This is a genomic window from Labrys sp. F242, from assembly GCF_057813875.1.
On record NZ_JBVASG010000006.1, the window covers coordinates 111747 to 227089 of the forward strand.

97 protein-coding genes (2 of these 97 cut by a window edge) are annotated in these 115343 nt (G+C 62.7%); 45 read left to right on the forward strand and 52 right to left on the reverse strand.

All coding sequences use genetic code 11. The annotated features are described in order from the left end of the window. The 4 genes from ACZYTC_RS28865 to ACZYTC_RS28880 form a co-directional block, all read right to left on the reverse strand. On the reverse strand, positions 1-138 hold the start of the coding sequence (locus tag ACZYTC_RS28865) for a GFA family protein (RefSeq protein WP_441771535.1). It extends 342 nt beyond the left edge of the window; 138 of the gene's 480 nt are visible here — the first part of the coding sequence; it begins with the start codon at positions 136-138; the stop codon falls past the left edge of the window. Positions 139-279: 141 nt separating this feature from the next. Continuing rightward, on the reverse strand, positions 280-834 hold the full coding sequence (locus tag ACZYTC_RS28870; protein ID WP_488991161.1) for a GNAT family N-acetyltransferase: 555 nt from the start codon (positions 832-834) through the stop codon (positions 280-282). Positions 835-900: 66 nt separating this feature from the next. Beyond that, entirely contained in the window at positions 901-1662 is a 762-nt protein-coding gene (locus tag ACZYTC_RS28875; RefSeq protein ID WP_434959868.1) for an ABC transporter permease, read from the reverse strand. Continuing rightward, the gene (locus ACZYTC_RS28880) at positions 1662-2612 is read right to left on the reverse strand and encodes an ABC transporter ATP-binding protein (protein WP_488991162.1); all 951 of its coding nucleotides are present in this window, start codon (positions 2610-2612) and stop codon (positions 1662-1664) included. Before ACZYTC_RS28880 ends, ACZYTC_RS28875 begins: the two co-directional genes overlap by 1 nt. 93 nt (positions 2613-2705) lie before the next feature. On the opposite strand from ACZYTC_RS28880, the gene ACZYTC_RS28885 reads away from it, so the two are divergent. The 11 genes from ACZYTC_RS28885 to ACZYTC_RS28935 all read left to right on the forward strand — a co-directional run bounded on the left by ACZYTC_RS28885 (position 2706) and on the right by ACZYTC_RS28935 (position 16652). Next, a complete protein-coding gene (locus ACZYTC_RS28885; protein WP_488991163.1) occupies positions 2706-4517 on the forward strand; it encodes an amidohydrolase in 1812 nt (603 codons plus the stop codon). Between the two features lie 154 nt (positions 4518-4671). Next, entirely contained in the window at positions 4672-5733 is a 1062-nt protein-coding gene (locus ACZYTC_RS28890) for an ABC transporter ATP-binding protein (protein ID WP_441771539.1), read from the forward strand. Positions 5734-5973: 240 nt separating this feature from the next. Then, positions 5974-7644: a substrate-binding domain-containing protein gene (locus tag ACZYTC_RS28895; protein ID WP_434959872.1), complete on the forward strand. Its 1671-nt coding sequence runs from the start codon at positions 5974-5976 to the stop codon at positions 7642-7644. Between the two features lie 219 nt (positions 7645-7863). Continuing rightward, the gene (locus tag ACZYTC_RS28900; RefSeq protein WP_434959873.1) at positions 7864-8970 is read left to right on the forward strand and encodes a carbohydrate ABC transporter permease; all 1107 of its coding nucleotides are present in this window, start codon (positions 7864-7866) and stop codon (positions 8968-8970) included. A gap of 16 nt (positions 8971-8986) precedes the next feature. After that, complete coding sequence (locus ACZYTC_RS28905) at positions 8987-9907, forward strand: carbohydrate ABC transporter permease (RefSeq protein WP_434959874.1); 921 nt, start codon at positions 8987-8989, stop codon at positions 9905-9907. 92 nt (positions 9908-9999) lie between these two features. Beyond that, entirely contained in the window at positions 10000-10353 is a 354-nt protein-coding gene (locus tag ACZYTC_RS28910; protein ID WP_488991164.1) for a cupin domain-containing protein, read from the forward strand. A gap of 179 nt (positions 10354-10532) precedes the next feature. Then, complete coding sequence (locus ACZYTC_RS28915) at positions 10533-11699, forward strand: phosphoserine transaminase (RefSeq protein WP_488991165.1); 1167 nt, start codon at positions 10533-10535, stop codon at positions 11697-11699. 115 nt (positions 11700-11814) lie between these two features. Next, positions 11815-13404 carry a phosphoglycerate dehydrogenase gene (gene serA / locus ACZYTC_RS28920; RefSeq protein WP_488991166.1) on the forward strand — a complete coding sequence of 530 codons (1590 nt, stop codon included), beginning with the start codon at positions 11815-11817 and terminating at the stop codon, positions 13402-13404. A 73-nt stretch (positions 13405-13477) separates the two neighbouring features. Then, positions 13478-13819, forward strand: a complete 342-nt coding sequence (locus tag ACZYTC_RS28925) for an ADP-ribosylation/crystallin J1 (protein WP_488991280.1) — start codon at positions 13478-13480, stop codon at positions 13817-13819. 165 nt (positions 13820-13984) lie between these two features. Further along, entirely contained in the window at positions 13985-14842 is an 858-nt protein-coding gene (locus tag ACZYTC_RS28930) for a type 1 glutamine amidotransferase (RefSeq protein WP_434959878.1), read from the forward strand. Positions 14843-15026: 184 nt separating this feature from the next. Then, positions 15027-16652, forward strand: a complete 1626-nt coding sequence (locus ACZYTC_RS28935) for a mucoidy inhibitor MuiA family protein (RefSeq protein ID WP_488991167.1) — start codon at positions 15027-15029, stop codon at positions 16650-16652. Between the two features lie 218 nt (positions 16653-16870). On the opposite strand, the gene ACZYTC_RS28940 is transcribed toward ACZYTC_RS28935, so the two are convergent. Continuing rightward, positions 16871-18355 carry a mannitol dehydrogenase family protein gene (locus tag ACZYTC_RS28940; RefSeq protein WP_488991168.1) on the reverse strand — a complete coding sequence of 495 codons (1485 nt, stop codon included), beginning with the start codon at positions 18353-18355 and terminating at the stop codon, positions 16871-16873. A gap of 640 nt (positions 18356-18995) precedes the next feature. Between ACZYTC_RS28940 and ACZYTC_RS28945 the strand changes: the two genes are divergently transcribed. From ACZYTC_RS28945 to ACZYTC_RS28980, 8 genes are all read left to right on the forward strand, one after another. Beyond that, positions 18996-19769, forward strand: a complete 774-nt coding sequence (locus ACZYTC_RS28945) for a ferredoxin--NADP reductase (protein WP_488991169.1) — start codon at positions 18996-18998, stop codon at positions 19767-19769. A gap of 37 nt (positions 19770-19806) precedes the next feature. Beyond that, positions 19807-20220, forward strand: coding sequence for a MarR family winged helix-turn-helix transcriptional regulator (locus ACZYTC_RS28950; RefSeq protein ID WP_434959882.1), 414 nt, complete (start codon positions 19807-19809; stop codon positions 20218-20220). 182 nt (positions 20221-20402) lie between these two features. Then, positions 20403-21359 (forward strand): sugar-binding transcriptional regulator, encoded by a 957-nt coding sequence (locus ACZYTC_RS28955; RefSeq protein ID WP_434959883.1) that lies wholly within the window; start codon positions 20403-20405, stop codon positions 21357-21359. Between the two features lie 387 nt (positions 21360-21746). Beyond that, a complete protein-coding gene (locus tag ACZYTC_RS28960; RefSeq protein ID WP_434961306.1) occupies positions 21747-23003 on the forward strand; it encodes an ABC transporter substrate-binding protein in 1257 nt (418 codons plus the stop codon). Positions 23004-23269: 266 nt separating this feature from the next. Then, on the forward strand, positions 23270-24136 hold the full coding sequence (locus ACZYTC_RS28965) for a carbohydrate ABC transporter permease (RefSeq protein ID WP_434959884.1): 867 nt from the start codon (positions 23270-23272) through the stop codon (positions 24134-24136). Between the two features lie 3 nt (positions 24137-24139). Next, a complete protein-coding gene (locus ACZYTC_RS28970; protein WP_441771544.1) occupies positions 24140-24970 on the forward strand; it encodes a carbohydrate ABC transporter permease in 831 nt (276 codons plus the stop codon). A gap of 35 nt (positions 24971-25005) precedes the next feature. Beyond that, entirely contained in the window at positions 25006-26007 is a 1002-nt protein-coding gene (locus ACZYTC_RS28975) for an ABC transporter ATP-binding protein (protein ID WP_488991170.1), read from the forward strand. Between the two features lie 233 nt (positions 26008-26240). Then, entirely contained in the window at positions 26241-27023 is a 783-nt protein-coding gene (locus ACZYTC_RS28980; RefSeq protein ID WP_434961307.1) for an SDR family NAD(P)-dependent oxidoreductase, read from the forward strand. A gap of 216 nt (positions 27024-27239) precedes the next feature. On the opposite strand, the gene ACZYTC_RS28985 is transcribed toward ACZYTC_RS28980, so the two are convergent. Both ACZYTC_RS28985 and ACZYTC_RS28990 read right to left on the reverse strand, forming a co-directional pair. Further along, on the reverse strand, positions 27240-28661 hold the full coding sequence (locus ACZYTC_RS28985) for a mannose-1-phosphate guanylyltransferase/mannose-6-phosphate isomerase (protein ID WP_434961308.1): 1422 nt from the start codon (positions 28659-28661) through the stop codon (positions 27240-27242). Positions 28662-28849: 188 nt separating this feature from the next. Beyond that, positions 28850-30367, reverse strand: a complete 1518-nt coding sequence (locus tag ACZYTC_RS28990; protein WP_434959886.1) for a helicase HerA domain-containing protein — start codon at positions 30365-30367, stop codon at positions 28850-28852. A gap of 89 nt (positions 30368-30456) precedes the next feature. On the opposite strand from ACZYTC_RS28990, the gene ACZYTC_RS28995 reads away from it, so the two are divergent. After that, positions 30457-31989 carry a COG3904 family protein gene (locus ACZYTC_RS28995; protein WP_441771547.1) on the forward strand — a complete coding sequence of 511 codons (1533 nt, stop codon included), beginning with the start codon at positions 30457-30459 and terminating at the stop codon, positions 31987-31989. 60 nt (positions 31990-32049) lie between these two features. Here the strand turns inward: ACZYTC_RS28995 and hexR are convergent, their stop codons facing one another. From hexR to ACZYTC_RS29020, 5 genes are read right to left on the reverse strand one after another with little or no spacing between them, the layout of a single operon-like run. Next, positions 32050-32943, reverse strand: coding sequence for a transcriptional regulator HexR (gene hexR, locus ACZYTC_RS29000; RefSeq protein WP_434959888.1), 894 nt, complete (start codon positions 32941-32943; stop codon positions 32050-32052). A 43-nt stretch (positions 32944-32986) separates the two neighbouring features. Then, positions 32987-33862 (reverse strand): MBL fold metallo-hydrolase, encoded by an 876-nt coding sequence (locus ACZYTC_RS29005; protein WP_441771548.1) that lies wholly within the window; start codon positions 33860-33862, stop codon positions 32987-32989. 1 nt (position 33863) lies between these two features. Then, a complete protein-coding gene (locus ACZYTC_RS29010; protein WP_441771549.1) occupies positions 33864-34796 on the reverse strand; it encodes a phosphoglycerate dehydrogenase in 933 nt (310 codons plus the stop codon). A gap of 17 nt (positions 34797-34813) precedes the next feature. Further along, positions 34814-35767 (reverse strand): shikimate dehydrogenase family protein, encoded by a 954-nt coding sequence (locus ACZYTC_RS29015; RefSeq protein WP_488991171.1) that lies wholly within the window; start codon positions 35765-35767, stop codon positions 34814-34816. Further along, complete coding sequence (locus tag ACZYTC_RS29020; protein ID WP_441771551.1) at positions 35764-36420, reverse strand: bifunctional 4-hydroxy-2-oxoglutarate aldolase/2-dehydro-3-deoxy-phosphogluconate aldolase; 657 nt, start codon at positions 36418-36420, stop codon at positions 35764-35766. The genes ACZYTC_RS29015 and ACZYTC_RS29020 overlap by 4 nt, the downstream gene beginning before the upstream one ends. A 242-nt stretch (positions 36421-36662) precedes the next feature. Between ACZYTC_RS29020 and ACZYTC_RS29025 the strand changes: the two genes are divergently transcribed. Further along, positions 36663-38171 (forward strand): xylulokinase, encoded by a 1509-nt coding sequence (locus ACZYTC_RS29025; RefSeq protein WP_441771552.1) that lies wholly within the window; start codon positions 36663-36665, stop codon positions 38169-38171. A 143-nt stretch (positions 38172-38314) separates the two neighbouring features. Then, complete coding sequence (locus tag ACZYTC_RS29030; protein WP_434959894.1) at positions 38315-39073, forward strand: SDR family NAD(P)-dependent oxidoreductase; 759 nt, start codon at positions 38315-38317, stop codon at positions 39071-39073. A gap of 197 nt (positions 39074-39270) precedes the next feature. Here ACZYTC_RS29030 and ACZYTC_RS29035 read toward each other — a convergent pair whose 3' ends face one another. Together ACZYTC_RS29035 and ACZYTC_RS29040 are read right to left on the reverse strand one after the other, a co-directional pair. After that, positions 39271-42075 carry a caspase family protein gene (locus ACZYTC_RS29035; protein WP_488991172.1) on the reverse strand — a complete coding sequence of 935 codons (2805 nt, stop codon included), beginning with the start codon at positions 42073-42075 and terminating at the stop codon, positions 39271-39273. 176 nt (positions 42076-42251) lie between these two features. After that, positions 42252-42614, reverse strand: coding sequence for a hypothetical protein (locus tag ACZYTC_RS29040; protein WP_488991173.1), 363 nt, complete (start codon positions 42612-42614; stop codon positions 42252-42254). A 101-nt stretch (positions 42615-42715) separates the two neighbouring features. On the opposite strand from ACZYTC_RS29040, the gene ACZYTC_RS29045 reads away from it, so the two are divergent. The 4 genes from ACZYTC_RS29045 to ACZYTC_RS29060 all read left to right on the forward strand — a co-directional run bounded on the left by ACZYTC_RS29045 (position 42716) and on the right by ACZYTC_RS29060 (position 46869). Further along, entirely contained in the window at positions 42716-43180 is a 465-nt protein-coding gene (locus ACZYTC_RS29045; RefSeq protein WP_441771554.1) for a MarR family winged helix-turn-helix transcriptional regulator, read from the forward strand. Next, the gene (locus tag ACZYTC_RS29050; RefSeq protein ID WP_488991174.1) at positions 43173-44345 is read left to right on the forward strand and encodes an HlyD family secretion protein; all 1173 of its coding nucleotides are present in this window, start codon (positions 43173-43175) and stop codon (positions 44343-44345) included. The genes ACZYTC_RS29045 and ACZYTC_RS29050 overlap by 8 nt, the downstream gene beginning before the upstream one ends. Positions 44346-44442: 97 nt before the next feature. Beyond that, positions 44443-46017 (forward strand): DHA2 family efflux MFS transporter permease subunit, encoded by a 1575-nt coding sequence (locus ACZYTC_RS29055; RefSeq protein WP_488991175.1) that lies wholly within the window; start codon positions 44443-44445, stop codon positions 46015-46017. A 99-nt stretch (positions 46018-46116) separates the two neighbouring features. Further along, positions 46117-46869 (forward strand): helix-turn-helix transcriptional regulator, encoded by a 753-nt coding sequence (locus ACZYTC_RS29060; protein ID WP_488991176.1) that lies wholly within the window; start codon positions 46117-46119, stop codon positions 46867-46869. A 20-nt stretch (positions 46870-46889) separates the two neighbouring features. Here ACZYTC_RS29060 and ACZYTC_RS29065 read toward each other — a convergent pair whose 3' ends face one another. The 3 genes from ACZYTC_RS29065 to ACZYTC_RS29075 all read right to left on the reverse strand — a co-directional run bounded on the left by ACZYTC_RS29065 (position 46890) and on the right by ACZYTC_RS29075 (position 50747). Then, complete coding sequence (locus ACZYTC_RS29065; protein ID WP_488991177.1) at positions 46890-47993, reverse strand: polyamine ABC transporter substrate-binding protein; 1104 nt, start codon at positions 47991-47993, stop codon at positions 46890-46892. A gap of 121 nt (positions 47994-48114) precedes the next feature. Next, positions 48115-49221 carry an agmatine deiminase gene (aguA, locus tag ACZYTC_RS29070; RefSeq protein WP_434959902.1) on the reverse strand — a complete coding sequence of 369 codons (1107 nt, stop codon included), beginning with the start codon at positions 49219-49221 and terminating at the stop codon, positions 48115-48117. A gap of 194 nt (positions 49222-49415) precedes the next feature. Beyond that, positions 49416-50747, reverse strand: a complete 1332-nt coding sequence (locus tag ACZYTC_RS29075) for a glycoside hydrolase family 15 protein (RefSeq protein WP_441771559.1) — start codon at positions 50745-50747, stop codon at positions 49416-49418. 266 nt (positions 50748-51013) lie between these two features. On the opposite strand from ACZYTC_RS29075, the gene ACZYTC_RS29080 reads away from it, so the two are divergent. After that, on the forward strand, positions 51014-53143 hold the full coding sequence (locus ACZYTC_RS29080; RefSeq protein WP_441771560.1) for a glycoside hydrolase family 3 N-terminal domain-containing protein: 2130 nt from the start codon (positions 51014-51016) through the stop codon (positions 53141-53143). A 119-nt stretch (positions 53144-53262) separates the two neighbouring features. Here the strand turns inward: ACZYTC_RS29080 and ACZYTC_RS29085 are convergent, their stop codons facing one another. Together ACZYTC_RS29085 and ACZYTC_RS29090 are read right to left on the reverse strand one after the other, a co-directional pair. Continuing rightward, a complete protein-coding gene (locus ACZYTC_RS29085) occupies positions 53263-54411 on the reverse strand; it encodes an alpha-hydroxy acid oxidase (RefSeq protein WP_488991178.1) in 1149 nt (382 codons plus the stop codon). Between the two features lie 136 nt (positions 54412-54547). Then, positions 54548-54976, reverse strand: coding sequence for an RES family NAD+ phosphorylase (locus tag ACZYTC_RS29090; protein ID WP_488991179.1), 429 nt, complete (start codon positions 54974-54976; stop codon positions 54548-54550). 258 nt (positions 54977-55234) lie between these two features. On the opposite strand from ACZYTC_RS29090, the gene ACZYTC_RS29095 reads away from it, so the two are divergent. After that, on the forward strand, positions 55235-55636 hold the full coding sequence (locus ACZYTC_RS29095; RefSeq protein ID WP_441771563.1) for a DoxX family protein: 402 nt from the start codon (positions 55235-55237) through the stop codon (positions 55634-55636). A gap of 13 nt (positions 55637-55649) precedes the next feature. Here the strand turns inward: ACZYTC_RS29095 and opgC are convergent, their stop codons facing one another. Beyond that, positions 55650-57146 carry an OpgC domain-containing protein gene (opgC, locus tag ACZYTC_RS29100; RefSeq protein WP_434959908.1) on the reverse strand — a complete coding sequence of 499 codons (1497 nt, stop codon included), beginning with the start codon at positions 57144-57146 and terminating at the stop codon, positions 55650-55652. A gap of 567 nt (positions 57147-57713) precedes the next feature. On the opposite strand from opgC, the gene ACZYTC_RS29105 reads away from it, so the two are divergent. Further along, complete coding sequence (locus tag ACZYTC_RS29105) at positions 57714-58754, forward strand: alpha/beta hydrolase-fold protein (RefSeq protein WP_434959909.1); 1041 nt, start codon at positions 57714-57716, stop codon at positions 58752-58754. A gap of 77 nt (positions 58755-58831) precedes the next feature. Here the strand turns inward: ACZYTC_RS29105 and ACZYTC_RS29110 are convergent, their stop codons facing one another. Together ACZYTC_RS29110 and ACZYTC_RS29115 are read right to left on the reverse strand one after the other, a co-directional pair. Further along, a complete protein-coding gene (locus ACZYTC_RS29110) occupies positions 58832-59617 on the reverse strand; it encodes an SDR family NAD(P)-dependent oxidoreductase (RefSeq protein ID WP_488991180.1) in 786 nt (261 codons plus the stop codon). After that, positions 59610-60122 (reverse strand): hypothetical protein, encoded by a 513-nt coding sequence (locus ACZYTC_RS29115; RefSeq protein WP_488991181.1) that lies wholly within the window; start codon positions 60120-60122, stop codon positions 59610-59612. Before ACZYTC_RS29115 ends, ACZYTC_RS29110 begins: the two co-directional genes overlap by 8 nt. Positions 60123-60167: 45 nt before the next feature. On the opposite strand from ACZYTC_RS29115, the gene ACZYTC_RS29120 reads away from it, so the two are divergent. From ACZYTC_RS29120 to ACZYTC_RS29135, 4 genes are all read left to right on the forward strand, one after another. Then, the gene (locus ACZYTC_RS29120; protein ID WP_434959912.1) at positions 60168-61292 is read left to right on the forward strand and encodes an efflux RND transporter periplasmic adaptor subunit; all 1125 of its coding nucleotides are present in this window, start codon (positions 60168-60170) and stop codon (positions 61290-61292) included. Position 61293: 1 nt separating this feature from the next. Continuing rightward, a complete protein-coding gene (locus tag ACZYTC_RS29125; RefSeq protein WP_434959913.1) occupies positions 61294-64488 on the forward strand; it encodes an efflux RND transporter permease subunit in 3195 nt (1064 codons plus the stop codon). Positions 64489-65340: 852 nt separating this feature from the next. Next, positions 65341-66402, forward strand: a complete 1062-nt coding sequence (locus ACZYTC_RS29130) for a sulfotransferase family protein (protein WP_488991182.1) — start codon at positions 65341-65343, stop codon at positions 66400-66402. Between the two features lie 113 nt (positions 66403-66515). After that, positions 66516-66725: a hypothetical protein gene (locus ACZYTC_RS29135; RefSeq protein WP_488991183.1), complete on the forward strand. Its 210-nt coding sequence runs from the start codon at positions 66516-66518 to the stop codon at positions 66723-66725. Positions 66726-66932: 207 nt separating this feature from the next. Here the strand turns inward: ACZYTC_RS29135 and ACZYTC_RS29140 are convergent, their stop codons facing one another. Further along, positions 66933-67751, reverse strand: coding sequence for a chorismate mutase (locus ACZYTC_RS29140; RefSeq protein ID WP_488991184.1), 819 nt, complete (start codon positions 67749-67751; stop codon positions 66933-66935). On the opposite strand from ACZYTC_RS29140, the gene ACZYTC_RS29145 reads away from it, so the two are divergent. Beyond that, a complete protein-coding gene (locus tag ACZYTC_RS29145; RefSeq protein WP_488991185.1) occupies positions 67705-69108 on the forward strand; it encodes an amidase family protein in 1404 nt (467 codons plus the stop codon). The two genes, ACZYTC_RS29140 and ACZYTC_RS29145, sit on opposite strands and share 47 nt — an antisense overlap. 96 nt (positions 69109-69204) lie before the next feature. Here the strand turns inward: ACZYTC_RS29145 and ACZYTC_RS29150 are convergent, their stop codons facing one another. Together ACZYTC_RS29150 and ACZYTC_RS29155 are read right to left on the reverse strand one after the other, a co-directional pair. Beyond that, positions 69205-70317, reverse strand: a complete 1113-nt coding sequence (locus tag ACZYTC_RS29150) for a branched-chain amino acid ABC transporter substrate-binding protein (RefSeq protein ID WP_434959918.1) — start codon at positions 70315-70317, stop codon at positions 69205-69207. Positions 70318-70340: 23 nt separating this feature from the next. Further along, positions 70341-71540 carry a DmpA family aminopeptidase gene (locus ACZYTC_RS29155; RefSeq protein WP_488991186.1) on the reverse strand — a complete coding sequence of 400 codons (1200 nt, stop codon included), beginning with the start codon at positions 71538-71540 and terminating at the stop codon, positions 70341-70343. A 457-nt stretch (positions 71541-71997) separates the two neighbouring features. Here ACZYTC_RS29155 and ACZYTC_RS29160 point away from each other — a divergent pair, with 457 nt between their 5' ends. Together ACZYTC_RS29160 and ACZYTC_RS29165 are read left to right on the forward strand one after the other, a co-directional pair. Then, on the forward strand, positions 71998-72789 hold the full coding sequence (locus tag ACZYTC_RS29160; RefSeq protein ID WP_488991187.1) for a response regulator transcription factor: 792 nt from the start codon (positions 71998-72000) through the stop codon (positions 72787-72789). A 363-nt stretch (positions 72790-73152) separates the two neighbouring features. Further along, a complete protein-coding gene (locus ACZYTC_RS29165) occupies positions 73153-74235 on the forward strand; it encodes a LacI family DNA-binding transcriptional regulator (protein ID WP_434959921.1) in 1083 nt (360 codons plus the stop codon). A 15-nt stretch (positions 74236-74250) separates the two neighbouring features. Here ACZYTC_RS29165 and ACZYTC_RS29170 read toward each other — a convergent pair whose 3' ends face one another. The 7 genes from ACZYTC_RS29170 to ACZYTC_RS29200 all read right to left on the reverse strand — a co-directional run bounded on the left by ACZYTC_RS29170 (position 74251) and on the right by ACZYTC_RS29200 (position 82214). Further along, entirely contained in the window at positions 74251-75327 is a 1077-nt protein-coding gene (locus ACZYTC_RS29170) for an extracellular solute-binding protein (protein ID WP_488991188.1), read from the reverse strand. Positions 75328-75432: 105 nt separating this feature from the next. Further along, on the reverse strand, positions 75433-76299 hold the full coding sequence (locus ACZYTC_RS29175) for an ABC transporter permease (protein WP_488991189.1): 867 nt from the start codon (positions 76297-76299) through the stop codon (positions 75433-75435). A gap of 4 nt (positions 76300-76303) precedes the next feature. Beyond that, a complete protein-coding gene (locus ACZYTC_RS29180) occupies positions 76304-77173 on the reverse strand; it encodes an ABC transporter permease (RefSeq protein ID WP_488991190.1) in 870 nt (289 codons plus the stop codon). Between the two features lie 5 nt (positions 77174-77178). Next, complete coding sequence (locus ACZYTC_RS29185) at positions 77179-78255, reverse strand: ABC transporter ATP-binding protein (RefSeq protein WP_434959925.1); 1077 nt, start codon at positions 78253-78255, stop codon at positions 77179-77181. Between the two features lie 77 nt (positions 78256-78332). Continuing rightward, positions 78333-79412 (reverse strand): extracellular solute-binding protein, encoded by a 1080-nt coding sequence (locus tag ACZYTC_RS29190; protein WP_488991191.1) that lies wholly within the window; start codon positions 79410-79412, stop codon positions 78333-78335. Positions 79413-79632: 220 nt separating this feature from the next. Continuing rightward, positions 79633-81114: an aldehyde dehydrogenase family protein gene (locus tag ACZYTC_RS29195; protein WP_488991192.1), complete on the reverse strand. Its 1482-nt coding sequence runs from the start codon at positions 81112-81114 to the stop codon at positions 79633-79635. Beyond that, positions 81111-82214, reverse strand: a complete 1104-nt coding sequence (locus ACZYTC_RS29200) for a mandelate racemase/muconate lactonizing enzyme family protein (RefSeq protein WP_434959928.1) — start codon at positions 82212-82214, stop codon at positions 81111-81113. Before ACZYTC_RS29200 ends, ACZYTC_RS29195 begins: the two co-directional genes overlap by 4 nt. Before the next feature lie 375 nt (positions 82215-82589). Here ACZYTC_RS29200 and pdxR point away from each other — a divergent pair, with 375 nt between their 5' ends. After that, positions 82590-84083 carry a MocR-like pyridoxine biosynthesis transcription factor PdxR gene (pdxR, locus tag ACZYTC_RS29205; RefSeq protein ID WP_488991193.1) on the forward strand — a complete coding sequence of 498 codons (1494 nt, stop codon included), beginning with the start codon at positions 82590-82592 and terminating at the stop codon, positions 84081-84083. 27 nt (positions 84084-84110) lie between these two features. On the opposite strand, the gene ACZYTC_RS29210 is transcribed toward pdxR, so the two are convergent. The 11 genes from ACZYTC_RS29210 to ACZYTC_RS29260 all read right to left on the reverse strand — a co-directional run bounded on the left by ACZYTC_RS29210 (position 84111) and on the right by ACZYTC_RS29260 (position 97087). Next, positions 84111-85727, reverse strand: coding sequence for a GMC family oxidoreductase (locus ACZYTC_RS29210; protein WP_488991194.1), 1617 nt, complete (start codon positions 85725-85727; stop codon positions 84111-84113). 736 nt (positions 85728-86463) lie between these two features. Beyond that, entirely contained in the window at positions 86464-87108 is a 645-nt protein-coding gene (locus tag ACZYTC_RS29215) for a LuxR C-terminal-related transcriptional regulator (RefSeq protein WP_434961309.1), read from the reverse strand. A gap of 472 nt (positions 87109-87580) precedes the next feature. Beyond that, positions 87581-88408, reverse strand: a complete 828-nt coding sequence (locus ACZYTC_RS29220; protein ID WP_434959931.1) for an alpha/beta hydrolase — start codon at positions 88406-88408, stop codon at positions 87581-87583. Positions 88409-88487: 79 nt separating this feature from the next. After that, complete coding sequence (locus ACZYTC_RS29225) at positions 88488-88940, reverse strand: cupin domain-containing protein (protein ID WP_441771580.1); 453 nt, start codon at positions 88938-88940, stop codon at positions 88488-88490. Between the two features lie 62 nt (positions 88941-89002). Continuing rightward, positions 89003-90169, reverse strand: coding sequence for an aminotransferase class V-fold PLP-dependent enzyme (locus tag ACZYTC_RS29230; RefSeq protein WP_434959933.1), 1167 nt, complete (start codon positions 90167-90169; stop codon positions 89003-89005). A gap of 220 nt (positions 90170-90389) precedes the next feature. Continuing rightward, positions 90390-91361 (reverse strand): 2-hydroxyacid dehydrogenase, encoded by a 972-nt coding sequence (locus tag ACZYTC_RS29235; protein WP_441771582.1) that lies wholly within the window; start codon positions 91359-91361, stop codon positions 90390-90392. A 292-nt stretch (positions 91362-91653) separates the two neighbouring features. Beyond that, positions 91654-92550: a succinate--CoA ligase subunit alpha gene (sucD, locus tag ACZYTC_RS29240; RefSeq protein ID WP_434959935.1), complete on the reverse strand. Its 897-nt coding sequence runs from the start codon at positions 92548-92550 to the stop codon at positions 91654-91656. Between the two features lie 12 nt (positions 92551-92562). Then, positions 92563-93747, reverse strand: a complete 1185-nt coding sequence (locus ACZYTC_RS29245; RefSeq protein ID WP_434959936.1) for a malate--CoA ligase subunit beta — start codon at positions 93745-93747, stop codon at positions 92563-92565. 13 nt (positions 93748-93760) lie between these two features. Further along, positions 93761-94726, reverse strand: coding sequence for an HpcH/HpaI aldolase/citrate lyase family protein (locus tag ACZYTC_RS29250; protein WP_441771583.1), 966 nt, complete (start codon positions 94724-94726; stop codon positions 93761-93763). Positions 94727-94916: 190 nt separating this feature from the next. Beyond that, the gene (locus ACZYTC_RS29255) at positions 94917-96107 is read right to left on the reverse strand and encodes an aminotransferase class V-fold PLP-dependent enzyme (RefSeq protein ID WP_441771584.1); all 1191 of its coding nucleotides are present in this window, start codon (positions 96105-96107) and stop codon (positions 94917-94919) included. Between the two features lie 227 nt (positions 96108-96334). Further along, on the reverse strand, positions 96335-97087 hold the full coding sequence (locus ACZYTC_RS29260; RefSeq protein WP_434959939.1) for a DUF899 family protein: 753 nt from the start codon (positions 97085-97087) through the stop codon (positions 96335-96337). 585 nt (positions 97088-97672) lie between these two features. On the opposite strand from ACZYTC_RS29260, the gene ACZYTC_RS29265 reads away from it, so the two are divergent. The 3 genes from ACZYTC_RS29265 to ACZYTC_RS29275 all read left to right on the forward strand — a co-directional run bounded on the left by ACZYTC_RS29265 (position 97673) and on the right by ACZYTC_RS29275 (position 100698). After that, positions 97673-98449, forward strand: a complete 777-nt coding sequence (locus ACZYTC_RS29265; RefSeq protein ID WP_434959940.1) for a LuxR C-terminal-related transcriptional regulator — start codon at positions 97673-97675, stop codon at positions 98447-98449. Positions 98450-98553: 104 nt separating this feature from the next. Then, on the forward strand, positions 98554-98817 hold the full coding sequence (locus tag ACZYTC_RS29270) for a hypothetical protein (RefSeq protein WP_434959941.1): 264 nt from the start codon (positions 98554-98556) through the stop codon (positions 98815-98817). Between the two features lie 606 nt (positions 98818-99423). Further along, entirely contained in the window at positions 99424-100698 is a 1275-nt protein-coding gene (locus ACZYTC_RS29275; protein ID WP_441771586.1) for a porin, read from the forward strand. 182 nt (positions 100699-100880) lie between these two features. Here ACZYTC_RS29275 and ACZYTC_RS29280 read toward each other — a convergent pair whose 3' ends face one another. Beyond that, a complete protein-coding gene (locus tag ACZYTC_RS29280) occupies positions 100881-101489 on the reverse strand; it encodes a CGNR zinc finger domain-containing protein (protein WP_488991195.1) in 609 nt (202 codons plus the stop codon). An 80-nt stretch (positions 101490-101569) separates the two neighbouring features. Between ACZYTC_RS29280 and ACZYTC_RS29285 the strand changes: the two genes are divergently transcribed. From ACZYTC_RS29285 to ACZYTC_RS29305, 5 genes are all read left to right on the forward strand, one after another. Then, entirely contained in the window at positions 101570-102379 is an 810-nt protein-coding gene (locus ACZYTC_RS29285) for an alpha/beta fold hydrolase (protein ID WP_488991196.1), read from the forward strand. A gap of 830 nt (positions 102380-103209) precedes the next feature. Continuing rightward, positions 103210-104421 (forward strand): plasmid partitioning protein RepA, encoded by a 1212-nt coding sequence (repA, locus tag ACZYTC_RS29290; RefSeq protein ID WP_434959945.1) that lies wholly within the window; start codon positions 103210-103212, stop codon positions 104419-104421. A 79-nt stretch (positions 104422-104500) separates the two neighbouring features. Continuing rightward, entirely contained in the window at positions 104501-105493 is a 993-nt protein-coding gene (repB, locus tag ACZYTC_RS29295) for a plasmid partitioning protein RepB (protein ID WP_488991197.1), read from the forward strand. A gap of 154 nt (positions 105494-105647) precedes the next feature. Continuing rightward, a complete protein-coding gene (gene repC, locus ACZYTC_RS29300; RefSeq protein ID WP_488991198.1) occupies positions 105648-106874 on the forward strand; it encodes a plasmid replication protein RepC in 1227 nt (408 codons plus the stop codon). A gap of 366 nt (positions 106875-107240) precedes the next feature. Continuing rightward, a complete protein-coding gene (locus tag ACZYTC_RS29305; protein ID WP_434959948.1) occupies positions 107241-108335 on the forward strand; it encodes an RHE_PE00001 family protein in 1095 nt (364 codons plus the stop codon). A 50-nt stretch (positions 108336-108385) separates the two neighbouring features. Here the strand turns inward: ACZYTC_RS29305 and ACZYTC_RS29310 are convergent, their stop codons facing one another. The 8 genes from ACZYTC_RS29310 to ACZYTC_RS29345 all read right to left on the reverse strand — a co-directional run. After that, positions 108386-108823 carry an acyl-CoA thioesterase gene (locus ACZYTC_RS29310; RefSeq protein ID WP_434959949.1) on the reverse strand — a complete coding sequence of 146 codons (438 nt, stop codon included), beginning with the start codon at positions 108821-108823 and terminating at the stop codon, positions 108386-108388. Continuing rightward, positions 108816-109559: a glutathione S-transferase family protein gene (locus ACZYTC_RS29315; protein ID WP_434959950.1), complete on the reverse strand. Its 744-nt coding sequence runs from the start codon at positions 109557-109559 to the stop codon at positions 108816-108818. Before ACZYTC_RS29315 ends, ACZYTC_RS29310 begins: the two co-directional genes overlap by 8 nt. A gap of 184 nt (positions 109560-109743) precedes the next feature. Further along, positions 109744-110697: a LysR family transcriptional regulator gene (locus tag ACZYTC_RS29320; RefSeq protein WP_434959951.1), complete on the reverse strand. Its 954-nt coding sequence runs from the start codon at positions 110695-110697 to the stop codon at positions 109744-109746. A 188-nt stretch (positions 110698-110885) separates the two neighbouring features. After that, positions 110886-112055 (reverse strand): acetylornithine deacetylase, encoded by a 1170-nt coding sequence (argE, locus tag ACZYTC_RS29325; RefSeq protein WP_488991199.1) that lies wholly within the window; start codon positions 112053-112055, stop codon positions 110886-110888. A gap of 62 nt (positions 112056-112117) precedes the next feature. After that, complete coding sequence (locus ACZYTC_RS29330; protein ID WP_434959953.1) at positions 112118-112795, reverse strand: DUF1028 domain-containing protein; 678 nt, start codon at positions 112793-112795, stop codon at positions 112118-112120. 11 nt (positions 112796-112806) lie between these two features. Continuing rightward, positions 112807-113226 (reverse strand): RidA family protein, encoded by a 420-nt coding sequence (locus ACZYTC_RS29335; RefSeq protein WP_210249950.1) that lies wholly within the window; start codon positions 113224-113226, stop codon positions 112807-112809. A gap of 23 nt (positions 113227-113249) precedes the next feature. Further along, entirely contained in the window at positions 113250-114704 is a 1455-nt protein-coding gene (locus ACZYTC_RS29340) for a 4-hydroxyphenylacetate 3-hydroxylase family protein (RefSeq protein ID WP_488991200.1), read from the reverse strand. Positions 114705-114890: 186 nt separating this feature from the next. Further along, positions 114891-115343, reverse strand: the end of a protein-coding gene (locus tag ACZYTC_RS29345; protein WP_488991201.1) for a branched-chain amino acid ABC transporter substrate-binding protein. 681 nt of this gene lie beyond the right edge of the window; the window shows 453 of its 1134 coding nt (coding positions 682-1134); its start codon lies beyond the right edge, outside the window; the stop codon is at positions 114891-114893.

The following is a 115343-nucleotide window of genomic DNA, read 5'->3' on the forward strand; positions in this document are numbered from 1 at the left end:
GGGAATTGCCGCACTCAGCGAAAAGGCGCTGCCGGTCATCTTCTGACAGCCGCGGCAATGACACGCCATCGTCATTAGGGGCGGCGCGGTGACCTCGAACTGGACCTGCTCGCAGCGACAGCTTCCGATCATGTGCATCGTTTGGCTCCGTGTGGGTATTCCCGGAAGGTCTCAAATTTGAGACCACCTTGCCACGTCATGGTTACGACGGTTGGCCATCCTGCTACTGCGCCAATGGGGGAATGTCGAGGACCGGAGCTCACGGCAACCCAGGCTTCGTCACCTAGCAGATTCTACGTCGCTGCTGCCTTTCGCATCGGCCTCTCCCAGCCAACCCTCGAACAGCGTGACGATGGAATCATGATAGCGGACGTCGGGACCGGCCTCGAGCCCGAGCCTGCGGGCGATCCTGATAGAAGCGGCATTCTCCGGCGCGATGATCGCCGTCACCCTCCGGCCCGGATGCACGTCACGCGCCCAGTCGAAGGCCGCCCGGCTGGCCTCCAAGGCGATGCCCCGGCCATGGGCGTGGGAGGCGAACACCCAGCCCGCTTCCAGCGAGCCCATCAGGCTCGGCTCGATGTCGCGCATGGCGTCCTGGAAGCCGGTCATGCCGAGATAGCGGCCACTCGCCTTCTCGATCACCGAGAAATAACCGAAGCCGAAGAAGTGCCAGGTACCGTGGGCCTGCAGAAAGCGCTGCCACATCTCCTCCCGGCTGCGCTTCTTGCCCGAGATGTGCCTGTAGACCTCGGGCTCGGCCCACATGGCGGCATGGGGCTCGAAATCGTCGAGAACGGGCTTGCGCAAGAGCAGGCGCGGCGTCTCAATCATCGTAAAATCTCGCTCTTCTATGAAATCACCCTGTGACGCCACTGCCGACCGGCGCCCGAAACCCCGTCAGACCTTGATCCGCCACCCGGTACGGAAGATCACCGCGATCGCGACCAGGCACAGCAGCATGAAGACCAGCGTCATGCCGAGGCTGAGCCCGAAGTCGACATCCGAGACACCGTAGAAACTCCAGCGAAAACCGCTGACGAGATAAAGAACCGGGTTGGAATGGCTGACCCCCTGCCAGAAGTCAGGCAGCATCTTGATCGAATAGAAGCTGCCGCCCAGGAAGGTCAGAGGCGTGATGATCAGGGTCGGCACGATCTGCAGCTTTTCCCAGCCATCCGCCCAGATGCCGATGAGAAAGCCGAACAGGCTGAAGGTCACCGAAGTCAGCACCAGAAAGGCCAGCATCCAGAACGGGTGCTGGATGGAATAATGCGAAAAGGGCCAGGCGGTGATCAGGATGATGCAGCCCAGCAGGATGGATTTGGATGCCGCCGCGCCGACATAGCCGATGACGATCTCCACCACCGAGACCGGGGCCGACAGCACCTCGTAAATGGTGCCGATGAATTTCGGCATGTAGATGCCGAAGGAGGCGTTGGAAATGCTTTCGGTCAGGATCGCCAGCATGACCAGGCCGGGCACAATGAAGGCGCCGTAATTCACGCCGCCCACCGTGGGCATGTGGCTGCCGATGGCCGAGCCGAACACGATGAAATAGAGCGAGGTCGAGATCACCGGCGAGGCGATCGACTGCAGAAGCGTGCGGAAGGTGCGCGACATCTCGAAGACGTAGATCGCGCGAATGGCGTGAATGTTCATCAGTGCGCCCCCACCAGGCTCACGAAGATGTCCTCGAGCGAGGACTGGCTGGTCTGCAGGTCCTTGAAGCCGATGCCGGCTTCGCCGACGTCGTGGAGCAGGCGCGAGAGCACTTCCGGATCGTCCTTGGCATCGAAGGTGTAGATGAGCTGGTTGCCATTGTCGGCGATATCGAGGCGATAGGCGGCGAGATCAGCCGGCACCGCATCGAGAGGCTGCTGCAGGCTGAGGGTGAGCTGCTTCTTGCCGAGCTTGCGCATCAGCTCGGCCTTGTCCTCCACCAGGATGATCTCGCCCTTGTTGATCACGCCGATGCGATCGGCCATCTCCTCGGCTTCCTCGATATAGTGGGTGGTGAGGATGATGGTCACGCCGTTCTCGCGCAGTCCGCGCACCATCTCCCACATGTCACGGCGCAGCTCGACGTCGACGCCCGCCGTCGGCTCGTCGAGGAAGAGAATGGTCGGCTCGTGCGAGAGCGCCTTGGCGATCATCACGCGGCGCTTCATCCCGCCCGACAATGCCATGATCTTGCTGTCTTTCTTCTCCCACAACGAGAGGTCGCGCAGGATCTTTTCCAGGAAGGCGGGGTTGGCTGGCTTGCCGAACAGGCCGCGCGAGAAATTCACCGTCGCCCACACCGTCTCGAAGGCATCGGTCGACAGTTCCTGCGGCACCAGGCCGATCTTGGTGCGGGCGGCCCTGTAATCCCTGACGATGTCGTACCCGTCGGCACGGATCGTGCCGCCCGAGGGATTGACGATGCCGCAGATGATCGAGATCAGCGTGGTCTTGCCCGCCCCGTTCGGGCCGAGCAAAGCGAAGATCTCGCCGCGGCGCAGGTCGAGATCGATCCTTTTCAGGGCCTGGAAGCCGGACTTGTAGGTCTTGCTGACGCCGGACACCGCGACGATGACGTCCGCAGCGGACGGTGAATTGTTGGCTTTCATGACTGCCTCCCTGCGGGGAAATGGCGCCTTTCCAAACCAAGCGCAACCATGTTTCTTGAAAGATAGTGCGGAGTGGGAGGGGTCTTAGGGGGAATGAAGATGGTTAGCCATGGCCTGAAGGCAGGCTTGTTCGGCGCGGCTTTCACCGCGATTTCAGTGTTCGGCTCAGCGGGCGCCCGCGCCGAGGGGAGCGCCCCTGCCGACACGGTTTATCTCAACGGCACGATCTATACGGCGGACAGCAAGGACAGCGTGGCCGGGGCCCTGGCCGTGCGCGAAGGGCGCATCGTCTTCGTGGGCAGCAGCGGGGATGCCAAGCCCCATATCGGCCCACAGACCAAGGTGATCGATCTCGGCGGGCGCATGGCCATGCCCGGCCTGATCGACGGCCACATGCATCCCCTCGGCGGCGGCAAGAGCCTGACGGGCTGCAATCTCGCCTATGCCGCCCTCACACTGGACCAGACCCTGGCGGCCATCCAGGCTTGCCTCGACCAGGAGACCAAAGCGGGAGACGATGACTTCCTGATCGTCAACAACTGGTTCCGCCAGAAGATGCTGCCCGCAGGCACCGACATGGCCCGCGGCGAGATCGACAGGCTCAAGACCAAGCGTCCCATCCTGGTGATCAATTTCGACTATCACTCCAAGCTCGCCAACAGCCGGGCCCTGTCGCTCGCCAAGGTTAGCAAGGACACGCCAGATCCCAAGGATGGCAAGATCGTCCGTGACGCCGCCGGCGAGCCGACGGGCATGCTGGAGGATGGCGGCGACGCACTGGTGATGGCGGCGATGCCCAAGCTCTCGCCCGAACAGGAGGCGGAGCAGAATCTCGCTTTCGGGCGCACCGCCCTCGACGCCCTGCGCAAGGGTGGCATCACCAGCTTCCTCGAAGCGGCGGCCGAGCCGGGTGAGATGAACGCCTGGGCCACTTTGCAAAAGCGGGGCGAACTGACCGCGCGTGCCCATCTGGCCCCGAAAATTGCTACCGATACCGACCAGACGGCCGAAGCCCTGGTCAAGACCGTCAGCGACTACGCGGCTCGCTTCGATCAAGGACCGCTGCGGCCAGAACCGGGTATCACGCTGCGCAACGCCAAGATCTTCATGGACGGCGTCATCCAGGCGCCGGCGCAGACGGGCTATACGTTGGCTCCCTACTTCGTCAACAAGGGCAACGCCGACAAGCCGGACTGGCAGCCGGGCACGGTGAGCGGTTCGCTCTATGTCGCGCCCGACCGCCTCTCGCCTTTGCTGATCGGCCTCGCCGAGGCGGGAATCGATCCCCATCTGCATACCGATGGCGATGGCGCCGTCCATGTCACGCTCAATGCGATCGAGGCGATGCGCGCCAAGGTGCCCGGCAAGGACATCCGGCCGGCGCTGGCGCATAACGAAATGGTCGACCCGGCGGACCTGCCGCGTTTCGCCAAGCTCGGCGCCATTCCCGTCCTCTCCTTCCAATGGGGTGCGGCTTCGCCCGACCAGGTGGCCTCGATCAAGGAACAGGCCGGGCCGAAGCGCCTGCCCTTCGTCGAACCCTATGGGCAGATCTACAAGGCGGGCGCCCGCGTCGCTTTCGGCAGCGACTGGCCGGTCGATCCGCTCAACGAATGGTATGCCTTCCAGATCGCCGTCACCCGCAGCGACCCCAGCAATCCGGGCCGGCTCAATGCCGATCCCGGCCTGACCATCGGCCAGGCGCTCAGGGCGGCCACCATCGACGCCGCCTATGAGCTGCATCAGGACGAGGTCACCGGCTCGCTGGAGCCGGGCAAGTTCGCCGATTTGATCGTGCTCGACCGCAATCCGCTCAAGATCGCGCCGGAGGAGGTCTCCAAGACCAAGGTGCTGCTGACGGTGGTCGGCGGCAAGGAAGTTCATCGGGCAGAGGAGTTCAAATAGGGGGCGGTCGTGGCGGATTAGCCAGGCAGCTCCCGCAGGGAATGGTGCCATTCTCTCCCGCACATGGGAAAGAATGGCACCGACCTTGCCGAATGGCGAAGCATTCGGCTACCAATCTTCGTCCGACAAATCCAGGCAGAGGAAACCCCGCCGCATGGCCTCCGTTGATGTCATCGACGTCAAGAAATCCTATGGCACCCAGAAGGTCATTCATGGCGTGTCTGTCAGCATCGAGGACGGCGAATTCGTCACCTTGGTCGGGCCTTCCGGCTGCGGCAAGTCCACGCTGCTGCGCATGATCGCCGGCCTCGAGCCGATCACCGAGGGAAGCCTCAAGATCGGTGATCGCTTCGTCAACGACCTGCCGCCGCGCGATCGTGACATCGCCATGGTATTCCAGAGCTATGCGCTCTACCCGCATAAGACCGTGGCCGAAAACATGGGCTTCGCGCTCAAGATCCGGAAGACGCCGAAGACCGAGATCGACGAACGGGTGAAACGGGCGGCTGAGATCCTCGATCTCGGCCCCTATCTGGCGCGCTATCCACGCCAGCTCTCCGGCGGCCAGCGCCAGCGCGTTGCCATGGGCCGTGCCATCGTGCGCGCGCCCCAGGTGTTCCTGTTCGATGAACCGCTTTCCAATCTCGACGCCAAACTGCGCGTGCAGATGCGCGCCGAGATCAAGGAACTGCATCAACGCTTGAAGACCACCACCATCTATGTCACCCACGACCAGATCGAGGCCATGACCATGGCCGATCGCATCGTGGTGCTGCATGACGGCATCATCGAGCAGATCGGCTCACCCCTCGAGCTCTATGACCGGCCGGCAAACCTGTTCGTTGCCGGCTTCATCGGTTCGCCCGCCATGAATTTCATCAAGGGCCGGCTGGAAACCAGCCCGACGCCACGCTTCGTCACCGATGACGGCATGGAGTTGCCCGTATCAGCCGTTCCGGCGGGGAGCGAGGGCCGGCGTGTCGTCTACGGCATCCGCCCCGAGCATTTTTCCCTCGGCGGCAGCCTGCAGGCCAGGATCAGCGTGGTGGAGCCCACCGGTGCCGAAACCCAGGTCTTCGCCCAGCTCGGCGAACAGCGGGTGCTCGGCGTCTTCCGCGAACGGGTGACGGCCGGCTCGGGCGAAATCCTGGCGCTCCAGCCCGATCTTGCCGCCGTGCATCTTTTCGATGCCGAGACCGGTTTGAGGCTGAACTGAGATTTCCGGGTGCACGGACGTCCCGTCCGTTCTTGGAGCGATCGCGCTCGTTGCAGAAAAAGAACGGGCAAGATGCCCGTGCACCCGGAATGGTCTGACCTTTTTGTTGACGAGCAAACGAGGCCTTCCTAGCATCCGCACACTTCGCCACAACCAAGCGTTGTCGGAGCGGTTCGAAGAAACGTCCCTGCTGCGAAACAGCCAAGAATAAAACAAGCCATTCAGAACGGGAGAATCGACGTGAGAACGGAAGACTACAAGAATCTCCTCGCCCTGCAGGCGAGCCGCCGCGGGCTGCTCAAGGGCGCCGCCAGCGTCGGCGCTCTGGCTGCGATGGGCAGCCTGGGCGTCACCGCCGCCATCGAGCCGGCCCTGGCGGACGAAGCCAGCGACCTGCGCGCCAAGATCCTGCAGATCCCAGGGGTCGGCAAGGGTTCGCCCACCGATGCGGACTGGCAAAAGGTCGGCGAACTTTGCCTCAGCGCCACCAAGGCCTCCATCAAGGAAGGCGAGTTCAAGGGCGTCGAGCTCTCCTTCATGGGGCTCAACAACCAGAACCTGCACAACCTCCTGTTCCGCGGTTTCCTCAAGCCCTGGGAGGCCTACACCGGCGCCAAGATCAACTGGATCGATCTCGCCCAGGCCGACTACAACCCTCGGCTGCAACAAGCCATCGCGACAGGCACGGTCGATTTCGACCTGCTCGAGATGGGGGCGCCCTTCGAAGGCGACGTCTGCGGCAAGGGCCTTGCTTCAGAAATGCCTGACTGGGTGAAGAAGCAGATCGACATGGACGATCTGGTCTCCTACCTCAAGCCGCCCGTCGGCACCTGGGACGGCAAGCAGTATCGCGTCACCATCGACGGCGACACCCACAATTTCAACTACCGCACCGACTACTTCAAGGACGAGGCCCTGGCCAAAGCCTGGAAGGAAGCCGGCAACACCACCGAATGGGCAGCGCCCCGCACCTGGCAGCAGGTGCAGGCGGTGACCAAATTCCTCAAGGGCAAGCAGGTCGACGGCCAGGATGCCTATGGCTATCTCGACGCCTGCAAGGCATGGGGCGGCTTCGGCTTCTATTTCCTCGGCAGCCGCGCCACCGCCTATGCCAAGCACCCCGACGACAAGGCCTGGCTGTTCGATATCGACACCATGAAGCCGCGCATCAACAACCCGGCCTGGGTGCGCGCCATCCAGGACGTGCTCGACGCCCTACCCTCCGAGCCCGCCGACCAACTCAACGCCGACCCCAACACCACCGGCTTCCAACAGTTCCTCGGCGGCACCGGCTCGATGTGCGTGTGGTGGGGCGATATCGGTTCCAACGCCAAGACCAATGATTCCTCGGTCATCGGCGACAAATGCGGCTTCGACATCCTGCCGGGCTCGGACGATGTCTACAATGCCAAGACCGGCAAGTGGGACAAGCTGGCAAGCGGCCCGAACTTCGCACCCAACCTCGCCTATCTCGGCTGGGGCGTCTATGTGATGGCGCGCGTCGACAAGGACGAAAAGAAGCACAAGGCCGCCTGGAGCGCCGCCGCCCATCTCGGCGGCAAGGACCTGGCGCTGTGGACGGCGGTCTATCCCTCCGGCTTCCAGTGCTACCGCAACAGCCAGCACAATATCGAGGAGTGGGTGGCGGCCGGTTACGACAAGACCTTCATCTCCAACTATCTCGACTCGCAGTTCAACTCCTACAACCACCCCAACGGAGCGATCGAGCCGCGCATCCCCGGCATCTTCCAATATTACAGCCTGGCCGAGGACATCCTCGCCAAGATCTATGCCGGCCAGCTCAAGGCCCAGGAAGGCGCCGACCAGATCGCCGCGGCCTGGGAAAAGCTGACCGACCAGATCGGCCGCGAGAAGCAGATCAAGCTCTACAAGGCCTCGCTGGGACTGTAGGGTTAAGCACCCCCACGCCGATAAGGTACCTTCTCCCCTTGCGGGACCTGGCACTTTCCATGAAAGTGCCTTGGGTCCCGGCAGGGGGATGAAGGGTCTTACGACCAATCCTGAGTCTGGCGGAGCCACCCCTCATCCGGCGCTTCGCGCCACCCTCTCCTGCGAGGGGAGAAGGCGGGAATCGCGCTTTTCAATCTCGTTTCGCGTCCTGGGGATCTGATGCCGCCGACCTCGTCTGCAACCGCCACACGCGCCTCCTCCTCCATCTCAGGCAGCCGCATCCTGCTTGGCCGGCTGCTGATCGGCCTGGCCTCCGTTCTCCTGGTCGTTGCCGCCCTGGTGCAGTTCCTGCATGAAAAACAAGGCTTGGCTTTCGGCTTCGACAATTGGCGGCCCGTGCTCTACGCCTTCGTGCTGTGGTCGATGGCGCTCGGCGTCGGGCAGGTACTGATGCGAGGGGAAGCGGGCGAGCGCGCTTTGTTCATTCTGCCAGCCGTGCTGTTCACCGTGGCGATGGTGATCTTCCCCACCATTTTCGGCTTCTACATCGCCCTGACCGACTGGAACCTCTCCTCCTTCGCCGGCCAGCGCTTCAACGGCCTCGACAATCTCGTCGCGCTCTTCCACGACGCCGATTTCTGGAACGCCCTCGCCAACATGGTGTTCTACGTGCTGATGGTGCTGGTGGAATATGCCATCGCCTTCGGCCTCGCCCTCCTGCTCAACGCCGAGATCAAGGCCCGCAAATTCTTCCGTGTCGCCTTCCTCCTGCCTTTCATGCTCAGCCCCGTGGCGGTGAGCTGGATGGTCGGCAAGTCGATGATGGAATATCGCTACGGCCCGGTAGCCAAGCTGATGCGCGAACTGGGCTGGAAGAGCCCCTCCTTCTTCACCGATCCCTGGATCGCCCGCCTCTCGATCGAGGCTATGGACGCCTGGGTTTCGATTCCTTTCCTGATGATCCTGCTGCTGGCTGGCCTGCAGGCCCTGCCCAAGGAAGTGATGGAAGCCTCCAAGATCGACGGTGCCTCCGGCTGGCAGCAGTTCAAGGAGATGATCTTTCCCCTGATGCTGCCCGTCTCGATCACGGCGATCGTGCTGCGCATCATCTTCAAGCTCAAGCTCGCCGATATCGTGATCAACACCACCTCCGGCGGGCCCGGCGGGGCAACGGACACGGTATCGAGCTTCATCTACCGCGAGTATCGGGACCGCTCGAATGTCGGCTACGGCACCATGCTGGCGATGTTCTATCTGGTGGCGATCATCGTCTTCGTCACCCTGCTTTTGAACGTCGCCAACCGCTTCATACAGCGCAGCAGTTGACCGGGAAGAGACCGACATGACGACGACAGCCATCCCGACCGCCGCGCCCCGCGACACCGCCTTCCGCCTGACCACCGTGCTCAGCCGCGTGCTGATCTATGGCGCGCTGATCGCCTGGGCCTTCATCTGCCTGTTTCCGATCTACTGGACGCTGACCACCTCGATGAAATCGGCTGTTGATGTCACCCAGGGGCATCTCATTCCCTGGCTCGACTTCCAGCCTGATTGGAAGGGCTGGCGCTCGCTCGGCCTTTCGCCTGATACGCTCGGCTCGACCTCGACGGTGCGCTCGGAATTCCTGTCGCGCTTCTTGAACAGCGTGATCACCTCGCTCGGCGCCTCGCTGCTCGCCGTGGTAATCGGCTCCCTGGCCGCCTATGGCCTCAGCCGCTTCCAGTACAAATTCGGCTGGATGCGCAACCGCGACATCTCCTTCTTCTTCCTGTCTCAGTTGATCCTGCCGCCGGTGGTGCTGGCCCTGCCCTTCCTGGTGCTCTACCGCGAGCTCGCTTTGCTCGACACCCGCATCGGCTTGATCCTGCTCTACACCCTCACCGTGCTGCCGATCGTGATCTGGATCATGCGCGACCAGTTCGACACTATTCCCACTGAACTCGACGAAGCCGCTTTGGTCGACGGCCTGTCGCTCTGGGGCGCCTTCTGGCACATCATCCTGCCGATCGCCCTGCCCGGGATGGTAGCGGCCTTCATCCTCGCGCTGGTGCTGACCTGGAACGAATATTTCTTCGCAGCCTTGCTGACCTCCTCGGATGCCAAGACCCTGCCGGTGATGGTGGCGAGCCAGACCGGCTCGCAGGGCATCAACTGGTGGTCGATGGCCGCGCTCGCCACCACGGCGATCGCCCCGCTCGCTTTGATCGGCATCTTCCTGGAGCGCTACATCGTCAAGGGCTTGACGGCCGGCTCGGTGAAGTGACGGGCAGTGCCCGGCCGAAATCCGTCGCTTTGCGATAAGGGCGTCACCGGTGGTCTGGTAGCTTCCGACCATCCACAACAGGAGTAATCGATTTGGCCCATCCCACCGTTTTCAAGTTTCCCGCTCCCGGCGCCGACCCCATCACCACGGACCTCGAAGGTTGGGTCGTGCGCGCCGGCTCGCCGACGATGAAGACCTGGGTGCAGCACACCTCGGCGGATGGAAAGATCATTTCCGGCACCTGGGCGGCGACACCGGGCACCTATCACGCCACCTATTCGGCCTATGAGTTCGTCCATCTCATCGAGGGCGAGATCATCATCACGCCCGACGGCGGCGAGGCGGTCACGCTCCGTCCCGGCGACGCCTTCGTCATCGAGGCCGACTTCAAGGGCGTGTGGGAGATCACCAAGCCCGTGCTGAAGCATTTCGTGGTGCAGGTCTGACAATACCAGGCGCGGCCGCGGCGTTTCTGCCACGGCCGCGCCGTCGAAAGGCTTACGTCAAAGTTTCCTGTATCCGACCATCAAAAGTCTCTTGACGCCATCCTCGCCGCAGCGCATACGGGCTGCGGGACATTCCTCCCCAACGAGGAACGCCCATCTGCGAGGATGGAGACATCGCGATGACACTACCAGTGCCAGCGGCCAAGCCCGCTGTAGTCAACTTTTCGTCCGGCCCCTGCGCCAAGCGCCCCGGATGGAGCCCCGACTCCCTCAAATCCGCCGCCCTCGGCCGTTCGCATCGTGCGAAGCTTGGCAAGACCAAGCTGGAACAGGCGATCGAACTGACCCGTGACGTGCTCGGCGTGCCGGCCGACTACCGCATCGGCATCGTGCCGGCTTCCGACACGGGTGCTGTCGAGATGGCGCTGTGGTCGCTGCTCGGCGCACGCGGCGTCGACGTGGTGGCCTGGGAATCCTTCGGTGCCGAATGGGTCACCGACGTCGTCAAGCAGCTGAAGCTTGAAGATGCCCGCATCTTCAAGGCCGGTTATGGCGATATCGTCGACTTCCGCGAGATCGACGCCAGGAATCGCGACATCGTCTTCACCTGGAACGGCACCACCTCCGGCGTGCGCGTACCGAACGCCGACTGGATCCCGGCCGATCGTGAAGGCCTCACCATCTGCGATGCCACCTCGGCCGCCTTCGCCCAGCGCCTCGACTGGGCCAAGCTCGACGTTACGACCTTCTCCTGGCAGAAGGCCCTCGGCGGCGAGGCTGCCCATGGCATGCTCGTCCTCTCCCCTCGTGCCGTCGCCCGGCTGGAGAGCTATACGCCGGCCTGGCCGCTGCCCAAGATCTTCCGCCTGACCAAGGGCGGCAAGCTGATCGAGGGCATCTTCAAGGGCGAGACCATCAACACGCCGTCGATGCTCTGCGTTGAGGATTACCTCGACGCGCTGAACTGGGCCAAGGCCACGGGCAGTCTCGACGGGCTGATCGCCCGCGCCGACGCCAACCTCGCCGCCATCGAGCGCTTCGTCGAGAAGACGCCCTGGATCGACTTCCTGGCCAAGGATCCGGCCACCCGCTCCAACACCTCGGTGTGCCTGAAGGTGGTGGACGAGAGGGTGACGGCGCTCGCTCCGGACGGACAGGCTGCCTTCGCCAAGGCGCTTTCTTCGGCCATCGAGGCGGAGAAGGCCGGGCTCGACATCGGCTCCTATCGCGACGCCCCTCCGGGCCTGCGCATCTGGTGCGGCGCCACGGTGGAGGCCGCCGACGTCGAGGCCCTGATGCCCTGGCTCGACTGGTCGTTCCACAAGGCGATCGCCACACTCGGCTGATACTGGAGCGCGGACATCTCAGCGACATGCTGGCATGTCGTGATATCCGCTCTTCCTTGGACCCTCTCCGTTTCAAAATGCGGACAAGATGTCCGCGCTCCGCAGGAGCCTCCCCATGACCGCCCCCAAGGTTCTCATCTCCGACGCCCTGTCCCCCGCCGCCGTCCAGATCTTCAAGGATCGCGGCATCGAGGTCGATTTCCAGCCTGCTCTCGGCAAGGACAAGGACAAGCTCGCCGAGATCATCGGCAATTATGACGGCCTCGCCATCCGCTCGGCCACCAAGGTCACCGCCGCCATCCTCGCCAAGGCCACCAATCTCAAGGTGATCGGCCGCGCCGGCATCGGCGTCGACAATGTCGACATCCCGGCCGCCACGGCCCGCGGCGTGATCGTCATGAACACGCCCTTCGGCAATTCCATCACCACCGCCGAGCACGCCATCGCCATGATGTTCGCGCTGGCCCGCGAGATTCCCGCCGCCGACGCCTCCACCCAGGCCGGCAAGTGGGAGAAGAACCGCTTCATGGGCGTCGAGATCACCGGCAAGGTGCTCGGCATCATCGGCTGCGGCAATATCGGCTCGATCGTCGCCGATCGCGCCGTCGGCCTGAAGATGCGCGTGATCGCCTTCGATCCCTTCCTGAGCGCCGAGCGTGCGCTGGAGCTCGGCGTCGAGAAGGTCGAGCTCGACGACCTGCTCGCCCGCGCTGAAATCATCACTCTGCACACGCCGATGACGCCGCAGACCCGGAACATCCTGTCGCGCGAGGCGCTGGCCAAGACGCGCAGGGGCGTGCGCATCATCAATTGCGCCCGCGGCGGCCTGGTCGACGAGGAGGCGCTGGCCGAGCTCCTGAAATCGGGCCATGTCGGTGGCGCTGCCTTCGATGTCTTCATCGAGGAGCCGGCCACGGCGAACCCGCTGTTCGGTCTGCCCAACGTGATCTGCACGCCGCATCTGGGCGCCTCCACCTCGGAAGCCCAGGAGAACGTCGCCTTGCAGGTCGCCGAACAGATGTCGGACTATCTGTTGCGCGGCGCCATCTCCAATGCCGTCAACTTCCCCTCGATCACGGCGGAAGAGGCCCCGCGCCTGAAGCCCTATATCTCGCTTGCCGAAAAGCTCGGCTCCTTTGCCGGCCAGCTCACCGAGACCGACATCAAGACCATCCGTATCGTCTATGAGGGCGATGTCGCCCATATGAAGATCAAGGCGCTCACCTCCGCCGCGGTGGCGGGTCTGCTGCGTCCCGCGCTGGCCGACATCAACATCGTGGCTGCTCCCAGCGTGGCGCGCGAACGCGGTATCGTCATCGAGGAAACCACGCGCGAAAAGACGGGCGACCACGACAGCCTGATCACGCTCGAGGTCGAGACCGAGAACCTGACCCGAGCCGTGGCCGGCACCATCATCGCCGGCACCAAGCCGCGCATCGTGCAGATCAAGGGCATCAATGTGGAGGCGGACCTCCTGCCGCGCATGCTCTACATCACCAACCATGATCGCCCCGGCTTCATCGGCCGCATCGGCACGCTGCTCGGCGAGAACGGCATCAACATCGCCCATATGCAGTTCGGGCGCGATTTCGAGGGCGGCAATGCCATCGCCCTGGTCGGTATCGACCAGGTGGTGAGCGAAACCCTGCTCAAGGAAATCAACACCATCCCGAACGTGGTGCAGGTGAAGGCGCTGACCTTCTGAGGCTACAATAGCCATCTACGATCGGCCGGTGCCCACTGTGTTGAACGGGGGCACCGGCAAGGATGGGGACGACATGGCTGGGGTAACATTGTGGCGTCCCGTCGGTCCGGCGGAATTGGGGCTGATCCAAGCGAGCGGCATGAAGACGTTTCCTCCGCGCCTGCCCGATCAGCCCATTTTCTATCCGGTAACGACGCGGGCCTATGCCGTGAAAATAGCGCGAGACTGGAATGTGCCGGCCAGCGGGTCCGGCTTCGTGACCCGTTTTGAAGTCGACCAGACCTTCCTTGAACGCTATGCGATCCAGGATGCCGGCGGCAAGGATCATCAGGAATACTGGATCCCGGCGGAGGATCTTCCCGCCTTCAATGCCGCCATCGTTGGTGGAATCGAAATCGTCGACTCCTTTCCCTGAGCGAAGCCCCGCTCAGGCGGGTTCGTGCCGAGAAATGTTCGATGCACGCATACCAAACGCTTCATTTTGCCGCCCCAATCCCCATCTTGTATGGATCATTACTCTTTCCCGCCGGCCCGCGGACTGCTAAACCCGGTCGCGGCAAAATGTGATCACAGGTGAGCGATGCGTCTCCTCGTCGTCGAAGGCAATGTCCGTGCAGCGCGTGAACGTCACCGCGCGACCTACGGCCTTACGCCGTCGGAATCCTATGCGGCAGTGCTGAAGAGCCTCGCACCGGATGCAGTCTGCGACATCGCGATGCCCGCCGACGAAGGCACCAACCTGCCAGATGCCGCAGGCCTGGAAAGCTATGACGGCGTCGTCATCACCGGCTCCGGCCTCAACATCTGGAAGGCCGAGCCGGAATCGATGCGCCAGGTCGAACTGGCCCGCGAGGTCTACAAATCCGGCACGCCCTTCTTCGGCTCTTGCTGGGGCCTGCAGGTCGCCACCGTCGCCGCCGGCGGTTCGGTGCGGGCCAATCCCAAGGGTCGCGAGGTCGGCATCGCGCGCGACATCACGCTGACCGCCGAGGGACGCGACCACCCTCTCTACACCGGTAAGGCACCTGTTTTCACCAGCCCCTGCGTGCATGGCGACGAAGTCGAAGCCCTGCCCGAGGGCGCCATTGTGCTCGCCAGCAATGCGGTGAGCGACGTGCAGGCTGTTGACATCAGCCATGACGGCGGCCGCTTCTGGGGCATCCAGTACCATCCCGAATTCTCGCTCAACGAGTTGACGGTGATCATGCGGCGCTACAAGCCGACTTTGCTCGCCGAAGGCTTCTTCCGCGACGACGAGGCTGTTGATCGCTGGGTGGCCGATCTGGAGGCGCTGGTCTCCGACAAGCGCCGCACCGATATTTCCTGGCGCTACGGCATCGGCCCCGACATCCTCGACGCCCGCCGCCGGCTGAGGGAGATCGAAAACTTCATCGAGCTGCGCGTGAAGCCGGTGATTTCCGAGCGCGGTCGCGGCTGACCTGAAATTACCGCATTGCGATCGGTGCTGTGTCTCCGATCGCAATGCAACTTTGGTGTGCCGATCTCCTGATCGGCACACCATGCTTCCGGCGCCCTTGTTCCCGTCGATACAGCCTAACGTTGCGGCCGCCATCGCGCCGCAATCCTGCTTTCCCATGGCGGTCCCGCAATGGAGATCCGTCATGTCCGCCGTCCCTCGCCTCGCTCTTACTGCCTTTCTGCTACTGGGCACCACACCGGTCTTCGCGGGAGATCTGGGGGTGCAGTCGAAGATCGATGCCGTGGCTGTCTATCCCGACGGCGCGACGGTGACGCGCATCATCGAGTTCGACATTCCGGCAGGCGAAACCGTGCTGGTTACCAAGGACCTGCCCGTCGGTCTCGATGCCGCCTCGATCCGTGCCGACATGCGCGAGGCCGCCGGCGTCTCGCTCTCGGGAACCGATCTCGCCGACGCTCTGCTTGACGGTCCCGTTCCCGATGCCACCGGGGCCCTGCGCGATCTCAAGGACAAGCGCGAAGGCCTTGCCGGGATCGGCAAGGCTCTGCTGGCCAAGCGCGGCCTCATCGAGCGTTTTGCCAATGGCGCCACCTTCAATGCCACAAAGGAAGGCAGCAATGTCACCGCCCTGCGCGGTGCCTGGAATGCGGTCGGCGACGATATGACGGAGGTCAACGAGGCGCTACGCCAGAATGCCGTCAAGATCCGCGACCTCGACGAGGAGATCGCCAAGCTCCAGAGCCAGCGCGACGGCCGCCCGGAGGGCCAGAAGCGCACGCAACTTCGCCTCTCAGTCAATGCCGAGCAGGCCGCGAAAGGCCGCATCGCCGTCTCCTATCTGATCGGCAATGCCGGCTGGTCACCGCTCTACGATGCCCGGCTCGACAGCGAGAAGGGTGAGCTCGAACTCGTCAGGCGAGCCAAGGTCACGCAAGCGACCGGCGAAGATTGGAGCGACGTTGCGCTCACCATCTCGACCGCCCGAGCCACTTCGGGCGCCGCGCCTCCCAAACTCGCCAGCTATGTCCTCAATTTCCAACCCGACTATTTTGCACTGCCGGTCGACGCCCTGGCCCGCAATCGCGCTGAAGAGAGCGAGGCGCGCCCAGCGCCGCCGGCTGCCGTGGCAAAGCAAGCCCAACCGAGGCCGGGACGGGAAACCGAGGCGAAATTGAACACGGCCGGCTACCAGAGCGTGTGGACCCTTCCCGCCCGCGCCAGCGTGCCCTCGGGCCCCGGCTCGAAGGCGCTGCGTCTCGCCTCCGCCAAGCTCACCCCGGACATCGTGGCGCGAGCCGTGCCCTCCCTGCAGCAGACGGCCTTCCTCGAAGCCAGTTTCAGCAACGGCGAGGACACGCCGCTCTTCCCGGGTTCCGTCTCGATCTATCGTGACGGCCTCTATGCCGGCCAGACCGCCATGCCGCTCGCCACCAAGGGAGAACCCGTCCGCCTCGGTTTCGGCGCCGACGATCGCATCAAGGTGGAACGGGCCGTGACGCGCAAGGTGGAAAGCAATACCGGCATCACCCGCCCCACCACCAGCGAAAGGCGCGACTACAAGATCAGCCTGCGCAATGGCCGCCCCAACGCCATCAAGCTCTCGATCGAGGAAGCCCTGCCGGTGGCCGAAAACAAGGACATCAAGGTGGAGGCCTCAGCCCAGACGACCCCGCCGACCCAGCGCGATGCCGACAATCGTCGCGGCGTGCTGGTATGGACGGTGGATCTCGCCGCTGGTGCCACCAAGGATATCAATTTCGGCTACAAGGTCACCTGGCCGGGCGCGGAAACGATCAACCTGGATTGAGCCCTATAAGAATAGAGCGCGGACCAGCCTTCTCCCCTTGTGGGTATCGTCCACTCCACTTGGAGTGGACCGGGTGCCCCGAAGGGGCGGATGAGGGGAGATACACCACTTTGCAGAGGACGAGCTGACACCCTCTCATCCCCTTGCCAGGACCCAAGGCACTTCCGCTGGAAGTGCCAGGTCCCGCAAGGGCAGAAGGAGGACGCCATAATTTCCTCTCACGCCGTCTCGACCAGCAGCGCGTCCAGGGTCTGGCCGGCGGAGGTCGCCTGGATGGAGGCGACATAGCCGGCATAGAGCTTGGCGAATGCCATATGCTCGGCAAGGCCAAGCTTGGCGAAGGGGCTGGTGCGCAGGAGGTCGAGCGGATTGCCGCCGCGGACGAGCTCCCAATCTTGCTCGCTGAGGCGCGGCTCCACCACATCAAACGCCTCGCCCCTGTCGTCCTTGCCGGTCAGATAGGCCCCGAAACAGGCAAGGAAAAAGGCTTCGCGCCGGAGATCGCCGCCGTCGGCCAGCAGCATCTCCAGCGTCCTGGAGTGGAAGACCGGGATCTTGGCCGTGGTGTCGAAAGCGATGCGCAGCAACTGATCGTTGATCGCTGGATTCGAGAAGCGCTCGAGTACCGCGTTCTTGTAGTCCTCCAGCGAAACGCCCTTCGGCCCCTCGATGCGTGGAATGGCATCGCGGTCGAGGAAAGTCTCGAGCAACCGATGGAGGCGCTTGTCGCCGAGCGCCTCATGCACGATGCGATAGCCCATGAGAATGCCGGGCATGGCGAGCAGGATGTGCGAAGCGTTGAGCATGCGCCCCTTCATGAATTCGAAGGTCGGCACGTCGTCGCGCATTTCCACCCCGACTTCCTCGAAAGGCGGGCGTCCGGCGCGGAAGTCGTCCTCCAATACCCATTGGCTGAAGGTTTCACCCAAGGCCGGCACGGCGTCGTCGATACCGCTGCGCTGGTTGAGGCGATCCTTCACCTCGGGCGGGATCTGGGGCGCGATGCGATCGACCATCGAGTTGGGGAAGTCGACCTCGGCTTCGATCCAGGCCGCGAGTCCGGCATCACGGGCGCGGGCGAAGGAAACGATCGCCTTGCGCGCCGTATCGCCATTGTGCCGGAGATTGTCGCAGGACATCACCGTGAAAGGTCCTGTCCCCTGCTCGCGCCGGCGGCGCAAGGCCTCGACGATGAAACCGAAAGCCGTGCGCGGGGCGCCACCGGCCAGGTCGAGGGCGACCTCCGGGGTATCGAGCTTGAACACACCGGTGGTCTCGTCGAGATTATAGCCGCCCTCCGTGATCGTCAGCGAGGCGATGCGGGTATCGGCATGGGTGAGGCGCATCAGCACCGCTTCGGGATCGTCGGGCGCATGCAGATAATCCACCATGGCTCCAACAACCCGAGTGTTCGCCGAACCGTCGGGTGCATATTCGGTGACGGTATAGAGGCAGTCCTGGCCACGATAGGCCTCGGCCTTGGCACGGGTGGCCGGGGCGTCGATCAACTCGACGCCGCAGATGCCCCAGCCCTCATTGCCGGGCCGATGCAGGCAGCGATCGACATAGACGGCCTGGTGGACCCGATGGAAATTGCCGAGGCCGAAATGCACGATACCCGGGCGCACGGCGGAACGATCATACCCGGGAACGGCGATGGCAGCGCCGAGGTTTCCAAGGGTTTTCAAGGAAAGCTTCTTCAAGATCGTCTCCATGATGGCGGCGGCAGCCGCGACCCGGCGCCGTCTGACGTGAGGTCGAGCCGGCAAGACGAGCCTGCCCGAGCCTCCATGCTGGGGTTGGTGGATCCCGGATCGGGAACGGGGCTGCCCCTCCTGTTCTCGTCCGGCCGTAGCGTTTTGCGATTTGGTGGAATCACCAAGAATCGCAAAGATGCGTTCAAGCAAAGAACTAGGGCAAACCAGCGTTTCCGCCGAAACGCCCCTTGCTCTAGGAGCGGCAACGCCTGACCGCAATTCGAAGGCGTGCCTGCAACAACGCCATACTTGGCCTTGCTTCCCAGATTTTGGCAAGAGCTTGTTGCAGGCAATCACTTTATCCGCGTCGAAAATTCGTTTGCACACTAACGAATTTTCCCTAAAATTATCACCTCCACCGTGGATCGGTTCTAATTCACGCAATTCCTTGTTTATTTATTTGATTGCCAGATTATTTGCGGATATCTCCACGGTGAGAATGAGTGACGACCTAGGCAGAGTTTCCTGGCGAGGCCCCCGGATGGGCCTCGCCAGGAAACTCTGCAGATGTTTGATACCTTGCAGCTCCTCCTGATCGTGGCCATGCCCGATCTGGAGGAAGCTGCTTAGCGGCGAGGCAGCCAGGATGAGCAATTTCAACGAAGAACGGGTTCTGAGCGTTCATCACTGGACCGACAAGCTGTTCAGTTTCACCACGACGCGTGATCCGGGCTTCCGCTTCGAGAATGGTCAGTTCACCATGATCGGCCTGCCGGTCAATGGCCGCCCGCTGCTACGCGCCTATAGCCTGGTCAGTGCCAATCACGAAGAGACGCTCGAATTCTTTTCCATCAAGGTGCAGGATGGGCCGCTCACCTCCCGCCTGCAGCATCTCAAGGAAGGCGATGCCATCATCGTCGGCCGCAAGGCCACCGGCACGCTGCTGCTCGACAACCTCAAGCCCGGCCGCCACCTCTATCTCGTCGGCACCGGCACCGGCCTTGCTCCCTTCCTCAGCCTGATCAAGGATCCGGAGACCTATTCCCGTTTCGAGAAGATCGTGCTGATCCATGGTTGCCGCCAAGTCCAGGAACTGGCCTATGGCGAACGCATCACCCATGAGCTCCCCGCCCATGAATTCCTGGGCGAGTCGGTCCGCGAGCAACTGATCTATTACCCCACGGTGACGCGCGAGGCCTTCCGCAACACCGGCCGCATCACCGACCTGATCAAGTCCGAAAAGCTGTTCGAGGATATCGGCTTGCCCCCGCTCGACATCGAGCAGGATCGCGTGATGATCTGCGGCAGCCCCGAAATGCTGCGCGATCTCAAGGCCCTGCTGGAGGAGCGCGGCGCTGTCGAAGGCAATCATGGCGAGCCAGGCGATTTCGTGATCGAAAAGGCCTTCGTGGACAAGTAGGCTCGGCGTCCGACACCCGATTCGCCGCCAGGATGCCATGACCGATTACAGACTGGACGATCAGATTGGCTTCATTCTGAGGCAAGTCTACCAGAGGCATGCCGTTCTGTTTTCCGATGGTCTGGGTGAGGATCTGACGCCGATGCAATGGGCGGTGCTGGCCAAGCTCGCCGAGCTCGGCACCTCCTCCCAGAATCTCCTGGGCCGGCTCACCGCCATGGATGTCGCCACCGTCAAGGGGGTGGTGGAGCGGCTGTCTCGTCGCGGCCTGATTGAAACGAGGCCCGACGCCGAGGATCGCCGCCGCCTCGTCGTCTCCCTGTCGGCCTCCGGGCAAGCCCTTTATGCCCAATTGGTAGCCCGGGCAGCAAAGGTAACCGACCAGACCCTGGCACCCTTGAGCGAAACCGAGCGGGACGCCCTGCTCGGCCTGCTGGGCAAACTGCGCTAGGCCGCCGCCCGCCCGCCAACAATGCCTGCACGCATGCCAAGGCTCGCTTCCATCGCCGCCGGAATCAAAATCGTACCTCTGAGCGACAGCAAGCTTGCGTTGGTGGGCGATGAATGCATTCTAGGTTATAAAACTGGGCGTTCGCAACCAGCCTGGGCAAATACTCGGAGGTATGGGACATCATGAGCGACCTGGGAGACCTGCAAAACCGCAAGCTCGACCTCGCCACCCGCGCCGCCTGGCTCTATTATATCGACGGAGCGACCCAGGACGAGATCGCTACCCAATTCGACATTTCGCGCCAGAGCGTGCAGCGTCTGGTCGCGCTCGCGGTCTCGGAACGGGTGATCGAGTTCCGCATCCAGAGCCCCATCGCCGAATGTACAGCCCTGGCCAAGCAATTGCGCGAACGCTACGGACTGACCATCTGCGAGGTCGTGCCGAACGGCCTGCACGATCCCCTGGCGGCCGTGGGCCTCGCCGCCGCGCAGATCCTCGAGACCCAGTTCGGTCAGCGCGGTTCGGGTGTTTTCGGCTTTTCGACCGGCCGTACTCTGCTGCGCATGGTCCGCGAGATCTCGGCCAAGCCGCGCCCCGATCTCAAGATGGTGTCTATCGTCGGCAACGCCGCCCGTGATGGCTGTGTCAGCCCCTTCGAGATCGCCATGCGCCTAGCCGACAAGCTCGACGCCAAATGCTACCCGCTGCAAATGCCGGTGCTCGCCGACACCATCGAGCATTGCCAGTCCCTGCGAAGCCAGCCGGTACACACTTTGCTGCAGGAACTGGTGGAGACGGCGCGGGCCGTCTATGTCGGCGTCAGCGACGTCAGCTACGGCTCCCCGATTCACCAGGACGGTTTCGTCCTGGAATCGGAGATGCATTATCTGCTTGAGAACGGCGCAATCGGCGAAATCGCCGCCTGGCCCTTCGATCGTAATGGCCGCATCTTGCAGAATGATTATACCGAACGCCTCCCCGGCTTCCGTCCCGACCGGCTCGCCCGCCTCGTGCCGGTGGTCGGCGTCGCCGCCGGCCAGCGCAAGATCGCCCCGATCCGCGCCGCCCTGAACGGCGACCTGCTTTCCGGCCTGATCACCGATGAACAGACGGCCGCTGCCCTGCTCGAGCAGTCCTAAAGCAAATCGCGTTCAGGCTTAACGCTTCTTCGCGCTACCCCTGCTTCCAAGCCAACGGATTGGCTCGAGCGTCTTTACGATTCTTGACGACTCCGGCACATCGCCAGCCCCCCTGCTCCCACCCAACACCAGCGACAGCACGAGCGCACGGAACGCTTCCGCGCCCGCTGGCACCTGTCTGCCCACTGGGTGCCATCCTGACGCATGAGGCGGCTTGACATTAAGCTGCGTCGCTGAGAATATGCCCTCGTATTGGGCGTCTGCCCACGCCCACAAGCCGTGACAAGCGGCGCGCAATTTTTACGGGAGGTTCTGGTGCAAACGGCAAAATCACTGATTGCGCTTGCAGGCGCGCTGGCCTGCGGCGTTTCCCTCGTCTGGTCCCCAATGGCCGGGGCCGCCGAGACGTTGACGATCGCCACGGTGAACAATGGCGACATGGTTCGGATGCAGAAGCTTTCGGAAGATTTCACCAAGGCCAATCCGGACATCACGCTGAACTGGGTCACGCTCGAAGAGAATGCCCTGCGCGAGAAGGTGACGACCGACATCGCCACCAAGGCGGGCCAGTTCGACGTCCTCACCATCGGTACCTATGAAGTGCCGATCTGGGCCAAGAAGGGCTGGCTGGTTGCGCTCGACAAGCTCGGCGACGGCTATGACACCAATGACCTGATCAAGCCGATCCGCGACGGCCTGACCTATGAAGGCAAGCTCTACGCCGCTCCCTTCTACGGCGAATCCTCGATGATCATGTATCGCAAGGATCTGTTCGAGAAGGCCGGGCTGAAGATGCCCGACAGCCCGACCTGGGACTTCGTGGCCGATGCCGCCAAGAAGCTGAAGACCGCCGACACCTACGGCATCTGCCTGCGCGGCAAGGCCGGCTGGGGCGAGAACATGGCCTTCCTCACCGCCATGTCCAACTCCTTCGGTGCCCGCTGGTTCGATGAAAGCTGGAAACCCCAGTTCGACCAGCCCGAATGGAAGGCGACGCTCACCTTCTATGTGAACCTGCTCAAGGAGGCCGGCCCGCCGGACGCTTCCTCCAACGGCTTCAACGAGAACCTGACCCTGTTCAACCAGGGCAAATGCGCCATGTGGATCGATGCCACGGTGGCGGCCGGCTTCGTGACCGATCCCAAGCAATCGACCGTGTCCGACAAGGTCGCCTTCGCCCTCGCCCCCAATACGGGCATGGGCAAGAATGCCAACTGGCTGTGGGCCTGGTCGCTCGCTGTCCCCGCCGGCTCGCAGAAGGTGGAAGCCGCCGAGAAGTTCATCGCCTGGGCGACCAGCAAGGACTACTCGGCCCTGGTCGCCAAGGTCGAGGGCAATTGGGCCGCGGCACCTCCCGGAACCCGCGCCTCGCTTTACAACAATGCCGATTACCAGAAGGCTGCGCCCTTCGCCAAGCTGACGCTGGATTCGATCATGTCGGCTGATCCGACCCATCCCACCGTCAAGCCAGTGCCCTATGTCGGCGTACAGTTCGTCGCCATTCCCGAGTTCCAGGGCATGGGCACCTCGGTGGGTCAGCAATTCTCCTCCGCCCTGGCCGGCTCGACCTCGATCGACGACGCCCTGGCCGCTGCCCAGAAACTGGTGACCCGGACCATGACCAAGGCCGGCTATATCAAATGACCCGTTCCTCCCGGGACGGGGCTCATCGCCCCTCCTGAAACTTGGCTGTCCCGGCTCTTCGTCACCGGGACAGCCACCTTCAAGACTTGAACGAAGCGTCTTGCGATTCGAAGAGATCACCAGGTTTTGCGGGATTGCCAAGATCTTGCGGGATTGCCGAGAATCGCCGGGACGTCGCAGCAAAGTACCCGATCAAATAGGCGTTCGGGCTTGAACGCGCTTTGCTCAGGAACATTCAAGATTTGGTCTGTGGGGAGGACCTCAAGATGGCAACGCAGCAGACGCGCGTGCTGGCCAGGGTGGCTGTCGCGCCCTCGGTCATCATGCTCTTCATCTGGATGATCGTTCCACTCATCCTGACGATCTACTATTCATTGAACAACTACACGCTCGACGACCCGACGAATTTCTACTGGAACAGCTTCGCGAACTATACCTATTTCCTGACGGACCCCACCTTCTTCAAATCGCTGGGCGTCTCGCTGCTGATCGTCGGCTCAGTGCTCGCCATCACCATCGTCGGCGGCATCCTGATCGCCCTTCTGATGGATCAGCCCTTCGCCGGCCAGGGCATCGTGCGCCTGATGGTGTTGGCGCCCTTCTTCGTGATGCCGACCGTGGCGGCGCTGATCTGGAAGAACCTGTTCATGAACGCCGATTCAGGCCTGCTGACCTGGGTCTCGCAGACGCTGCATCTGCCGGTGGTCATCTGGTTCACCAACTGGCCGCTCCTGTCGATCATCATCATCGTCGCCTGGCAATGGCTGCCCTTTGCCACCCTGATCCTGCTCACCGCCATCCAGTCCCTGGACGAGGAGCAGAAGGAAGCGTCCCAGCTCGACGGCGCCAAGCCGCTCTCCTTCTTCTTCTACATCGTGCTGCCGCATCTTTCGCGCGCCATCACGGTGGTGATCCTGATCGAGACCATCTTCCTCCTCAACATCTTCGCCGAGATCAAGGTCACCACCAATGGCAGCCTGAATACCGCCAACCTGCCCTTCCTGGTCTATCTCACCGAAGCGGGCGACCACGATATCGGAGCGGCCTCGGCCGGCGCACTAGTCGCCGTGGTGCTGGCCAATATCGTCGCCTTCTTCCTCGTCCGCATGATCGGCAAGAACCTGGAGGCTTGAGCCATGGCACGCGCAGTTTCCACCCGGCGCAAGGTCGCCGTTACAACCGCCGCCTGGATCGTCGGCTTTCTGATCTTCTTCCCCATCCTGTGGATGGTGATCACCAGCTTCAAGACGGAGGGCGAGGCTGGCATTCTGCCTCCCAAATTCGTCTTCTTCGAGTGGACGCTGGAGAATTACCGCAACATCTTCACCCAATCCAATTATGGCAGGGCCGCACTCAACTCGATCTTCCTGTCGGTCGGCTCGACCCTGCTCGGCCTGATCTTCGCGGTTCCCGCAGCCTGGGCCATGGCCTTTGCACCCGGCAAGCGCACCAAGGACCTGTTGATGTGGATGCTCTCCACCAAGATGATGCCGGCTGTCGGCGCCTTGATGCCGATCTTCCTGCTCTTCAACCGCTGGGGCCTGCTCGACAGCCGCTGGAGCGTGATGGTCGTCTTGTTCCTACTCAACCTCCCGATCGTGGTGTGGATGCTCTACACCTACTTCAAGGAGATCCCCGGCGAGATCCTGGAAGCGGCCCGAATGGACGGGGCTTCGCTCTGGCGCGAGATCGTCTATGTGCTGACGCCGATGGCCATTCCCGGCATCGCCTCCACGCTCTTGCTCAACACCATCCTGGCCTGGAACGAGGCGTTCTGGACCCTGAACCTGACCACTTTCGATGCCGCGCCGCTGCCGCAGTTCATCGCGGGCTATTCGGCCAAGATGGGACTGTTCTGGGCGACACTGTCGGCCGCTTCCACCCTCGCCATCCTGCCGATCGTGGTGCTCGGCTGGTTCTCGCAAAAGCAACTCGTGCGCGGCCTTACCTTCGGCGCCGTGAAATGACGAGCCAAAACACTTCAGAATGGGGAGCTGCGTAAATGGGGCGCTTCAATCTTCGCAATGTGCGCAAGGCCTTCGGTGAAGTCGTGATCATTCCCGATCTCGACCTCGACATCGAGGATGGCGAGTTCGTGGTCTTCGTCGGCCCCTCAGGCTGCGGCAAGTCCACTTTGCTGCGCCTGATCGCCGGCCTGGAGGACACCACCTCCGGCGAGATCAAGATCGACGGCGTCGACATGGCGCAGGCGCCGCCCTCCAAGCGGGGGCTGGCCATGGTGTTCCAGTCCTACGCGCTCTACCCGCATATGAGCGTGCGCAGCAATATCGCCTTCGCCCTCAAGATGGCGGGCGAAAGCAAGGACGTCATCGACCAGAAGGTCTCCAAGGCCGCCGCCTCGCTCAACCTCACCAATTACCTCGACCGCAAGCCGCGCCAGCTCTCGGGCGGCCAGCGCCAGCGCGTCGCCATCGGCCGCGCCATCGTGCGCTCGCCCAAGGCCTTCCTGTTCGACGAGCCCTTGTCGAACCTCGACGCGGCGCTCCGCGTCAACATGCGCATCGAGATCTCCCAGCTCCACAAGGACCTGAAGACCACGATGATCTACGTCACCCACGATCAGGTCGAGGCCATGACCATGGCCGACAAGATCGTGGTGCTCAATGCCGGCAATGTCGAGCAGGTCGGCTCGCCGCTCGAGCTCTACAACAAGCCCAGGAACCTGTTCGTCGCCGGCTTCATCGGCTCGCCCAAGATGAATTTCCTGAAGGATGCTTCGGCAGCAAACTACAACGCCACCACCATTGGCATCCGCCCCGAGCATCTCAACCTGTCTTCCACCGAAGGACAGTGGAAAGGCAAGATCTCGATCTCCGAACACCTAGGCTCGGACACCTTCTTCTACATCGATCTTGACGAAGGCACCCGGGTCACCGCGCGAGCACCGGGCGAATTCAGCCTGAGCACCGGCGACACCATCTATCTCACGCCTCAGCCAGATCGCCTCCATCGCTTCGACGACAAGGGCTTGTCCCTGGCCTGAGCATGGGTCTGCCATCTGCGAGGCGGGTCCCCGGACCCGCCTCGCAGCCCGGCGCCTGCAGGGCAGCCGGTCGCGTCCGAATTCCCGCAAAAATGCCCGTCAATTGTAGGGCCAATGCAGGATTGACTTCGTCGAATCAGCATGCCGCATTAGATTGACCGTAGCTGCACGGGCTTTTGTTCCGTTTGCAAAATCGATGCAGCAAACGGGAGCGACGCATGAAAGGATCCGCGATGTACAAGAAGAAACTCGATCTCACGGGCCGCCACGCCCTCGTCACGGGCGGGGGGCGCGGCATAGGCCTGGCCTGCGCCGAAGCATTGGCCGAATTCGGGGCCGAGGTCGTCATCGCCGATTTCGACATGAAGGTCGCGGCCGAAGGACAGGCAGCCCTGGCGGCCAAGGGCTACAAAGCCGAAACGGTGCAGATGGATGTCACCAAATCCGATCAGGTGACCCAGGTCGCCGATGAACTCGCCGCCAAGGGCCGCACCGTCGAGATCCTGGTCAACAATGCCGGCATCGCCCGCTCGATGACGCCGGCCGAGGACGTCGCCGACGAGCATTGGCTCAACGTGCTCGACGTCAACCTGAACGGCGTGTTCTGGTGCTGCCGCGCCTTCGGCAAGCATATGCTGGCGGCCAAGAAGGGCTCGATCATCAATATCGGCTCGATGTCCGGCATCATCGTCAACAAGCCGCAGGAACAGTCCTACTACAACGCTTCCAAGGCCGGTGTGCATCACCTCACCAAGTCCCTGGCGGCCGAATGGGGCCTGCGCGGCGTGCGGGTGAACTCCGTCGCTCCCACCTATATCAACACGCCGCTGACCGCCTATGCCGCGACGGACCCGGCCAATACGGCGATGTTCAAGACCTGGCTCGAGATGACACCGCAGGGGCGGATGGGCGAACCGGAAGAAATCGCCTCCGCCGTGCAGTTCCTCGCTTCGGACGCCGCGAGCCTGATGACCGGCTCGATCGTCGTCGTCGATGGCGGCTACACCTGCTGGTAGGAGCAGCACGCAAAGACGGACCTTAACCTTCTCCCTTGCGGGAGAAGGTGTCCCGAAGGGACGGATGAGGGGTCTTACGACCCATCCCAGAGCTACCTCCTGAGAGGCCACCAAGAGTTGTGAGGTTCCGTCAACCGCTCATCCGGCGCTGCGCACCACCCAAGGCACTTCCCTTGGAAGTGCCAGGTCCCGCAAGGGGAGAAGGTTTTTCGCGCCTCAAGACGCGGCGCGGTTGTAGATGTCCTCGATCCGGATGATGTCGTCCTCGCCGAGATAGGAGCCGGTCTGCACTTCGATCAGTTCGAGCTCGATCTTGCCGGGATTCTCCAGCCGGTGGGTGGAGCCGATCGGAATGTAGATCGACTCGTTCTCATGCAGCGTCTTGATCTGGCCGTTGATGCTGACATTGGCGACGCCGCGCACCACGATCCAGTGCTCGGAGCGGTGATGGTGCTTTTGCAGCGAAAGCTGCCCGCCGGGCTTGACCACGATGCGCTTGACCTGGTGGCGCGCACCGAGATCCAGCGATTTGTAATGCCCCCAGGGCCTGTAGGACTGCAGGTGGTCCTGCGTCAGCCCGTTATGGCTCTGCTTGAGTTTCTCGACCAGCGCCTTGATGCCGGCGGCATCGTCGCGGCGGGCCACCAGCACGGCGTCGCCCGTGGTGATGACGGCAAGGTCGTCCAGGCCGACGACACAGACGAGTTGGCGTTCCGAGGACACCAGATTGTTGCGGGCATTGACGAACAGGGCCTCGCCGAGCTTGGCATTGCCGGCCTCGTCTTGCGGCGAGAGCTCGCGCACCGCGCCCCAGGAGCCGACATCCGACCAGTCGAAGCTGGCCGGAACCACGGCGGCGGCCTGGGTCTTTTCCATCACGGCATAGTCGACCGAGCGCTTGTCGCAACGGGCAAAGGCTTCGGCATCAAGACGCAGGAAGCCAAGATCGAGCTTGGCCTTGGCGACCGCCTCGTTCACAGCCTCGACCGTTCCGGCATCGCAACGGGCATATTCGGCGAGAAAGAAGCCGGCCTCGAACAGGAAATTGCCGGAATTCCACAGATAGCCTTCGCGCACATAGCGCGTGGCGGTCTCGGCGTCGGGTTTTTCGACGAAGCGGCGCACCTTCATGACGCCCTCGACCAAGGGCTCTCCGGCCTCGATATAGCCATAGCCGGTGGCGGGCTGGTTCGGCACCACGCCGAAAGTCACGATGCTCTTCTTGGCTGCCCCGCGACGCGCCGCCGCGCAGGCGGCCCGGAAACCTTCGATATCCCGCACGCGGTGATCGGCAGCGAGGGTGAGGACCGGCGTCCTGGCGCCGTCCCGCGAGGCAATGAAGGCCGCACCGGCCGCAATGGCCGGACCGGAATCGCGCGCCTCGGGTTCGAGCACGATATCGGCCTCGACGCCGATCGACAGCAATTGGTCGGCAACCAGGAAGCGATGGTCCTGGTTGGTGACGATGACGGGGCGACCGAACAGCTCGGCGCCGCTCACGCGCCGCATCGTTTCCTGGAAGGTGGAGAGATCGCCGAACAAAGGCAGGAACTGCTTGGGCCGGCTGGCACGCGAGGCCGGCCACAACCGCGTTCCGGAGCCGCCGCAAACGATCAGGGGAACGATCTGGGTAGACATCATCCGCTCATATTTGAATTGGAGGAGCCATCGACTGAATAGCTCTATGCCACGATTATACGGGCAGAGGCAGGTGATTTTCAGGCCTGCTTTGGTTTATTTCGCTTCTCTTAGAGGGGGCATCGCCACCGCGACGCTAATGCTTCCGGATAGGGCGAGGTCTCCTGCGGCTGATGCAGCGCCCATCCTCATTCCGCGGCAGCCAGGCCGTCCCTGTCCAGCACCGGGCCATTGGGGTCGCCCGGCGCCGTTTCCCAGCCGAGGTCCGGAATCACCGCGATGCGGGCGCCGCGCATGTCGACGCGCGTCATCACGAAGTCGGCATTCTGCAGATGGCGGATCTGGCTGCGGGCGCGCCCAGCCGAATGACTGCCGCAGCGCCTGGCGATCTCGGCGTCCGGCGGACATGGCAGCCCCGTCATCGCAGCAGCGGCAAGGATCAGGAACACGGCCTGGAGATCGGCGGGAACCAGGCGGGCATGGTCGAGCGCGCCCCGCCACTGTTCCTGGTCGACGCTATCGGGATCGAGACCTGCCCGGGCGGCGTTGAGCAGGAACTTGAACTCGGCCATGGCCGGCGGCGAACCGCCCAGCCGCTCGATGCGGCAGCGCACGATGAAGTCCTGATAGAGCACGGCATCGGTGCGGAAACTGGCATCCGGCTCCTCCATGATCGCAAAGGCGATACGGGCATGAGCCTGCTGCAGTTCGGCTGGCGCTATGGCGGGCAAGGCCTCCTCGCCGGCAGCCTCGGCTGGCCTGTCGCGCACGAGCTGTTCGAGAATCTCCGTGGTCGACATCGGCGGCGGCGTCACCACGCGGCGCTCGGGACGGGCGCGCGGCGCTGCCACGGGTACGGGCGCCAGGATGAGATCGCGCGCGGCATCGCCCCCTTCCGGCAGCGGCGTCAGCTTCGGCGTTGCCACCTTGGGCCGCGTCTCCACCGGGCCGACCTTGATCGGCAGCGGGCGGCGCGACAGGGCCGGTCCCAGCGCCACGAACTGGCCGCGCTGCAATTCCCGGAAGGTCTCGGCCTGGCGCCGGTCGAGGCCGAGCAAATCGGCGGCACGGGCCATGTCGATATCGAGGAAGGTGCGCCCCATCAGGAAGTTGGACGCTTCGGCAGCGACGTTCTTGGCGAGCTTGGCCAGGCGCTGGGTGGCGATGATGCCGGCGAGGCCGCGCTTGCGGCCGCGGCACATCAGATTGGTCATCGCCCCGAGCGAGACCTTGCGCGCCTCTTCGCCGACATCGCCGGAAGCGGCAGGCGCGAAGAGCTGGGCCTCGTCGACCACCACCAGCATCGGGAACCAATGGTCGCGCTCGGCATCGAACAAGGCATTGAGGAAGGCCGCCGCCGCCTTCATCTGCATTTCGGCATCGAGGCTCTCCAGCACCAGCACGGCCGAGACCCGGTGCTGGCGCACGCGTTGGGCGATGTGTTCGAGTTCGGCCAAGCTGCGTTCGCCGTCGATGACGACATGACCGTAACGATCCGACAGGCTGGCAAACTCGCCCTCGGGATCGATGATGACCTGTTGCACATGCGGCGCGCTCTGTTCGAGCAGCCGACGCAGGAGATGCGACTTGCCGGAACCCGAATTGCCCTGCACGAGCAGGCGCGTGGCCAGCAACTCCTCGATGTCGAGCATTGCAGGCGCACTGCCGGCGGCAGACGCGACGCCCATCTCGATTTCGATCTTCATCTCAAGCAGTGATTCCGGTTTCGCCCCAGCCATAGCGCCCCTGAGGGGCTGCTCACAACCCCCACCCACCCCTCAGCAGGGATTTCCACATGCGTGGCACGGTGGGGTTTGAAATCCGTTCCGTCACACCCCGGGTGACTCTTGCTTTCGTCCTCACTCTACGGAAGGATGAACGTGGGCGGGCTTTCTCCAACAAAATTTGTGCGATGAAGACATTGTTGCTCATCGTCGGCCTTCTGGCTGCCATACCGCATTCGGCAAGCGCCGCCGCGAACCATCCTTGGCGTCTCGAACCGGAGATACCCGCGTTTCCGGCATTCACACTGCCGAATGCCCTGCCCGATCCTCCGTTTCTTCCTGCCGAGCCGCCTTCGTTCTGGACATCGACCGGCCTTGCCAATCTGATCGACTACCCGGCCCCCATGCTCGACACGCATCCCAGCAGGGAGCCGATGCAGATCACGGTCGTCCACAGCAGCACGCCAAATTGTGACGATCATTGCGCCGAATGGATTTCGGCCGAGGGGATGATCACCGACGACACCCCGCTCCTGTTTCGTATGACCTTGGCGCTTCTGGGAAAGCGCAAGCTGCCTGTGGTGATCTCCTCGCCCGGCGGGTCGGTTCGCGCTTCCTTTGCAGTGGGACAAATGATCCGCATCAGGGGGCTTGACGTTATAGTGGGCAGGACGGTGAAGGAGGCCTGCCCGGAAGGAGACAAGGCCTGCAACGGCCAATCCGCTGATGCGCGTCGCGGCACAGCCGTGGGCTTCGACGCGATCTGCGCCTCAGCGTGCGTCTACGTCCTGTCGGGGGGAGTCCAGCGCATCGTGCCTCCTCTCGGTGCACAGATCGGCGTACATGAGACCGTTCAAACTGGAACTTCGGTATGGATCGAGAGATCCCCCGTCAAAGATTCATTCGGGCGGGTCATCGGCTTTCGTTCGCAAATGCATGCGGTCGCCAACACCCTTCAGCAGGCCGCACCGCCCGCCGCCTATGTAAAGGCTGAGTCCTACCTGACTGCGATGGGCATCAGCAACGAGTTGATCAGCCTCATGCATCAAGCGGCTTCCAACCAGGTACGCTTTCTCACTGGCAAGGAGCTCGCAGATACCGGCCTTGCTACAAAGAGGCTGACGATCGACGAGTACTTTGCAACGGCAGGCCGCCATGGGGCCGATGCCGTTGCACCGGCAATGGAGCGTTTGCCATCCACCCCACTTCCCTTGGCCGTTGGCGCGAACGACAAGGCCCCTACAGCCTCCCAGGACGGGCAACGGTCCGCAACCCCTTGCCCGGCATCCTTCGAGGCCCTTCCTGTCGACGGAAAGCGGGCAACCGGCCTGGTGGATGCCGTGATGCCGCCAGACGCTGCTTCCGTGATCCTGCATGGCGTGGAAGAAACCTCGCATCTGCAAACACAGGCGAAATATTTCGAATTCAAGCGTATCGGCCTGCGTGTTTTCGCAAGAGGCAGAACTTTTGCGCCATCTGTGCTGGTCCCATCCGGCATGGCGGTGAAACCTGGTGACATCGTGACTTTTATCACCCGCCACCGAGATTCTACCCATCGGTGCCAGTTCGTGCCCAACCTGGCGGTCGCCGTTCGGCATTCCTGACGAACCGCTATGTAATGGCGCCTTGGAATATCCGAGCGTTCAGCCTCACAGGTACGGCGACTACTCGCCGATGCGATATTCGGCGAGCTTGCGCTTCATCGCCTGGAAACGCCGGACATGGGCCTCGTCGCGACGCAGGGCGACCGCGGTCGACAGCACGTCGATCACCACCAGAGCGGCAATGCGCGAGGTGGTGGGCGTATAGATGTTGGTATTGTCGAGCGTCTCCACCAGCAAGGCCACGTCGCAATGGCTGGCAAGGGAAGTCTCGAATCCGGTCAGGCCGATGACCTTGGCCCCGTTCTCGCGCGCGGTACGCGCCACCTCGATGATCGAGCGGCTGCGCCCGGTGTGGGAGATCACCACCGCAACATCGCCCGGCTTCATCATCGAGGCGACCATGATCTGCTGGTGAGTGTCGTGCTGGGCCCCGCAGGGCACGCCGAACAGCGGGAATTTTTGCTGGGCGTCACGGGCCACCACGCCCGAAGCACCCAGGCCGAAGAATTCGATGGCCTTCGCCTTTTCCAGAATGTCGATCGCCCGGGCCAGGGCCGCCTTGTCGAGGTGATGGCGCGCCCAGTCGAGGCTGGTGATGGTGTAGTCGAAGATCTTCTCGACCACGGTTTCCGGCGTATCTGTATCGAGCAGCACCGAATGGGTGGCCGGGGTGCCCAGCGCCAGGCTCTGGGCCAGGCGCAGCTTAAAATCCTGGAAGCCGGTGCAGCCGATCGCAGCGCAAAAGCGGATGACCGTCGGTTCGCTCACCCCGGCGGCCAGCGCCGTCTCCGCCACCGTCGCGTTCAGGATACGCTGGGGATCGGCCAGGATGAGGTCGGCAACCTTGCGGTCGGACTTGCGCAATTCGCCCAATGTCAGCCGGATCACCTCGAGCACGTTCTGGATCGTGGTCCGAGGCGCGGGCTGCGATGCGGTATGATCCGGCAAGGTCATGGGCGGCTTCCCTTTTTCTGGCTCCCTCTTCGGGTCGGAGGGCTCAGACCGTCATCTCGGACGGACCTGCCAGCCTATACTCGATTCCCGTCCCGGCCCGAAGCAGACGGGTCGGCCCCGTCATCGCGGCGACCCTGGCGTCAATCGTTTCAGGTGCGAGCGTGTTGAAGGCAAACAGGCCGTAGTGGTGGGCGAGCACGGCACAGATACCGCAGGACGATGCCAGTTCGACGGCCTCATCCAGGGTGAAATTGCCGGCAATGCCGGCCGCAGCCAGGGCTGGCGAACGGCCATTGACCGGCAGCAGCGCCAGATCGGCGGCCAGTGCCCGCACCTCTTCAACCTGTCCAGCATAGGGGATGGTGTCACCGGAGTGGAAGACGCGGATGCCGTTCACTCCAAGACCATAGCCGAGGAAGAGATGATGCCCCTGCCCATCCCGCTGCAGATCTTCGTGAGCGGCCCGCACGGCCTGCACTTCGATCGCATCGTCGAGGATCAGGGTCTCGCCGGCATCCATGCCGATGAAACGCTCCGGGTCGAGGCCGGTCCTGTCCTGCGCCAGTTCGAGCGAGGCCCTGGGCACCACCAGGCGCAGTTGCGCAAAGCGCCGGGCAAGCGGACCCAATGTCGCCGCATCGAGGTGATCGGTGTGATGATGCGTGCACAGGATGAAATCGAGCGGCGGCATTTCGTCGATCTCGATTGGCACCGGCATCATGCGTTCATGTGAAGGGCCGCGATCGCGATATTTCTGGGCCAGGGAATCCGAGAGATAGGGATCGATCAACAGGCGATGCCGGCCGCTGTCGAGGAGGAAACCGGCCTGCCCGAGCCAATAGAGCGAGAGACCGGTTTCAGGCCGGCTCGCAAGCTTTCCGGCCAGCAGGCCGGCAAAAGGCAGGACTTCCAGCGTCACCTCATGCCCTCCCCCGCAAGGCGTCCATCAAATTGGCGATGGCGACCTCGGCGGCCCTGTCGACGCTTTCCTGGGTGAAGCCGCCGATATGGCTGGTGGCAATCACCCGGGGATGGCCGGCGAGAGCGAGGTTTGCCGGCGGCTCTTCCTCGAAGACATCGGTGGCGTAGCAGCCGATATGCCCGTCTTCGAGCGCTTGGCGCAGGCCCTTCTCGTCGACCAGCGACGACCGGGCCGTGTTGACCAGCACCGCGCCACGCCGCATCGCTGCGAATTCGCTGGCGCCGAGGAGCGGGCGGCCATCCGCCGGCGCCGGGCAGTGGAGGGTGACGACATCGGCCTCAGCCAGTATGTCCGATATCTCGACCCAGCGCAGGCTGTTCGCCTCGACATTCACGGCAGGGCGCTGCGGATCGTAGGCGAGAATCTCGGCCCCGAGCGCGGCAGCCAGGCGCGCGACCTCGGCACCGATGGCTCCGCAGCCGACCACGCCCACCTTGCGCCCGCGGATCTCGGCACCGATCCGGCGCGGCCAGGTTCCCTGCTTGATACCGGCATCGCAAAGCGGGATCTGCCGGAGCGCTGCGAAGATCAGGCCGATGGCAAGCTCGGCCACCCCGGCTGCATTCGCACCGGCTGCGATGCGCACGGCGATCTTGCGCGCGAGCAGCGTGTCGATCGGCAAATTGTCGGTTCCGGTGCCGTTGCGGCTGATCGCCCGGAGCGAGCCCGCCGCGGCGATGACGCGCGGCGAGATCTTTTCCACGCCCGCCAGCCAGCCGGTCACGCCGGGCACCAGAGCGAGCAAATCCTCCTCGTCGGGCAATTTGCCGGGCGCCGGCATGACGATCTCATGGCCCTCGGTCCTGAGGCGCTCGACCAGGGGATGGGCCGTCGACGTCAGCGAGCGCGGCGTGACCAGAATGCGTTCCATATCTTCGGCTCTTCTCCCTACCCCTTGGAAGCGGCGATGGCGATCTCGCCCAGCCGCTCGAAGGAGGGACCGGAGGTGGGGATCTTGATGTCGAAGACCTCGGCGATTACCTGGGTCCAGCCATGCAGGAAATAGGTCCAGCCATCCTCGATCTGGAGATGCCGCACCGCCTGCTGGTGCCGGGCCTGGTCGAGGAAGACCAGATCGCCGCGATAGTTGAGATCCCACACGATGGCGCGCTCCGGAAAGACCGCCGCATCGGTGAGGGGCGAACCAGGAGCGTCCTTGCCAAGGCCGGTGGCATTGATCACCACCGAGCCCGGCTTGAGCGCGGCGGTGACCGCATCATTGTCAGCAGGATCGGGGGCGAGCACATAGTCGACCGGCACGGGCATGCCAATCTCTTCATGAATGCGCCGGATCTCGTCGAGGCGCGGCTGGCTGCGATTGGAGACCACGATGCGCGACGGCCGGTCGGCGCCGCGCTCCTCACGCACCATGTGCCAGGTCAAGGCAATGGTGGAGCCACCCGCCCCCATCGAGAAGAGTTCGGCGCCGGTGCGTTCGAAATGTCCCTTGGGAATGAAATTGTCGAGGGCAAGCCCGGAAGAGATCGGGTCCTTGGCGTGGCAGATCAGGCGCCCGTTGCGTTTGGACAGGCAACTCGTCTCCTCCATGCGCAAGGCAAAATCGTCGACTTCGTCGAACAGGTCCCGGCAGGCTTTGTAGAGGTCTATCTTGTGGGTGGTGACCAGCGCCCCCAGTGAGAGGGGATCGGCCTTGATGAAGGCGACCGCTTCGCGATAGGCGGCCGGGTCGGCATGAAGGGTAAAATCGATGCCCTTGATCACGGCATCCTTCAGGCCCAGGTGCTCTGCCCAGGCCGGGAAGACGCGCATGATCGAGCTTTTGGTCGTGGTCACGCCAATGAAATAGAGCGTCGGCTGCGTCGCCGGCTGGTAGCCGCTCATGCTGCACCCGCCCGGATCGCTTTGACACGCTCGACGGCAGCCTTTGCCTTGGCGGTGATCTCCGCGAATTTGCCGCCATTGATGTCTTCGGGCTTGGCGATCCAGGTCCCGCCGACGGCCGCGACGAAGCGATGCTTGAGCCAGTCGCTCATGGTCTCCAGCGTGACGCCGCCGGTCGGGATGAAGCGAACGCCGAGATGATTGAAGGGAGCGGCGATCCCCTCCAAGGCCTTCGGCCCCCCCGCGACACCGGCCGGGAAGAACTTGCACAGGCGAAGGCCGGCACGCGTCGCCAGCGTGAGATCCGTCGGCGTCATGATGCCGGGGGCGAAAGGCAGGCCGATGGCCTTGGCGGCAACGACGATCTCGGCATCGAAGCCGGGAGACAGGGCGAAACTCGCGCCATTGTCCTTGCAGGCCTGGACCGACTCCAGATCCAGCACCGTTCCGGCGCCGGCCAGGAAATCCGGCCTCTGGTCGCGCAGGATGGCCAGCACTTCTGCAGCGGCCCTGGTGCGGAAGGTGATCTCGGCGATCGGCAAGCCGCCAGCGGTCAAGGCGTCGGCCAAGGCAACCGCATGGGCGGGATCGTCGATCGCGATGACCGGCACCACGCCGATCGCCTCGATCTGCTCAATGGGATTGTTGGCCATGTCCGCGCTCTCCTCAGGGCTTGCCGACGATATCAGCATAAGTGGCAATTTTGTAGCAATGCTACATATTTCATCTCGCCTCGGCAAGATACCTGGGATATTTTGCTGCAGCGCAGCATGAATTTGTCGGAATTTTCGGTTGACCCGCCGAAAAACGTGTAGCATCACTCCCAAAAATGCACAGGCGATGGCCGCGCCATATCCCGCCCGTCCCTTTTAAAAAGCGAGCCGAGGACACACCCATGACGCAGGATCTCATCCTGGCCATCGATGTCGGAACCGGCAGTGCCCGGGCTGCCCTGGTCGAGGCCGGCAATGGTGCCATCCTGGAGATCGCCGCCAGCGAATATGACCAGATCGTACCGGCTTTCGGCTGGGCCGAACAGCGCCCCGCCGATTGGTGGGCCGGCACCGTCTCCGCCATCCGCACCGTGCTCGAACGCCATGCTGGCGCCGCCGCCAGGATCCAGGCCGTCGCCGCCTGCGGCCAGATGCATGGCACCGTGCTGGTCGACGGCCACGGCAACCTCACCCGCGACACCGCGCCCTTGTGGAACGACAAGCGCACGGCAGGCCTGGTGGCGGCCTTCGAGCGGGACAACCCGCCCGCCTCCTATCTTTCCGAAAGCGGCAATCCACCGACGCCGGCTTGGCCCGGCTTCAAGCTCGCCTGGCTGCGCGACAACGATCCGGATGCCTATCGGGCGGCTGCCACCGTGCTGATGCCGAAGGACTACATCAATCTGCGGCTCACTGGCGAAATCGCCATGGACGAGGGCGACGCCTCCTGCAGCTTCCTGATGAATCCGACAAGCGGGACCTGGTCGAACGCGATGATCGATCGCCTCGGCCTCGACGCCGCCAAGTTGCCGCCGATCCGTTCGCCGCTCGACATTCTCGGGCATGTCACCGAGGGCGCCGCCCTGGAGACAGGCCTTGCCGAGGGAACGCCCGTCCTGGTGGGCGGGGCCGACTATCCCGTGGCGGTGCTCGGCTCGGGCGTCGTCCATCCCGGTACGGCATCGGACGTGATGGGCACCTCCTCCATCATCACCCTGGTGACGGGCGAGCCGCTGCTCGATCCAGAGATCTGCAATGTCCGCACCGTCGAGGGTCATTGGGGCCCTTTCACGCTGCTGGAGACCGGCGGCGATGCCATGCGTTGGGCCCGCCGCGCCTTCCACGAGAAAAGCCTGTCCTATGGCGACATCGTCGCCAAGGCAGCCGAGGCCCCGGCCGGTGCCGAAGGCTTGTTCTTCCTGCCCTTCCTCGCCGGCGAGCGGCTCGGCGCGCATCGCAATGCCCGCGCCCAGTTTTTCGGCATCGGCGCCAAGCATGGCCTTGCCCATCTCCATCGCGCCACGCTCGAAGGTGTGGCTTTCGCGGTCAATCGCCATATCCGCGTGATGGAGGCCTCCACCGGCCAGAAGCTCGAGCGCGTGGTCGCTTCCGGCGGCGGTGCCAAGACCGAACTCTGGCTCAAGATCAAGGCGAGCGCCTATAACGTGCCGATCCTGGTACCCGAGGAAACCGAATGCGGCCTCGTCGGCTGTGCCGCGATGGCGGCAACCGCCCTCGGGCGTTTCGGCAAGGTCGAGGACGCCGTCGCCCATTTCGTACGCTATGGCGCCGAGGTCCTGCCCGACCCGGCCTGGGCGGAAACCTATGCCCGCATGCAGCCGATGTTCGACCGCCTCTATCGCCATTCCCAGGCGCTCTACGACGATCTCGACCGGCTGCAGCAAGGCTGAACCGCCGCCTGGTCCCCCCTCCCCAGAGCAAAATGACTTTTCTCCAATCGTCATTTTTCTCTAACTCTTTGTTTTGACGCGTTTTCTTAATCGAAAAGTCGATCAACTTTTCTGGAAAACTCTCTGGCTTGAAGGAAACAATCATGCAGGACGTGCTCTCCGCCTTCCGTCCCGGCCTATTCGAAGGCAAGACCGTCGTGGTCTCCGGCGGCTCCAGCGGCATCGGCCTGGCCATCGCCCAGGGCTTTGCCGGCCTCGGTGCCAATGTCATCGCGACGGGGTCCACGCAGGCGCGCCTGGCGGCGGCCAAAGCCGCCAATGGCGACCGCTCCATTCGTTTCGAACAGCTCGACGTCCGCGACAAGGCGGCGGTCGACCGCTTCTTTGCGGCCCTGCCGGCGCTCGACGTGCTGGTCAATGCCCAGGGCATCGCCCGCCCCGAAGCCGAATGGACCGAGGAAACCTATCTCGAAGTCATCGACGTCAACATGAACAGCGCCATGCGCCTCGCCATGGCGGCCCACCCCCTGCTGGTGAAATCACAAGGATCCATCATCAACTTCGCCTCGATGCTGAGCTATCTCGCCGATGACAGCGTGCCAGCCTATTGCGCCAGCAAGACCGGCATCATGGGGCTCACCCGGGCCCTCGCCCACAAATTCGGGCCCGAAGGCATCCGAGTCAACGCGATTGCGCCCGGCTATCACCGCACCGACATGACCAAGCCCCTGTGGTCCGACCCGGTGCCGGCCGGAAAGATCGCCAATAAGGCGGCGCTCAAGCGCTGGGGCACCGTCGACGATCTCGTTGGCACCGCCCTGTTCTTTGCCTCCCCCGCCTCGATCTTCGTGACCGCTACTACGCTGCCGGTCGATGGGGGCTATGTCGTCAGCGGCTTCTGATGCCAAGAGTTCGATGACCCTTGGTTCCGTCTGATGGTTTTCGCCAAATCTTTGATTTGGTATCGAAAATCATCAGGTGTCCAAGGCCAGGGCGCACCAGTATCTTCGAGACTTGGCATGACAAGGCTGCATCGCAAGACGCATTGGCCAGAAGCAAAACCGCCCGGCGCGAGCCGGGCGGTTTTCCTTGTCAGGCTTCATTCACAGGGCGGCGCCCCTGGCGTGCCGCACCGACGCTGGCGCCCGCCGCCGGCGGGAGCCGGGCCGCGTTCGCCCGGCGGCGGCCGCATCTGTTGCATCGGCCGGGGGGCCTGCCCGCCGAATTCCGGCTGGGCGCGCGGTGCGGGCGGCTGCCGGTTCATGCGAGGCTGCGCATTCATGGCCGGTGCCATTTCAGGCGCGGATGCCGGATTCAGGCGCTTCTGGCGCGGTGGCGGCGCGCCATTGTCACCAGACCCGCCATCCGGCTGGGTCTGAAGGCGCGGGCGGCGGCCAGCCGGCTGGACCGGCGCATCCGGCTGGCCGGGACCGGCATCGGGTTGCCGGTTCTGCGGACGCCGACGCCCCGGCAGCGGCTGCATCTGCCCGCTGCCATCCGGCAAGGCTTGGCCAGCGGGCGGTAGCGGCTGGCCGAAGCCCTGACCGTCCTGCGCTGGACGACGCTTGCGGCCGGCCGGCTGCGGCGGCGCACCGCCTGCATTGGGCAAGGCCTGCCCGTCGGGTGCGGCACCAGGCACCGGCGCCGGCGCGCCGCCATCCTGGGGCTGGCGCCCTTGTGGCTTCTTGCGGCCGGGACCCGGCTGCTGCTGACTGCCTGCCTTCGGCAAAGGCTTGCCGAGCTGGTTCTCATCGGTGGCCGGTGGCTGTCCCGCGGGCAAGGCCGTGCCATCAGGCTGTTGCCGGCCGCCGGGACGCAGGCGCCCCTTCTGTCCGGGGAGAGGCTGGCCGGGCTGCGCCTGGTCAGGCTGTCCTTCGGGCTGGGTGCCCGGCAAGGGCTGGCCCAGCTGGCCGGGTTTGGCCGCCTTGCCGCCAGGTTGCAGACGGCCCGGCAGCGGCTTGCCAGCGAGCGGCGGCTTGCCGTTGTCGAGCGGCAGGGCCTCGCCGTTCATGCCGGGCAGCGCCTTTCCAGGCTGAGCCTGGCCGGGTTTGAGGCCAGGTTGGGTCTGCCCCGGCTTGAGTTCTCCAGGCTGTGCGGCCTGGCCCGGCTGGGCTTGGCCCGGCAGGAATTGTCCAGGCTGGCCTTTTCCGGGGAGAGCCTGACCTGGGAGTGCTTGCCCTGGCTGGGTCCGCCCTGGCTGAGCCTGACCCGGCAGCAGGCGCCCAGGCTGTTGCGGTGCACCTGGTACCGGCGGCACGCCGACCTCACCCGGCTGTGGCGCCACGACTGGCTGCGTCATCCCAGGTTGCCCACCCCGTCCCCCGCGATTGCGCAGGAAAGGCGGCAGGGCAACGCGAGCGGCGGCGGCCGCTGCACCGATGGCGATCGCCGCACCGGCTGCCTTCTCCCCGGTCGTCAGGCCACCCTCGCCCTCTTGGGGCCGCATGCGCTCCGGCGGAGCCTCCAGCGTCTCGTTGATGATGGTGGCATTGTGGATGTTGTTGAAGATGAAATTCTGCGGCGGCGGCTCGACATAGCGCGGCGGCCGTACCCATTCGGGCATCGCCACATAGCGCGGCGACGGCAGCACATAGTCGTCGATCGGTGGGGGCGGTGGCGGCAATTCCACGAAATCGCGGGGCGGCGGCGGCAGGAAGATCACCGGCGGCGGTGGAGGCGGCGGCAGATCGAATTCGGGGTCGGAGAAAATGATCACCGGCCGTTCGACATAGACCACCTCGACCTCGGGCGGCGGCGGCACGTCATATTCGATCACGTCGAAGGTCGGCGGCGGCTCGATCGCGGCGGACAGATATCTCAGCCGGCGGCGGGCATCCCAGGCATGGGGGCCGCGCGGATAGCGCTTGAGATAGGACCAATAGGCATTCGGCGTATCGCGCTTCCAGGTCTCATGCCAGGTGATGGCTTCGCGCCGGGCCGCCACGATGGCGCGCACGCGCTTGGCCATGGCATCACGCGGAAAGGCGGTCAGGAAATCCTGGTAGCCCTGCATGGTATCCCGGTCGACGGCGGCGACATAGGCATCACGCGCGTCGAAATCGGCGATGCGCTTGGATTGCATCGCCCTATCTTCCTCAAGCGAAACCTGCGGGGCCGGTGCATCAGCCGCACGGTCGAAGAAACTGAAGGGGGCGCCGAGCTTCGACGCGCTCCAGGGCAGCACCGCGCCGTTGGTCTTCTCGCTCACCCGCAACCGGGTGCGGTCGAATACGTCGTTAATCGGCAGCCCCCCCGTGCGCATCATTTCGGCGAGAGCCTGCGCATAGGCGCCATACGGCCCCTGCTCGGGCGGCGCCGCCGTGCCGGGGGCCGCGTTGAAAGCGATCAGGGCATTGGGCTCGGCATCGACGAGCGCCAGGCCACCGGCGAGGGGCTGGTCACCGCGGGCAAATTGGTTGGCACGCGCACCATCGACCACCACGATACTGGCCTTCAACTGCAAGGCACCAAGCGGCCGAATGAAATCGGAGAGCCGCACCGCCTCGGCTGGTATGGAAGCAGGCGTCTGAATGGCGGAGTCGACGGGCACGAAATAATTCTGCCCTTCCGACTGCAGGCCATAACCGGCGAGATAAACGAAAGCCACCGTGTCGGGTCCCGATGCGGAGGCTTTGTCGAGGAACTCGCGGAACGCCTTGCGCAGCGAATCCTGGTCGAGATCGCGGGCGCCGGTGACGTCGAACCCGGCAGCCTGCAGGGTCTGGGCGATCAGGCCCGCATCATTGGCGCTGGTCGCCAACGGCCCGGCCTTGTAGTCGGCATTGCCTATGACCAGGGCAATGCGCTTTTCACCCTGGCTTTGTGCCCGGGCTGGTTGCAGCGGCAAACTCGCCGCAAGCAGAATGAACAGGAGCGCAAAAGCGCTGCGGAATGTCGCGGACATTGATCTGGCCCTCTTGGTTTCCACCCGGCGTGGGCCGAGCTCGAACGGCTCATGGCCTGTGAGTACAACCTAAGCGATAGCTTGGCCGACTTGTATGGCGTGTGAACCAAAGGGGGCTGTTTTGGGGCGTTGTGGAGGCAATAGCGAGGCCAGCGCCCGAAAGCGGACCGGGAACGCTAGTTTTGGTCCTGGCAGAGGATGATCGGCGATGCCAGGGCGGCGACATAGCCGGCGCCCTGATAGACCTGGGCGTTGTTGGCGCCGGGCGGCAGGAGGAAGGATCCGCTCACCACCTGCGGGACGTTGCCGACCTGCAGGAGGCTCCAGCTGAAATTGCACAGTTGCGCCGGCTTGGTCGGCGCCAGGTGAGAGCAATTGAGCAGCGCTCCTCCCAGCATGGCCGCGCCGCCGCAGCTGACGAAGCGCGGGGCAGCAACCGCCGGATCGGTGCCGAGCGCCAGGGCAAGCAAGGCCGCCCAAAACAGGCCAGCCCCTGTCAGTACCCGGCTTCGATCAAATCTTGCGTGATCAGCAGGCATTTTGCGGTTCGTACCCATCTGCCCGATTGCATTTGAGGCATCCTTGTTATAATCATACATAAACATAAGCAAGCTTATAATTAGAACGGCATGCTCTAGATATGCTCAACCCGCCCACCCTCGGCTTCATCCTGCATGACGTCGCCCGCCTGATGCGCAAACGCTTCGAACAGCAAGCCGGCGATATCGGCTTGACGCGCTCGCAATGGCAGGCGCTCGCCTTTCTCTCCCGAAGCGAGGGTATCCATCAGAGCGGGCTTGCCGAACTGCTCGAGATCGAGCCGATCACCCTGGTGCGCATTCTCGACAAGCTGGAAGCGCGTGGGCTGATCGAACGGCGCCAGCATGCATCCGACCGCCGGGTCTGGCTGCTTTTCCTGACGCCGGCCGCCCATCCCATTCTCGCCGAGATGCGCGCTGTCGGCGACAGGACCCGGGCCGAGGCCCTGGCGTCCATCCCGGACGAAGACCGCGTGAAATTACTCGACACCCTGACGCAGATGAAGGCCAACCTTCTCGAAGCCTGCCGCCAGCCGGTCGACGACAAGGAGGCAAATCATGGCTGATGGCAGTAACCAGGCCCAGAAACTCGAAAGCCCTGTCGAGATCGACCGGCTCGCCGGCGACAAGGCCAATCAGGGCACATCCACGCCGCAGCCGGCCAAGATGCGCAAGCGCCCGCTGACCCGTCCCCTGCTGTTTGCCTTGCTGCCGATCGCCGTCGTGGCCGGTGGCTATTTCTATGTTACCGGCGGCCAGGTGATGGAGACGGACAATGCCTATGTGCAGGCGGCGATGGTCGGCATATCGACCGATGTCGCGGGCACTGTGGTGGAGATCGACGTCGTCGAGAGCCAAGCCGTCAAGAAGGGAGACGTGCTCTACCGCATCCGTCCCGACAGTTACCGCACGGCGCTGGAAGGGGCGGAAGCGCAGCTCGGCACCGTGCGCAACCAGGTTCTGACCCTGCAGGCGAGCTACGCCCAGGCCGAGGCCCAGATCGTCCAGGCCAAGGCCGACATTCCCTTCTACGAGGCCCAGTTCAAGCGCCAGCAGGATCTGCAGGCTTCAAGCGCCGCCTCCAAGCAGACCTTCGACCAGGCCAAGCATGATCTCGACGCGGCGCGCCAGAAGGTCATCGTGGCCGAGGCCAATGCCCAGGCCATGCTGGCCCAGCTCGGCGGCGACGCTTCCCTGCCGGTGGAAAAGAACCCCTTCTACCTCCAGGCCCAATCGGCCGTCGACAATGCCAAGCGCGATCTCGGCGACAGCGTGGTGCGAGCTCCCTTCGACGGCATCGTCACCAATGTCGACGCCCTGCAGCGCGGCGCCTATCTCAACGCCTCCCAGCGCGCCTTCAACCTGGTCTCCACCACCAATGTCTGGGTGGATGCGACCCCTAAGGAGACCGAGCTCACCTATGTCAAACCCGGCCAGCCGGTCGAGATTTCGGTGGACACCTATCCGGGCGTGACCTGGACCGGCAAGGTCGAGACCATCAGCCCGGCCTCCGCCTCGAGCTTTTCCCTGCTGCCGGCACAGAACAGCTCCGGCAATTGGGTGAAGGTGGTCCAGCGCATTCCCATGCGCATCAGCATCGATCCTGCGCCCGATAAACCAAGCCTGCGTTTGGGCATGAGCGTAGTGGTCGGTGTCGACACCGGCCACGCCCGCGGCCTGCCCAGCTTCGTGACGAGCTGGTTCGGCCAGGCCAAGCCAAGCGCCGGCTGACGACAGAGCCGCCGCGCCTTCCTGCGCGCCGGCCCGCCCTTTGAGCACCTAATTATTTCATCACCATAGTCCCATATCGTTGCGAACGAGGCCCGCCATGAGCGCATCCGCCACCGCGAGCGCCGGCCCGATACCCAGCCCTGCCCGCCCGGCTCCCACGGTCGCCAATCGCGGCGCCATCACCGCCTGCGTCATCCTGGCAGTGATCATGCAGGCGCTCGACACCACCATCGCCAATATCGCCCTGCCGCATATCCAGGGCAGTGTTTCCGCCAGCCAGGACCAGATCAACTGGGTGCTGACCTCCTATATCGTGGCGGCGGCGATCATGACGCCGCCCTCCGGCTTCCTCGCAGCCCGTTTCGGCCGCAAGCGCCTGCTGCTCGTCTCCATCATCGGCTTCGTGGTCGCCTCCATGCTGTGCGGCATGGCCCAGTCCCTGATACAGATCGTCGGTTTCCGCCTGATGCAGGGCGTGTTCGGCGCCGCCCTGGTGCCGCTGGCCCAGGCTATCATGCTCGACATCTACACGCCCGAGGAGCGCGGCGGGGCCATGGCCGTGTTCGGCGTCGCCGTGATGGTGGGACCGGTACTCGGCCCCGTCATCGGCGGCTGGCTGACCGACCACATTTCCTGGCGATGGATCTTCTACATCAACCTGCCGATCGGCCTCGTCGCCATGCTCGGCGTGATGGCCTTCGTCACCGAGACCCGCAGCAGCACGGCCGTCAAGCTCGACTGGCTCGGCTTCGGCATGCTGTCCATCGCCATCGGGGCCCTGCAGGTGCTGCTCGATCGCGGCGAACAGCTCGACTGGTTCTCCTCGGGCGAGATTCAGCTCGAGGCCCTGATCTGCATCGGCACCTTCTACATCTTCCTGGTCCACACCTTCACGGGCAAGGAACCCTTCGTGAAGCCGCGCCTGTTCGTCGACCGCAATTTTGCGGTCGGGGTGGTGCTCATCTCGGCGGTCGGCCTGACCTATTACGCCGCCATGGCGCTGATGACGCCCTATCTGCAATCACTGATGGGCTATCCCGTGGTGACCGCCGGCCTGGTGATGGGGCCGCGCGGCATCGGCACCATGGTCTGCATGTTCATCGTCGGCCGCCTGGTCGGAAAGCTCGACACGCGCATGCTGTTGCTGATCGGCTTCGGCCTGACCGCCTGGTCGCTCTACGACATGACCGGCTGGACCCCCGATATCTCGCAATGGCAGATCATCGTCACCGGCTTCGTCCAGGGCGCCGGCCTCGGCTTCCTGTTCGTACCGCTCACCACAGTGACCTTCCAGACCCTGGATGCCAGCCTGCGCGGCGACGGCACCGGCCTCTACAACCTTTCGCGCAACATCGGCTCCAGCGTCGGCATTTCCATGACCGCCGCCCTGCTGACCGAAAAAACCCAAGCCAATCACGCCGATATCGTCGCCCACATCACCCCCTACAACCAGACCCTGCAGGACATGACCCGGGCGAAGGTGATCGATCCGATGAGCGCCGCAGGGCAGACCATGCTCGACGGGATGGTCACCCATCAGGCGACCATCATCGCCTATATCGACGATTTCAAGCTGATGATGCTGCTGACGCTGGCTGCGATGCCGCTGGTCTTCTTCCTGAGAAAGGCAGCAAAGCCGCCGGAGATGGACCACAGCATGGCAATGGAGTGAGGGCTTACCGAGGCCAGCCGGCTCATCCGCACCGATTTGAGCCCGCAGGACTTTATGCCATGTTCTTGGCAGACTCGAAGAACATGCGATGGCCATCCCATGGAATCAGGGCTCCCCTTCTCCCGCTTTGCGCAGTGGAACCACGGCCTCGCCGAGGCGATCGTCGCGACGTCCCCGGCGCAACTTGCGGGTCGCTTTGCGCCGACTGCCCGTGATCTGCTGGCTGCGGACAGCTGCCATGTCGGCCTCTATCTGCGGGAAGGCGCCTGCGTGACCATAGACGGCGAGCGGCCCGACCGCTGGAACCGCCAATATGACAGGGGCCTCTTTCGCGAAGATCCCTTCTTCCAGAAATTCGCCGCCACGCAGGACGACTTCCTGCTGCCGCTGTCCAGCTTCGACGCGTTCCACTTCGAGAGGACGCCCTATTATCGGGACTTCTACCTGCCGTCGCGGACCATCGACGAGATCACCGGCGTGTTCAATCTCTCCCCCGGCGTCGCCGGCTACGTGACCTTCTTCCGCCATATGGGCAGCCCCGGCTTCATCCCTGCCGACCTTGCCCTCGCTGAAGGCGCCGGCGATGCCGTCCGGCTCGTGCTGGGGCGGCTTTGGCAGCTCTGGCAGTCTGGCGCTTCGATCAGGGGAACCGCCAACCGCGTCGAACTCAGTCCCCGGGAGGGCCAGATTCTCGACCTCCTCATGGATGGCGGCTGCGCCAAGACCATCGCCCGCACGCTCGCCATATCGCCGGGCACGGTGCGCAATCACATCAAGAGCGTCTATGCCAAGCTGGGCGTCCATTCCCAGGTCGAACTGCTCGCCGGCGGGGGCGACAGACGTATGCTTTGACGCGGCGTCTCAAGCCAGGCTCACTGCCCTGTCAGGATCCGCGTCCACGCCCTGGTTTGACGGCGAAGCACCGCCACGTCGGAATTGGTCACCACGAACAGCCGGGCCTTCACCTCCTCCGGCGGATAGATGCCAGGGTCCTTGGCAATCGCCTCGGTGAGCAGTGGCCGCGCTTCGGGCACCGCATTGGCATAGGATATGAAATTGGAATTGGCGGCCGCGATGTCGGGCCGCAGATTGAAGTCGATCCAGCGCATGGCATTGTCGGGATGCGGCGCATCCTTGGACACGGCCATGGTGTCGAAATTCACCAGCGTGCCCTCTCGCGGAATGGCATAGGCCACCGTGACCGGCTTGGCCGCCGCCGCACCACGCGTCTTTGCCTGCAGGATGTCGCCGGACCAGCCCAGCGCCAGGCAGATGTCGCCATTGGCCAGGTCATTGATGTAGCGCGAGGAATGGAAATAGCGGATGGAGGGCCGCACTTTCTTCAGCAGAGCCTCGGCCTTGGCGAGGTCATCGGGTGCGGTGGAGTGCGGATCGAGCTTGAGATAAGCCAGCGCCATGGGAATCACCTCCGTCGGCGCGTCGATCATGGCAACGCCACAATCGGCGAAACGCTGGACGATCGCCGGGTCGAAGATCATGGCGAAGGAGTCGACGGGCGCATCCGGCATCCGGCGCTTGATCGCCTCGACATTGTAGCCGATGCCGTCCGTCACACCCATATAGGGCATGGCATGCAGGTTGCCGGGATCGGCCTGCGCGATCAGGGCCAGCACCTTCGGGTCCACCTTGGCGGCGTTGGGCATCGCCTCGCGCCGTAGAGGCTGCAATGTCTCGGCCTTGATCTGGTTCCTGAGGAACGGAAAGGCGGAGGGATAAACAACGTCATAGCCGGAGCGGCCCGCGAGCAGTTTGGTCTCCAGCATCTCGTTGCCGTCGTAATTGTCGTAGACGACCTTGATCCCAGTCTCCTTCTCGAACTTCGCCACTGTGTCGGGGGCGATGTAATCGGTCCAGTTGTAGATGTTGACGACTTTCTCGTCCTCCGCCCGGACCGGAGCAAGCCCGATAAGGGCGAGACCTGTGGCGAGGGCAACCGAACGGAGCAGGGCATGCATGCAAACCACCTTTGCAACCTCTGGAGCGCTTCCGGTCCGATGGAACCAAGAACCGCTCACCTCTTTGAAATCATGGGATAATTGTCAGAATAGACCCAGTTCGACGCTGCGATACACTTCTCTAGGCGCGACGACCGGCATAAACAGGCAGCGTGATGCAGGCGACATTGCCGCCGCCGAGCAGGATCTCGCGCGAATTCTCGATTCCGACGATGGCATGGTCGGGGAAAAGCTCGGCCAGGATGGCTTTGGCCGGGCGGTCGAGGGCGCAGCCGAATTCGGGAACGACCACCACGCTGTTACCGGGATAGTAGTTGATGTAGCTCGCCGCAATGCGGTTGCCCGCCGGCCGCGCCCAGGTCAATTCGACCTGGTCCACCCCCTCGCTTTCCTCCGTCGTGGTCTCGATCGGCAGGGGATGGGGCAGCTTGTGCACTTTCAGCGCTCTTCCCCGGGCGTCGCGCGCCGAGCGCAGCACGTCCTCGGCCTCGCGCACGATCTCATATTGCGGATCGTCCTTGTCGTCGGTCCAGCTCAGCACCACCTCGCCGGGGCGCACGAAGCAGCAGATATCGTCGACATGGCCGTCGGTCTCGTCGAAGGCGAAACCCCGCGGCAACCAGACGATGGTGTCGATGCCAAGATAGTCGGCGAGCTGCTGCTCCACCGCCGCCTGGCCAAGATGGCCGTTGCGGTTGGCATTGAGCAGGCATTGCGCGGTGGTGACCAGCGTGCCCTGCCCGTCGCATTGCAGGCCCCCGCCCTCAGCGATCAGGCTGGAACGGTAACGGTCCATCCGCTCGATTTCGAGGACCTTGTGGGCGAGCTGGTCATCGAGATCCCAGGGGAAATAGAGCCCGCCATTCAGCCCGCCATAGGCATTGAAGGTCCAGTCGACACCGCGCACCTCGCCCTGGTCGTTGACCACGAAATTGGGGCCGCTGTCGCGCAGCCAGGAATCATTGCTCGACATTTCGACCAGCCGCACCGCATCGGGCAGGCATGCTCGGGCATGGCGCCATTGCCGCGCCGAGACGATCACGGTGACGGGCTCGCTTGCAGCAATCGCCGCGGCGACACGTACGAACAGCTTTTGCGCCGGCTTGGCCCCCAGCCGCCAGGTGTCGGGCCGTTCGGGCCAGATCAACCAGCAACCGGCTTTCGGCTCGAACTCGCCGGGCGCGCGGAAACCATCCTGGCGGGGCGTGGTGGTGAGCGTTTTCGACAAGGCGTTCCCTTCCGATGCGAGGCCGCTTCAACGGCCTGCCCGATATCGTAGGGGCCCTGCCGGGGCCGGCGCCATGTCTCATTTGGGATATAGCGTTTTCCAGAAAAGTTGATAGACTTTTCGATTAAGAAAACGTGTCAAAACAAATAGTTATAGCAAAATGTGATTCAGGGAAATCGCATTTGCTCCAGCGCTCACCCAGCCTTCCGCCTTGCCTCCACCGCCGTGATGAAGCCGGCATAGCTCCAGGCCAGATGCTTGGCCGAGGTATGCTCGCCGGTCACCCGGTCGAACTGCTCGGACATTTCGCCGTCATCGGGCGTGAAGGCACGGATGGTCTCCAGATAGGCATCTCCCCGCGCCTTCAGGCGATCGGCTGCTTGTGGGTCCTCCGCCCGCAGGGCGGCCGCGCGCAGATAGCAGAATTCGGCTGCCGCCTGCGTCGAGAAATAGTAGGCCCCGCCGGAGTAATATTCGTCGCCCCGGTAACGGCCGAGGGCAATGCCGCGCCCTTCCGGCCGGCCACGGTTGATCGCATACTCCTCTTCGAAGATCGCATCGAGGCGATCCAGCGTCGCTTCCATCCGGGCATCGTGCGGCGAATGGGTGGGCAGGGCACCGCCGGCATGGATAGAAGCGAGGATGACGGCGATATCGAGGTCCTTCGGTGTCGGCTTGCCGTCCTCGGTCAGGCGCGAACGGTAGAACCCCTCCTCGGGTTGCCAGAAATGGTGGAGACGGCCCTGGATCTCGGCGGCATCCGCCCGGGCGCGCTGCGCGGCCCCGGCATCGCCCTGCGCCGCCAGCCAGGAGGCCCCCTCCTCCAGTGCCGCCGCCTCGATGCGCAGCGTGTAGTAGTGATGCGCCTTTTCTTCCTCCCAGATGTCGTAGCTCGGCTCACGCCAATGGGCGAGGACGAAGCGGATATCCTCGTCCAGCAAGGTTGCGATGTTCGCATCGTGCCGAACGCCGAAACCACGGTGGTTGCTCCAGCGCAGCACCGTCAGCACTCGGGCTGCGATGCCGTCATATTGCGGACGGTTCCAGCGTGAAATGTCGAGGCGGCCGTCCGGATTGACCCGCGTCTCGCCCCGCACCGTATGCGCGGCGAGATCGGCGTCGTCGCGCAGGAACTGCTCGAAATCCGGACTGACGCGGTCGCGCCAGCCGGGTTGCAGCGCCCTGCCCGGATCGGTGCGGATATCATCGAGACCCAGGCTGAAATCCACGAAATCACAGAAATGGGCCGCTGCCGTCTCGCTGTCGAGCCAGCGGGGGTCGATCTGTCGCAGCGCGTCGATCACCACGGCCGAGTCGCGATACCAGTGGAAGAAATAATCGGGATCCGGATCGTAGGAGGCCGGCACGGGCGATGCCACCACCGACCCTCTTTTCGGCGTGATGCTTTGGCCGAAGCCCGGCCGTTCCTTCACAGTGGCCGTGGCGGAGATTGCAAGCTGCATGTTCCTGACGGCAATGGGATATTGCCGCTCGATCCAGCGATCCAGGTCCGTGATCACACTCATCTGCTCTCTCCGATTCTCGGAGCAAAATGCGTTAATCGGAAACGGCATTTTGCTCCAACTCTTTGTTTCCACGCCAATCCAACCGATTGGCCAGATCGTCTTTGCGGTTACTGGCGCTTCCGCCAAATCGCAATATCTCTGGCGATGCTAACCAAGGTAGGGATTGAACAGAAGCCGCGAGGCGTTAAGCAAGGAGCAGAAGCTGATTTGCTCATCGGCCCCGCCGATCCCGCGATCAGCAAAAGCCTGCCGAACGAGGAGTTGTGATGAGCCGCATCGAGACCCTGCTGTCCAAGATGACGCTGCGAGAAAAACTCGGCCAGCTCAATATGGTTGCCTCGGGCTATGCGGTGACCGGCCCGTTGCTCGGTGGGGACTCGCCCGATGCCATCCGCTCCGGCGATATCGGCAATCTTCTCAACATGGTCGGCGTCGATCACGTCAACGAGGTCCAGCGCATCGCCGTGGAGGAATCGCGCCTCGGCATTCCGCTGCTGCTCGGCTTCGACGTCATCCACGGCCACAAGACGGCGTTTCCGGTGCCGCTGGCTGAGGCCGCCATGTTCGATCAGGCCGCCTGGGCCCGTACGGCGCGCATCGCGGCGGTGGAGGCCTGGAATGATGGCCTCGCCTTGACCTTCGCTCCGATGATCGATGTCTCCAGGGACCTGCGCTGGGGCCGCATCGTCGAAAGCGCAGGCGAGGATTCCTGGCTCAACGCCGAAATGGCGATCGCCAAGATCAAGGGTTTCCAAGGCTCGGATCTCTCGGCCGTCGGTTCGATCGCCGCCACCGCCAAGCATTTCTGCGCCTATGGCGCGCCGGTGGCCGGGCGTGAATATGCTTCGGTCGATGTTTCCGACCGCGCCTTGCATGAGATCTATCTGCCGCCCTTCGTGGCCGCCGTGAAGGCGGGCGTTGCGGCAATCATGCCAGCCTTCAACAGCCTGGCCGGCATGCCGATGACGGCGCATGAGCCGCTGCTCAAGGGCTGGCTGCGCGACAAGCTGGGCTTCGACGGCGTCATCATCAGCGACTACAACGCTGTGGCCGAACTGATGAACCATGGTGTGGCCGGCAACCTGGCCGAGGCCGCTGCTCTCTCCCTGCGGGCGGGTGTCGACATCGACATGGTCTCCAACGCCTATCGCAAGCACCTGCCCGAGGCGCTGTCATCGGGCCTCATCACCATGGAAGAGATCGACGCCAGCGTGCGGCGCGTCCTCGGCCTCAAGGAGCGGCTCGGCCTGTTCGATCAGCCTTATCGGCGCGGCACGGCTCCACTGGCCGCCATGGCCGGCAAGATCGACCATCATGAAGTCGCCCGTGACGCGGCGCGCAAATCCTGCGTCCTGCTCACCAATTACAACGAAGCGCTGCCGCTCACGCGCACCGAGCGCATCGCACTGATCGGCCCCCTCACCGACGCCCAGGCCGACATGCGCGGCCCCTGGGGCGGCGCATCGGTCGCCGAGGACAGCATCACCCTGCGCACCAGCCTCGGCAAGGTCGCCACTGTCGTGGTGCATGCCGAGGGCGTGAAGATCAACTCAGACGACACCTCCGGCATCGCCACCGCGGTGGAGGCGGCGCGCCTCGCCGATACCGTGGTGCTATGCCTGGGCGAGGCGGCACCGATGAGCGGGGAAGCCGCCAGCCGCGCCCATCCGGAGCTTCCGGGCAAGCAGCGCGAACTCGCCGAGGCCATCCTGGCGCTCGGCAAGAAGGTGATCGTCGTGCTCTTCGCCGGCCGGCCGCTCACCTTGCCCTGGCTCTTCCCCAAGGCCTCGGCCGTGCTGATGGCCTGGTTTCCCGGCGAGCAGGCAGGCCCGGCCATCGGCGACCTCCTGATGGGGCAGGAATCGCCCTCCGGCCGCCTGCCGATAAGCTGGCCCGACACGGTCGGACAGGCGCCGCTCTACTACGAGCAATATCCGACCGGACGCCCCTTCAACCCGAACGACCACTACACCTCCAAATATATCGACGCCCCCAATGCGCCGGCCTTTCCCTTCGGCCATGGCCTCACCTATGGCGCCTTCAGCCTGTCCGGCCTGAAAGTGAGCAAAACGATATTCGGCCCCGACGATACCATCGAGGTCAGCGCCACGGTTACGAACACCGGCAAACGCGCCGCCTGGGAGACCGTGTTCCTGTTCACGCATGACCTGGTGGCGAGCCTGTCCCGGCCGTTGCTGGAGCTGAGGGGCTTCGCCAGGATCAGCCTCGATCCCGGCCAGAGCGGCACCGTCACCATCACCTTGGCAGCCAGGGACCTCGCCTTCCCCGGCAAGGACCTGCAGCCGGTTCTGGAAGCCGGCGACTTCGAGATCAAGCTGGGCTCGAGCGCCAGGCGCAGTCAACTCCTGAACACCAGGGTGACGCTCAAACTGTGAGACGGACTGGCATAGGTTGCGATTGCCGGACCGTATTGTGGGTTTGAAAAATCCCAACGATCTGCGCGAGAAACTGGCCGCGGCGACACGCGTCGGGCAGTCCTTCGCGTGGGACAGGTTCAGGAACGCAGGCGAATGTTCTGGCGCGTGAGCTGCGCGACGGAGGTGCAGCCCATCAATTTCATGCCACGCTCGATCTCGATCCGCATCAGCTCCAGGGCGCGTTCGACGGCGGGCTGCCCGCCGGCGGCAAGCGGGAAAAGGTAGTAGCGGCCCAGCCCGACGGCCTTCGCTCCCAGAGACAAGGCCTTGAGGACATGCGTCCCGCGTTGCACGCCGCCATCCATGATGACGTCGATCCGGTCGCCCACCGCATCGACGATCTCCGCCAGCTGGTCGAAGGCGCTACGCGAGCCATCGAGCTGGCGACCGCCGTGATTGGACAGCACGATCGCGCTGCAACCGATCTCGGCCGCGCGCCGGGCATCTTCGACCGACATGATGCCCTTCAGGCAGAACGGCCCGTTCCAATGCGTGATCATCTCGACGACGTCATCCCAGGACATGGAGGGGTCGAGCATTTCGGTGAAATAACGGCTGATCGACAGCGCTCCGTCGTCCAGCTTGAGGTGCTCTTGCAGCTGAGGCAGCTGGAAGCGTTCATGGGTGAGGTAGTTGACCGCCCAGGCCGGCTTGATCGCGAATTGCAGCATGCCGGCAAGTGTGAGCCTGAAGGGAATGGCAAAGCCCGTCCGCTTGTCACGCTCGCGATTGCCGCCCGTGATGCTGTCGACCGTCAGCATCATCGCCTGCACGCCCGCGCTTTTGGCGCGCGCCATCATATCGCGATTAAGGCCTCGGTCCCTGTGGAAATAGAACTGATAGATTTGCGGCCCATCGCTGATCCGCCGCGCTTCTTCCAAGCTGACCGTGCCGAGCGAGGATACCCCGAACATCGTACCGTATTTTCCCGCCGCGGCCGCGACGGCCCGCTCGCCCTGGTGGTGAAAGAGGCGCTGGAGAGCAGTCGGCGAACAATAGACCGGCATGGCCAGCTTCTGCCCCATGACCTCGACCGACATGTCCACCTCGGCCACCCCGCGCAGCACGTTCGGCAGCAGGTCGCAGGCCTCGAAGGCGGCCGTATTGCGCCGATAGGTCACTTCGTCATCGGCACCGCCGTCGATGTAATCGAAGATCGGCCCCGGCAGACGCTGCTTGGCCATGCGACGAAAGTCGTGAAAATTGCAGCATTGCCCGAGGCGCATCTGGTTGCTCGCTTGGTTCGGCCCGGGCGCACTCTAGGACATGGCCCGAAACATTGCCCAGGCCCTGCCATGCAGTTTGATGCAGAAAGCTGAAGATGACGGCCTGCGCGGCCCGGTCACAGGCGTTCCACTGATGCTACGCAGGCAGCGCAGACAGGCTGAGGCATTGCTCGAAACTGAAGGGGCGCACGGTCAAGGGCGCGATCGAACTCGCCCTGGGATGTCTCGGATTCATCAAGATCAGCCTGGCTTCCGGCAGGACGGCTGATGGCACCGAGGCAAGCAGGGAGCGGCTGGAGGACAGCCAGTCATCGCCTCTCGCCCGCTTTTCGATCGGATCCGGCGTAAAGGGGATCGTCTCCGGTTCTTCGTCGGTCTCGGTCCAGCCCAGCAGATAATCCTGATCAATTCCTTCAAGATCACGCGGCAGATAGCGCAAGACGATGAGGACCGCGAGAGCCGCCTCCGAAGCGAAATTGACCACCGGCCGCCCCGGGGAGGTCCAACGGGCGCCATGGCGCTCCGCGCCGCTGCCATCGAGAGCCAGGAAAGGGCGCCGCGCCAATCGCCATAACCGCATACCGGTCCGAAGCCTCATCGTCGCAAGAATTCAGCGCAGGCACATACTCTCGCAGCCGATTTATGCAACGGAAAAGGCATGGAGTTCCAATCGGCCGCTCACCCGCTGCCTGCCGGCCAGCGTGGACAAGCCCGTAACACCCCGCTCTCAAATTTTTCGGCCGTCTTGTCGGCTCCCCGCTCTGATCGACGTCCTTGTGGCAACGGGCGGATATCCCGCCCCCGCCAACACAGAGGACCGATCATGTCGAGCCAGACTGCCTCCATCTCCAGGGGTGCCTATTGGACGGGCATCGTGCTCAGCACCCTGGTGGTGCTTTTCCTCATCTTCGACGGCGCCATCAAGCTGGCGCCCTTGCAGGTGGTGATCGACACCATGCAGGGCCTGGGCTATCCGCCCGAGCATGCCCGCACCATCGGCGTGATCACCCTCGCCGCCACGGTGCTCTACGCCATTCCGCGCACCTCGATCCTGGGAGCGGTACTGCTGACCGGGCTTCTCGGCGGCGCCATCGCCACCAATCTCAGGGCGGGCACGCCGATCTTCAGCCACCTTCTGTTCGGGGTCTATCTCGGCGTGCTGATGTGGGGCGGCCTCTATCTGCGCGATGCCAGGGTTCGTGCCATCCTGCCCCTGCTGAGCTGAGGTGGGGGCTGGTTCAGCCCCGCACCATCACCGGGCCGCCGGCCGCCTTCTCGGCCTCGCTGAACTTGGCGGCGGCGCACAGGAAGGCGATGCCGCCACAGACGAGGGCGATCTGGATCCACAGCGAATCGTGGCCCGTCATCAGCACCACCTGGCCCGCCCCGGCCAATAGCGAGAGCAGGAAGAACACCAGCAGGCTATGGCGTCCCAGCATGATCAGAGGCTGCATCACCCGCAATGAAGCGAGTTTCGGCGAGATGCCCAATCCGTAAATGAAGCTGGCCATGCCCAGGAAGTGCACGAGGCGGCCGAGGCCGAGATTGGTCTTGTCCAGGTCAAGCCAGCCATAAACAGCCTCACGCACGCCGAAAGACAGGCCGAAGCCGTTGGTGACCACGAAGGCACCTGCGAAGACGATCAGGCCGCCAAGGGCGAACAGCGGCTTGGAGATCGCAAGCCGGCCCTGCTGCAGCAGCAGGCCGACGGCGATGCCGATCGCCATCATGAACTGCCAGGTGAAAGGATTGAAGAACCAGCCACCGGCGATCGGCCAGGACGGCAGGTTCCAGCCATAATAGCGGGCCAGGCCGTAGAGCAGAGCCGAGGCGGCCAGCATCACGCCAATATGCAGCCGCGCCAGATAGAACAGGGCGGGCACCAGGGCGATCAGGGCGATATAGAGCGGCAGGATATTGAAATAGCCGATCTGGTGGCCAAGCGAGAGCGTGCCGAGCAGGAAGGTGCTGGCATCCTGGGTATAGAGGTCACGTCCATGCATCGCCATGAGATCGGGCATCCGCCAATGCAGCGCACCGGCTGAGAAGATCGCGATGCCGGCCAGCGTCATCAGGACATGGACGCCATAGAGCTTCAGGGCGCGCTTGCCGAGCGCCAGGGAGACGTCGGCCTCCTTGCCGGCGTTGAACTTGCGGCCATAGGCCAGCGCCATGGCGACACCGGACATGAAGACAAAGGCCTCAGCCGAATCAGACAAGCCGAAATTACGCGAGGTGATGACCTCGAAGAGGTTGCCGGGCATGTGGTTGATGAAGATCGTGCACAGCACGAAGCCGCGCCACATATCGACGGAGATGGCGCGCTGATTGGGCTTCACCGCCGGGCTGGCAGCGACCGGGCGCGGCGGGTTTTGCCGGCGATCGGCGACATAGTCGATCAGCAGGCGCACCGCCTCGCAGGCACCGAAGATCAGGATTGCGGTGAGGGCAAACAAGGCCAGCGCCGGAAGCTGGGCGGGCGCCAGCCACAACGTATAGAAGGGCTGGATGAACAGGAAGGTGACGACGGTAGCCGTCAGCAGGATGGCGAACAGGCCGATCCCGAAGCCGAACAAGACCTCAGCAAGTACAACCGCAGGTAGAAACACGAAATATGAATAGCTATGCCAGCCCAGATAGGCCTGCAGGAAATAACACGGCACGAACAGAAAGGCCGTGAGCAGATAGGGGCGGATCGTCTTCACCAGTTGGGAGGGGCTGGATTGAATGTTCATGACACGCGCCTTCCACTTCCATCAAGTCGTCTCGCCGCGACGCGCTCGGATTGCCGCGACCGGCCACCAACACTTTGGTACCCTTCTTTCAGCGCCTCGCTCAACTGAGTCCTGGAGCTTGGGGCATAGTGGCGGTCTCATCCTGTACGGGGGATGAACGAGCTGGGAGCAAAAAAGTTGCCAGAAAAATTGCCAGAAAAGCTGCCTGGCGTGTTGCATCATCGCCACGCCGGTCGACAAAATTGACGTCAAACCGCTTTTGATTGGAATTTTGTGATTGTTTCCCAATTTGTGACACAGCTTGTCGGCATAAGCGCTCCGTCAAGCAGCCTCAGCGCGCGGCCTGTTCCGGCATTGATCCCGTCTTTCAGCGGCAACGATGCAACGGATGTGTCCAGCGATTGCCGGCTTTCGACGAATTCGCTTGTCGCACGGACACAATACGAGCTTGAAATGCGCATGGCTTGGCCGGAATCCGCACGTGTCTTTTCTGTTCTCCGCAGGATCTCAAACGCTTGCGGAGTTTCCCGATACTGCCCGCGAATGGGCAGTATCGGGAAACTCCGCTTGGCCGCGGCGCTTTGCCTCGGCCTCCTGGCCGGACTGGCGGGCGGCAGTCACGGTGCACAGGCCAGCACGCTCGAGGAAATGTCCTTTCCCAGCAAGGCCTTGGGCAGGCCTTTGACCGTGTCGGTCTATCGGCCGGACCTCCCGGCCCCGGAAACGGGTTGGCCAGTGCTCTATCTCCTCCATGGGCGCGATGCGAACAATCGCGACTGGTCCTCTCTCGCCACAATCAAGGCCACGCTCGATCGCCTGATCAAAAGCGGGCGGATCAACCCGATGCTGGTCGTGATGCCGTCCGCCGGCAATAGCTGGTATGTCGATTCCGCCGATGTGAAGGGCCCGGGCAACTACGAAACCGCGCTCCTCAACGAGTTGCCGACCGCTTTCGAGAAGCGCTTCGCGCCCCATTGCACCCGCAAGTCCCGTGCCATTGCCGGCATTTCCATGGGCGGCTTCGGCGCGCTGCGCTTCGCCTTCAAGCGGCCGGATCGCTATGTCGCGGTTGCCAGCCTGTCCGGCGCTCTGTGGCAGAACATTCCGACCTCCCAGACCATGACGGCATGGCCGGGAGCGAGCGGCAGCTATTTCAAGCGCATCGATCAGGCGACCGTGGTCGGCGGGCCCGACCTGCCGCCGGAGGGCGCCCATTTCGGCGGCGCTTTCGGTACGCCCTTCGATGCCAGGCGCTTCAATGACGCCAATGTCTTCACCTTGCTCGCCCGCCAGATCGAGGCCGGTAGCGAACTGCCGGCGATCTACCTTACCGTCGGTGACCATGACGGCCTCAATTTCTGGCGCGGATCCATGGCGCTCTACGAGACGCTGATGGCCGACAAGCTCAACATCGAATTCCGCGTCACCGATGGCGACCACACCTGGTCGCTGTGGCGCAAGACCATCGAGGACGCCCTCGAATTCGTGGATTCGAAGTTCACCCCGGTGACCGCTCCGCCCCTGGTGGCCGTGAGCCCCGCCATGCCGAGCGCCGCCAGCGGCGAACCAGCGCCCAAGATGGCCGGCGGCGAGACCGTGGTGAAATAACCCGGTCTCGGCCTCAATATCCCGATACCTCCATAAATCGGCGAGTTGAGTGCGCCGGTCCCGCGCACTCCCACGCCTCATTCCGGCAAGACAATGCCGAGCTTGGCCATCACGCCGCCATCGATCTTGAAATCGCTGCCTGTGATGAAGCGCGCCTTGTCGCTGGCCAGGAATGCGACGGCCTCGGCGATCTCCCAGGGCTGGCCGATGCGTCCGATCGGGTGACCCCTGCCCCAGGCGGCAAGCGTGGCTTCCGCGGTCGAATCGCCCTTGTGGAGATCGGCGGCCCAGCGCAGCATCGGCGTGTCGACAGAAGCCGGGCAGACGCTGTTGACGGTGATGTTCTCGCCGGCATGGTCGAGCGCCATCGCCCGCACCAGGGCGTTGATGCCGCCTTTGCTGGCGGTGTAGGCGGCGACGGAGGTCTGTGAAGCGAAGGCCTGTACCGATGAGATCGCCACGATCGCGCCGCCACCGCGCCGGCGCATTGCGGGAATGGCGTATTTGGCTGCCAGATAGATGCCCTTCAGATTGACATCGAGCACGGCGTCCCAGACCTCCTCCGGCGTCTCGACCACCGTACCGTAGCGCTGGATGCCGGCGCAGCACACCAGGATGTCGACGCCGCCGAAGGCGCTGGCCGCCTCGGCCGCGGCTGCCTCCATGTCCGCCGCCTTGCGTACATCGCCTGTGAAGCCACGGGCCCTTGAACCGAGGTCCGGGAGCGCCGCTTCGATGGATGCCTTGTCATTGGCCACGATGAGCACGTCGGCTCCACCCTGCGCAAAGCGCGTGGCGCAGGCCAGCCCCATGCCGAGGCTGCCACCGGTTACGATCACGGACTTGCCGGCAAAGTCACTCATGCATTCCCCCTTGCGTCGTCGGCCCCTGCAGGACTGACGCTTCCTTTTCTATTGTCGAGCGTCTGTAGGAAGATTCTGCCGCCCTGTCCCGTTTTTTGAAAGCCATGCGGGACTCTCGCCATTTTGCGATTTTGTCGGCCTCAAGAATCGCGAAGACGCCCCGAACCATAGAACTGGAGCGAAGAAGCGTTGAGGCTTGGACGCATTCTCCTCGAAAGCGCGCCTGTGCTGTTGCAAAAATGTCCCATTTCAGGCAGGAGCGGCACTGGCTGACCGGTTTGTGCCGCAGCGGCCATTGATCTGCCATAATGGAGCTTCCAAAAAGGCAGTTCATTCTACTAAATTGTTTTTGTTTTTTTATTTTGATCCAGTTGGTCTCGTGGCGCCACATCGCTCGGATGGGGATGCCAAGCGCCGCAGCGGCTGGCATCTTGCGATAGGGCGCGTGATGATAGCAGCAATTATTCGGCGTTTTCTTCCTTCCAATCGAGTCGCCCAGCGTCATCAGCTGCCAATATTCGCCCTCGCGGCTTTGCTTGGCTCGACCGCCATGGTGCCTGTGCTCGTCTCGCCGGCCGCGGCGCAGATGCCCAATGCGGGCCCTCCCGCTGTGGGATTCATCGTTGCCGCCAAGATGCCGATCACCCAGACACAGCAATTCATCGGCCGCGTCGAGGCGATCAATCGCGTCAGCGTGGTGGCGCGCGTCACCGCCCAGCTCGAGGAAACCCCCTTCACCGAAGGACGCGAGGTCAAGAAGGGCGAGGTTCTCTTCCGGCTGGAACAGCCGCCCTACCAGGCCGCCCTCGACGTCAACAAGGCCCTGATCGCCCAATATGAGGCGCAGCTTCGCAACGCGAAGCTGACGACCGAGCGCGCCCAGGCGCTGCTCAAGACGCCTGCTGGCCAGCAATCGACGGTCGACACGGCGATCGCCTCGCAGCAGGCCCTCGAAGCCCAGATCCTGGGGGCCAACGCCCAGTTGCGCACCTCGCAGATCAATCTCGACTACACCACCATCGCCTCGCCGATCGACGGCAAGATCGGGCGCTACGCCGTCACCACCGGCAATATCGTCGGGCCGACCACCGGAACCCTCGCCACCATCGTCAGCCAGGATCCGATGTATGTCACCTTCCCGGTCCCGTCGCCGCAATTCCTGGAAATGTCGAAATATTACGGTAGCCGCGGTGGTTTTGCCGCCGTGCGCATCAAGCTGAAGCTGCCCGACGGATCGACCTATGAGCAGGACGGCAAGCTCAATTATGTCGACCCGACCATTGCCAACGGCACCGACACGGTGACCCTTCGCGGCGAGATCGCCAACCCGACCATCGCCGGCGCCCAACCCGGCGAAATCAACCGCCGGCCGCTGATCGACGGCGAGTTCGTCACCGTCCTGCTCGAGGGCGTCGAGCCGATCCAGGTTCTCGGCATCCCGCGCGGTGCCGTACTGACCGACCAGCAGGGCAGCTATGTCTATGTCGTCGGTCCCGACAACGCCGTCGAGCAACGGCGCGTTCAGCTCGGCCAGACAACGCCGGCAACCGCCATGGTCTCGGCCGGCCTCAACGAGGGCGAGAAGGTGATCGTGGACGGCATCCAGAAGGTCCGTCCCGGCATCAAGGTCGCCCCCTCGCCGGCCCCCGCCTCCAACAATGGGGCGGCCAAGTAAGATGTTTTCATCCGTCTTCATCGACCGGCCGCGTCTTGCCGTCGTCATCGCCATCGTCATCACGCTGGCGGGCGCGCTCGCCATGGGCTTCCTGCCCGTCGCCCAATATCCCGACCTGGTGCCGCCGCAGGTCTCGGTCAGCGCGACCTATCCGGGCGCCTCGGCCGCCGTGGTCGAATCCTCCGTGGCCCAGCCGCTGGAAGCGCAGATCATCGGCGTCGACAAGATGCTGTACATGCAGTCGAACAGCGGCAATGACGGCAGCTACGGCCTCACCGTCTCCTTCGCGCTCGGCTCGGATCCCGACATCGACACGGTGAACGTCAACAACCGCGTGCAGGCGGCGCTCGCCAAGCTGCCGGATACGGTGCGAACCCAGGGCGTGACGGTGCAGAAGCGCTCGTCCTCGATCCTGCAGTTCGTCATGTTCTCGTCGGACGATCCCAAGCTCGATCCGCTTTTCATCACCAATTATCTGGCGATCAACGTGCTCGACCGGCTGTCGCGCACGCCCGGCGTCGGCCAGGCCAGCTTGTTCAGCCGCCAGAACTACTCCATGCGGATCTGGTTCGATACCCAGCGCATGACCAATCTGGGGCTGCAGCCCTCCGATATCGCTAGCGCGATCCAGGCGCAGAACGTCCAGGCGCCGGTCGGGCGCATCGGCGCCCAGCCTGCAGCCGCGGACCAGCAATTGCAGCTCAATCTGCAGACTCAGGGACGCCTGGCCACGCCCGAGCAGTTCGGCAATATCGTGGTGCGCGCCAATCCCGACGGCTCCGTGCTGCGCGTGCGCGACGTCGCTCGCGTCGAGATGGGAGCCCAGAATCTCGATCAGACCGCTCGCCTCAATGGCAAGCCGGCCGTCGCCGTCGCCATCTATCTGTCGCCTGGCGCCAATGCCGTCGCGACCTCCAAGGAAATCCAGAAGACTCTCGCGGAGGTTCAAAAGAACTTTCCCAAGGGGCTGTCCTCCACCATCGTCTATGACACCTCGACCTTCGTCTCCGACACCATCGGCGAGGTGATCCGGACGCTGATCGAGGCCTTCATCCTGGTGGTGATCGTCGTCTTCCTGTTCCTGGGCAGCCTGCGGGCCACCATCATTCCGGCCATCGCCGTGCCCGTCAGTCTGGTCGGCACCTTCGCCGTCATGCTGGCGCTCGGCTATTCGGCCAACACGGTGTCGCTGCTGGCCCTGGTGCTCGCCATCGGCATCGTCGTCGACGACGCCATCGTCGTGGTCGAGAACGTCGAACGCGTGATGGAGGAAGAGCCGGACCTGTCGCCGGTCGCCGCCACGAAGAAGGCGATGAGCCAGATCACCGCGCCGATCATCGCGATCACCCTGGTGCTGCTGTCGGTGTTCGTGCCGATCGCCTTCATCCCGGGCTTGACGGGAGAGCTCTTCCGCCAGTTCGCCGTCACCATCTCGGCCGCCATGCTGATCTCGGCCCTCAACGCCCTGACGCTGTCGCCCGCTCTGTGCGCCGTCTTCCTGCGCCACAGCAAGAAGCGCGGCATCATGGCCTGGGTGATGCGGCGGATCGACAATGTCCGCGACGGCTACGCCGCCGTGGTGACGAGGCTGGTGCGCGTCTCCGTGCTTAGCCTGGTCGCCGTCGCCGCCTTTGCGGTGGGCACCTATGTCCTCTCGCAGAAGACGCCGACCGGCTTCGTGCCGGAGGAAGACCAGGGCGCCTTCTTCATCGTTCTGCAATTGCCGGACGGCGCCTCGGTCAACCGGACTACCGCCGTGGTGGAGCAGGTCGAAGGCATCCTCAAGCAGATGCCGCAGATCCAGGACAATCTGGCGATCGTCGGCTTCTCCTTCCTTGACGGCGCCGCCCAGTCGAACAGCGCCTTCATGGTGGCGCGCCTGAAGCCGTTCGAGGATCGCAAGAAGGCGACGGACTCGGCTCAAACGGCGATTGGCAAGGTCTTCGGCGCGACGCAGGCGATCAACACCGCCCAGGTGCTCGCGCTCAACGTGCCCCCGATCATCGGCCTCTCCACCACCGGCGGCTTCCAGTACATGCTGGAGAATCTGGAAGGTGCCGAGCCGGTAGCCATGGCCGGCGTCGCGCAAGGCCTGATCGCGGCCGCAAACCAGGATCCGAAATTGTCGCGCGTGTTCACCACCTTCAGCGCGAACAATCCCTCGATCTTCCTCGATATCGATCGCGACAAGGCGCAGGCCCTGGGCCTGCAGATGTCGGACGTGTTCGCCACATTGCAGGCGACACTGGGCTCGGCCTATATCAACGACTTCAACCTTTACGGCCGCACCTGGCAGGTCAACATCCAGGGCGAGATCGGTGATCGCAACGATACCGAGGCGTTGTGGAAGATTTATATCCGCAACAACAAGAACGAGATGGTGCCACTGCGCTCCATCACCTCGATCTCGACCCAACTCGGGCCGCAGACGATCGCGCGCTACAACAATTATCGCGCCGTGAGCGTCAACGGTTCACCCAAGCCCGGCATTTCCTCGGGCGATGCCATGACGGCGATGGCCGAGGTCTCGGCCAAGACCCTGCCACCCGGATACGGTTTCGAGTGGACCGGCACCTCCTACCAGGAAAGCCAGGCCTCCGGCCAGACGGGCATCATCCTCGGCCTCGCCGTGCTGTTCGCCTTCCTCTTCCTGGTGGCTCTCTATGAGAGCTGGGTGATTCCGATACCGGTGTTGCTCTCGGTGGTGGTGGCGGTGTTCACCTCCTTCCTCGGCATTCTGTTCATCCCGCAATTCCTGGCCTGGGTCGGCTCCATAACGGGCATGCCCGTCGCCACGCTCTCCCTCGACGTCTACGCCCAGATCGGTCTGGTGGTGCTGATCGCGCTCGCCGCCAAGAACGGCATTCTGATCGTTGAGTTCGCCAAGGAGCAGCGCGAAGCGGGCCTGCCGATCCGGGATGCCGCCATTCTCGGGGCCAAGATGCGGTTCCGTGCGGTGATGATGACATCGATCGCCTTCATCCTCGGCCTGGTGCCGCTGGTGATCGCCACCGGCGCCGCCATGGTCAGCCGCCGCGCCGTCGGCACCGCCGTGTTCGCCGGCATGCTGGGCGCCTCGATCCTCGGCATCTTCCTGATCCCGATGCTCTACGTCTTCTTCCAGGGCTTGCGCGAATGGGTGAAGGCCCGCTTCGGCGGCAAGGCCCATGCGTCGGGGGATACACCCTCCCATTAAGCTGGGCCCTTCCGCAGCGCTACATCCCCCGCCACGGCAACGTGGCGGGGTTTTTCATGCCTGAATTGGCAAAGCAAAGAACGGATCTGGCAACTTGGAGCGCGCCTTACTCTATTGCGGGGGAGCTTTGCCGCCTCAACCAGGAAATATACGACCCGTTTTGCCAATGCACCCCCGCCGCACCGCTTGCAAGGATTGGAGGACATGACGGTCGGTGCGAGCGAATCCGCGCCGCGCAGGCGGAAAAACGAAATGGCGAATGGCGAAGGAGCTGAACGCGGCCGGTGCATCAAGCAGTCCGGTACACCTGGCTAGAACAGGATCTACAAAAGAAAACGGAGGAATGAGCCTGCAACTCAATTCCTCCGATCCTGAATTCATCAACGTCGAGTTCTCACAGGTGAAATCTACGCTTGGATGCTACGTGAAGCACCGCCCGGCAGAAGAACACCCACAACCCCGCAACGCAGTCGCTAGCCTTGGCGCCTCTGCTAGCTTGGGTAGGATCTTACGGCAACACGCTCACAAGTCTACCCGTCAAAAATGCCGGGGTCTTTGCGAGAACATTCTTCCCGGCGTTTTTCGCTAAGAATTTCTCATTGAATTTCAACAAGATAGATCTTCAGGCCAATTCCGTCCCGGCGACCGGTCAAATCCATCCTCTGCGCCAAACTCGTCCATTGTTGTTCTTGCATGCGACAGCACGCGCAGACGAGTCCGCAAGTACAGCATCTGGAATCTATGGAAAGGACGAATGTTTTTTCTTTTCTCCTTTGCATGAATGGAGCAACCATGTAGAGAATATGGCCAAAATAGGGCTTTCATAGGTTGAGTTGGCCAAACACGATCCAGATGGAAACAATGACGGATAATTGTTCTGCGATTGCCTATATCGATACGGAATACAAAAATCCGCTGCGCGACAGAATTGCCCGAGTCGAGGGATGGGTGTCGTCAGATCAGCCGATTGATTCATTTTCGGTCTTCGTCAATCGGCAGCAGCTCGGTTATGTCGATACCTGCGAGCGGCCTGACGTTCCCGTTGCAACCAACCGCCCGCATGCACTCGGCTGGAATGTCTATTTCGAACCCCGTAAACATTTGATCGGTGAACTCGGCACGATTCTGGTCGAGGTTGCGGTCAATGGCAACGTCGTTCAGCGCCGTTATCATCGCTATGACCCACGCCCCAATTCGGCGCGGCCAGCCATCTATTTCATGCATATCCCCAAGACGGCGGGAACCAGCACGCGGCGTGCCCTGCAAAGCGACCCGGATATCCAACTACTGCAGGTCTATCACCAGTACCCATGCCTGCATGAAGAGCAGTTCGCCACCTTCACCAACGGCGCCCTTGATGATGTCGACATCGTATTCGGTCATTATATGTATGGGCTTCACAGACATTCCGGCCGGGCCCACCAATATGTCTCCATCGTGAGAGATCCGATCGACCACGCCATCTCATGTTACCTCTACATGAAGTATGTCGTCGGGGATACGCGGATCGTCACATGCTCGTCGATCTTCGATGCATTCGACAATGTCGACGACGTGACATTCGATAATTACATCACGCGATATCTGGCCGGGTATGCAGACCAACAGAAAGTGGGTCCAGCGCAGTTCGAGACAGCCCTGAAAAACGTCAACAATGACTTTGCCTATATCGGTACGGTCGAAAATTACAGGCAAAGCCTGGAGGCAATCAGCTTCTACCTCGGCAAGGAGCTGCCGCATCATGTCGACAATGTCACACCGGCGTCGGATGAGATGGCGGCGCTCGACAAGAACGAGGTCGCAGAGCGTCTCGGCCCTCGACTGACCCATGACCTGAAGCTTTATCAGGCGATACGCCAGAGATTTCCGAGCAACTATTTCTTCGAGACGCGTACGCAATCCCACGCGGTATAGTCCAATCAAGGACGGCGGTCCGGAGGCGGCTCGCTCATCGGCTCGGGCTGACTTGACGACCCCCGGCGTCCGGTTCAGGTTCTCCGATGCGTCGCGAAAATGAAGGACTTTCCATGCGCACGAAACTGATTCTGGCCACGATGGCCGCCAGCCTGGCAATCGGACTGAGCGCCTGCGCGACGGAGCGCGGCATCCCCTACAGTGCCACCGATTGCGCCCGCGCCGGCCGACTGCCCAATAACTGGACGCCGAGTGCCGGCAATTGGTGTCAGCATTTCAAACCGAGATGGCAGTCGAACCGCCATTGGCGTCAACCGGCCTGAGCCCGAGCGTTCGCGCCGGGGGGCGTCGTGCTCACCGCGATTTCGCGGAAATCGCGGGCGCTTTCTGCCGCATCGGGCGGAATTGCGGCATCGGCCCGATGCCGCCGGTTGTTGTAGCAGCATCATTTTTGCCGAAAATCGGGCGGCCCCTTTTCGACACGGTGCTCTAACGCCGCTGCACGAAGTTCTGCGACCTTGCCCTGCGACCTACTTCGCCAACCTTATCGCCAGCAACGTACTGAACAGTTGCTGCCTGTCCGATTCCTTCAGATTGGGCTCGTGAACGACCTTGAAGAAGCTGGCTCGTTCACTCGGCGTGAACGGCCCGTTCTTGAGGTCTTGCGCCACCTGTTGCAGAATCTCCTTGCTCAACCGGGCAATGTCCTGACGCACCGTGTCGAGCGGACGCGGTTGCCATCCCGCCTCCGGCTGCGCAAGCCAATCTGCCAGATAGCGATATTCGACAGCCTTGGCAGCGTTGATCTGGGCAATGATAAAGGGTTCCACCGTGACGGGATCCAGTCCCAGCTTCGCAGCCTCCGACTTGGCGCTCTCGAGCACCTTGGCCTCCTGCGCCAGATCTTCTATCGGCAGATGATTTTGCGCTTTATACCCAGCAACGTCCTTCATGTAGGAGAGACGCTGGCTGACCTTTTCAGCCAGGGGCGTGATCTCGGCGGCAAAAGAGCTTGTCTGAGCCGCCAAGAACAGGCTCACAAACAGCACTGGCAACAGCCGCGCCATTGCCTGGTTCAATCCGATAGGTGACTTGTTCAATCCAGGATCCTCATGGTGATTGAAGCTGACCGTCCGAATGGCGCTGCGACCTATCCACACGATCGTGGAGGCGACTTCACGGATCGCGTGAAGCGCACTCGCCCGCTGCCGGCGCGAGATGCCATGATCCTCTTGCTCCACGCGCATCGAGCCGACACTCTTTGTGCGTTCATGCCATGATTGAGGGAATCGGAAAACCGCGATGAATGAACTCTGGCGCTTGGACGCGATGAAAATCGCCGCGCTCATCAAATCCCGGCAGGTGTCTGCGCACGACGTCGCGATGGCGGCACTTGAGCGGCTGTCTGCCGTCAACCCATCGATCAATGCCGTGGTCGACATGCGGCCTGAAGACGTCCTGGTCCAGGCCAGCCGGATAGACGCCGCCATTGCCCGCGGCGAAGAAACCGGAGTGCTCGCGGGCGTTCCGGTTACCGTCAAGGTCAATGTCGACCAGAAGGGATATGCCACCACCAACGGCGTGACCTTGCAGCAGGATCTGCTGGCGACGGATAACAGCCCCGTGGTCGATAGCCTGATCGAGGCCGGGGCGATCCTTCTCGGTCGCACCAACACACCCGCTTTTTCCTATCGATGGTTCACGAACAATCGCCTGCACGGCCATACGAAGAACCCGCATGATCCCACGCTGACGCCAGGCGGCTCGTCCGGTGGTGCGGCCGCAGCGGTCGCGAGCGGCATCGGCCATATCGCCCATGGCACGGATATCGCCGGCTCGATCCGCTATCCCGCCTATGCCTGCGGCGTTCACGGCTTGCGCCCCTCGCCCGGACGTGTGGCGGCCTATAATTCCTCGTCCCCCGAGCGCGATATCGGCGGCCAGATCACGGCGGTATCCGGGCCGTTGGCCCGCTCGATCGACGACCTCGAGCTCGCGCTCAGAGTGCTGTCGCGCCGGGACGCGCGAGATCCATGGTGGACGCCCGTGCCCCTGAGGGGACCGGAAGTGGCAAGGCGCGTCGCCCTTTGTCTCGATCCGGGTAAGATCGGCACCTGCGAGCCGATCCGCGTCAAGTTGCGCGAGGCCGCCCGGTATCTGGAGGCGGCCGGCTGGATCGTCGACGAAGTCGAGGATCTGCCGCCGCTGCGCGAAGCAGCTGAGTTGCAGATCCGGCTCTGGATCGGCGAAGGCTACGAAGCCAAGCTGGCCGCCGCCGAAAAGGAGGACGATCCGGGGGCGCTCGCCGTTTTGCAGGGTCACCAGGCGCTTGGACGCTCCACGACCCTTGCCTCCTTTTCCCAGGCGCTGACCAGGCGCGCCACCCTGATCCGGCAGTGGCAGCTCTTCATGGAGACCTATCCGATGGTGCTGCTGCCGGCATCGGCCGATCTACCCTTTGAGGATGATCTGGACCTCAAAGGCCGGACCGCGTTCGAACGGGTCTGGAACGCTCAGATCCCGCAGATCGGCGTGCCCTTCCTCGGCTTACCGGGGCTCTCGGTCTTTACCGGATTGAACGGGCGGACCCCAACCGGGGTTCAATTGGTCGCGCCGCGCTTTCGCGAAGATCTATGCCTTGCGGCCGGCGCGATCATCGAGACTGCCTTCGGACCACCATCCGTCGTCGATCCCGTCGGCAGTTGATCCTTCCTGCTGCAGCCTGGGAAGCTGCTCGCCCGCGCCATTCGCAGGAGCGGCACGGGCCATGGCGGAAAGGCCGATCAAAAGACCGGCCCACCATCACCGCGTGTAGTCGAGCTTGCCGTCCGCACCCTTTTTCCAGGTGTAGAGGACATAGCCTGCCTTGGTCAGGTCGCCTTTCTTGTCATAGGAGAGTTCGCCCAGCACGGTCTTGAAGGCCTTGCCCGAATGCATGACCTCGGCGATCTTCTGCGGATCGACCGACTTGGCTTCATCGGCCGCCTGCTTGAGGATCTGCACGGAGGCGTAGGCATAGAGCGTGTAGGTTTCCGGCCTGAAGCCGGTCGCCTCGAACTTCTTGACCAGGCCCGCATTGGCCGGGTCTTCTTCCGGCCTCGGCTGGAAGGTCATCAGCGTGCCGAGCACGGAATCACCGCCGATGGTGGCGAATTCGCCGGAAGCGACGCCGTCACCGGTGAGCATCACGGTGTTGGAGCCCTGATCGCGCAGCTGCTTGAGGATGAGGGCTGCTTCGGTATAGAGCCCGCCATAGATCAGAAGGTCGACACCGGCGGATTTCAGCTTGGTCGCGATCGCCGAATAATCTTTCTCCCCGACATTGATGCCCTCGAACACCGCTTCCTTGACACCGGCGGCATTGAGATTCTTCTTGGCGACGTCAGCCAGCCCCTGGCCATAGGTCGTCTTGTCGTGGACGATGGCGATCTTCTTGCCCTTGTAGTTGGCCAGCGCGTAATCTGACCAGACCTTGGCCTGCTGGTCGTCGCGGCCGCAGGTGCGGAAGATGTTCCACAGGCCGCGTTCAGTCACCACTTCAGCCGTGGAACCGGGGGTGATTTCGATGACGCCATTGTCGGCATAGACATTGGAAGCCGGCGTGGTCACGCCGGAATTATAGTGACCCACCACCCAGGTCACGCCGTCGCCGACGAATTTGTTGGCGACCGACACACCCTGCTTGGGATCGGAGGCATCGTCGCCGATGGCAACCGACAATTGCTGGCCCTGTACGCCTCCGGCGGCATTGATATCCTTGACCGCCATGTCGACGCCGTTCTTGAATTGGGCGCCGATGGCGGCGTTGGGGCCGGTCATCGGACCAGCCACGCCAAGCTTGACCTGCGCCTGCGCGCTGGCACCCAGGGCCAGGGAGGCTGCAAATACTGCTCCGATCAGTAAAGATTTTCTCATGGAAAAATACCCGTTTCGTTCGATCAATTCGTGATTCGATTGTATTTCTTCAGGATATCTCTGAGACGATCATGCGGAATGGCGAAGGAGACATTGTCGTCGCGCCCCTTCATGGTTTCCGCCGCGATCATGGCATTGATGATCGCCTCCTCGGTTGCCTCTACAGTTGCACGCATCAACGGGTCCATCTTGTCGTTGGACATCGTCTCGACTGTGTTTATCTTTTCTCGTGAGAAGGCACCAGAGTTCGCAGTGGAGAAGGCGATGAAGATATCGCCGTCGCCATTGCTGCCGAAACCGCCGGTCCTGCCGATGCCGACCGGCACGCGGCGCGCCAGCCGCTTGAGCTGATTGGGCAGCAGCGATGCATCGGTGGCGACGACGACGATGATCGACCCGTCCGATTCCTTGCGCTGCCAGGACACGTCGGGCATCAGGTCGGTGATTTCCTTGCCGACCGGCACGCCCGCAATGGTCAGATCCGGACGGGATCCGAAATTGCCCTGTACCAGCACACCGAGCGTATAGCCGCCGTCTTCCTTGGACAATTTGCGCGAGGAGGTACCCGTGCCGCCCTTGAAGCGGAACAGGTTCATGCCCGTACCGCCGCCGACATTGCCTTCGGCAATCGGCCCGGATTTCGCCGAATCCAGCGCGGCATAGACATGCTCTTTCTTCACATGCATGCCGTTGATGTCGTTGAGGATGCCGTCCCAGGTCTCGGCGACCACGGGCAGGACCCAATAAAGGTCGCGCAGCAGCGGGGCAACGAGCTTGTTCTCGGCGGACCAGGAGATCACCGCGTCACGCACCACGCCGACGCTGTGGGTATTGGTGATCATGACGGGGCCTTCGAGGAAGCCGCTTTCCTCGACCCAGGTCGTTCCGGTCATCTCGCCGTTGCCGTTGAGGGAGTACCAGCCGGCGTAGACAGGATCAAATTTCTTGCCGCGCGGCAGGATTGCCGTCACGCCGGTGCGGACCGGCCCCTTGCCGACCTCGAGCTTGCCATGGCCCTCGATGATGGTGGAATAGCCGACGGTTACACCCGCGACATCGGTGATGGCGTTGTTCGATCCGGGCGTACCGTTGAAAGGAATGCCGAGATCGCGAGCGCGGGGCTTTTCGGCGGCGAGGGCCGTGCCGAGGCTGAATGCCAGGGCAATCGCGCCTGCCGCACCCAAGAGGCGTTTCGCAAGGAGCCGTTTCGTATTCTGTGCCATGAGGTTCCTCTCCAGTGAGAATGAGCGTGCCGTCGCAGGCGCAATCGTGCATGGCCGGCCCCTGCCGGCGGCAATGCAATCAGCGGTGATGGTGAGCGGCTCCATCTCGGCGGCCGACGGCTACCCCAGCCAGCCAACCTGTCTTTTTCGGCTCGACGAGAACAGGAGGGGTCTAAGACGCCTTGCGCCTGGGCCGAGTGACCTGAAATTGCAAAGGCGCGTTGAAACAAAGTATTGGAGCAAACGGGCCTTCCGACATGAAGGCGCTTTTCCCGAGACCCGACGGGGCGTGCATGGTTCCCCCTTGTTTTCTTGCTATGGCCAAGCTTATGAGCTGGTTGTAGTTTCCGGGGGAGGATGATCGAGCTCTCGGTGGAATACCATGCCACAACCAGGGTATTTCCCGGCTCAAGCGATACCCTGAAGTGGGTAGACTATGCGATTCACCACGCAAGATTTGTCTTTTCATCAGCGTTTCGGCCATCTCCTGGAGCAGGTGGAGAGCGAAACCTTCTGGCCGCGATTCGCCGCCTTCCTGCGCGAGAGCGTGCGTTTCGATTCCTGGGTGGTGCTGATCTTCCGCAAGGCCCATTCACCCCTGCTCGTGCATGAGGGCGACCTCGACAATGTCGTCGACGAGCTGTTCGGCAGCTATCTGCGCCGCTATTTCACCGATGACCCCTTCTATCGCTTCGCCTTGGGGGGCTTCTCGCCAGGGATCTATCGGCTTGACGAGATCACCAGCCCGCAATTTCGGTCGTCCGCCTATTTCCGTGACTATTTCCGGTACAATGTTGTCGAAGATGAATTGCAGTTCCTCATGCCGTTCGGAAAAAGAGAAGAACGTCGTGGGGTCTTGTCCCTCTCGCTGGGATCGGAACAACGCTTTTCCGAACAGGATTACGGCCTGCTCTCGTTGATGAGTCATTGGGTGCTGCCGCTGATCGGCATGGCCGCGCGCAGCGCCCTCGCAGACACCCAGGTGCCGGCCGACAGGCCGGACATCTCCTCGACTGCCGATCTGGAGCAGCGCTTGCGCGCCCATGACGGCCCCCACCTGACGGAGCGTGAAATCCAGGTCGCCTTGCTGCTGCTTTCAGGCCAGAGCAACAAGGGCATTGCCATCCATCTCGGCATCTCGCCGGAGACGGTCAAGGTCCACCGGCGCAACCTCTATGAGAAACTCGGCATTTCCAGCCAGGCCGAGATCTTCACCCGTTTTCTCGGCACGGGACGCCTTCAGGCCTGACGAAACTCGCTGGTCGTTTGGTTTCGGAATGAAGCGCCGCAAGTTAATTTTGCCGGCTAATAAATATCTTGGGCTGCCGTCGACGGAACTGAAGCCGGCGATCCCACCCATGGCGATCGCTGGGGCGCCGCGACGTCGGCAAGCAGGTTCCAATCAGCCCCGATCCTGCGGATTCCCGATCATGGCGCGCAAATCCGGGGCGCGTTCGAGCGATACACCCTCTTCGTGATGATCGAAGTCAGCGCACAAGTCCTGCCAGCGGATTGACTCGCGGCTATTCTCGGCCTTCCTGAGCAGGCATTGGCGATTCACCGGCGGGCTGGCGGCGCCCCCACGATTGATCCGGCATATGAGTGATGTTTCTTGACTGACGATCCCAAGGCCCCTGGCGAGGCGCGACAATCGGGAGGCCAGAGCTTCCACAGGCCCGGGCGCCGGCCCACGGTGGCCGATGTAGCGCGCGCCGCCAACGTCTCCTCGATGACCGTGTCGAACGTGGTCAACGAGCGGTTCGGCTCGATGACAAAGGAGACCCGGGCGACCGTGGAGCGGGCTATCCGCGAGATCGGCTATCGCCCCCATGCCAGCGGCCGCAGCCTCAAGCTTGCCAAGCGCTTCTCGATAGGCGTGGTGGTGATCGATGAATCGCCGACCTTCCTGGCCGATCCTTTCATCACCTATCTGATCGCCGGCCTCAGCAACTATCTCAACCAGCGCGACTACGGCCTGGTCGTCCAGGGCATGTCAGCTGAGCAGTTGCAGGAAGCCGCTCTGATGAAGCGGCATGAGACGGATGCGCTCTGCGTGTTTCTGTCGGGCCCGCAGGCATCGCGCCGTAAGCTGATCGCCCGCTTTGCGGCGCTCGATCAGCCCGTGGTGGTGTTCCAGGAACCGGCTCCTGACAAGCCCTTATTGCACTCCATCCGCCAGGACGATTTCGGCGGCGCCAGGGCATTGGCCGAGCATATGCTCGAGCGCGGCGCCGAACGGATCGTCTTCCTCGCACCGGAGGTCTCCTGGCCGGCGATCGAACAGCGCGTCGCGGGTGCGCGGGCTGCCATGACCGATGCCGGCCGCGCCGAAGCGTACAAGGTCGTCATCTGCGGTGACGGCGGCTTTGCGGCCACCCACCAGGCGCTGGCGGAGGAGACCGCCGCCTCCGGCTGGCCTTCGGCCGTGATGGGCGGCAACGACCAGATCGGCATCGCGGCCCTGAAATGGCTGGCGGGCCGTGGCCTGCGCGTGCCGGATGATATCCTTGTCAGCGGTTTCAACGCCTTCGACGCCTGGCAATATACCGATCCGGTACTCACCACCGTCTCCTCACCGGCCTATGCCATGGGCGCCAAGGCCGGCGAGATCGTGCTCGATACCCTGCACGGCAACCCGCCCGCCACGCGCGAACATCTGTTCCCGGTGGCGGTGCAGATCGGCGGTTCAACCTGAACGCCGGCCTGGCTTTCAGTTCGCCGCCTTGATGCGCTCGAGCGCCTTGCCTTCAAGATCTTCCACCCCCGGCTGGATCGGGGCGGCAAAACGGATATTGGCAAGATCCTGCTTGGTGAACGAGGCCTTCACGGAGGCCCTGACATTGTCCGGCAGCAGATCGATCCCGTCTTTCACGGCGATGATCGACCCCGTGGAAGCCGAGAGCTTCTTCACGATATCCGGGCGATAGACGAAGTTTATCCACTTGTAAGCGGCCTCGTCAGCCTTTCCCTTGCGCGGAAGCGAGAAGGTATCGATCCATCCGAGCGCCCCCGATTTCGGCGGCACATAAACGATATTGGGATTGTGGGTGACCAGCTTGAAGGCCGTGGAGTCCCAGGTTTCGGCCGCGACCACTTCGCCAGAGAGCATCAGGGCCGAGAGGTCGTCCCCACCCTGCCAATAGGCCTTGAGATTGGGCTTGCAGGCAATGACCTTGTCGGCGACCTCATCGAGAATCTTCCTGTAGGCATCGAGATCGGAATAGGCTGCGAAAGGGTCCTTGCCGAGCGCAAAAGCGGTGCCGACCAGAATGGTGCGCTTGAGCCGCATCGAGGTGCGGCCCTTGAATTTCGGGTCGCACAGGTCGAGCCAGTCGCGGACTTCCGCGGCCTTGGTCTTGTCGACCATCAGGCCGGACGTGCCCCAGTCGAACGGCACGGAATAGACCTCTCCCTTGAGGGCGGCATCGGCCTTGACCTTGTCCAGCAGCATCGGATCGAGTGCGTCGACATTTACTTTCGACAGGTCGATCGGCTTGTAGATGTTGTATTCGGCCTGCGCGGCGGCGACCCGGTTGAACCCGGGCTGGACGAGATCGAAGCCCGATCCGCCGGTAGCGCGGAGCTTGGCGATCATTTCCTCGTTGTTGGACAAGGTCACCTCGACTTCGATGTCGGGATATTCCTTTTCGAACAGCGAGATCACTTCATCCGGAGCATAGCCGCCCCATGTCAGGATACGCAATTTCTCCGCCTGGGCCCCGGCGACCGAAATGGTCGTCGCCGCGAGCGTGGCCATCACCAGTTTTGAAACCCGGCGTATGAACATTTTTCCCCTCCCCGATGAGAAAACCATCAAGGAAGAAGGGTGGGATGGCGGCCAGCGCCATTCCCGAAAGTTTGGGTATCCACTTTGGACCGTGGCGCGGCTCGCTTAACCTTTCGGTTCCTTGCCTCGCTGCACGAGAATGCTGAGCAGCGCCAGCACGCCTGATCCAACCATCAGGAAGGCGGAGACGGCATTCAAGACCGGCGTCGAGCCCACCTTCACCATGCGATCATACATGGTGATCGTCAGCGGCGCATCGGATCCCACCAGCATCAAGGTCGTGTTGAAGTTCTCGAAAGAGACGAGAAAGGCCACGACGAAGGCAGAGAACAAAGCTGGCGCCAGATAGGGCAAGGTGACGGTGCGAAGCACCCGCAGGCGCGATGCCCCCAGATTGAGCGCCGCCTCCTCCAGGGCCTGATCGAATTTGCGCAGGCGCGCCGCAATCACCAGCGAAGTGATGGTGACCAGAAAGGAAAACTGGCCCAGTATGACAAGGAAGGTGCCCGGCCGGAGGAAATCCCACTCCAGGCCAAGCGCATCCTCCAGGCCATTGGCGATCGCACTCGCAAATACCAGGATGGAGATGCCGAGGATCACGCCTGGAATGACCAGCGGCACGATCATCAGCACATAGAGCAGGCTTTTGCCCGGGAACTGCTTGCGCTCGAACAAGAAGGCATTGCAGGTGCCGACCACGACCGACAAAGCCGAGACGGCCAGTCCAATATAAAGTGAATTCCACAGGCCTTCCATGAGCCGGCGATCGTGGAACATGCCTAGCTTCGGCCCGCTTGTGCCGAAGAACCACTCCAGCGTGAACCCTTTCCAGGGAAGCGCCGGAAAAATCGAATCGTTGAAGGCAAAGATGGCTGCTGCGGCCAATGGCGCGGCGAGGTAGAGGAAAAAGGCGAGCATATAGCCGCCATAGATCCAGCGCAGGAAGAGAGATTGCGGCGCGGCGACGTTCATGGGTTCAATCTTTCGCCACGGTGGAAGCCAGGCTCTGTCCGGTCAGGCGAAGCCCCAGCCAGACGACCAGCGAGGTGAAGACCAGGAGAAGCACGCCGAACGTGGCGCCGGATTCCCAATTGTAGCGGGTCACGAACTGCTCGTAGATCTGCTCGGTGAACCACATGCTGTTCTTGCCGCCGAGCAGGATCGGGGTCAGATAGCTTCCCGCCGTCAGCATGAAGACGATGATGCAGCCGGCGACGATGCCCGGCATGGCATAGGGCACGACGATGCGGCGAAATACGGTGAAGCGGCTGCCGCCCAGATTGTAGCCGGCCTCGATCAACGAGTTGTCCATGCCGTCCAAGGTCGAGACCAGGGGAACGATCATGAACAGCACGACCGTATAGACCAGTCCGATCACCACGGTGATGTCGTTGTAGAGCAATTCGATCGGGCCGCTGGCCAGACCCGTATGCTGCAACAGGACGGAGATCAGGCCGGTCTCGCGCAGGAGCACGATCCAGCCGAAGGCGCGTACGAGGTCACTGACCCAGAGCGGGATCAGGCACATCAGGAACAGGGCGGCGCGTGAGCGCTGTCTGGCGATCTTGGCGATGTAATAGGCGACCGGAAAGCCGACGACCAAAGCCAGGGCCGTCACCAGGATCGACATCCAGGCGGTCCGCAACAGGGTGTTCCAGTAGACCGGCTCGCGCAGGAAGTCGGTGTAATTGGCGAAACCGAAGCTATATTCGCCCGGGCCCAGCTTCTCGCGCAGCGATAGATAGCCGATGCCGAGCTGTGGCAGGACGATGAGCAGCACCATCCACAGGGCAAACGGCGTGAACAACAGGATCAGTGACAATTTGCCGGCGTCGGAACGGGGCATCACGTCTACCCCGCCTGGCTGAAGCAGAGGCAGTGATCTCTCCGCCAGGAAATGTCGGCCTTGTCGCCGGGCTTGACCGGTGAGGAACCGTCCATGACGGCATGGCCGACTTCAACCAGGCTGCCTCCCGCCAGCCGCACCAGCACGCGGCTGTTGGCGCCGTTGAACAACAGGCTGTCGACCGTGCCAGGGAGCCGGTTGCCATCCCGAGATTCGCCCAGGGCGATGGTCTCGGGACGAACGAAGACCTCGACCTTCGCGCCGGCAGCCACCTTGTCGTCTCGCGCCATGGCGATGACCTCGCCGCCATCGTCGAGCTCGACACGGGCCTGGCCATTGCTGAAGGCCGTCACTCGGCCGGGCCAGCGATTGGCATCGCCGACGAAGCCTGCAACGAAACCCGTTTTTGGATTGTTGTAGAGCTCTTGCGGCGAACCAATCTGCTCGAAGCGGCCGGCATTCATCACGGCCACGTTGTCGGACATCACCAGGGCTTCGGACTGGTCGTGCGTGATGTAGAGGAAGGTGGTGTTGAACTGGTTTTGCAACTGCTTCAGTTCGATCTTCATCCGTTCGCGCAGCTTGAGGTCGAGCGCGCCGAGCGGCTCGTCGAGCAGCAGGACATCGGGTTCCAGCACCATGCAGCGCGCGATGGCGATGCGCTGCTTCTGGCCGCCGGACAATTGCGAGACCTGCTTTTCGGCTACACCCGGCAGGCCGATGCGCTCCAGCACCGACCCCACCTTGCGCGCGATGTCGGCCTTGTTCTCGCCGCGGCAGCGCAGGCCATAGGCAATGTTTTCGCCGACATTCATCATCGGGAACAAGGCCAGATGCTGGAAGACCATCTTGACGCTGCGCCTGTTCGGCGGCGCCGAGAGAACCGACTTGCCCTTGATGCGAATGTCGCCATTTGACGGCGCTTCGAACCCGGCGATCATGCGCATGAGCGTGGTCTTGCCGCAGCCGGACGGCCCCAGGATCGAAAAGAACGAGCCGCGGGGCACCTCGAACGAAACATCGTTGACCGCAACATACCGGCCGAACTTCTTGGTCAGGCTCTCGCATTCAAGATCGTGCATGGAAGCTCGTCGGTTTGGGCTGAATTGCCGGTCCGCAGGGCACTAGCCCATGCGGACCTCTTCATTGTGGGTGCGTCTCAGTTGGAGGCGGCCGCCTTGATGCGTTCCAGCGCCTTGCCTTCCAGATCCTCGAGCCCCGCCGGGATATTGGCGAAGAACTTGAGATTGGCCAGCGCCTTGTCGTCAAAGGCCACCTTCACGGCTGCCTTCTTGTCATCCGGCAGGAGATCGACACCGCCCTTGACCGCCGAGATCGCGCCTGTCGAGTCCGACATCAGCTTGACGATGTCGGGACGCAGGACGAAGTTGATCCACTTATAGGCGGCTTCATCAGCCTTGCCCTTGCGCGGAATGGCAAAGGTGTCGATCCAGGCCAGGGCCCCAGTCTGCGGCGGCACATAGTCCAGGTTCTTGTTCTGGCCGTAGAGCTTGAAGGCGGTCGAATCCCAGGCTTCCGACGCAACCACCTCGCCCGACAGCAACAGCGTCGACAGATCGTCGCCACCATTCCAGTAGGTCTTCACATTGCTCTTGCAGGCGATCATCTTCTCGGTCACCTCATCCAGCATCTTCTGGTAGGCGGCCTTGTCGCCATAGAGCGCGAACGGATCCTTGCCGAGTGAAAAGGCCATGCCGAGCAGGATCGTGCGCCTCAGCCGCATCGACGTCCGCCCCTTGTACTGCGGATCGCAGAGGTCGCCCCAGCCCTTGATGCCAGCAGCTTTCGAGGCGTCGACCACCAGGCCGGAAGTGCCCCATTGATGGGGAACGGCATAGACCTTGCCGTCGATCGTGGCGTTGGTCTTCACCGCTTCGAGCAGATTGTCCTGCATGGCGGCGGTATCGATCTTCGACAGATCGAGAGGCTTGTAGATGTTGTATTCCTGCTGCGCCGCAAAGATGCGATCATGGCTCGGCTGGGCAAGGTCGAAACCGGCCCCGCCGGTCGCGCGCAGCTTGGCGATGATTTCCTCATTGTTGGAAAGCGTCACCTCGACATCAATGTCGGGATATTCCTTCTCGAACAGCTGGATGACATTGTCGGGCGCATAGCCGCCCCATGTCAGAATTCGAAGGGTTTCGGCGCTGGCAATGTTCGAAACGACCATGGCGGCGGTGGCGCCGACAAGCGCGGCGATAAGTTTCTTCAAGATCACAACTCCCTCCAGATTTGTCAGCGGCCGATCGACCCGTCAGCCTGCCTCCCGGCAAGACTATGAAAGGCTTGGTTGCGGCACATAAGGTCCACTCTCGATCAATGATGAGGCCGCTTGCCGGCTTAGAACGGAATTCGATCGATACGGCTCGAATTCCGGTCAAAATCCCAAGGAAACAGACGCATTTTCCGATCTGAACAGTCGGAAAATGCCATGGCGATCAGATCCGAAGCGTCACCGTCTTGGTCCTGGTATAGGCGGAGAGCGCAAGCAGGCCTTTTTCCCGGCCGATACCCGATCGGCGGTTGCCGCCGAAAGGCGTTTCGATGCCGCCTGCGAAATACTCGTTGACGAACACCTGGCCGGCATCGACATCGCGGGCGATGCGATGCGCCTTGGCCAGATCGCGGGTAAACAGGCCGGCAACCAGTGCATATTGGGTACAATTGGCCGCTGCGATGGCCTGCTCGACGCCATCGACGATCTGCACAGCCAGCACCGGCCCGAAGATCTCCTCCTGGACGATGGGATCGTCCCAGTCTGCGCCGTCCACGATGGTCGGCTCGAAGAACCAGCCCTTGCCGGTCGCCGGATCCACGGTCACCTTGCCGCCGGTGACGATCTCGAGCCCTCTTGCCTTGGCTCCCTCGACATAGGAGGCCACCTTGCCCAGATGCTCGGCCGAATTGATCGCGCCGAAATCGACCCCCTCGGTCAGGCCGTGGCCGATCCTGAGGCGACGGGCGCGTTCGACGAGCCTTTCGATGAACTGGGCATGGATCGAGCGCTCGATGACCAGCCGTGAACCGGCCGAGCAGATCTGCCCGGCATTCTCGAAGATCGCGCCGACGACATTGTCGAGCGCCAGATCGATATCGGCGTCGGCCAGGACGATATTGGGCGACTTGCCACCGAGCTCGAGCGTGACGGAGGCGATGTTCTGGGCTGCCGCCTTCATCACATTAATGCCAGTGACGGTCGAGCCGGTAAAGGTGACGTGCCTGATATCAGGATGCGAAACCAGCGGGGCGCCAGCCGCGATGCCGGTGCCGGTCACGACGTTGCAGGCCCCATCGGGCAGTCCAGCCAGGACCAGGATCTCGGCCAGCAGCAGCGCCGTCATCGGCGTCTGTTCCGCCGGCTTCACCACGGCGGTGCAGCCAGCGGCCAGGGCCGGCGCGATCGAGCGGCAGGTGGTCGACAGCGGGTAGTTCCAGGGCACGATATGCGCGGTGACGCCGACCGGCTCCTCGATCGAATAGGAGGTGTAGTTCGGCCCGAGCGGATAGGCCTTGCCCTCATGCTTGTCGGCGGCGCCGGCATAATATTCGAAGGCCCGCGCGGAGCCGCGCACGTCGCCGCGGGCTTCGGCGAGGGTCTTGCCGCTGTCCAGCACTTCGGCAACAGCCAGGCGCTCGATGTTCTCGCGGATCAGCTCTGCCGCACGCATCAGCACACGCCCGCGCTCGGCCGGCGTCGCCCTGCCCCATTCGCCATGCTGGGCCTGCCTGGCGGAGGAAACCGCTTCGGCGACGTCCTCGGCCGTTCCGGCAGCAAATCGCGCATGCGGCTCCGCTCGGCCGGGATCGAAGGTCTCTATCGCCTGTCCGGAGGCCGACTGGCGCCAACCGCCATGAACGAAGTGCTGGGACGGCAGCGGTTCGAGTTCCGCCGCAACAGTTGCGAATGCGTTGGTCATCATGCCACCTCGCTGACCTGGTAGCTCGATCGGGCAAGCCATTCGGGATCGATTTCCACGCCCCAGCCCGGTTCGTTCGAAACCGTGACCATGCCATCCTCGACCGCATAGGGCGATTTGACGAAAAGTCCTTCCTGCCAGGGATAGTAGTCCGGCCCCTCGATCGAAAACTCCAGATATTTGCCCGCCCCCTCGATGGCACGCAGCAAATGCATGGTGAACAGCGTCACCAGCCCGAGATTGGCGCTATGGGGCGTCACCGGCAATCCTGCGGCTCTCGCCATGGCGCAGACGCGCAGGGTGCGGCTGATGCCGCCGAGATAGAGGATATCGGGTTGCACGACATCGACGGCCCGCATCTCGATCATGTGCCGCCAGGTCGGGATCTCGCAATCCTGCTCGCCGCCGGTCACGGCGATGTCGAGCGCGTCAGTGACTTCCTTGGTCTGCTCGAGCTCCCAATAGAGGCAGGGTTCCTCGAAATGCTCGATGCCATTGTCCCTGAGCAGGGACCCGACTTCGATCGCCCGCTTGGGCGAGAAGCCGCTGTTGGCGTCGACCAGCAGGGACACCTTGTCGCCGAGCGCCTTGCGGATGGTCGGAACGATCTCCTCGGTACGTCCCGGCCATTCGTCGACGTCATGGCCATATTCGGCGGCGATGCGGAACTTGAAGGCGTCGAAGCCGAATTGGTCCCGCAGGCGCTTGAAACGTTCGGCTTCCGCGGCCGGGGTGATGTCGCGTTTCATCGAGGAGGCATAGGCACGCAATTTCCCCGGTGTCCCACCGAGCAGGCTGACGACGGGCAATCCGGCCGCCTTTCCGCGCAGGTCCCAGATCGCAGTGTCCAATCCGCCAAGGGCCCGCTTCATGTAGGAGCCAGGAAATTTGTGCTCGCGCTCGATCACCCTGTCGGTCAGCGCATCGATATCGTCGAAGTCGACGCCGAGCACATAGGGAGCAACCTGTCGGTGCAATACGGTCGAGGTGATGTCGGAATGATAGGTCGAAACCTGGCCGAGCCCTTGGGTTCCGTCCTCGGCCGTGATGCGGACGAAGCCGACATATTGGGTGGAGAATGTCTCGATGCGTTTGATCTTCAAGTCCGCTCTTCCTGAAAATGCCAGCCAATGCGATCGAGACTGACCTATCAAACCGGTCCGTGGGTCATAAGGTCCACTTTCGAAAAACCTGAAAGCCGGTTATGGCGGATCGGTGAACCAAATGTTCACCGGGGCCGAAGCGAAACCGCTGGAGCCTGTGCTTAAGCGTTTTGCGATTAGGCGGAATCACCTCGAATCGCAAAGACGCTCTAGCCAATCCTTTAGATTGGCTTGGAAACAAAGAGTTAGAGCAAACAAGCGTTCACGCTTGAACGCGTTTTGCTCTAGGAAGCCGTAAGAAAAAGCGAGCGCGGCTGCCGGCATTTGTCGCGGTGTGCCGCGGCCTTGCGCTCCAACCGTCGGGAAACATGGTCAATGGTCAAGCGGTCTTCGGGCGAATTGCTGTTTTCGATCGCCGTCGACCGTTCTCTGGACAAATCCATCACCACCCAAGTCTATCATGCGATACGCCAGCTGATTGCGGCGAGCCATCTGCCCGCCGGCAAGCGACTGCCGTCGAGCCGCACGCTGGCAAGGGAGTTGGGGATCTCGCGCACCACCGCGATGACGGTGTTCGAACGCCTGACCTCGGAGGGGCTGATCGTTTCGCGAACTGGGTCGGGCTCCTATGTTTCGGAGCTTGCCGAAACCAGAAAGCCGGAACAGGCCCTGGTGGTGCATTCTCCTGGCCCCGTCTCCGCCAAGCTCGCCGACATCATTGCCGATGCCTCGCCGCGCTTCTTCCAGAGACTGTCCCATCCGCATCACATCCGCGCCTTTGTGACAGGCCTGCCGGATTATGCGGCATTTCCGATGGCGGTCTGGGCCCGCCTGACTGCCAAGCATTGGCGCGAGCCCCGCGAAGAGGTGATGGGTTATTCCGACGCCAACGGCCATCCGCGCCTGCGTCTGGCGATTGCCGAGCACCTCCGCGCCAATCGCGGCCTTTCCTGTGACGTCGACCAGATCTTCATCGTCAACGGCGCCCAGCAGGCCTTCGATCTGATCGGCCGCGTCCTTCTCAATCCGGGCGACCGTGTCTGGTTCGAAAATCCCGGCGCCATCGGCGCCCGCAACAGCCTGGTTGCCTGCGGCGCCTCGATCGTGCCCGTTCCCGTCGACCAGGAAGGGCTCTCCGTGGAGGCGGGGCTCACTCTGGCGCCCGACTTCCGTCTTGCCTTTGTCACCCCGTCGCACCAGCATCCCACGGGGGCGGAGATGAGCCTCGCACGGCGAGCGCAATTGCTGGCGGCAGCCAACCAGAACAATGCCTGGATCATCGAAGACGATTATGATGGGGAGTTTCGCTACGATGGCCGCCCCCTCCCCACCCTGAAAAGCGGCGATACCGGCGAACGCGTCATCTATGTCGGGACGTTTTCCAAGACGATGTTTCCGGCATTGCGTCTGGGCTTCTACATCGTGCCCAAACCGTTGGTGCCGATCTTCCAGCGCATCTGCGGCGCGTTCCTGCAAGGCGTGCCATCGAGCATCCAGGCGGTTCTGGCCGCCTTCATCGACGAAGGCCATTTTGCCACCCATTTGCGCCGCATGCGGGAGATCTATGCCGCTCGCCATGCCGTCTTCCACGAAGCGGCCGAAGGATATCTCGGGGGGCTGTTGCACACGAACCGCTCGGTTGCCGGATTTCACGCGGTCGGTCGCTTTGCAGCCCCGTTCATGAATGACGAGACTGTCGCGGCGGACGCAGACGCAGCCGGTCTCCAGGTCTCCCCCATCAGCCGGTTCTGCCTCGACCAGGCGCATATCCATCGCGGGCTGGTGCTCGGCGTGAGCGCCATCGACGAGCGCACCATTCGCAAGGGCGTGGAGACGCTCGCCGGCGTCCTGGCAAAGCAGCGCCCCTGAGCATTTTTAAGTTCCCGGGAAGATGCCTTAGCCATTGTCCCGGAGAATCATTCCCGCCGCCTTTTCGGCCACCATCATGGTCGGCGCATTGATATTGCCCGAGGTGACATTCGGGAAAATGGAAGCGTCGACCACACGCAGCCCCTGCAACCCATGCACACGCAAGCGATCGTCCACGACATTGGTTCCGTCGTCCGGCCCCATGCGGCAGGTGCAGGAGGCGTGAAAGACGCTGCCTGAGCGGGCGCGAATATCCGCGACCAGATCAGCTTCGTTGCGGATGTTCGGGCCAGGCTTCATCTCATCGAGGATGACGGCGCGCATGGCGGGCTGTTCGGCAATCGTCCGGATGAGGCGCACGCCTGCCAGCATCTCCTCGATATCGCCGGCCGTCGACAGATAGTTCGGCTCGATGACAGGCGCAGCCATTGGGTCGGGCGACCCGATGGCAATGGAGCCACGGCTCTCGGGCCTGCAGGGCTGGACCCCGATGAAGAAGCCGGGAAACGGATCAGGCAGGGTCAATCGCCGCACGCCTGGCGTCGGCTTGCTGTAGCTGACTGGCGAAAAGTAGAGCTGCATGTCCACCCGCCTGGCATCTGGCCTGGATTTGACGAAACCGCCAGCCTGGTTGACGCTGAGCGATAGCGGTCCGTCGCGAAACAGAAGGTAGCGTGCGCCGAGCATCGCCCTGCCCCACCACGGACGCAGCAGGGAATTGAGCGTTGGCTTGCGCGAGCGATAGAGATAGTCGATGCCGAGGTGATCCTGCAGGTTCTGCCCGACCGCGGCGATGTCCTTCACGACAGCCTTGTCGAATTTCCTGAGCAGGTCCCCAGGGCCGACCCCCGAATGCTGCAGCAGGATGGGCGAGTGCACCGCGCCGGCCGCCAGGATGATCTCGCGCCGGGCCCGAACGGCATGCTTTTGTCCGTCGCACTGATATTCGACCCCGCTCGCCTGCAGGCCGTCGAACAGGATGCGGGTGGCAAAGGCGCCGGTGACGATCTTCAGATTGGAGCGCCTGGCAACCGGATGCAGGAATGCCGTTGCGGATGACGCACGAAAGCCCTTCCTGGTGGTGATCTGGTAGACCGAGACACCTTCCTGGTTCAGGCCGTTATAGTCCGGTGTCCGGGCAAAGCCGGCCTGCTCCGCGGCCTGAAGCCAATCCTGGCAAAGCGGGTGCACGGATGGCGTCATGTCCGTGACATCAAGTTCGCCCGATCCACCGCGCCAGGCATCGCCTCCCCGTTCGAACGTCTCGATCGATTTGAAATGGGGCAGGACATCGTCCCAGCCCCATCCGGGATTGCCGGAGCTTTTCCAATCCTCGAAATCGTTTCGCTGGCCGCGGACATAGACCATGGCGTTGATGGAAGACGAGCCGCCCAGAACCTTTCCGCGCGGCCAATAGCTCGTGCGTCCCGCCAGGGCTTCCTGCGGCCCGGTCTCGAACTTCCAGTTCACCTTCGGATTGTAGAAGCTGTGGCCATAGCCGATCGGCATGCGGATCATGAACCGTTGATCGCGTCCGCCAGCCTCCAGGAGCAACACGCTGAATTCACCCGTGGCGGTCAGACGATTGGCAAGCAGGCAACCGGCAGATCCTGCCCCGACAACAATGAAATCGAAATCCGCCACGCACCGTCTCCCAGAGCGTCTTGCGATTAGACGGAATCACCCAGAATCGCAAAGACGCGTCGAAACAAAGAGTTAGAGCAAACAAGCGTTCAGTTGTGAACGTGCTTTGCTCAAGACCTCACGAGCGGGTTTTTACATGGTGTCACCGGGCGGGGCAGGAGCCATTGCCACAATAGGGTAGAGCCATTGCCGCGGCTTCTTTCATGCGCGCGAGCGAAGGAGGCCCCGACGTGCAAGCTCCCGAGGGGACGCATGGAAATGCGATAGCTGACTGGGCAGCGCCTCTTCATCGAAGGCCTTGGACCGCCCTCATCCGGATGCCCGCGCGATCTTGCGGGCTCCTTTGGGCGAGATCGACAGCGAGCCACGATGGATGTTTCGATCGTCCATTCTCGATGTGATGCACAGCCCGGGCTTCAACAGCACAGCTGAACTGGACAGAAGCAAATAATGGCTCTGCGAGGCCGCGATGGCCCTTGAGCAAAACCCCTTAGCGGCGTTCGCGCAGGCATTCGATCCATTCCGGCCCCATGACGAAGCGAACAATGCCCGCCCCCGCCACGAGCCCGGCAAGGGGTAGAACCAGAAAGGGCCAAAGTTCGATGGTCATTACGTCGCTCTCCTCACACGGGCGGCCTTCTGCCCTGCCGGCATGACAGGCCGATGACGCGAGCCCTTGCGATCGCAGTCGAGCATGCGGAACTGGGACCCCAGCGAGCCAAGCGCCGCCCTCGCTTCAGGAATTGGCTTGCGGCCCTCTGCTCTTCTCGGTGGCGTAGAGCGCGACCGCCATGGCGCGATTGCGCACCTCGAGCTTGTCGTAGAGATTTTTGAGGTGATATTTGACCGTGTTTTCCGAGATCCCCGTGCGTGCGGCGATCTGCAGATTGGTCCAGCCATCCGCCAGCACGGCAAGCAGTTCGCGCTCGCGGGTCGTCAGGCGCGAGAGTGGCGTGTCATTGATCTTCGACACGTCCAGATAAGGGATGCAGATCCGGCCATGGGCGACCGCCACCAGCGTGTCGAACAAGATGGCGGGATCGTCGAACTGATAGCAATAGCCTTGCACACCCAGGCGCACGCATTGCTTGAGAATGGCGACGTCGTGGTCGTTCGAGAACATGACGACACGCACATGCAAGCTGCGCTGACGCAGTTCTTCCAGCACCTCGGCGCCGTTCATGTCGGAGAGCTTCCAGCCAAGGACGGCCACGTCGAATTTTGGCTCGGCCGCAGCCGCGAGAAAAGCCTCACCGGACTGCATGCTGCCGACCAGCTCGAAGCGCACATCATTCTTGATCATGTCGCCGAGGGCAGCCACCACCAGTGGGTTGCGCTCGGCGATCAGCACCCTGAACAGGCCTTCCGGAGCTCCCCGCATCCTATCGACCTCGATGCCCTGACGCTGGCGTTTCCCCTCGGCGTTCATATGCCCCCCGATTTGCGGCGCGCGCCACCTCTGATCCGACGTCTTCTGTTTTGGGCCTTCTGTGTTTCGGGGCGTTTCAAGCCACGACGACGATCCAGTTCCTTCCGCCTCTCATATTCATACAGTGAAACATTTTTTCATTCCAGTTCATTCTTCGATTTCAGGGTGCCGGAGCCGTTTCATTCCCCCATTGGTTGTCCGCAATGAACCAATCTTTGTCCGCAAATCGCAACATAGTTTGTCCTTAGACAAAAAATCCGCTCCGAGGGCGTCGTATCGTTTTCGCGACCGCCGGTCGGTCAAGGACGGAATTCATCCCCCGGATCTGATTGCATCGCGTTGCATCCGATCGGTCTTTCTTCGGCCTTGCCGCCACGCGTCGCTTCGGCGCCTGGGTGCGCAACTGCAGGCCGGGCCGCGCGTTTCATAGGGAAAACAGGGCGCGTGTCATCGCGTGGTCGGGGTCCGCCAACCCATCCAGGATGTTGAAATGGTGGCGGTCCGGTTCTTCGACGACATCCGTCTCGACGCCGAGTCCCCGCCAGATATTGCCGAGCAGCGCGTTCTGCCGGAGGAATTCGGACGTTTCCCGCGCACCGGCCCAGCAGATCAGCCGGCTTCCGGGCAATGGCTCGAGCAAGGCCGGGCTCTCGCTTTTCGCCTCGGTCATGTCGATCTTCAGCGTCGCATTGCGCGCGATATTCATCAGCGGCCGAAGATCGTGCAGGCCGGATACAGAGAGCGTCCCAGCGATCCGGCCATGCAACTCGTCCGGGAGGGGCGTCGTCTGGCTGATCATGCGCGTCACCAGTTGGCCGCCGGCGGAATGACCGACCAGACGGATCGGTCCGGGGACGATGCTGGCGGCAGCGCCGATGGCCTGACCGATAAACCTCGTAATGTCGGAGATGCGCACATTCGGAGCAAGCGGGTAGCTGGGTATCGCCACCGCATATCCGTGCGCCAGCGGTCCCCCTGCAAGATGCGACCAGAAGCTCTTGTCGAGTGCCATCCAAAATCCGCCATGGACGAAGACGACCAGGCCCGCCGGGCTCCCTTTCGGATAGAACAGGTCGAGGCGTTGGCGGAGATCGCTGCCATAGGTGAGCTCCAGCCGTGCACGGTCGTCAGCAACCAGCGCGTCGCGAGCCACCCGGGCTGGCTCCACCCAGGCGTTCGGCCACGCTTCGCTCTTGGGGATGTTCGCGGCGTTGTCGTAGGCCCAGGTCCAGTCGACCACCCGGTATTGCATCTCTCTCTCGCTTTCAGGCCCGCACCCGGACAGCGGGCACTTGCGACACCCCGCTCCTGCTTTCCGGAATGGCCAACGCTCAGTCGTTGGCCTCTGGAGGCAGGAAGTCGACGTCGTGTTCAGCGGAAGCGCGTATGACCGCTTCGACATCGGACATGTTGTGCAAAGTCTTGAACAGGTCACGCAGCCGGCCGGCAGGAGACACCCAGAAAAGCGCTCGAGCGGGCTGGTCCGACTTGTTGAAATAGCCATGCGGGATGCCGCGGGGCAGGCGCACCAGGTCGCCGGATTTCGCCGTCAGCCATTTTCCGTCGAGTTTCAGCTCCAGTTGGCCTTCCAGCAGAAAGATGAATTCCTCCTGTGTCGGGTGGACATGGACCGGCACGAATTGGCCGGGTTCGGAATTCGTCTCGAAGGCGAAGGCCGACCCGCAATCGGCCTTCGGAAAATACCGCTGGCCAAGAATGTTCCATTCGACCTGCTCATACCCCTCGCCGTGCGGCGTGATGCCGCCATCCAATTCCATCGTCATGACGATCCCTCCCCTCTTGTCTCATTGTTTGCAGGAAAAGCTTGCGCTGCTCGGCTTTGCAACTACCGCACGTTCGCCGTGCCCACGACCTCGCCCAGAGCCCGTTCGAGATTGCCCACCGTGCGGTCGATATCAGCGAGCTTGTCGAGGCCGAAAAGGCCGATACGGAAGGTCTGGAAGTCAGCGGGCTCATCGCACATCAGCGGTACCCCGGCTGCCGCCTGCACGCCGACGGCAACGAACTTGGCACCGGACTTGATGCCAGGATCGTCGGTGTAGCAGACGACGACGCCAGGTGCCCCGAAACCCGACGCGGCAACACTGGCAAAACCGCGTTGGGCGAAGAGCTGCCGCACCCGAGCGCCGAGTTCGAGCTGGGCCGCCTTCACCTTTTCGAAGCCTCTCGCCTCGGTTTCCAGCACAGTGTCGCGGAAGCCGCGCAGAGCATCGGTCGGCAAGGTGGCATGGTAGGCATGGCCACCCTTCTCATAGGCTTCCATGATCTCCAGCCACTTCTTGAGGTCGCAGGCGAAGGAAGAGCTGGTGCTGGCCTTCACCTCGGCTTTGGCGGCTTCGCTCAGCATGACGATGCCGCTGCAGGGAGAAGCGCTCCACCCCTTCTGTGGCGCCGAGATCAGCACGTCGACGCCGACCGCTTTCATATCGACCCAGACACAGCCAGAAGCGATGCAATCGAGGACAAAAAGCGCCCCGACCTTGTGAGCCGCGTCAGCAATTGCCTTCATGTACCCGTCGGGAAGCATGATGCCGGAGGCGGTTTCCACATGCGGCGCGAAGACGAGATTCGGACGCTCGGCCTCGATGACGGCCACGGCCTCCTCGATCGGCACGGGCTGGAAGGGTTGCTGGCGTGCCCCAGATTCCGATTGCGTCTGCCGCGCCTTCAGCACGATGCTCTCGGCAGGGATGGCGCCCATATCGAATATCTGCGTCCAGCGATAGGAGAACCAGCCATTGCGGATGACCAGCACCTTCTTGCCGTGGGCGAGCTGGCGCGCGACCGCCTCCATCGCATAGGTGCCACCACCGGGCACCAGGGCCACGCCCCCACCTTCTTCCGTGTTGTAGACCCGGCGCAATGTTTGCGAGATGTCCCGCATCACACCCTGGAAGACCTGCGACATGTGGTTGAGCGCGCGATCGGTGAACACGACCGAATATTCGAGGAGACCATCGGGGTCCACGGTCGGCAGCAGGGCAGTCATCATCCATTTCCTTTTGGCGCAATGTGCATCCGGATGGCGAGACACTACAGCAATTGGGCCAGCCGCCAAGCATGCTCGAACGAAGGAATCGGCGGTTCTTCGGGGACATCGATCGCTTGCTGCGATCAATCAGGCCAAAACGAAAATTCCCGGCTCGCGAGAGCCGGGAATACCAATGCCGTTCGTCAAACCGCAGGCCGCGCTTTTCCTAAAACTCCCTGCTTCAGGCAACCTTGTCGAGTACCGCCCTGCCATCGAAAAAGGCGGTGAGATTGTCGACTGCCCGCATGCCCATCGCGACCCGGGTTTCCTCCGTGGCGCTGCCCAGATGCGGCAGCAGAACTACATTTTCCAGGCGCATCAGCGCGGCAGGAACGGCCGGTTCGCCGTCATAGACGTCGAGGCCCGCGCCCGCGATCGTCCCGCTTTCGAGCGCGTCGACCAGGGCCTGCTGGTCGACGACGTCGCCGCGCGCGGTGTTGATCAGGAAGGCGCTCGGCTTCATCGCCCGCAACCGGGCCGCATTGATGAGATGCCGGTTCTCGGCGCCGCCGGGGCAATGCAGGGAGACGAAATCCGCCTCGGCCAGCACCTCCTCGACGCTTGCCAGCTGCCGTGCGCCCATGGCGCTGACAGCCTCGTCGTCGACTTTCGAGCGGTTGTAGAAGACGACCTTCATGTCGAAACCGAAATGGGCGCGCCTGGCCGCTGCCTTGCCGATCCGGCCCATACCGATGATGCCGATCGTCTTGCCGCTCACCTTGGCGCCGATCATGTGGGTAGGGCACCAGCCCGTCCATTGGCCGGCGCGCAATTGGCGCTCCCCCTCCCCGGCCCGGCGCGCCACGGCGAGCAGCAGGCTGAGGGCGATGTCGGCGGTGCAGTCGGTGAGCACGCCCGGCGTATTGGTCACGGTCACGCCGCGGGCGCGCGCCACGTCGATGTCGATATGGCTGAAGCCGACTCCGAAATTGGCCAGGAGCCTGGTGCGCACGTCCACCTCGGGAAAGACCGAAGCGGGCAGCCTGTCGCTGACCGTGGGCAGCACGGCATCGAACTGGCCAAGCGCATCGCTCAATTGCGATGGGCTCAGCGGCGTGTCGTCCCGATTGAACGTCGTGTCGAACCTATCGGCCAGAATCCGTTCGACCGAGGCGGGCCAACGCCGCGTCACGAGTATCCGAGGTTTCATCACGCTTCCCCCTTACGACACCCTCGATTCGACGAGGATGGGCGGCCCAGAGCAATTAATAAGCCAGCAAAGTATAATCAGACCTCACCCTGCTCGCCATGACGGCCTCGAAGCGGCCCGCAATCGAAACAAGATGGCACCGGGGCACGCGCGGTCGCCGAGACGGCCACGGCCACGCGTCCCCAGGAGCAAAGCGCGTTCATGTCTGACCGCTTGTTTGCTCCAGCTTCTCGTTCCGACGCGCCTTTGCGATTCTTGGCGATCCCGCCTCATCGCAAAGCGCTCTGGAACCTGTTCAGGCCGCTTTCCTGTTCTCCAGCACGCTTGCCACGACTGGTCCAAAGGCTGCCGGCGTCGGCACGATCGCGACACCGGCCTCGCGCAGGATCTCGACCTTTTCCTGGGCCGACTCGCCGAAGGCGGAGATGATGGCGCCGGCATGGCCCATGCGCTTGCCCTTGGGCGCCGACAGGCCGGCGATATAGGCGATCAGCGGCTTGCGCATATGATGCTTGGCCCATTCGGCGGCTTCCGCTTCCTGCGGTCCGCCGATCTCGCCGATCATCACCACGGCGTCGGTATCCGGATCTTCCTCGAACAACTTCAGGATATCCTTGAAGGACGAACCGTTGATGGGATCGCCGCCGATGCCCACGCTGGTGGAAACGCCGATGCCCAGAGCCTTCATCTGCGAGGCCGCCTCGTAGCCGAGCGTGCCCGAGCGGCCGACGATGCCCACGCGACCCGGCAGATAGATATTGCCGGGCATGATGCCCATCAGTGCCTGGCCGGGCGTGATCACGCCGGCACAGTTCGGGCCGATCAGACGCATGCGGTCCTCATAGCGGAAGCGGCGCATATAGCGCTTCACCCGCATCATGTCCTGGGAGGGAATGCCGTCGGTGATGCAGACGCAGAACTTCAGGCCGGCATCGGCGGCTTCCATGATGGAATCGGCAGCAAAGGGCGGCGGCACGAACACGATCGAGGCCTCCGCGCCCGTCTCCCGCACGGCGCCCTTGACCGTGTTGAACACCGGAATGCCGTGATGGTCCTGCCCGCCCTTGCCGGGGGTGACGCCGCCGACGACATTGGTGCCATAGCGCTTCATGTCCTGGGCGTGGAAGGAGCCGATCTTGCCGGTCAAGCCCTGGACGATGACACGCGTTTTGCGGTTCAACAGAACTGCCATTTCGCTTCCCCCTCAATGCTTCTTGGATTTGGAAAAGGCCTGCATCGCCTCGACCGATTTTTCGGCCGCTTCCGCCAGGGTGTCGGCCACGATCACCTTCTCGCCGGACTCGGCGAGGATGCGCCGCCCCTCTTCGACATTGGTACCGGCGAGGCGCACCACCAAAGGCACGTTCACGCCGACCTCGCGCATCGCCTTCACCACACCCTCGGCCACCCAGTCGCAGCGGTTGATGCCGGCGAAGATGTTGACCAGGATGGTCTCGACATTCTTGTCGGCAAGCACGGCGCGGAACGCCTTGGCGACACGCTCGGGCGAGGCGCCGCCGCCAATGTCGAGGAAGTTCGCCGGCTCGCCGCCCGCGATCTTGATCATGTCCATGGTCGCCATGGCCAAGCCCGCACCATTGATGATGCAGCCGATATTGCCGTCGAGCCCGACATAGGACAGGCCGCGGTCGGAGGCGAAGGTCTCGCGCGGGTCTTCCTGCGACTTGTCGCGCAGTTCCGAAATCTCGGCGCGGCGGAACAAAGCGTTCTCGTCGAAGGACATCTTGGCATCGAGGGCGATCAGATGCCCGTCGCGGGTGACGACCAGCGGGTTGATCTCCAGCATGGAAGCGTCGTAGTCGCGGAAAACGCGATAGCAGCCGAGCAGCGTATCCACCGCCTTGCCGATCAAATTGTTCTCCAGCCCGAGGCCGAAGGCGATCTCGCGGGCTTGAAACTGCTGCATGCCCGCCCCAGGGTCGACGATGGCGCGGATGATGGAGTCAGGCTGCTTTTCAGCGATTTCCTCGATCTCCATGCCGCCGGAGGCGGACGCCACGATCATCACGCGCTCGGATTTGCGATCGAGCACGATGCCCAGATAAAGTTCCTGGCGGATGTCGACGGTTTCCTCGACATAGAGGCGCGAGACGAGCTTGCCCTTCGGGCCGGTCTGGTGGGTGACCAGCTTGCGGCCGAGCATGGCCTCGGCAGCATCAGACACCTCGGTGTCGGACTTGCAGATGCGGATGCCGCCGGCCTTGCCGCGGGCGCCGGAATGGATCTGGGCCTTGACCACCCATTTGTCGCCGCCGATCTCGCTGGCGCGATAGGTCGCCTGCTCGGGGCTGTAGGCAAGACCGCCGCGCGGGATCTGCACCGAATAGCGTGAGAGCAGTTCCTTGGCCTGGTATTCATGGATATCCATGTCGGTAACCTCGTCAGTTGGGCAGGCCGGCGCGCGGCTGGGTCGACTGTTGGATGGCCTCGTGCATGACCAGGACATTGCGAGCCATGCGTTCGGACGCGGCATCGATCATCTTGCCGTCGAGCGCAGCGGCACCCTTGCCCTGCTCCTCGGCCTCCCGGAGCATCTCGATGATACGGCGGGCACGGTTCACTTCCTTTTCGGGCGGCGAGAACACCTCATTGGCGAGCGCGATTTGCGTGGGGTGGATCGCCCACTTGCCCTCGATGCCGAGTGCTGCAGCGCGCCTGGCCGCCGCGACATAGGCTTCCGGATCGGAGAAATCGCCGAACGGACCATCGATGGCGCGCAGGCCATAGGCGCGGCAGGCCACCGTCATGCGCGACAGGGCCGCATGCCACTGGTCACCGGGGTAATCCGGGTTGAGGCCACCGATCGAGACCGTTCGCGCCTTGCAGCTCGCAGCATAGTCGGCCACCCCGAAATGCAGCGCCTCGAGCCTTCCGCCATAAGCGGCGATCGCCTCGACATTGGCCATGCCGAGCGCCGTTTCGATCAAGCCCTCCAGGCCAACACGGGTCTTGAAGCCCTTGGCCGTCTCGATCTGGTTGACCATGGCCTCGACCATGTAGAGATCGGCGGGCACGCCGACCTTGGGCACCAGGATGGTGTCGAGCCGGTCGCCCGCCTGCTCCATCACGTCGACGACGTCGCGATACATGTAATGGGTATCGAGCCCGTTGATGCGTACCGAGATGGTCTTGCCGCGCGCGCGCCAGTCGATCTCGTTGAGCGCCTCGATGATATTCTTGCGCGCCCGTTCCTTATCGGGCGGTGCAACTGCGTCCTCGATATCGAGGAAGATATAGTCCGCCCCGCCATCGGCGGCCTTGCGGATCATCTCCGGATTGGAACCCGGTACCGCGAGTTCGCTGCGCTGCAGGCGCAGTTTTCGCAGGTGATGGATGGTATGGCTCATGATGGGTGTCCCTTGGGATGGCGGCGGCCCCTTTACCCTCCCCTCGATGGGGAGGGTCGGCCTGAAAGGCCGGGGTGGGGTGAACGAACTCAGGTCCTGACGAGAGGAGCGACCAATTCCTGCGAAAGGGTCACCCCACCCCGAGACTGCGTGTCGACCCTCCCCATCAAGAGGAGGGTAAGGTTGGGCCTCAGGCCGCCTTGGCCAGGCTGGGCTGAGCCGACAGGCGATAATGCTCGAGGGCCGCGCCGACACCGGAACCGGGCTGGACCTTCACGCCGCAATCGCGCAATGCCATTTCGGCCGCCGAGATCGCACCGCACATCATCACGTCGTTGACCCAGCCGAGATGCCCGATCCGAAACACTTTGCCGGCAACCTTGTTGAGGCCGACGCCCAGGGAAGTCTGGTAGCCATAATGAGCCCGCCGCACGATCTCGGCACTGTCGATCCCTTCGGGCACTAGCACCGCGCTCACCGTATCGGAGTTCCATTTGGCTTCCTTGGCGCAGAGCTTCAGCCCCCAGGCCTCTACCGCCTTGCGCACGCCGGTGGCCAGTCGGTTATGACGCTCGAAGACATTGTCGAGGCCTTCCTCCTGGAGAAGATCGAGAGCGGCGCGAAGCCCGCGCAGCAGCTGCACGGCCGGCGTGTAGGGGAAATAGCCGGTGTCATTGGCACGGATCTGGTCCTCGAAAGAGAAATAGCAGCGCTTGTGCCCGGCTGCCTTGGCCGCTGCGAGCGCCTTCTGGCTGACCGACAGAAAGCCGAGGCCCGGCGGCAGCATGAAGCCCTTCTGCGAACCCGAGACGGCACAATCGACGCCCCATTCCTCCTGGCGAAAATCGATCGAACCGATCGAGGAGACGCCGTCGACAAAGAGCAGGGCCGGATGCCTGGCGGCGTTAAGCGCGGCGCGCACGCCGGCGACATCGCTGGTCACACCGGTGGCGGTTTCATTGTGGGTGACGAAAACAGCCTTGATGCGGTGTTCCTTGTCCTGGAGAAGCCGCTCGGCATAGATCTCCACCGGACAGCCTGTGCCCCATTCGACATCGACCACGTCGACGTCGAGCCCGAAGCGTTCGGCCATATCCACCCACAGATGCGAGAACTGGCCGAAGCGCGACATCAACACGCGGTCACCGGGGCTCAGCGTGTTGGTAATCGCCGATTCCCAGGCACCCGTGCCTGAAGAGGGGAAAATGAAGACGCGGCCGGTCTCGTTGCGGAACACCTTCATCAGGTCGGTGAACAGGCCGCGGGTGAAGGCCGGGTAGTCCGGGGCGCGCATGTCCTCCATCGGCATGTTCATCGCCTGGCGGACGATTTCCGGGACATTGGTCGGTCCTGGAACGAAAAGCTGGGTGAAGCCGGCCATCTAAATCCTCCCGAAATGTGCGGCGGGTCCTGAGCCTGCCGATTGCTTTCGAGGGTGATGATCGGTTGAGGGGGGTCCTGCCCACAACACCTGTCGGGATAGATTCATGAGCCTGAGGGCGTTGGACGCCCCCTACACTTTCAGAGCCTCGGGCGCCCCATAGGATAGGCGGAATCCTACCCGAACCGCCCCAAAGGGGTTTTGCCAAACCAGCGAGAGGGCGCGCCTCAGTGCCCTGCGGATCCCAGATCGTCTGAATGGCCGGCCTTGAGACGGGACCATTGGGCCGTAGGGCGTCCATCGACACGTACCCTTTCAACCCCTTCGAGGCGGCGCGGCCATCCGGCCGGCGAATCCTCCCATGCCTCCTGCCGCCCGTAGACAGTCAGGTCGAGCAGCCGGTAATTGTTGTCCATCGCCTCGACGCCTCGCCGCGTCGTCCAATAGGTCTCGAAGACATCCGATCCCTGCCGCAGATAACAGCCGATATACATCAGGCCTAGCCGGCGCCCGACCAGGAGCGCATCGAGCGAGGTGCGAGGCGCCGAATACCAGGGCATTTGCCAGCCCATGAAGTCCCGGTAACGGGCGCTTTCTGCATAGGGGCCCTGGCAGAAGGTGGCATAAGTGACATCGCGCGAATGCACATAGGACAGTTCGCGGATTTGCGATGTGACCCAGGTACAGCCTTCGCATTGCTCCGGCGCGGGGTGGCCGGTATGCCACATGAAGTAATAGGCGATGAGCATGCGGCGCCCCTCGAAGGCATCCAGCAAGGTCACTGTCCCCTGGTCGCCGATGAGAGGGAGTGCGCCATCCATCTTGACCATGGGCAGCCGTCGGCGGGCAGCGGCAATGGCGTCCCCCTCCCTGGTATGGGCCTTTTCCCGGACCTGCAACGCCTCCAGCTTTGCCTGGAATATATCGCGATCGACTATTTCGGGGGCTCCGAGCCGATCTCCGGTGCTGTCGTTGATCATCGTTCTCGCCTTCGCTGATTGCGTCGATGGCGACAAGGCTAGCGCCGGATTTCGAAACGCCGCGAGTTACAAGTGTGACGGGATTTCGATACGCTCGCCTGTCCACGATCCGCACCTGATGTGTCAGCGCACCATGATCTGCTGGAATTGGATATTGAGAGACATTCGCCGCGCTGATGGCACTGCCCACCGCAAGGCGATTTCTTGGCCGCCCGTCCCATTACGGCATGATGATACCGATATTCTCGTCGCCACAGACGAGGCTACGCATCCCTGGAACGAGCCGACCAGAAGATCGACGATGAAGGCGGCGCCGGCCATTGCAAGCTCCCCAGAGCTCAGATCTCGCAGACCGCTATAATACCAACGTATAGGAGCGACAGAAACATTCAGTAAAAGAAGCTGGCATAAATTTGATGAGATGACGGAGGGAGCGCAATCCTCGAATGAGATGATTTGGCTTGGGGGGCGAGCCGCACTTTCGGACTGATTTGCCGGAGGAAGCACCAAGATGGTTTCAAGGCCCGCATGACCTTATCGCCGACAGAGATTCTAATCGGGGTTCGCGTGGATGAAGGACGTTGCTTGCAAGCCCTGCAGGCTGAACGCACCTTCTATTCATATGGTGTCACCGGACGAGCATCTGCTCGAACACACACCAACATACCTCCGATCTCTATTGATCTGATCGGCGGCTGCGGCCTCAACCGCACGGCTCTGATGCGCTGCCTCGTGGGGTCGGAAACAGCCCTTGCGGCGGAAGGCTTCAAGGATGTCGAGGCCTGGGCGGCAGCTGCCGTTCGTGCCACCGATATTCTCTTGATTGCCTCGGAGCATCCACTCAGCATCACCGCGATCGGCCGAGACATCGGAGCAATATTGGAGACGGCACCTGCAGCCCGCATTCTCGTGCTCGCCGACGTCACCACCCAGGCCATGCTGATCGCTCTTCTCAAGCAGGGCGCAAAGGGTGTCGTCCCCTCCGAATCGACGATCGACAACGTCATCTTTGCCGTCCGCCTCGTCCGTCGAGGGGGATTGTTCACTCCTCTTCTGGAAGCGGGTCGAAGGAAAGCCGGTACACGTGATCCTGAGGTGCAGGAGCAATCTTGGCAGGCGCTAGTGACGCCGAGGCAACTCGAAATCATCCACGAATTGCGCAAGGGCTCGTCCAACAAGGACATCGCCCACGAGCTGCAGATGAGCGAATTCACCGTGAGAGTACACGTCCGCAACATCCTGCGCAGGCTGAAGGCGCGCAGCCGCGCCGAAGTCGTGGCGAGAACGAATGATCTCCAGTTCCCACCTGCTCGGCCCCATGCGTTCATGGAAGCGCCTGCGACCGCCGATCAAGCTCGCTAGCCGGCTCATCCCGTACTGTTCATTCGCCATTGCCCGGGATGGAAAGCCGGATGCAGCGGGTCTGCCCCAGCGATTACCCCCCGCCACACAGGCCAGAAGCGCCCATGCCCCACAAGCTCTATTCATTGCTGCGAACACTGGAGCGGCATCGCCTCTGGTTCATGATGGATCGTCTGGGTTCTGATTCCGTCACCCTGACGGTGACGATCGAGGAAAACCGCCTGGAGATCGACGTCTTCGAAGACGAGCGGGTCGAATACACCTGTTACAAATCCGATCAGAAGATCGCCGGCGGAGGCAAGAATCTCGACGCTCTGATCTCCGGCCTGGCAGCCATCGGGCGGCAATGGCCGCCTGCCTCGCGATAGAGCGAAGGACGCGGCAGCTCCCACAAGCACATTGGCGACGGGCGCGCCGGGGATCGGCCTGAGACTTCTGTCCCGGACCTCCTGTATGCACCGACAAGTCATGCGTTGCATTTGTCGCCGATAACAAGGGGACTCGCCTCCTGTAACCGGTAGCAGGAACATTGGCTCAGCGCCCCTGGCTCTGTTGCGCTCCGCCTGGCCCCTGAATTCCTCGCCCAAAGCGAAACCCGACCGGGGAGGTCAATTCCCGGCCGGGCTCCAATAGCTCAGGGTCTCGCGAACCCAAGACGATATTAGGGAATCACTCGGCGTGGCACCACAAGCACGAGGTTGTATTAATTCGTAATTGGATAGATATCGCGTGTAATTATCTTTGACTATAACACAACCAGAGGTCGTTTTTTGTAGTTTTATTTCTAAGTTTTGGTTGTAATTTTAAAGATATCTTCTTAGTTTCTTGCTCGAACACTGATTAAATTGTGGCCTTTTTGTTACACAAACATCCAAAAAGGCTACATCAACTACCATATGGCTTGGATTCCTTTTGCGGTGACTCAGGAAGTGTCGCAAGCTCACTCCCGGTAACAACCTCAACGGGGGAGTCGCATGACGACCAAATCTCTGCTTCTAGGAACCATCGCCGGCATCGCTGTCATCGGCGCCGCCCAAGCCGCCGATCTGCCCATGACCAAGGGCGAGGCCGTCGAATATGTGAAGGTCTGCACGGCCTTCGGCCCGGGCTTCTTCTATATCCCCGGCACCGACACCTGCCTGAAGATCGGCGGCGAGATCCGCGCCGACTATCGTGCCTTCGGCGGCAAAAATTTCAGCCGCAACGATAATCGGTCGGCCTTCAACACCGAGGCGCGTATCTGGTTCGACGCCCGCACCCAGACCGATTGGGGTATGCTGCGTTCCTATTTCCAGATCGATGCTGACTCGCACCCCATCTCGAAGCAGGGCCGGGCAAGCGGTGGGTATAACGGCAACACCTTCACCATCGACAAAGCCTTTATCCAGTTTGGTGGCTTGACGGCCGGCTATGCCCATTCCTTCTTCGGCTTCTACGACAACGAATATGGCGATACGATCTGGGCGCCCTATTACACCGAAGTCAACACCGTCAACCTGCTTGCCTACACCGCCCAGTTCGGCGGCGGCTTCAGCGCCACACTGTCGATCGAAGATGGTCGCGACCATCGTGTAAACGGCTTTGCCACAACGAACACCTACTATGCGGCACAAGGCGGCCAGCAGGTTCCGGACGTTGTCGGCCAGTTGCGCTGGGATCAGAACTGGGGCTCTCTGGCTGTTCAGGCAGCCGGCCATCAATTCCGTTCGGCTCAGCTTTTTGATACGACCGGCGCTCCGATTGCCTCGCCAAATAAGAGCAAATATGGCTGGGCAGCCGGTGGAACGGCTTTGATCAAGCTCCCGTTCATTGACGGTGGTCATTTCATTGTTGAAGGTCAGTATGCCGACGGTGCCCTGGATTATCTCGGCGCAGGTAACACCTGGTATGCCAACAGTGATTACTTCTTGAACTCCAATGCCAATATCCGTTCTGGCAAGGGCTGGTCCGTCACCGCTGAACTTGGTGGCAATATCACGCCTGTCCTGAATGCCAATCTGGTTGGAGCGTATATTGACACCAAGTATGATGATTTGCTTACGACGGATGCATCATCTTCCCTAAAGGAATACACCCTCGCCGGTAACCTCACTTACACGATCGTCAAGGGTCTGACGGCAGCCGCCGAGGTTGCCTACACTCATGGAAAATTCGACAATTGGTCGGGAGTTTCAACCGGAACGAATACAGCTCCTGTGAAGGACTACAATGTCTGGCAGGTGGGCATTCGTTTGAAGCGCGTGTTCTAAAGCTTTATCTTCAGTCAACGATGAAGAGGGCCCGGCTTCGTCCGGGCCTTTTTTGATAGGCACCGCCGAAATCGCGACGCAGAGAAAAAACTCGCCGATCGGATCACAACCCCACGAATCCAACGTTGGCGTAACTTCAGCAGCATATAATAGCTGGCTAATTATCATGGATAAAGTTCTTGTCATCGGCAGCGAAAAGCTTCGGCCTTGGCGCGATTGCCACAAGTGCGCATGTCGCACCAGCGCCGGCCGGCACCCCGCCCGCGATCGACGAAGAACCAGGTGCAGCGAGTGCATTGGCGCAGGCGCGTGACGTCCTCACTGCGCAAGAACTCCTCGAAGCGTAAGGCGACGGCATCCAGCCAGCGCTGAGGGCTGCGGGCGTCCGGCTGCCAGCGAAATTGCCGCCCCTCCCCTGAAAAAGCGCCTCGCCCCATGGCATCGCGGATCGAACGCTCCAAGTCGATCACGCTCTGGGAACCGGTATCCGTCTGATCGACAAGGCGGAGTATCGCTTCATAAGCCTGCTCCCGGAACCGATGCAGCCTGGCCAGTTCGTCATCATCGTCGAGCGACGCGTCCTGGAAAAAAGCAGCAAGTTCCGGCCTCGACAACAGGCCTGCCCCACCAGCCCACTTCCGCACGGCATCCCAGTTGCCGATCTTGTCGCTCAGGCGGGTCTTGCCGGTGTCGGCGACGGTGTTGATGAAATCGAGCGCAGGGTGGCCGCCGACATAATCGGCCTCGCTCCACCCTTCGGCATATCGGCTCTGAGACTCAGAAATAACCATTAATTACAGTTTAGGGGTTGCGCCCGGAAAAATCCAGCGTAACCTATAATAATATCAAAAATGGTTATCCGGAGGACGCCATGCTCAAGCTCGCGAACCGTTTCAGCTTCGAAGGCAATCAGATCGCCTGGGGCATGCTGGGCGATGGGCGACCGCTGGTGATGGTGCACGGCACGCCCTTTTCCTCGCAGGTCTGGCGCCGTATCGCGCCCTGGCTCGCAAGGAAGCGGCGCGTATTTTTCTATGACCTGCTCGGCTACGGCCAATCCGATATGCCTGACAAGGATGTCTCGCTCGGCATGCAGAACCGCCTTCTCGGTGCCATGCTGCGCGAGTGGGGCCTCGAACGGCCCCAGATGCTTGCGCATGATTTCGGCGGCGCCACCGCGCTGCGTGCCCATTTTATCGACGGCGTCGCCTATTCCGATCTGACCCTCATCAATCCCGTCGCGATCGCTCCGCAAGGATCTCCCTTCGTCATGCATGTCGGCCGCCATGAAGCCGCCTTTGCAGGGCTGCCGGCCTATGCCCACCACGCCCTCCTCTCGGCCTATATCGGCAACGCCGTCGCACGGCCACTCAGCGAGGAAGTGCTGTCGGTCTATCGGGACCCCTGGCTAGGCGACATCGGCCAAAGCGCCTTCTATCGTCAGATCGCGCAGATGAGCCAACGCTATATCGAGGAAGTCGAGACGCATTATCGGCGTCCGGATTTTCCCACGCGTATCCTGTGGGGAGAGGATGACGCCTGGATTCCCATCGCTCAGGGACGCAAGCTCGCTGACCGCCTGACGGGTGGCACCCTCATCCCCGTGCCCCGGGCCGGCCATCTCGTTCAGGAGGACGCGCCGGAGGCCATCATCGCTGCGGTCCTGGACGATCGCCCTTGAGCAAGTTTGGCGCCCCCTGGCCTAAGCGAGGACTTGAAGGAGGGCGGAAACTGTAACGCATGGCAGGAGGTCTGGAGGCGACGGAATCAGTCTGTTCCGGAACATCCAGCATCGATATCGTTCTCTGCAGCTCCCCTCACCATTTTCCGAGAGCCAAGCCGACGCTTCTGCAACCACACACGCTCGGGCTGCCAAGCTCGCCTGCATATTGCGACCATCAGCGATCGACCAGCCGGGCCCTTTCAGCGGGGCGTACCTTACTCGACAGAGGGTCCTGGACGCCTCCCTTCCAACCTCCAGTCCGAGATTGGCATTGCGGCTATCGGCTGCCCTCGCCCCTTCCCTGCCCCGCCCACTCCCTCGCGTCTCAGAAAAGAGAGTTCGCGAGCGAACCTTGTCGCCTGCAGTCGATCGATGGTCGTGCTTGCTGCAGATCGTGGAATCATAGTTCCCGCGGTCGAAAGCCTCTCGGCAAAACGACTTTGGCTGAGGCAAGCACAAGGCGCCCACTCATTTCGAGATATTTGCCTTGCAGAGGATAGAATCCCTAGGAGTCAGACTTCGATTCCCGTCAATAGGCAGTGGCGCAAATCTTTTATTTTTCTTCCCCGGCCTAGCCCCCGTTTTGACAGCCGTGCAAACCGCGAAAAATAAGCGATAATACAAAAAGTTAGAATCAAAACGGGCGATGCCGAAAGTGATTCGAGACACTATTTCGGCGTTAACCTTTCATTAACCTAAAATTCATTGCCGCTGCGCGAGAATCGGGCATAATTCCCGCTTGAAATGTTGTTTCACGCGAAAAAGCGTTATTCCGAGAATCGTAGTCGATGAACATGTCGATTTCTAACCAGGACCTGGAGGCGTTCAGCTTTCACGAGACCATTCTCCAGCAGGGGGAATTGATCTCGGACAAGCTCAACATGCTTCGGGTCGAACACTATCCGCCAAATGCGATGAAGAGCCTGCGCTCCTTTTCGCTGGCGGAGGTCGCCTATTTCCTCGGCGTTACCCAATCCAACGTCAAGAAGCTGCATCTAGAAGGCAAGGGCCCGATCCCGACCACTTCCAGCTCCGGCCGGCGCAGCTATACGGCCGAGCAGATGCTGGAATTGCGGCAATATCTCGACCGGCATGGCCGCGCGGACTTCAAGAAGTATGTCCCCCATCGCCGGGCCGGCGAAAAGCTTCAGATCATCTCCGTGGTAAACTTCAAGGGCGGTAGCGGCAAGACCACCACAGCCGCCCACCTCGCCCAGCATCTGGCTCTCACCGGGCACCGGGTGCTGGCTATCGACCTCGATCCGCAGGCATCGCTTTCGGCCCTGCATGGCATCCAGCCCGAGCTCGACAAGAACCTCTCGCTCTATGAGGCTCTTCGTTACGATGACCAGAGGAAGCCGATCACGCAGGTAATCCGACCGACCAATTTCCCCGGCCTCGACATCGTGCCGGCCAATCTGGAGCTGCAGGAGTACGAGTACGACACGCCGCTTGCCGCCTCAAACCGTGCTTCACCGGACGGGCGCCTGTTCTTCACGCGCATCACCAACGCGCTGAAGGAGGTAGAGGACCGCTACGACGTCGTCGTGATCGATTGTCCGCCACAGCTCGGTTATCTTACCTTGACGGCGCTGACGGCATCGACCTCGGTGCTGATCACCATTCACCCCCAGATGCTCGACGTCATGTCGATGAGCCAGTTCCTGCTGATGCTGGGCGGCGTGCTGCGCTCGATCAGCAAGGCGGGGGCGGAAGTGCGCCTGCAATGGTTCCGGTATTTGGTTACGCGTTTCGAACCCATAGACGGTCCGCAGACCCAGATGGTCGGCTTCATGCAGGCCCTGTTTCCCCTGCAGATGCTGAAAAGTCCGATGCTGAAATCCACGGCGATTTCGGATGCCGGCATCACCAATCAGACCTTGTACGAGGTCGACCGCTCCCAATTCATCCGATCGACCTATGACCGTGCGATCGAGGCTCTCAATGCCGTGAATGAGGAGATCACCACTCTGGTCCACAAGGCATGGGGTCGGCGATGAACCTGATTTTTGACAGCCGTGCAGATCGGCAAAAAATCGCATATTTTCAACATGTTGAGCGAAAGCAGGGGAGGGCGCTTTGGCACGCAAGAATCTTCTAGCGAGCATTACCGGCCCCGCTGCGGATCGAACGGCGCATGAAACGCGTTCCGACTACGCTACACGCGGCGCATCGCGCTCCATGATGCTGTCGATCGAGGAACTGGCCGAGAGCGCCAAGCGCCTCACCGCCGGCGAAACCATCGTGGCGCTCGATCCCCATCTTCTCGACGCCTCCTTCGTCTCCGATCGCATCGAGGATGATGAAGAGGAGTTCGCCCTGTTCCGCCAGGGAATCGAAAAGGAGGGGCAGCTTCAGCCCATCCTTGTCCGCCCCCACCCGGACAGCGACGGGCGCTATATGATCGTCTTTGGCCATCGGCGGGCGCGCGCAGCGCGGGAACTCGGCATCAGCGTGCGTGCTGTGGTCAAGAATGTCGAGGAAATCGCCCATATCATCGCGCAGGGCCAGGAAAACACCCGCAGAGCCGATTTGTCCTTCATCGAGAAGGCGTTGTTCGCCGCCAGGCTGCTGGCCATGGGGCAAAGCAAGGACACGGTCAAATCGGCCCTTACCGTCGACGATACGCTGCTGTCGCGCATGCTATCCGTGGCCGAAATCGTGCCTTCGTCAATCATCGAAGCAATCGGGGCCGCCAAGACGATCGGCCGCGATCGCTGGGAAGATCTCAAGAAGCTCCTTCTTCGGCCTGGTGCCATCAGCCAGGCCGAAGAACTTCTCGCTTCCGAGGACTTTCGCCATCTCGATACGCCTGCCCGTTTCAACTGGCTGCTGACGCATCTTCAGCATGCACGCAAGCCAGCCCGATCAGCACCGACACCACAATCGGTCGGCAATTGGTCCCCGCAGGACAAACGCGTGGCAGCCAGCTACCGAAACACCGGCAAGGCTTTCAGCCTATCGCTCAAATCGAAGGATGCGGGCGAGTTCGGCCACTACCTTTCGTCGAATCTGGAGGCGCTTTACGAAGCCTTCAGGGAAGCGAAACAACGCAACCAAGCAGGAGATTAACCCCGCAAAAGAAAAAAGCCCCCGAGCGTCGCCGCGCGGAAGCCTTTTCTGTCGTAAGCAAACAGAGAATCTCATTTCCGCGAATCACTGTCAAGCGTTTCAGGCGTCGTACTTCGACGAGCGGATTTCTTTTGCCTGGATAAGGTGAAAGAGAGTGCAGACTCATCGTGCAACGTCGCCCTTTGGGCGGCGAACGCTGTCGCTTGCCCAGATTGCAAGCCAGGCGATCGCCAAGACGCGCCCTACAACGCGCGCATTTCCGAAGTGGGAAATCTACCAGGCACTGTGCACGGCACGGGCGCGTCTCGGTATCTCCGAGCGCGCACTGGCCGTGCTCAATGCGCTGCTGACCTTCCATCCCGAAACCACGCTCTCGGGTGAGGCCATCATCGTCTTTCCTTCCAACGAACAGCTCAGCCGCCGTGCGCACGGCATGCCAGCCTCGACGCTGAGGCGCCATCTCGCCATCCTCGTCGAAGCCGGCCTGATCATCCGGCGCGACAGCCCCAACGGCAAACGCTATGCCCGCCGAGGCCGCGGTGGCAGCATCGAACTCGCCTATGGGTTCGACCTCGCCCCGCTGCTCGCCCGCGCCGACGAGTTCATTCGGCTCGCCACACAGGTGGAGGACGCCGCCCGATCCCTCAAACTCGCACGCGAACGCATTACCATCTGCCGGCGCGACATCTCCAAGATGATTGCCGTTGCACAGCGCGAACTCATGGCGGAGAACCCAGCGGAGGAGCAGAGCCAAATCTGGCTCGACCTGCACGCCCTCTATCGCGATCTCATCGAAGGCATGCCGCGGCGCGCCACGCTCGAACAGCTCGAAATGCTGGCAGACCAGCTCTCCACGCTCGCCGACGACATCCTCAACCGATTGGAATTACAGATCAAAACTGCACAAGTGAGCACCATTGAGTCCAGCAATGAGCGCCACATACAGAAATCAAATCCAGAATCCCTTCTTGATTCTGAACCGGTAACCCCAGCTAGGCTCGATGCGGAACCGACACCTGCAAGCCGCACCGCAGCGCTCGGTAGCAGCTACACGCTCGGTACTGTCCTGCAAGCCTGTCCCAGCATCCTCGATTATACCCGCAACGGTATCGCCAATTGGCGTGATTTCCTCAGCGCCACAACCTTGGCCCGCTCCATCCTGCGTATCAGTCCGAGCGCCTGGGAGGAGGCGCAAACCGTGATGGGCGAGGCACAGGCGGCCGTCATCATCGCCTGCATTGTGCAGAGAGCCGCCAACATCAACTCAGCCGGTGGCTATTTGCGCAGCCTCACTCGCAAGGCCGAAGCCGGACAATTATCGCTCGGGCCCATCCTGATGGCGCAAATCCACACACGTGAACCACAAAAGCCAGGGGCCTAGATGGGTGCCAAAATCTCAACGGGACTGACGATGTCAACTCCAAAAAAAAACGGCCGGAAAACCGGCCGTTGCTTGGATAGGCATCCAAGAAGTTTCTCTTGGGAGGAAACCCCGGGAACCCATCGACCCACCGGGGAAGATTGGGGACGCGTTCCCGACTATTCGGATATGGAGAAGGGCAACTCTCGGTTCAAGGCCGGATGGTGTTAAATATCGGCAAGGTTGGAATCGACGCCCCTTGAGTGACGAAGGCTGAAAATTACGCTTCCCGATGTGGCGGAAGCTAGAGCTGTGTTAGGTTCCGTTATTTGATTTTTCATTAGGGTTATCAGGCCTTTGAAAATAGCTGGTATAGAGCTCGACAAGTTGCCCTGGAGCGAAATCGCGGTCCCGCTCGCGATCGCCGAGGACAGGCTCGCACGGCTTGATGAAAGGTTACGCACCAGCTCCATCCGGGAAGGCTGGATCGCGCGCACCCACTTCTATGACGCGGCCGGCAGCCTGTGGCTCGATGGCGAACTGGTTCATCTCGAGGACCTCGTACTGCATGACGCCGCGATGGACGCTCGCACGCCGACCCATGAGCTGACGCGTGCCCACACCGTGTTACGGGCCCGACGACGCATTGCTTCCGCACCTGCCGATTGGGCTCTCACGCAGGAAGGGCTGGCGGGTCTTTTAGGCAGGGAGTTGCCCACCCAAAGCGGATCGGCCCCCACTTCTTGGGAACCCGGCGACCAAAAGCATCGGGAAAGGGACCCTGCGTTCGTCGAGCCCGATGAATCGGCAGCAGACCAGGCCTGGGCCGCCGAGCTCGCTGCAATCGATGCCATCGTCTCTCGATCAGCGGCAGTGCTGGCCGGAGAGGCCGCATCGCCCTCCAATCGCAAACCGGACATCGATGATGCCGACTGGAACGAGGAAGCCCGCCTCGAGGAATGGCGCGACGATATCCAGCGCCTGGACAATCTGCCGCCGGTACTGGCCGCGGCGGCGGCGATCATCGCCTGGGAGAACATCGAACCCTTGCAGTCCGCGGCTTGGCTGGGGCGCGTGTTGGCGGCTGCGATCCTCCGGGCCCGGGACAAGGCTCGCGCCCATCTGCCCTGCCTGTGCGTGGGATTGCGCGCTTTACCGCGCGAGACCCGATTTGCTCGTGGCACCGGGCCGCGCCTCCTGACATTCATTGAAGCCATTGCGGCCGCCGCTGAACAAGGACTGAAGGATCACGACCGCTGGATCCTGGCTCGGCACCAGCTCGAACGCCATTTGGCCGGCCGCCGCTCCACCTCGAAATTGCCGGCCTTGATCGAGCTGATGCTGACAACCCCGCTCGCCTCGGCACAGCTCATTGCCAAGCGGCTCGATATCACGCCACGAGCGGCCCAGGATCTCATCGCGGAACTGGGCGTGCGAGAGATCACCGGACGAGGGCGCTATCGGGCCTGGGCGATCATCTAGGCGTGGTCAGCAGCCATTTATCGGCTGCAACCGCAAAGTGCCTGAGTTCCCTAAAACGATCGAGACCGAGGAGTACCCAGCTCTTGCAGGCGTTTGACGGCATCTTCAGAAAGAGGGCGCGAGCGACGGGTACTGTTATCGATGAGCACCACGACACTTTGTCCCTGAGCGACACAGACCCCATTCTGGAACACCGCCTGATCGAGCGTGATCGAACTGCGGCCGATAGTGCTGACCTTCGTTCCGATTTCCACCGTACCGGGCCACAGCACCTCGGCCCGGAAGTCGATGACGACACGGGCCAGCACGAAGGAGCTTTCGGCGTCCGCCACGGGGGAGGCAAGATCATGAAGAAGCTCGACCCGGCCTGTTTCCAGGAAGGTGGCAAAGACCGCATTGTTCACATGGGCCTGCCGGTCCGTATCACCATAGCGCAGCTTGTCTGTGGTCATGAAGTCGTAGTCCGCCGGAACTGGCAGGTCAGGCATTGGGCAACTCCGGATTGGCCTTGTGGTGAGGAGCCTGGCGCGCGAGGCCGTCGAAGAGGTCGAGCAGGCGCTCGCGCCAGGCGTAGATCGTATCGTCAGCCGCCAGGAACTCGATAGCACTGGTGCAGCGGGCCCACATGAACATGCCGAAGACGCAATAGTCGGCATAATTGGGCTGCTTGCCCCCGAGATAGGCCTGTCCGCCTAGTAAATGGCGCAGGGGCGTGAGCGTGTGACGCAGCCGTTCGAGATGGACCTGCTGGTCCTGGACGACCTGCTCCAAGGTCTTTCCGAACCGCTGTTCCCGGGTCGCGCGGAAATAATCCCGGTCTTTCTGGTCGAGGACATTGTAGATGTCGAGCAGGATCAGGCGGGAGACAGCGGGCAGCAAGGCCGTATCGGCCCAGCTATTGACGAAACGCGTCACGGTAGCTGCTTGCGGCGCGCCGAAGAGGGCAGGGCTGTTGGCAAAGCGCTCTTCGAGGTGAAGTGCGATACGCCAGGAATCGGAGACGACATGGGCGCCGTCGATGAGGACGGGCACCAGCCCCTGACCAGAAAAGGCAATGGCCTCCTTGTCGGTGAAACGCCATGGCCGCCGGTCGGCCTGAAGACCCTTATGGGCCAGGGCCATGCGGATCTTCCAGCAATGCGGGCTGAAGCGAAGCTGCGGGTCGGATCCGGCGAGTTCGTAGAGAATGAGTCTTGGCTCGTTGGCAGGTCTTGGCTCGTTCATGCCATCTCCCATGCACAAGATTGCATCCAGTCGTTTCGGGACGAGCCGGACAGGCGTCGGCGGAGAATCAGGATCGATTACACCCAGAGATAAGCGCGTTCATGATTGAACGCTCGTCTGCTCCAACGTCGCATTTAGACGCGTCTTTGCGATTCTAGGTGATTCCGTCAAATCGCAAAACGCTTCAGTCGGCTATAACATGGGACGGCCCTGAATCGGTTCCGCGCATGCCCGGAATATGATCGACCGTGATGACCTCGCGGCAATGGGCTTCGAAGGCGTCGACGATGCGCGGACGTCGCATGTCCTTGAGGCAGGCCAGCCCCATCACCATCGGGGCCGTATTGCCTTCAAGTTCGATATAGGCGAGGGGGCGGCCATTTTCCGCCATCATATTCACCGGCCGCACCGTCAGCATGGAAAAGCCGAGGCCCGCACCGACATAGGACCGCAGGGTCGAGGGGCTGGCCGTCTCGGCAACGATCCGCGGGGTGATGCTGCGCTGCTCGAACATCGACAGGAAATATTGGCGGCTGAGGGGAAGGTCGAGCAGGATGAAGGGTTCGTCCGCCAGTTCCTCCAGCCTCACGCTCGAGCGTGAGGCAAAACGGTGGTCGGCTGCCAGCAGCACATAGGAGGGCATCTCCGCCAAAGGCTGGAAGCTCATATCCGGCGTCAGGTTGAGCTGATAGGTCAGCGCGATGTCGATCCGGGCCGAGCGCAGGCCCTCCAGCAACTCGGCCTCACTTCCCTCCGTCACCACCATTTGCGCGTCAGGATATTTCGACACGAAGCCGCTCCAGAGCTCGGGCATGATCAGGGAGGAGAAGGTGCGGAACGAGCCGACATTGATGGGGCCCGACACGATCGAGCCTGCGGCATTGGCAACATCGTAGAGTTCATAGGCGGCGCGCAAGGACTCTTTGGCAGCCCTGAGCAGGCGTTTGCCCGGCGTGGTCAGCGACAGGCCCTGGGCATGCTGGCGCACGAAGATCTGCACGCCCAATTCGGTCTCCAGATGCGAGATCGCCGCCGATACCGAGGGCTGGGAGATGTTCACCAGCTCTGCCGCCCGGGTGACGCTGCCGGTCTCGCCGGCGGCGACGAAATAGCTCAACTGTCGCAAGGTAAAACGCATGGGTTGCTCCTCACGCGGCCTGCAATGGCATGGACACCAGTTCTGCAGGTCCTGGATCGCGATTATACTGCCTGACAAAATTCCCTGTCCGGCGCGGCAGGTCAAAGCGGCAACTGGCCGCTCGGAAGGGGAGGCGATAGCCGTTGATCCCGCTCCGCTCGCATGCTGCTCCGGAAACTGGACTGGGATCAGAGACCGACGGCAAGGCGATCAACCAGCGCGGCGAGCATGGCATCGCAACGGCCGAGTTGATCGGCGCTGACATATTCGTCCGGCTTGTGGCCTTGTGTCATGAAGCCGGGGCCGCACACCGCCGTCGCCAGGCCGAGCCTGTCCTGGAACAGCCCCCCCTCCGTGCCGAAGGCCACCTTGAAGGCTGGCTCCCGGCTTTGCGTGATCAGGCGCAGCAGTGCCACCACCGGTGAATCCATGGGAGTTTCCAGCCCTGGATAGGCATTGACCTCGTCGATCGCGATGGCCGCTTCCGGAAAGGCGGGACGCAGGGGGGCGACGATCGCCTCGGCGTCGCCCTTCAGATTGGCGATGATGGCCTGGGGGTCATCGCCAGCGACATTGCGGATCTCGAATTCGATCTCGCAGCATTCGGGGACGATGTTGAGGGCCTGGCCCCCGCTCATGCGCCCGGCATGGAGGGTGGTGTAGGGGATTTCATACTGATCGTCGCGCCTGCCGGTCTCGGCGAGGTCGCGCTGTCGCGCCCGCAGCCTGCCGAGAAAATCCGCGGCCAGATGCAGGGCGTTGAGCGCCGTCGGCGCCAGGGCCGAATGGCCGGCGCGGCCGGTGCAGCAGGCTCGCAAAGCCACTTTGCCCTTGTGCCCGGTCGCAATGCGCATGCCGGTCGGCTCGCCGACGATGCACAAAGCAGGGCGGATCGGGCTGGTCGCCAGCCGCTCGATCAGGCTGCGCACGCCGACGCAGCCGATTTCCTCGTCATAGGAAAAGGCAAGATGAAGCGGCGTTTTGAGATCCCGCCTGGCCGCATAGAGGGCAGCGGCGAGGGCGGCCGCCACGAAACCCTTCATGTCGGCGGTGCCGCGCCCGTAATAGCGGTCGTCTTGTTCATGCAGCCTGAAAGGATCCGTGCTCCAGGCCTGGCCTTCGACCGGCACCACGTCGGTATGGCCGGAGAGGACGACCCCGCCGCCGGTGGCGGGACCGATGGTCGCGAACAGATTGGCCCGGGTGCCGTCCGGGCTCTCGACGAGGTCCCAGCCGACGCCGGCCCCGTCGAGCAGGCCGGTCACATAGCCGATCAGGTCGCGGTTGGGTCGCCGGCTGAGGGTCGCAAAACCGATCAGGCGCGCGAGAATGTCCAGAGTCGTCGGTTCGGCTGCCATGCTGTCATCGCCAAATGCAGGAGGCCCGGTCCTGTGGACCGAGCCCCGATCATCATGCCCGGTCAGAGATCGCCCGGTACGCCATAGCTCGGCGCCCGGCTCGGGTCGAGGGCCCGCGAGACATAGGCTTCCATCTCACCCTTCCAGCGCTGCCAAAGCTGGTCGAGGTCTTCGATCGGATCGCCCTCGCTCCAGTCGACCCTGAGGTCGGCGACCGGCCAGGCGACGTCCCGCACCAGCAGCATGCCGATCGAATGCACCGGCCCTTCCTCGCCGCCTGCCTTCACGGCGGCGCGCATCGCGCCGATCAGGCGATCGCCGAGCGAATGCTCTGCCATCTCATTGAAAGCGGCGACCATGGCGACCGGCACCTCCGGCGACGATAACAGGTTGCCGGCCGCGGCGACCCCGGAACCTTCGACCACCCGATGGGTACCGAGCGTTCGGCTGCCCGAGAAGGAGGCGGTACGGCCTTGGCTGTCGACCAAAGCGAGCTGGCGAAACTCGAGATGCGGCGCATTCGCCTTGAGCCGCTCGAGCGCCTCCGCAGCCGACAGTCCCTCCGCCATCAGATCGAGGCCCTTCGGCCCGAGCCGGGGATCGGTGATGTTCTGCGTGGCGACGACGCCGACGCCGGCCCGCGCATGGGCGCAGCGGGCGGCGACACAGGGCGAGGAGGAGGACACGGCAATGCCGAACATGCCGGTCCGGGCGCAGTGTGCCGAGATCGAGAAGGTCATCGGGCTCTCCCTCAGGCGGCGTCGGGGATGACGGCCGTCACCTCGATCTCGACCACCCATTCCGGCCGCGCCAGGGCAGGCACCACAAGGCCGGTGGAGCAGGGATGGACGCCCTTGAACCACTCGCCCATCTCCAAATAAACGGCCTCGCGATAGCGGATATCGGTCAGATACACCACGATGCGGCAGATATGGGCCATTTCGCTGCCGGCCTCCTCCAGCAGCATCTTGATGTTTTCCATGGACTTGCGGGCCTGGGCCCGGGGATCGCCGACATGCAGGCTCTCGCGGGTGTCGAGGTCCTGGGAGACCTGGCCGCGCAGGAACACCATGGTGCCGCGGGCGACCACGCCCTGGCTGAGATCGGTGTTGAGCTTCTGCTCGGGATAAGTGTCCTTGGTGTTGAAGGGACGAAGACGCTTGTGGATCATGATTGGGTACTCCGGGTGCCGAATTAGCGCTGGGCGGTGAGGATGCGGTCCGACAGGCCGGCAGATTTCTTGGTGAAGCGCAGGGCGTCGTTCCAGTCGAAATTGCGGTAGACGGCACCGAGATGGGCGAAGGGTGGCGACTGGGCGAAGAGCTGGAAGGTGAGACGGTGGCCGGCATAGTCGGAGTTCAGCAGGTCGCGGGCAAAAGCCAGCAGCTTGCGCCGGTCGTTGCTGTCCCAGTTCTCGTTGAGCGTGTAGTACTTCTTCAGCCAGACGCCGGCTTCCTCGTCGGCGAAGCTGGCGGCATCGGGCGTGACGCAGATCTGGCCGCCGCAGAGCTCGCGGGCGATGTGCATCATGTGGTGGAGCTGCGAGCAGGCATGCACGCGCCCCGTCATCAAGAGGGACTGGTTGGGCATCATCAGGCCGCCCGGGCTCTTTTCGGCATTGGTGATCGAGGCGGTCAGATGTGCGTTGATGCCCTCGCGGTAGCAGGCGAGCGTCGCCAGCTTTTCCTGGACCGCCTGCTGGTTTTCCAGGCCGGTCTGGCGCACGTTCCACAGGGCCGCGCCGATCAGCATGTCGGCGAGCTTGAGATTGCGCTGCACGAAGGCGAAGGCCGAATAGCGATGCAGCGTGGCGCGGATGAAGGCGGCCGCCTTGGTGTGCTGGTAGAACAGCACGTTTTCCCAGGGGATCAGCACATTGTCGTAGATGACGAGGCAGTCGACCTCATCGAAGCGATTGGCGAGCGGATAGTCCTCGGCCGGGGCCCGGCCGGCAAAGCCGGTGCGGGCGATGAAGCTCAGATTGGGGGAAGAGAAGTCGCATACGAAGCCGACGGCATAGTCGGACAGTTCCGAATTGCCCCAATTGGCGATGGTCGGCTTGGTGAAGGCCTGGTTGGCATAGGCTGCCGCGGTCTCGTATTTGGCCCCGCGCACCACGATGCCGGCATCGGTCTCCTTGACGACATGCAGAAGCATGTCCGGATCCTGGTCCTGTGGCCGCTTGGAACGGTCGCCCTTGGGATCGGTGTTGGCCGAGACGTGGAAGGGGTCCCGGTCGACGACGCGCTGGATGTGGTTGCGGATATTGACGGAGAAGCGCGGGTCGACCTCGTTCAGGATGTCCTGGCCGTCATAGAGCGACCACATCTCGCCGGCCGTCTCGTCGCCGACGCGGGTGACGACCCCGCCGACATCCTCCAGGATGGTGTCGGTAGCCAGGCGTTTGGCGTGCCAATCGCTTTGGCTGTGGGGCAGCTTGAGGCCGATGGAATAGCGCTCGCCGTTTTCCTCATAGCTGAGGATGTCGCGGGTGGCGTCCTCATGCGCGAGGTCGTAGATGCGCGCGCGGATGTCGACCAGCGGCTTGAATTGGGGGTGGGCGGTGACGTCTTTGACGCGCTCGCCATTGATCCAGATACGCCGGCCGTCCCGGATCGAATCCCTGTATTGCTGCCCCGTTCTGAGCATCGTCTTTCCTTCGAAGTTTTCTGCGACATGAAGGCATGTCGCGAGGTGTGCGGCGGGTGAGGCCCGCTTTGCTTGGGCGCCTCGTTGAAGGCGCGAACCGTCGATCAGGGCAGGCAGGGCTCGCCCCGTGATGCGGCAGGTTGGTGGTGCCGGCCATTGCGGCCGACACCGGTGAGCGACAGCCGGTTAATTGGTCTTGGTGGTCCAGGCGCCGTCCTTGACGACCTTGATCTCGATCTCGACCGGGATCTGGGTCTGGCCGTGATCGTCGAACGAGGTAGTTCCCAGCACGCCGTCATGCTTGATCGAGCGGATGGCCTGCGCCAACTTGGCCTTGTCCTCGATGCCGTTGTCGGCGATCACCTTCAGGAGGATCTGCGTCGCCTCATAGGCATATTTGGTGTAAGGGCTGGGCGCCTCGGCGTAGTTCTGGGCCTTGTAGTCGACCTCCATCTTGGTCAGGGCAGGGTTCGACTGGGAAGCCGGATAGCTCACCATGGTGCCCTCGGCGGCCTTGCCGGCAACCGCGATGAATTCGGGGTCGTAGAAGCCGGAGATGCCGATCATCGGCGTGGTCAGGCCGAGTTCGGCCATCTGCTTGCGCAGGATGCCGGCCTCGGTGATGACGCCGCCGAAGTA

What these genes read in the sequence shown, in the direction of transcription:
- ACZYTC_RS28870 (WP_488991161.1), bottom strand. Translation starts at nt 834, where the DNA reads ATGATTGAGACGCCGCGCCTGCTCTTGCGCAAGCCCGTTCTCGACGAT.
- ACZYTC_RS28875 (WP_434959868.1), bottom strand. Translation starts at nt 1,662, where the DNA reads ATGAACATTCACGCCATTCGCGCGATCTACGTCTTCGAGATGTCGCGC.
- ACZYTC_RS28880 (WP_488991162.1), bottom strand. Translation starts at nt 2,612, where the DNA reads ATGAAAGCCAACAATTCACCGTCCGCTGCGGACGTCATCGTCGCGGTG.
- ACZYTC_RS28885 (WP_488991163.1), top strand. Translation starts at nt 2,706, where the DNA reads ATGAAGATGGTTAGCCATGGCCTGAAGGCAGGCTTGTTCGGCGCGGCT.
- ACZYTC_RS28890 (WP_441771539.1), top strand. Translation starts at nt 4,672, where the DNA reads ATGGCCTCCGTTGATGTCATCGACGTCAAGAAATCCTATGGCACCCAG.
- ACZYTC_RS28900 (WP_434959873.1), top strand. Translation starts at nt 7,864, where the DNA reads ATGCCGCCGACCTCGTCTGCAACCGCCACACGCGCCTCCTCCTCCATC.
- ACZYTC_RS28905 (WP_434959874.1), top strand. Translation starts at nt 8,987, where the DNA reads ATGACGACGACAGCCATCCCGACCGCCGCGCCCCGCGACACCGCCTTC.
- ACZYTC_RS28915 (WP_488991165.1), top strand. Translation starts at nt 10,533, where the DNA reads ATGACACTACCAGTGCCAGCGGCCAAGCCCGCTGTAGTCAACTTTTCG.
- serA (WP_488991166.1), top strand. Translation starts at nt 11,815, where the DNA reads ATGACCGCCCCCAAGGTTCTCATCTCCGACGCCCTGTCCCCCGCCGCC.
- ACZYTC_RS28925 (WP_488991280.1), top strand. Translation starts at nt 13,478, where the DNA reads ATGGCTGGGGTAACATTGTGGCGTCCCGTCGGTCCGGCGGAATTGGGG.
- ACZYTC_RS28930 (WP_434959878.1), top strand. Translation starts at nt 13,985, where the DNA reads ATGCGTCTCCTCGTCGTCGAAGGCAATGTCCGTGCAGCGCGTGAACGT.
- ACZYTC_RS28935 (WP_488991167.1), top strand. Translation starts at nt 15,027, where the DNA reads ATGTCCGCCGTCCCTCGCCTCGCTCTTACTGCCTTTCTGCTACTGGGC.
- ACZYTC_RS28945 (WP_488991169.1), top strand. Translation starts at nt 18,996, where the DNA reads ATGAGCAATTTCAACGAAGAACGGGTTCTGAGCGTTCATCACTGGACC.
- ACZYTC_RS28950 (WP_434959882.1), top strand. Translation starts at nt 19,807, where the DNA reads ATGACCGATTACAGACTGGACGATCAGATTGGCTTCATTCTGAGGCAA.
- ACZYTC_RS28955 (WP_434959883.1), top strand. Translation starts at nt 20,403, where the DNA reads ATGAGCGACCTGGGAGACCTGCAAAACCGCAAGCTCGACCTCGCCACC.
- ACZYTC_RS28960 (WP_434961306.1), top strand. Translation starts at nt 21,747, where the DNA reads ATGGCCGGGGCCGCCGAGACGTTGACGATCGCCACGGTGAACAATGGC.
- ACZYTC_RS28965 (WP_434959884.1), top strand. Translation starts at nt 23,270, where the DNA reads ATGGCAACGCAGCAGACGCGCGTGCTGGCCAGGGTGGCTGTCGCGCCC.
- ACZYTC_RS28970 (WP_441771544.1), top strand. Translation starts at nt 24,140, where the DNA reads ATGGCACGCGCAGTTTCCACCCGGCGCAAGGTCGCCGTTACAACCGCC.
- ACZYTC_RS28975 (WP_488991170.1), top strand. Translation starts at nt 25,006, where the DNA reads ATGGGGCGCTTCAATCTTCGCAATGTGCGCAAGGCCTTCGGTGAAGTC.
- ACZYTC_RS28980 (WP_434961307.1), top strand. Translation starts at nt 26,241, where the DNA reads ATGTACAAGAAGAAACTCGATCTCACGGGCCGCCACGCCCTCGTCACG.
- ACZYTC_RS28985 (WP_434961308.1), bottom strand. Translation starts at nt 28,661, where the DNA reads ATGTCTACCCAGATCGTTCCCCTGATCGTTTGCGGCGGCTCCGGAACG.
- ACZYTC_RS28990 (WP_434959886.1), bottom strand. Translation starts at nt 30,367, where the DNA reads ATGAAGATCGAAATCGAGATGGGCGTCGCGTCTGCCGCCGGCAGTGCG.
- ACZYTC_RS28995 (WP_441771547.1), top strand. Translation starts at nt 30,457, where the DNA reads ATGCGTGGCACGGTGGGGTTTGAAATCCGTTCCGTCACACCCCGGGTG.
- hexR (WP_434959888.1), bottom strand. Translation starts at nt 32,943, where the DNA reads ATGACCTTGCCGGATCATACCGCATCGCAGCCCGCGCCTCGGACCACG.
- ACZYTC_RS29010 (WP_441771549.1), bottom strand. Translation starts at nt 34,796, where the DNA reads ATGGAACGCATTCTGGTCACGCCGCGCTCGCTGACGTCGACGGCCCAT.
- ACZYTC_RS29015 (WP_488991171.1), bottom strand. Translation starts at nt 35,767, where the DNA reads ATGAGCGGCTACCAGCCGGCGACGCAGCCGACGCTCTATTTCATTGGC.
- ACZYTC_RS29020 (WP_441771551.1), bottom strand. Translation starts at nt 36,420, where the DNA reads ATGGCCAACAATCCCATTGAGCAGATCGAGGCGATCGGCGTGGTGCCG.
- ACZYTC_RS29025 (WP_441771552.1), top strand. Translation starts at nt 36,663, where the DNA reads ATGACGCAGGATCTCATCCTGGCCATCGATGTCGGAACCGGCAGTGCC.
- ACZYTC_RS29030 (WP_434959894.1), top strand. Translation starts at nt 38,315, where the DNA reads ATGCAGGACGTGCTCTCCGCCTTCCGTCCCGGCCTATTCGAAGGCAAG.
- ACZYTC_RS29035 (WP_488991172.1), bottom strand. Translation starts at nt 42,075, where the DNA reads ATGTCCGCGACATTCCGCAGCGCTTTTGCGCTCCTGTTCATTCTGCTT.
- ACZYTC_RS29040 (WP_488991173.1), bottom strand. Translation starts at nt 42,614, where the DNA reads ATGCCTGCTGATCACGCAAGATTTGATCGAAGCCGGGTACTGACAGGG.
- ACZYTC_RS29045 (WP_441771554.1), top strand. Translation starts at nt 42,716, where the DNA reads ATGCTCAACCCGCCCACCCTCGGCTTCATCCTGCATGACGTCGCCCGC.
- ACZYTC_RS29050 (WP_488991174.1), top strand. Translation starts at nt 43,173, where the DNA reads ATGGCTGATGGCAGTAACCAGGCCCAGAAACTCGAAAGCCCTGTCGAG.
- ACZYTC_RS29055 (WP_488991175.1), top strand. Translation starts at nt 44,443, where the DNA reads ATGAGCGCATCCGCCACCGCGAGCGCCGGCCCGATACCCAGCCCTGCC.
- ACZYTC_RS29060 (WP_488991176.1), top strand. Translation starts at nt 46,117, where the DNA reads ATGGAATCAGGGCTCCCCTTCTCCCGCTTTGCGCAGTGGAACCACGGC.
- ACZYTC_RS29065 (WP_488991177.1), bottom strand. Translation starts at nt 47,993, where the DNA reads ATGCATGCCCTGCTCCGTTCGGTTGCCCTCGCCACAGGTCTCGCCCTT.
- ACZYTC_RS29075 (WP_441771559.1), bottom strand. Translation starts at nt 50,747, where the DNA reads ATGAGTGTGATCACGGACCTGGATCGCTGGATCGAGCGGCAATATCCC.
- ACZYTC_RS29080 (WP_441771560.1), top strand. Translation starts at nt 51,014, where the DNA reads ATGAGCCGCATCGAGACCCTGCTGTCCAAGATGACGCTGCGAGAAAAA.
- ACZYTC_RS29085 (WP_488991178.1), bottom strand. Translation starts at nt 54,411, where the DNA reads ATGCGCCTCGGGCAATGCTGCAATTTTCACGACTTTCGTCGCATGGCC.
- ACZYTC_RS29095 (WP_441771563.1), top strand. Translation starts at nt 55,235, where the DNA reads ATGTCGAGCCAGACTGCCTCCATCTCCAGGGGTGCCTATTGGACGGGC.
- opgC (WP_434959908.1), bottom strand. Translation starts at nt 57,146, where the DNA reads ATGAACATTCAATCCAGCCCCTCCCAACTGGTGAAGACGATCCGCCCC.
- ACZYTC_RS29110 (WP_488991180.1), bottom strand. Translation starts at nt 59,617, where the DNA reads ATGAGTGACTTTGCCGGCAAGTCCGTGATCGTAACCGGTGGCAGCCTC.
- ACZYTC_RS29115 (WP_488991181.1), bottom strand. Translation starts at nt 60,122, where the DNA reads ATGACGCTGGGCGACTCGATTGGAAGGAAGAAAACGCCGAATAATTGC.
- ACZYTC_RS29120 (WP_434959912.1), top strand. Translation starts at nt 60,168, where the DNA reads ATGGTGCCTGTGCTCGTCTCGCCGGCCGCGGCGCAGATGCCCAATGCG.
- ACZYTC_RS29125 (WP_434959913.1), top strand. Translation starts at nt 61,294, where the DNA reads ATGTTTTCATCCGTCTTCATCGACCGGCCGCGTCTTGCCGTCGTCATC.
- ACZYTC_RS29130 (WP_488991182.1), top strand. Translation starts at nt 65,341, where the DNA reads ATGGAAACAATGACGGATAATTGTTCTGCGATTGCCTATATCGATACG.
- ACZYTC_RS29135 (WP_488991183.1), top strand. Translation starts at nt 66,516, where the DNA reads ATGCGCACGAAACTGATTCTGGCCACGATGGCCGCCAGCCTGGCAATC.
- ACZYTC_RS29145 (WP_488991185.1), top strand. Translation starts at nt 67,705, where the DNA reads ATGAATGAACTCTGGCGCTTGGACGCGATGAAAATCGCCGCGCTCATC.
- ACZYTC_RS29140 (WP_488991184.1), bottom strand. Translation starts at nt 67,751, where the DNA reads ATGAGCGCGGCGATTTTCATCGCGTCCAAGCGCCAGAGTTCATTCATC.
- ACZYTC_RS29150 (WP_434959918.1), bottom strand. Translation starts at nt 70,317, where the DNA reads ATGAGAAAATCTTTACTGATCGGAGCAGTATTTGCAGCCTCCCTGGCC.
- ACZYTC_RS29155 (WP_488991186.1), bottom strand. Translation starts at nt 71,540, where the DNA reads ATGGCACAGAATACGAAACGGCTCCTTGCGAAACGCCTCTTGGGTGCG.
- ACZYTC_RS29170 (WP_488991188.1), bottom strand. Translation starts at nt 75,327, where the DNA reads ATGTTCATACGCCGGGTTTCAAAACTGGTGATGGCCACGCTCGCGGCG.
- ACZYTC_RS29175 (WP_488991189.1), bottom strand. Translation starts at nt 76,299, where the DNA reads ATGAACGTCGCCGCGCCGCAATCTCTCTTCCTGCGCTGGATCTATGGC.
- ACZYTC_RS29180 (WP_488991190.1), bottom strand. Translation starts at nt 77,173, where the DNA reads ATGCCCCGTTCCGACGCCGGCAAATTGTCACTGATCCTGTTGTTCACG.
- ACZYTC_RS29185 (WP_434959925.1), bottom strand. Translation starts at nt 78,255, where the DNA reads ATGCACGATCTTGAATGCGAGAGCCTGACCAAGAAGTTCGGCCGGTAT.
- ACZYTC_RS29195 (WP_488991192.1), bottom strand. Translation starts at nt 81,114, where the DNA reads ATGATGACCAACGCATTCGCAACTGTTGCGGCGGAACTCGAACCGCTG.
- pdxR (WP_488991193.1), top strand. Translation starts at nt 82,590, where the DNA reads ATGGTCAAGCGGTCTTCGGGCGAATTGCTGTTTTCGATCGCCGTCGAC.
- ACZYTC_RS29215 (WP_434961309.1), bottom strand. Translation starts at nt 87,108, where the DNA reads ATGCGGGGAGCTCCGGAAGGCCTGTTCAGGGTGCTGATCGCCGAGCGC.
- ACZYTC_RS29220 (WP_434959931.1), bottom strand. Translation starts at nt 88,408, where the DNA reads ATGCAATACCGGGTGGTCGACTGGACCTGGGCCTACGACAACGCCGCG.
- ACZYTC_RS29225 (WP_441771580.1), bottom strand. Translation starts at nt 88,940, where the DNA reads ATGACGATGGAATTGGATGGCGGCATCACGCCGCACGGCGAGGGGTAT.
- ACZYTC_RS29230 (WP_434959933.1), bottom strand. Translation starts at nt 90,169, where the DNA reads ATGATGACTGCCCTGCTGCCGACCGTGGACCCCGATGGTCTCCTCGAA.
- sucD (WP_434959935.1), bottom strand. Translation starts at nt 92,550, where the DNA reads ATGGCAGTTCTGTTGAACCGCAAAACGCGTGTCATCGTCCAGGGCTTG.
- ACZYTC_RS29245 (WP_434959936.1), bottom strand. Translation starts at nt 93,747, where the DNA reads ATGGATATCCATGAATACCAGGCCAAGGAACTGCTCTCACGCTATTCG.
- ACZYTC_RS29250 (WP_441771583.1), bottom strand. Translation starts at nt 94,726, where the DNA reads ATGAGCCATACCATCCATCACCTGCGAAAACTGCGCCTGCAGCGCAGC.
- ACZYTC_RS29255 (WP_441771584.1), bottom strand. Translation starts at nt 96,107, where the DNA reads ATGGCCGGCTTCACCCAGCTTTTCGTTCCAGGACCGACCAATGTCCCG.
- ACZYTC_RS29260 (WP_434959939.1), bottom strand. Translation starts at nt 97,087, where the DNA reads ATGATCAACGACAGCACCGGAGATCGGCTCGGAGCCCCCGAAATAGTC.
- ACZYTC_RS29270 (WP_434959941.1), top strand. Translation starts at nt 98,554, where the DNA reads ATGCCCCACAAGCTCTATTCATTGCTGCGAACACTGGAGCGGCATCGC.
- ACZYTC_RS29275 (WP_441771586.1), top strand. Translation starts at nt 99,424, where the DNA reads ATGACGACCAAATCTCTGCTTCTAGGAACCATCGCCGGCATCGCTGTC.
- ACZYTC_RS29280 (WP_488991195.1), bottom strand. Translation starts at nt 101,489, where the DNA reads ATGGTTATTTCTGAGTCTCAGAGCCGATATGCCGAAGGGTGGAGCGAG.
- ACZYTC_RS29285 (WP_488991196.1), top strand. Translation starts at nt 101,570, where the DNA reads ATGCTCAAGCTCGCGAACCGTTTCAGCTTCGAAGGCAATCAGATCGCC.
- repA (WP_434959945.1), top strand. Translation starts at nt 103,210, where the DNA reads ATGAACATGTCGATTTCTAACCAGGACCTGGAGGCGTTCAGCTTTCAC.
- ACZYTC_RS29310 (WP_434959949.1), bottom strand. Translation starts at nt 108,823, where the DNA reads ATGCCTGACCTGCCAGTTCCGGCGGACTACGACTTCATGACCACAGAC.
- ACZYTC_RS29315 (WP_434959950.1), bottom strand. Translation starts at nt 109,559, where the DNA reads ATGAACGAGCCAAGACCTGCCAACGAGCCAAGACTCATTCTCTACGAA.
- ACZYTC_RS29320 (WP_434959951.1), bottom strand. Translation starts at nt 110,697, where the DNA reads ATGCGTTTTACCTTGCGACAGTTGAGCTATTTCGTCGCCGCCGGCGAG.
- argE (WP_488991199.1), bottom strand. Translation starts at nt 112,055, where the DNA reads ATGGCAGCCGAACCGACGACTCTGGACATTCTCGCGCGCCTGATCGGT.
- ACZYTC_RS29330 (WP_434959953.1), bottom strand. Translation starts at nt 112,795, where the DNA reads ATGACCTTCTCGATCTCGGCACACTGCGCCCGGACCGGCATGTTCGGC.
- ACZYTC_RS29335 (WP_210249950.1), bottom strand. Translation starts at nt 113,226, where the DNA reads ATGATCCACAAGCGTCTTCGTCCCTTCAACACCAAGGACACTTATCCC.
- ACZYTC_RS29340 (WP_488991200.1), bottom strand. Translation starts at nt 114,704, where the DNA reads ATGCTCAGAACGGGGCAGCAATACAGGGATTCGATCCGGGACGGCCGG.